The 113,984-nt window shown below is 72.4% G+C and carries 101 protein-coding genes and 1 pseudogene; 33 read left to right on the forward strand and 69 right to left on the reverse strand.

Annotated elements, in window-relative coordinates; genetic code table 11:
• The 6 genes from IE248_RS32040 to IE248_RS32065 form a co-directional block, all read right to left on the reverse strand.
• On the reverse strand, nucleotides 1–941 hold a 941-nt coding region (locus IE248_RS32040; RefSeq protein ID WP_190032526.1), incomplete at its 3' end, for an adenosylhomocysteinase.
• Nucleotides 922–1,821, reverse strand: coding sequence for a methylenetetrahydrofolate reductase [NAD(P)H] (gene metF, locus IE248_RS32045; protein ID WP_008740563.1), 900 nt, complete (start codon nucleotides 1,819–1,821; stop codon nucleotides 922–924). The genes metF and IE248_RS32040, both read right to left, overlap by 20 nt.
• Entirely contained in the window at nucleotides 1,818–5,309 is a 3,492-nt protein-coding gene (gene metH, locus IE248_RS32050; protein WP_190032527.1) for a methionine synthase, read from the reverse strand. The genes metF and metH overlap by 4 nt, the downstream gene beginning before the upstream one ends.
• A gap of 56 nt (nucleotides 5,310–5,365) precedes the next feature.
• Nucleotides 5,366–6,424 carry a beta-ketoacyl synthase N-terminal-like domain-containing protein gene (locus IE248_RS32055; protein ID WP_308438199.1) on the reverse strand — a complete coding sequence of 353 codons (1,059 nt, stop codon included), beginning with the start codon at nucleotides 6,422–6,424 and terminating at the stop codon, nucleotides 5,366–5,368.
• 427 nt (nucleotides 6,425–6,851) lie between these two features.
• The gene (locus tag IE248_RS32060) at nucleotides 6,852–7,886 is read right to left on the reverse strand and encodes an NAD-dependent epimerase/dehydratase family protein (protein ID WP_229895682.1); all 1,035 of its coding nucleotides are present in this window, start codon (nucleotides 7,884–7,886) and stop codon (nucleotides 6,852–6,854) included.
• Between the two features lie 31 nt (nucleotides 7,887–7,917).
• The gene (locus tag IE248_RS32065; protein ID WP_008740559.1) at nucleotides 7,918–8,889 is read right to left on the reverse strand and encodes a ScbA/BarX family gamma-butyrolactone biosynthesis protein; all 972 of its coding nucleotides are present in this window, start codon (nucleotides 8,887–8,889) and stop codon (nucleotides 7,918–7,920) included.
• Between the two features lie 495 nt (nucleotides 8,890–9,384).
• On the opposite strand from IE248_RS32065, the gene IE248_RS32070 reads away from it, so the two are divergent.
• The gene (locus IE248_RS32070) at nucleotides 9,385–10,176 is read left to right on the forward strand and encodes a response regulator transcription factor (protein ID WP_008740558.1); all 792 of its coding nucleotides are present in this window, start codon (nucleotides 9,385–9,387) and stop codon (nucleotides 10,174–10,176) included.
• A 105-nt stretch (nucleotides 10,177–10,281) separates the two neighbouring features.
• Nucleotides 10,282–10,923: a ScbR family autoregulator-binding transcription factor gene (locus tag IE248_RS32075; RefSeq protein ID WP_047961251.1), complete on the forward strand. Its 642-nt coding sequence runs from the start codon at nucleotides 10,282–10,284 to the stop codon at nucleotides 10,921–10,923.
• 15 nt (nucleotides 10,924–10,938) lie between these two features.
• Here IE248_RS32075 and IE248_RS32080 read toward each other — a convergent pair whose 3' ends face one another.
• From IE248_RS32080 to IE248_RS32190, 23 genes are all read right to left on the reverse strand, one after another.
• The gene (locus IE248_RS32080; RefSeq protein WP_008740556.1) at nucleotides 10,939–11,526 is read right to left on the reverse strand and encodes a TetR family transcriptional regulator; all 588 of its coding nucleotides are present in this window, start codon (nucleotides 11,524–11,526) and stop codon (nucleotides 10,939–10,941) included.
• 276 nt (nucleotides 11,527–11,802) lie between these two features.
• Complete coding sequence (locus IE248_RS32085) at nucleotides 11,803–13,464, reverse strand: FAD-binding oxidoreductase (RefSeq protein WP_073776718.1); 1,662 nt, start codon at nucleotides 13,462–13,464, stop codon at nucleotides 11,803–11,805.
• A 142-nt stretch (nucleotides 13,465–13,606) separates the two neighbouring features.
• Nucleotides 13,607–14,374, reverse strand: coding sequence for an SDR family oxidoreductase (locus tag IE248_RS32090; protein ID WP_008740553.1), 768 nt, complete (start codon nucleotides 14,372–14,374; stop codon nucleotides 13,607–13,609).
• Between the two features lie 36 nt (nucleotides 14,375–14,410).
• On the reverse strand, nucleotides 14,411–15,409 hold the full coding sequence (locus IE248_RS32095) for a hypothetical protein (RefSeq protein ID WP_190032529.1): 999 nt from the start codon (nucleotides 15,407–15,409) through the stop codon (nucleotides 14,411–14,413).
• Nucleotides 15,406–16,800: an MFS transporter gene (locus tag IE248_RS32100; RefSeq protein WP_073794867.1), complete on the reverse strand. Its 1,395-nt coding sequence runs from the start codon at nucleotides 16,798–16,800 to the stop codon at nucleotides 15,406–15,408. Before IE248_RS32100 ends, IE248_RS32095 begins: the two co-directional genes overlap by 4 nt.
• Nucleotides 16,801–16,835: 35 nt before the next feature.
• A complete protein-coding gene (locus IE248_RS32105) occupies nucleotides 16,836–18,077 on the reverse strand; it encodes a cytochrome P450 (protein WP_050779318.1) in 1,242 nt (413 codons plus the stop codon).
• 46 nt (nucleotides 18,078–18,123) lie between these two features.
• Entirely contained in the window at nucleotides 18,124–18,315 is a 192-nt protein-coding gene (locus tag IE248_RS32110; RefSeq protein WP_434093861.1) for a rubredoxin, read from the reverse strand.
• Nucleotides 18,316–18,390: 75 nt separating this feature from the next.
• Nucleotides 18,391–19,245 carry an alpha/beta fold hydrolase gene (locus IE248_RS32115; protein ID WP_229895683.1) on the reverse strand — a complete coding sequence of 285 codons (855 nt, stop codon included), beginning with the start codon at nucleotides 19,243–19,245 and terminating at the stop codon, nucleotides 18,391–18,393.
• Nucleotides 19,246–19,259: 14 nt separating this feature from the next.
• Complete coding sequence (locus tag IE248_RS32120) at nucleotides 19,260–20,363, reverse strand: fatty acid desaturase (RefSeq protein ID WP_008740542.1); 1,104 nt, start codon at nucleotides 20,361–20,363, stop codon at nucleotides 19,260–19,262.
• Nucleotides 20,364–20,374: 11 nt separating this feature from the next.
• Nucleotides 20,375–20,668, reverse strand: a complete 294-nt coding sequence (locus IE248_RS32125) for an acyl carrier protein (protein ID WP_008740541.1) — start codon at nucleotides 20,666–20,668, stop codon at nucleotides 20,375–20,377.
• Between the two features lie 6 nt (nucleotides 20,669–20,674).
• Complete coding sequence (locus IE248_RS32130) at nucleotides 20,675–21,661, reverse strand: acyl-CoA desaturase (RefSeq protein WP_073776704.1); 987 nt, start codon at nucleotides 21,659–21,661, stop codon at nucleotides 20,675–20,677.
• Nucleotides 21,661–22,623, reverse strand: a complete 963-nt coding sequence (locus tag IE248_RS32135) for an acyl-CoA desaturase (protein ID WP_008740539.1) — start codon at nucleotides 22,621–22,623, stop codon at nucleotides 21,661–21,663. The genes IE248_RS32130 and IE248_RS32135 overlap by 1 nt, the downstream gene beginning before the upstream one ends.
• Nucleotides 22,623–24,413, reverse strand: a complete 1,791-nt coding sequence (locus IE248_RS32140; RefSeq protein ID WP_229895684.1) for a fatty acyl-AMP ligase — start codon at nucleotides 24,411–24,413, stop codon at nucleotides 22,623–22,625. Before IE248_RS32140 ends, IE248_RS32135 begins: the two co-directional genes overlap by 1 nt.
• 120 nt (nucleotides 24,414–24,533) lie before the next feature.
• Nucleotides 24,534–25,349, reverse strand: a complete 816-nt coding sequence (locus IE248_RS32145; RefSeq protein WP_268254113.1) for a thioesterase family protein — start codon at nucleotides 25,347–25,349, stop codon at nucleotides 24,534–24,536.
• 203 nt (nucleotides 25,350–25,552) lie between these two features.
• Entirely contained in the window at nucleotides 25,553–27,076 is a 1,524-nt protein-coding gene (locus tag IE248_RS32150) for an FAD-binding oxidoreductase (protein WP_008740535.1), read from the reverse strand.
• The gene (locus IE248_RS32155) at nucleotides 27,073–27,912 is read right to left on the reverse strand and encodes an aminotransferase class IV (protein ID WP_079195908.1); all 840 of its coding nucleotides are present in this window, start codon (nucleotides 27,910–27,912) and stop codon (nucleotides 27,073–27,075) included. Before IE248_RS32155 ends, IE248_RS32150 begins: the two co-directional genes overlap by 4 nt.
• A 1-nt stretch (nucleotide 27,913) precedes the next feature.
• Entirely contained in the window at nucleotides 27,914–29,152 is a 1,239-nt protein-coding gene (locus IE248_RS32160; protein ID WP_008740533.1) for an FAD-dependent monooxygenase, read from the reverse strand.
• A 56-nt stretch (nucleotides 29,153–29,208) separates the two neighbouring features.
• Nucleotides 29,209–30,813, reverse strand: a complete 1,605-nt coding sequence (locus IE248_RS32165) for a class I adenylate-forming enzyme family protein (RefSeq protein ID WP_037792363.1) — start codon at nucleotides 30,811–30,813, stop codon at nucleotides 29,209–29,211.
• Nucleotides 30,814–30,854: 41 nt separating this feature from the next.
• Entirely contained in the window at nucleotides 30,855–32,321 is a 1,467-nt protein-coding gene (locus IE248_RS32170; protein ID WP_308438200.1) for an AMP-binding protein, read from the reverse strand.
• A gap of 138 nt (nucleotides 32,322–32,459) precedes the next feature.
• Nucleotides 32,460–34,574, reverse strand: a complete 2,115-nt coding sequence (gene pabB, locus IE248_RS32175; RefSeq protein WP_037792401.1) for an aminodeoxychorismate synthase component I — start codon at nucleotides 34,572–34,574, stop codon at nucleotides 32,460–32,462.
• Between the two features lie 52 nt (nucleotides 34,575–34,626).
• A complete protein-coding gene (locus IE248_RS32180) occupies nucleotides 34,627–35,991 on the reverse strand; it encodes a 3-deoxy-7-phosphoheptulonate synthase (protein ID WP_008740523.1) in 1,365 nt (454 codons plus the stop codon).
• A 62-nt stretch (nucleotides 35,992–36,053) separates the two neighbouring features.
• Complete coding sequence (locus IE248_RS32185) at nucleotides 36,054–37,460, reverse strand: aldehyde dehydrogenase family protein (RefSeq protein ID WP_190032531.1); 1,407 nt, start codon at nucleotides 37,458–37,460, stop codon at nucleotides 36,054–36,056.
• Nucleotides 37,460–38,545 (reverse strand): AMP-binding protein, encoded by a 1,086-nt coding sequence (locus IE248_RS32190; RefSeq protein ID WP_190032532.1) that lies wholly within the window; start codon nucleotides 38,543–38,545, stop codon nucleotides 37,460–37,462. Before IE248_RS32190 ends, IE248_RS32185 begins: the two co-directional genes overlap by 1 nt.
• Before the next feature lie 408 nt (nucleotides 38,546–38,953).
• Here IE248_RS32190 and IE248_RS32195 point away from each other — a divergent pair, with 408 nt between their 5' ends.
• The 3 genes from IE248_RS32195 to IE248_RS32205 all read left to right on the forward strand — a co-directional run bounded on the left by IE248_RS32195 (nucleotide 38,954) and on the right by IE248_RS32205 (nucleotide 41,297).
• A complete protein-coding gene (locus tag IE248_RS32195; protein ID WP_008740937.1) occupies nucleotides 38,954–39,433 on the forward strand; it encodes a carboxymuconolactone decarboxylase family protein in 480 nt (159 codons plus the stop codon).
• A 77-nt stretch (nucleotides 39,434–39,510) separates the two neighbouring features.
• On the forward strand, nucleotides 39,511–40,152 hold the full coding sequence (locus IE248_RS32200) for a hypothetical protein (protein WP_073794878.1): 642 nt from the start codon (nucleotides 39,511–39,513) through the stop codon (nucleotides 40,150–40,152).
• Nucleotides 40,149–41,297: an FAD-dependent monooxygenase gene (locus IE248_RS32205; protein ID WP_124291076.1), complete on the forward strand. Its 1,149-nt coding sequence runs from the start codon at nucleotides 40,149–40,151 to the stop codon at nucleotides 41,295–41,297. The genes IE248_RS32200 and IE248_RS32205 overlap by 4 nt, the downstream gene beginning before the upstream one ends.
• Nucleotides 41,298–41,394: 97 nt before the next feature.
• On the opposite strand, the gene IE248_RS32210 is transcribed toward IE248_RS32205, so the two are convergent.
• From IE248_RS32210 to IE248_RS32250, 10 genes are all read right to left on the reverse strand, one after another.
• Nucleotides 41,395–42,462 (reverse strand): ParB/RepB/Spo0J family partition protein, encoded by a 1,068-nt coding sequence (locus tag IE248_RS32210; RefSeq protein ID WP_047961253.1) that lies wholly within the window; start codon nucleotides 42,460–42,462, stop codon nucleotides 41,395–41,397.
• 95 nt (nucleotides 42,463–42,557) lie between these two features.
• On the reverse strand, nucleotides 42,558–43,619 hold the full coding sequence (locus tag IE248_RS32215; RefSeq protein WP_190032533.1) for a class I SAM-dependent methyltransferase: 1,062 nt from the start codon (nucleotides 43,617–43,619) through the stop codon (nucleotides 42,558–42,560).
• Between the two features lie 27 nt (nucleotides 43,620–43,646).
• Nucleotides 43,647–44,729 (reverse strand): alkene reductase, encoded by a 1,083-nt coding sequence (locus IE248_RS32220; protein ID WP_073776689.1) that lies wholly within the window; start codon nucleotides 44,727–44,729, stop codon nucleotides 43,647–43,649.
• A gap of 35 nt (nucleotides 44,730–44,764) precedes the next feature.
• Nucleotides 44,765–46,201: a nitrosuccinate lyase gene (locus IE248_RS32225; protein WP_100582241.1), complete on the reverse strand. Its 1,437-nt coding sequence runs from the start codon at nucleotides 46,199–46,201 to the stop codon at nucleotides 44,765–44,767.
• Entirely contained in the window at nucleotides 46,198–48,183 is a 1,986-nt protein-coding gene (locus IE248_RS32230; protein WP_190032534.1) for an FAD/NAD(P)-binding protein, read from the reverse strand. The genes IE248_RS32225 and IE248_RS32230 overlap by 4 nt, the downstream gene beginning before the upstream one ends.
• Nucleotides 48,176–48,820: an O-methyltransferase gene (locus IE248_RS32235; RefSeq protein ID WP_008740931.1), complete on the reverse strand. Its 645-nt coding sequence runs from the start codon at nucleotides 48,818–48,820 to the stop codon at nucleotides 48,176–48,178. The genes IE248_RS32230 and IE248_RS32235 overlap by 8 nt, the downstream gene beginning before the upstream one ends.
• Nucleotides 48,821–48,910: 90 nt before the next feature.
• Nucleotides 48,911–49,840 (reverse strand): TauD/TfdA family dioxygenase, encoded by a 930-nt coding sequence (locus tag IE248_RS37850; RefSeq protein WP_209520192.1) that lies wholly within the window; start codon nucleotides 49,838–49,840, stop codon nucleotides 48,911–48,913.
• Between the two features lie 15 nt (nucleotides 49,841–49,855).
• Nucleotides 49,856–51,397, reverse strand: coding sequence for an AMP-binding protein (locus IE248_RS37855; RefSeq protein ID WP_008740929.1), 1,542 nt, complete (start codon nucleotides 51,395–51,397; stop codon nucleotides 49,856–49,858).
• Entirely contained in the window at nucleotides 51,384–52,052 is a 669-nt protein-coding gene (locus IE248_RS32245) for a thermostable hemolysin (protein WP_008740928.1), read from the reverse strand. The genes IE248_RS37855 and IE248_RS32245 overlap by 14 nt, the downstream gene beginning before the upstream one ends.
• Nucleotides 52,046–53,554, reverse strand: coding sequence for an amidase (locus tag IE248_RS32250; RefSeq protein WP_073794887.1), 1,509 nt, complete (start codon nucleotides 53,552–53,554; stop codon nucleotides 52,046–52,048). Before IE248_RS32250 ends, IE248_RS32245 begins: the two co-directional genes overlap by 7 nt.
• 238 nt (nucleotides 53,555–53,792) lie before the next feature.
• Here IE248_RS32250 and IE248_RS32255 point away from each other — a divergent pair, with 238 nt between their 5' ends.
• Nucleotides 53,793–54,260, forward strand: a complete 468-nt coding sequence (locus IE248_RS32255) for a MarR family winged helix-turn-helix transcriptional regulator (protein ID WP_047961254.1) — start codon at nucleotides 53,793–53,795, stop codon at nucleotides 54,258–54,260.
• Here the strand turns inward: IE248_RS32255 and IE248_RS32260 are convergent.
• Entirely contained in the window at nucleotides 54,144–54,947 is an 804-nt protein-coding gene (locus IE248_RS32260) for a DsbA family oxidoreductase (protein ID WP_073776682.1), read from the reverse strand. The two genes, IE248_RS32255 and IE248_RS32260, sit on opposite strands and share 117 nt — an antisense overlap.
• An 836-nt stretch (nucleotides 54,948–55,783) precedes the next feature.
• On the opposite strand from IE248_RS32260, the gene IE248_RS32265 reads away from it, so the two are divergent.
• Nucleotides 55,784–56,419, forward strand: coding sequence for a ScbR family autoregulator-binding transcription factor (locus IE248_RS32265; RefSeq protein WP_008740923.1), 636 nt, complete (start codon nucleotides 55,784–55,786; stop codon nucleotides 56,417–56,419).
• A 220-nt stretch (nucleotides 56,420–56,639) separates the two neighbouring features.
• Here the strand turns inward: IE248_RS32265 and IE248_RS32270 are convergent, their stop codons facing one another.
• Entirely contained in the window at nucleotides 56,640–57,461 is an 822-nt protein-coding gene (locus IE248_RS32270) for a ScbR family autoregulator-binding transcription factor (protein WP_308438201.1), read from the reverse strand.
• Between the two features lie 144 nt (nucleotides 57,462–57,605).
• Here IE248_RS32270 and IE248_RS32275 point away from each other — a divergent pair, with 144 nt between their 5' ends.
• Nucleotides 57,606–58,583, forward strand: coding sequence for a ScbA/BarX family gamma-butyrolactone biosynthesis protein (locus tag IE248_RS32275; RefSeq protein ID WP_079195909.1), 978 nt, complete (start codon nucleotides 57,606–57,608; stop codon nucleotides 58,581–58,583).
• Nucleotides 58,584–58,646: 63 nt separating this feature from the next.
• Nucleotides 58,647–59,438 carry a glucose 1-dehydrogenase gene (locus IE248_RS32280; protein ID WP_229895687.1) on the forward strand — a complete coding sequence of 264 codons (792 nt, stop codon included), beginning with the start codon at nucleotides 58,647–58,649 and terminating at the stop codon, nucleotides 59,436–59,438.
• Nucleotides 59,439–59,472: 34 nt separating this feature from the next.
• Here IE248_RS32280 and IE248_RS32285 read toward each other — a convergent pair whose 3' ends face one another.
• The gene (locus tag IE248_RS32285) at nucleotides 59,473–60,852 is read right to left on the reverse strand and encodes an AMP-binding protein (protein WP_190032536.1); all 1,380 of its coding nucleotides are present in this window, start codon (nucleotides 60,850–60,852) and stop codon (nucleotides 59,473–59,475) included.
• A 169-nt stretch (nucleotides 60,853–61,021) separates the two neighbouring features.
• Nucleotides 61,022–62,377, reverse strand: coding sequence for an NADP-specific glutamate dehydrogenase (gdhA, locus tag IE248_RS32290; RefSeq protein ID WP_100582248.1), 1,356 nt, complete (start codon nucleotides 62,375–62,377; stop codon nucleotides 61,022–61,024).
• 304 nt (nucleotides 62,378–62,681) lie between these two features.
• On the opposite strand from gdhA, the gene IE248_RS32295 reads away from it, so the two are divergent.
• Nucleotides 62,682–63,185, forward strand: coding sequence for a GNAT family N-acetyltransferase (locus IE248_RS32295; protein WP_190032537.1), 504 nt, complete (start codon nucleotides 62,682–62,684; stop codon nucleotides 63,183–63,185).
• Here the strand turns inward: IE248_RS32295 and IE248_RS32300 are convergent.
• The 3 genes from IE248_RS32300 to IE248_RS32310 all read right to left on the reverse strand — a co-directional run bounded on the left by IE248_RS32300 (nucleotide 63,182) and on the right by IE248_RS32310 (nucleotide 65,563).
• Nucleotides 63,182–64,183, reverse strand: a complete 1,002-nt coding sequence (locus IE248_RS32300; RefSeq protein ID WP_073794896.1) for an AraC family transcriptional regulator — start codon at nucleotides 64,181–64,183, stop codon at nucleotides 63,182–63,184. The two genes, IE248_RS32295 and IE248_RS32300, sit on opposite strands and share 4 nt — an antisense overlap.
• A 40-nt stretch (nucleotides 64,184–64,223) precedes the next feature.
• On the reverse strand, nucleotides 64,224–65,093 hold the full coding sequence (locus IE248_RS32305) for an NAD(P)H-binding protein (RefSeq protein WP_229895688.1): 870 nt from the start codon (nucleotides 65,091–65,093) through the stop codon (nucleotides 64,224–64,226).
• 83 nt (nucleotides 65,094–65,176) lie between these two features.
• Entirely contained in the window at nucleotides 65,177–65,563 is a 387-nt protein-coding gene (locus IE248_RS32310; protein WP_008740913.1) for an SgcJ/EcaC family oxidoreductase, read from the reverse strand.
• Between the two features lie 59 nt (nucleotides 65,564–65,622).
• Between IE248_RS32310 and IE248_RS32315 the strand changes: the two genes are divergently transcribed.
• On the forward strand, nucleotides 65,623–66,168 hold the full coding sequence (locus tag IE248_RS32315; protein WP_037796620.1) for a flavoprotein: 546 nt from the start codon (nucleotides 65,623–65,625) through the stop codon (nucleotides 66,166–66,168).
• A gap of 57 nt (nucleotides 66,169–66,225) precedes the next feature.
• Here IE248_RS32315 and IE248_RS32320 read toward each other — a convergent pair whose 3' ends face one another.
• The 3 genes from IE248_RS32320 to IE248_RS32330 form a co-directional block, all read right to left on the reverse strand.
• A complete protein-coding gene (locus IE248_RS32320; RefSeq protein ID WP_008740911.1) occupies nucleotides 66,226–66,732 on the reverse strand; it encodes a DinB family protein in 507 nt (168 codons plus the stop codon).
• Nucleotides 66,733–66,792: 60 nt separating this feature from the next.
• A complete protein-coding gene (locus tag IE248_RS32325; RefSeq protein WP_190032538.1) occupies nucleotides 66,793–67,971 on the reverse strand; it encodes an epoxide hydrolase family protein in 1,179 nt (392 codons plus the stop codon).
• 103 nt (nucleotides 67,972–68,074) lie between these two features.
• A complete protein-coding gene (locus tag IE248_RS32330) occupies nucleotides 68,075–68,845 on the reverse strand; it encodes a TetR/AcrR family transcriptional regulator (protein ID WP_190032539.1) in 771 nt (256 codons plus the stop codon).
• Between the two features lie 105 nt (nucleotides 68,846–68,950).
• On the opposite strand from IE248_RS32330, the gene IE248_RS32335 reads away from it, so the two are divergent.
• From IE248_RS32335 to tpg, 5 genes are all read left to right on the forward strand, one after another.
• Nucleotides 68,951–70,156 (forward strand): FAD-dependent monooxygenase, encoded by a 1,206-nt coding sequence (locus IE248_RS32335; RefSeq protein ID WP_229895689.1) that lies wholly within the window; start codon nucleotides 68,951–68,953, stop codon nucleotides 70,154–70,156.
• Between the two features lie 207 nt (nucleotides 70,157–70,363).
• On the forward strand, nucleotides 70,364–71,626 hold the full coding sequence (locus IE248_RS32340) for a ParA family protein (RefSeq protein ID WP_073794902.1): 1,263 nt from the start codon (nucleotides 70,364–70,366) through the stop codon (nucleotides 71,624–71,626).
• The gene (locus IE248_RS32345; protein ID WP_190032540.1) at nucleotides 71,623–72,546 is read left to right on the forward strand and encodes a ParB/RepB/Spo0J family partition protein; all 924 of its coding nucleotides are present in this window, start codon (nucleotides 71,623–71,625) and stop codon (nucleotides 72,544–72,546) included. Before IE248_RS32340 ends, IE248_RS32345 begins: the two co-directional genes overlap by 4 nt.
• Nucleotides 72,547–72,657: 111 nt before the next feature.
• A complete protein-coding gene (gene tap / locus IE248_RS32350; RefSeq protein ID WP_190032541.1) occupies nucleotides 72,658–74,937 on the forward strand; it encodes a telomere-associated protein Tap in 2,280 nt (759 codons plus the stop codon).
• A 6-nt stretch (nucleotides 74,938–74,943) separates the two neighbouring features.
• Complete coding sequence (tpg, locus tag IE248_RS32355) at nucleotides 74,944–75,498, forward strand: telomere-protecting terminal protein Tpg (protein WP_073794906.1); 555 nt, start codon at nucleotides 74,944–74,946, stop codon at nucleotides 75,496–75,498.
• A gap of 181 nt (nucleotides 75,499–75,679) precedes the next feature.
• On the opposite strand, the gene IE248_RS32360 is transcribed toward tpg, so the two are convergent.
• The 6 genes from IE248_RS32360 to IE248_RS32385 all read right to left on the reverse strand — a co-directional run bounded on the left by IE248_RS32360 (nucleotide 75,680) and on the right by IE248_RS32385 (nucleotide 81,367).
• Nucleotides 75,680–76,057 carry a DUF6009 family protein gene (locus tag IE248_RS32360; RefSeq protein WP_008740902.1) on the reverse strand — a complete coding sequence of 126 codons (378 nt, stop codon included), beginning with the start codon at nucleotides 76,055–76,057 and terminating at the stop codon, nucleotides 75,680–75,682.
• Between the two features lie 180 nt (nucleotides 76,058–76,237).
• On the reverse strand, nucleotides 76,238–77,830 hold the full coding sequence (locus IE248_RS32365; RefSeq protein WP_047961255.1) for a DNA primase family protein: 1,593 nt from the start codon (nucleotides 77,828–77,830) through the stop codon (nucleotides 76,238–76,240).
• Nucleotides 77,827–78,912: a bifunctional DNA primase/polymerase gene (locus IE248_RS32370; protein ID WP_229895690.1), complete on the reverse strand. Its 1,086-nt coding sequence runs from the start codon at nucleotides 78,910–78,912 to the stop codon at nucleotides 77,827–77,829. Before IE248_RS32370 ends, IE248_RS32365 begins: the two co-directional genes overlap by 4 nt.
• 824 nt (nucleotides 78,913–79,736) lie before the next feature.
• Nucleotides 79,737–80,051 (reverse strand): hypothetical protein, encoded by a 315-nt coding sequence (locus tag IE248_RS32375; protein ID WP_073794908.1) that lies wholly within the window; start codon nucleotides 80,049–80,051, stop codon nucleotides 79,737–79,739.
• Nucleotides 80,052–80,176: 125 nt separating this feature from the next.
• On the reverse strand, nucleotides 80,177–80,677 hold the full coding sequence (locus IE248_RS32380) for a VOC family protein (protein WP_008740898.1): 501 nt from the start codon (nucleotides 80,675–80,677) through the stop codon (nucleotides 80,177–80,179).
• A gap of 243 nt (nucleotides 80,678–80,920) precedes the next feature.
• Nucleotides 80,921–81,367: an SsgA family sporulation/cell division regulator gene (locus IE248_RS32385; RefSeq protein WP_124291089.1), complete on the reverse strand. Its 447-nt coding sequence runs from the start codon at nucleotides 81,365–81,367 to the stop codon at nucleotides 80,921–80,923.
• Between the two features lie 273 nt (nucleotides 81,368–81,640).
• On the opposite strand from IE248_RS32385, the gene IE248_RS32390 reads away from it, so the two are divergent.
• From IE248_RS32390 to pdxR, 3 genes are all read left to right on the forward strand, one after another.
• The gene (locus IE248_RS32390; RefSeq protein ID WP_100582254.1) at nucleotides 81,641–82,315 is read left to right on the forward strand and encodes a DUF4097 family beta strand repeat-containing protein; all 675 of its coding nucleotides are present in this window, start codon (nucleotides 81,641–81,643) and stop codon (nucleotides 82,313–82,315) included.
• A gap of 44 nt (nucleotides 82,316–82,359) precedes the next feature.
• Nucleotides 82,360–84,639, forward strand: coding sequence for a S9 family peptidase (locus IE248_RS32395; protein ID WP_190032542.1), 2,280 nt, complete (start codon nucleotides 82,360–82,362; stop codon nucleotides 84,637–84,639).
• 87 nt (nucleotides 84,640–84,726) lie between these two features.
• Nucleotides 84,727–86,187: a MocR-like pyridoxine biosynthesis transcription factor PdxR gene (pdxR, locus tag IE248_RS32400; protein WP_100582256.1), complete on the forward strand. Its 1,461-nt coding sequence runs from the start codon at nucleotides 84,727–84,729 to the stop codon at nucleotides 86,185–86,187.
• On the opposite strand, the gene IE248_RS32405 is transcribed toward pdxR, so the two are convergent.
• Entirely contained in the window at nucleotides 86,142–86,639 is a 498-nt protein-coding gene (locus IE248_RS32405; RefSeq protein WP_008740893.1) for a cupin domain-containing protein, read from the reverse strand. The genes pdxR and IE248_RS32405 overlap by 46 nt on opposite strands.
• Nucleotides 86,640–86,883: 244 nt before the next feature.
• On the opposite strand from IE248_RS32405, the gene IE248_RS32410 reads away from it, so the two are divergent.
• On the forward strand, nucleotides 86,884–87,387 hold the full coding sequence (locus IE248_RS32410) for a DUF4232 domain-containing protein (protein WP_229895691.1): 504 nt from the start codon (nucleotides 86,884–86,886) through the stop codon (nucleotides 87,385–87,387).
• Nucleotides 87,388–87,693: 306 nt separating this feature from the next.
• Nucleotides 87,694–88,431 carry a hypothetical protein gene (locus tag IE248_RS32415; RefSeq protein WP_159032063.1) on the forward strand — a complete coding sequence of 246 codons (738 nt, stop codon included), beginning with the start codon at nucleotides 87,694–87,696 and terminating at the stop codon, nucleotides 88,429–88,431.
• Nucleotides 88,432–88,465: 34 nt separating this feature from the next.
• On the opposite strand, the gene IE248_RS38640 is transcribed toward IE248_RS32415, so the two are convergent.
• Nucleotides 88,466–88,675 (reverse strand): hypothetical protein, encoded by a 210-nt coding sequence (locus IE248_RS38640; protein WP_190032544.1) that lies wholly within the window; start codon nucleotides 88,673–88,675, stop codon nucleotides 88,466–88,468.
• Here IE248_RS38640 and IE248_RS38645 point away from each other — a divergent pair.
• Complete coding sequence (locus tag IE248_RS38645) at nucleotides 88,614–88,742, forward strand: hypothetical protein (protein ID WP_373301684.1); 129 nt, start codon at nucleotides 88,614–88,616, stop codon at nucleotides 88,740–88,742. The genes IE248_RS38640 and IE248_RS38645 overlap by 62 nt on opposite strands.
• On the opposite strand, the gene IE248_RS32425 is transcribed toward IE248_RS38645, so the two are convergent.
• Nucleotides 88,739–89,734 carry a PI-PLC domain-containing protein gene (locus tag IE248_RS32425; RefSeq protein ID WP_229895692.1) on the reverse strand — a complete coding sequence of 332 codons (996 nt, stop codon included), beginning with the start codon at nucleotides 89,732–89,734 and terminating at the stop codon, nucleotides 88,739–88,741. The two genes, IE248_RS38645 and IE248_RS32425, sit on opposite strands and share 4 nt — an antisense overlap.
• 192 nt (nucleotides 89,735–89,926) lie before the next feature.
• Here IE248_RS32425 and IE248_RS32430 point away from each other — a divergent pair, with 192 nt between their 5' ends.
• Nucleotides 89,927–93,103, forward strand: coding sequence for an AfsR/SARP family transcriptional regulator (locus IE248_RS32430; protein WP_190032545.1), 3,177 nt, complete (start codon nucleotides 89,927–89,929; stop codon nucleotides 93,101–93,103).
• A gap of 6 nt (nucleotides 93,104–93,109) precedes the next feature.
• Here IE248_RS32430 and IE248_RS32435 read toward each other — a convergent pair whose 3' ends face one another.
• A complete protein-coding gene (locus IE248_RS32435) occupies nucleotides 93,110–93,925 on the reverse strand; it encodes an ABC transporter permease (protein WP_100582260.1) in 816 nt (271 codons plus the stop codon).
• Nucleotides 93,926–93,990: 65 nt separating this feature from the next.
• Nucleotides 93,991–94,947, reverse strand: coding sequence for an ATP-binding cassette domain-containing protein (locus IE248_RS32440; RefSeq protein WP_190032546.1), 957 nt, complete (start codon nucleotides 94,945–94,947; stop codon nucleotides 93,991–93,993).
• A gap of 162 nt (nucleotides 94,948–95,109) precedes the next feature.
• On the opposite strand from IE248_RS32440, the gene IE248_RS32445 reads away from it, so the two are divergent.
• The gene (locus tag IE248_RS32445; protein WP_190032547.1) at nucleotides 95,110–95,604 is read left to right on the forward strand and encodes a hypothetical protein; all 495 of its coding nucleotides are present in this window, start codon (nucleotides 95,110–95,112) and stop codon (nucleotides 95,602–95,604) included.
• Between the two features lie 210 nt (nucleotides 95,605–95,814).
• The gene (locus IE248_RS32450; protein WP_190032548.1) at nucleotides 95,815–97,437 is read left to right on the forward strand and encodes a hypothetical protein; all 1,623 of its coding nucleotides are present in this window, start codon (nucleotides 95,815–95,817) and stop codon (nucleotides 97,435–97,437) included.
• A gap of 204 nt (nucleotides 97,438–97,641) precedes the next feature.
• On the opposite strand, the gene IE248_RS32455 is transcribed toward IE248_RS32450, so the two are convergent.
• On the reverse strand, nucleotides 97,642–98,103 hold the full coding sequence (locus IE248_RS32455; RefSeq protein ID WP_100582267.1) for a hypothetical protein: 462 nt from the start codon (nucleotides 98,101–98,103) through the stop codon (nucleotides 97,642–97,644).
• A 195-nt stretch (nucleotides 98,104–98,298) separates the two neighbouring features.
• The gene (locus IE248_RS32460) at nucleotides 98,299–99,012 is read right to left on the reverse strand and encodes a TetR/AcrR family transcriptional regulator (RefSeq protein ID WP_190032549.1); all 714 of its coding nucleotides are present in this window, start codon (nucleotides 99,010–99,012) and stop codon (nucleotides 98,299–98,301) included.
• A 102-nt stretch (nucleotides 99,013–99,114) separates the two neighbouring features.
• Between IE248_RS32460 and IE248_RS32465 the strand changes: the two genes are divergently transcribed.
• The 3 genes from IE248_RS32465 to IE248_RS37865 all read left to right on the forward strand — a co-directional run bounded on the left by IE248_RS32465 (nucleotide 99,115) and on the right by IE248_RS37865 (nucleotide 101,899).
• Complete coding sequence (locus IE248_RS32465; protein ID WP_190032550.1) at nucleotides 99,115–100,362, forward strand: saccharopine dehydrogenase family protein; 1,248 nt, start codon at nucleotides 99,115–99,117, stop codon at nucleotides 100,360–100,362.
• Between the two features lie 125 nt (nucleotides 100,363–100,487).
• Entirely contained in the window at nucleotides 100,488–101,765 is a 1,278-nt protein-coding gene (locus IE248_RS32470) for an oxygenase MpaB family protein (protein WP_229895693.1), read from the forward strand.
• Nucleotides 101,660–101,899 carry an EF-hand domain-containing protein gene (locus tag IE248_RS37865; RefSeq protein WP_229895694.1) on the forward strand — a complete coding sequence of 80 codons (240 nt, stop codon included), beginning with the start codon at nucleotides 101,660–101,662 and terminating at the stop codon, nucleotides 101,897–101,899. The genes IE248_RS32470 and IE248_RS37865 overlap by 106 nt, the downstream gene beginning before the upstream one ends.
• Before the next feature lie 46 nt (nucleotides 101,900–101,945).
• On the opposite strand, the gene IE248_RS32475 is transcribed toward IE248_RS37865, so the two are convergent.
• Nucleotides 101,946–102,098 (reverse strand): hypothetical protein, encoded by a 153-nt coding sequence (locus IE248_RS32475; RefSeq protein WP_164496572.1) that lies wholly within the window; start codon nucleotides 102,096–102,098, stop codon nucleotides 101,946–101,948.
• Nucleotides 102,099–102,256: 158 nt separating this feature from the next.
• On the opposite strand from IE248_RS32475, the gene IE248_RS32480 reads away from it, so the two are divergent.
• Complete coding sequence (locus IE248_RS32480) at nucleotides 102,257–103,441, forward strand: hypothetical protein (protein ID WP_190032551.1); 1,185 nt, start codon at nucleotides 102,257–102,259, stop codon at nucleotides 103,439–103,441.
• Nucleotides 103,442–103,487: 46 nt separating this feature from the next.
• On the opposite strand, the gene IE248_RS32485 is transcribed toward IE248_RS32480, so the two are convergent.
• The 3 genes from IE248_RS32485 to IE248_RS32495 all read right to left on the reverse strand — a co-directional run bounded on the left by IE248_RS32485 (nucleotide 103,488) and on the right by IE248_RS32495 (nucleotide 107,743).
• Nucleotides 103,488–106,469, reverse strand: coding sequence for a trypsin-like peptidase domain-containing protein (locus tag IE248_RS32485; protein ID WP_190032552.1), 2,982 nt, complete (start codon nucleotides 106,467–106,469; stop codon nucleotides 103,488–103,490).
• The gene (locus IE248_RS32490; RefSeq protein ID WP_008740872.1) at nucleotides 106,459–106,770 is read right to left on the reverse strand and encodes a trypco2 family protein; all 312 of its coding nucleotides are present in this window, start codon (nucleotides 106,768–106,770) and stop codon (nucleotides 106,459–106,461) included. The genes IE248_RS32485 and IE248_RS32490 overlap by 11 nt, the downstream gene beginning before the upstream one ends.
• Before the next feature lie 304 nt (nucleotides 106,771–107,074).
• Nucleotides 107,075–107,743 carry a scabin-related ADP-ribosyltransferase gene (locus tag IE248_RS32495; RefSeq protein WP_229895695.1) on the reverse strand — a complete coding sequence of 223 codons (669 nt, stop codon included), beginning with the start codon at nucleotides 107,741–107,743 and terminating at the stop codon, nucleotides 107,075–107,077.
• Between the two features lie 241 nt (nucleotides 107,744–107,984).
• Between IE248_RS32495 and IE248_RS32500 the strand changes: the two genes are divergently transcribed.
• Nucleotides 107,985–108,608: a hypothetical protein gene (locus tag IE248_RS32500; protein ID WP_190032553.1), complete on the forward strand. Its 624-nt coding sequence runs from the start codon at nucleotides 107,985–107,987 to the stop codon at nucleotides 108,606–108,608.
• 264 nt (nucleotides 108,609–108,872) lie between these two features.
• Complete coding sequence (locus tag IE248_RS32505) at nucleotides 108,873–109,541, forward strand: lysophospholipid acyltransferase family protein (protein WP_190032554.1); 669 nt, start codon at nucleotides 108,873–108,875, stop codon at nucleotides 109,539–109,541.
• A 2-nt stretch (nucleotides 109,542–109,543) separates the two neighbouring features.
• On the opposite strand, the gene IE248_RS32510 is transcribed toward IE248_RS32505, so the two are convergent.
• A complete protein-coding gene (locus tag IE248_RS32510; RefSeq protein WP_190032555.1) occupies nucleotides 109,544–110,386 on the reverse strand; it encodes a hypothetical protein in 843 nt (280 codons plus the stop codon).
• Nucleotides 110,387–110,887: 501 nt separating this feature from the next.
• On the opposite strand from IE248_RS32510, the pseudogene IE248_RS32515 reads away from it, so the two are divergent.
• Nucleotides 110,888–111,226: pseudogene (locus IE248_RS32515) on the forward strand (GNAT family N-acetyltransferase); the annotation flags it as partial.
• A gap of 333 nt (nucleotides 111,227–111,559) precedes the next feature.
• Nucleotides 111,560–111,994, forward strand: a complete 435-nt coding sequence (locus IE248_RS32520) for a hypothetical protein (RefSeq protein ID WP_190032556.1) — start codon at nucleotides 111,560–111,562, stop codon at nucleotides 111,992–111,994.
• 131 nt (nucleotides 111,995–112,125) lie between these two features.
• On the opposite strand, the gene IE248_RS32525 is transcribed toward IE248_RS32520, so the two are convergent.
• Nucleotides 112,126–112,269: a hypothetical protein gene (locus IE248_RS32525; protein WP_159032064.1), complete on the reverse strand. Its 144-nt coding sequence runs from the start codon at nucleotides 112,267–112,269 to the stop codon at nucleotides 112,126–112,128.
• A 220-nt stretch (nucleotides 112,270–112,489) separates the two neighbouring features.
• On the reverse strand, nucleotides 112,490–113,971 hold the full coding sequence (locus IE248_RS32530) for an alpha/beta hydrolase (RefSeq protein ID WP_229895696.1): 1,482 nt from the start codon (nucleotides 113,969–113,971) through the stop codon (nucleotides 112,490–112,492).
• Nucleotides 113,972–113,984: the final 13 nt, after the last annotated feature.

Here is a 113,984-nt window from a genome sequence, read left to right on the forward strand (position 1 = left end):
GTCGTCGTGATGAAGATGTCCGCCGTCTCCACCACATCGTCCAGCGTCGCGACCTGGTACCCGTCCATCGCCGCCTGGAGCGCGCAGATCGGGTCGATCTCCGTCACGATGACCCGGGCACCCTGACCGCGCAGCGACTCCGCACAGCCCTTGCCGACATCGCCGTAACCGAACACCACCGCCACCTTGCCACCGATCAGAACATCGGTCGCACGGTTGATGCCGTCGATCAGCGAGTGACGGCAGCCGTACTTGTTGTCGAACTTCGACTTCGTCACCGCGTCGTTCACGTTGATCGCCGGGAACAGCAGGGTGCCCTCGGACATCATCTCGTAGAGACGGTGCACACCGGTGGTGGTCTCCTCGGTCACGCCGCGGATCTCGGCGGCCAGGGCCGTCCAGTCGAGGGAGGAGTCCCGCAGGAGGGCCAGGACCAGGGCCATCTCCTCGTTGTCGGCGGTCGACGGGTCCGGGACGGAGCCGGCCTTGGCGTACTCGGCGCCCTTGTGGACGAGGAGGGTGGCGTCACCGCCGTCGTCGAGGATCATGTTCGGGCCGGAGTGCCCGGGCCAGGTCAGCGCCTGCTCGGTGCACCACCAGTACTCCTCCAGCGTCTCGCCCTTCCAGGCGAAGACGGGGATGCCGGCCGCGGCTATCGCGGCCGCGGCGTGGTCCTGGGTGGAGTAGATGTTGCACGACACCCACCGCACCTGCGCGCCCAGCGCGACCAGGGTCTCGATCAGCACCGCCGTCTGCACGGTCATGTGCAGGGAGCCGGTGATGCGGGCGCCGGCCAGCGGCTGGGCCGCCGCGTACTCCCGGCGGATCGACATCAGACCCGGCATCTCGTGCTCGGCGAGGGTGATCTCCTTGCGGCCGAACTCCGCGAGGGCCAGGTCGGCGACCTTGAAGTCGGTGAACTCAGCCGTGGGCGAGGGCATGTGCGCTCCTTGATTCGATGATGTTCTGGTGGATCTCTAGCGTGGCGGTCGAGCGGTTGAGGGTGATGTAGTGCAGGCCCGGTGCGCCTTCGGCGAGGAGCCGGTCGGCCATCGCCGTGGCGTACTCGACGCCGATGCGGTGCCCGTCGGCCGGGTTGTCCTTCGCGGCTTCGAGCCGTCCGGCCAGCTCTTCGGGGAAGGCCGCGCCGCTGAGTTCGGCGAAGCGGCCGATCTGGCGGGCGTCGGTGGCGGGCATGATCTCCGGGATGATCGGGGTGTCGCAGCCGGCGGCGGCCACCCGGTCGCGCAGCCGCAGGTAGTCCTCGACGTGGAAGAACATCTGGGTGATGGCGTAGTCGGCGCCCGCCCGGCACTTGGCGACGAAGTGCCGGATGTCGGTGTCCCAGTCGGGCGAGCGCGGGTGCATCTCGGGGAAGGCGGCGACCCCGACGCTGAAGTCGCCCGAGGCCCGGACCAGGGAGACCAGTTCGTCTGCATGGCGCAGGCCCTGGGGGTGCGCCGTCCAGGTGGCGTTCGGGTTGCCCGGCGGATCGCCGCGCAGGGCGAGTACGTCGCGCACGCCGGCGTCCGCGTACTGGCCGATGATGTGGCGCAGCTCGGCCACCGAGTGCCCGACGGCCGTCAGGTGCGCCACGGGCAGCAGGGTGGTCTCGGCGACCATCCGCTTGGTCACCTCGACGGTCCGGTCGCGCGAGGAACCGCCGGCCCCGTAGGTGACGGAGACGAACGACGGAGCCATCGCCTCGATCCGGCGGATGGCGTTCCACAGGACGCGCTCGCCGGCGTCCGTCTTGGGCGGGAAGAACTCGAAGGAGAACGATCGCTGTCCGCTCGCCAGCAGTTCGCGCAGGCCGCTCATCGTCTGACTCCCGTGTTGAAGTACGTGGCCTCGGGGTGGTGGACGACCATGGCGTCCGTGGACTGCTCGGGGTGGAGCTGGAACTCCTCGGAGAGCTGGACCCCGATCCGCTCCGGCCGGAGCAGGTCGGCGATCTTCGCCCGGTCCTCCAGGTCGGGGCAGGCGGGGTAGCCGAAGGAGTAGCGCCGGCCCTGGTATTCGGTGCGGAGCATGCCGCCCAGGTCGGCGGGGTCGTCGGAGCCGATGCCGAGTTCGGCGCGGACCCGGGCGTGCCAGTACTCGGCGAGCGCCTCGGCGAGCTGGACGGACAGGCCGTGCAGCTCCAGGTAGTCGCGGTAGGAGTCGGCCTCGAAGAGCTTGGCGGTGGCCTCGCCGATGCGGTTTCCGACGGTGACGACCTGGAAGCCGATGACGTCGCTCTCGCCGGAGTCCGCGGAGCGGAAGTAGTCGGCGAGGCAGAGCCGCCGGGTGCGCTCCTGGCGGGGGAAGGTGAAGCGGGTCCGCTCGGAGCCGTTCTCGTCGAGGACGATCAGGTCCTCGCCCTTGGACACGCAGCGGAAGTAGCCGTGGACGACGGCGGCCTCCAGGAGGTTCTCGGTCCGCATCCGGTCCAGCCACATCCGCAGCCGCGGCCGGCCCTCGGTCTCGATCGTCTCGCGGCCCAGGCCCCACTGGCCCTTGAAGAGGGCGGCCTCGTCGAGCCAGGAGGCGTAGTCCTTGAGCGGGATGCCCTTGACGACGCGGGTGCCCCAGAACGGCGGGGTGGGGACCGGGTTGTCGACGGAGACGTCGGAGCGCGCCGGTACGTCCTGCTCGGGGAGGTCCGGGAGGGGTACGGACCGCCGGGCGACGCGGCGCTGTTTGAGGGGCGGGAGTTCGGCGCCGGGTACACCGCGTTTGACGGCCATCAGGGTGTCCATCAGGCGCAGGCCCTCGAAGGCGTCGCGGGCGTAGCGGACCTCGCCCTGGTAGATCTCGTGGAGGTCCTGTTCGACGTAGGCGCGGGTCAGGGCGGCGCCGCCGAGGATCACCGGGTAGCGCTCGGCCAGTCCCCGGGTGTTGAGCTCCTCCAGGTTCTCCTTCATGATCACGGTCGACTTCACGAGCAGCCCCGACATGCCGATGACGTCGGCCTTGTGCTGTTCGGCGGCTTCGAGGATCGCGGAGACGGGCTGTTTGATGCCGATGTTGGCGACGTTGTAGCCGTTGTTGGACAGGATGATGTCGACGAGGTTCTTGCCGATGTCGTGGACGTCGCCGCGGACGGTGGCGAGCACGATCGTGCCCTTGCCGTCCGCGTCGGTCTTCTCCATGTGCGGTTCGAGGTGGGCGACGGCCGTCTTCATGACCTCCGCCGACTGGAGGACGAAGGGGAGCTGCATCTGGCCGGAGCCGAAGAGCTCGCCGACGACCTTCATGCCCTCCAGGAGGGTGTCGTTGACGATGTCGAGGGCCGGGCGGGTCTGGAGCGCCTCGTCGAGGTCGGCCTCCAGGCCGTTCTTCTCCCCGTCGATGATCCGGCGGCGCAGGCGTTCCTCCAGGGGCAGCGCCATCAGTTCCTCGGCGCGGCCGGCCTTCAGTGACTTGGTGTTGACACCCTCGAAGAGGGCCATAAGCTTCTGGAGGGGGTCGTAGCCCTCCGCCCGCCGGTCGTAGATCAGGTCGAGGGCGGTGCCCACCTGCTCCTCGTCGAAGCGGGCGATGGGGAGGATCTTGCTGGCGTGGACGATCGCGGAGTCCAGGCCGGCCTTGACGCACTCGTCGAGGAAGACGGAGTTGAGGAGGATACGGGCGGCCGGGTTGAGGCCGAAGGAGATGTTCGAGAGGCCGAGGGTGGTCTGGACGTCCGGGTGGCGGCGCTTGAGCTCGCGGATCGCCCCGATCGTGGCGATGCCGTCGCCCCGCGACTCCTCCTGGCCGGTGCAGATGGTGAAGGTGAGCGTGTCGATGAGGATGTCGGATTCGAGGATGCCCCAGTTCTCGGTGAGGTCCTCGATCAGCCGCTCCGCGATCTCCACCTTGTGCTCGACGGTACGGGCCTGTCCCTCCTCGTCGATGGTCAGCGCGATCAGCGCGGCGCCGTGCTCCCGCGCCAGCCGGGTGACCTTGGCGAAGCGCGAGTCAGGGCCGTCGCCGTCCTCGTAGTTGACGGAGTTGATGACGGCGCGGCCGCCGAGCTTCTCCAGGCCCGCCTGGATGACGGGAACCTCGGTGGAGTCCAGGACGATCGGCAGCGTGGAGGCGGTGGCGAACCGGCCGGCGAGTTCCGCCATGTCGGCGACGCCGTCCCGCCCGACGTAGTCCACGCACAGGTCCAGCATGTGCGCGCCCTCGCTGATCTGGTCCCGGACCATCTCCACGCAGTCGTCCCAGCGGGCCTCCAGCATGGCCTCGCGGAACTGCTTCGACCCGTTGGCGTTCGTCCGCTCGCCGATCGCCATGTACGAGGTGTCCTGCCGGAACGGGACCGTCTGGTACAGCGAGGCCGCACCGGGCTCCGGGCTCGGTTCGCGCACCGCCGGGGCCAGCCCGCGGACCCGCTCGACGACCTGGCGCAGGTGCTCCGGGGTGGTGCCGCAGCAGCCGCCGACCAGGGAGAGACCGTACTCGCGGACGAAGGACTCCTGGGCGTCGGCGAGCTCGCTCGCCGACAGCGGGTAGTGCGCGCCGTCCTTCGTCAGCACCGGCAGGCCGGCGTTCGGCATGCAGGACAGCGGGATCCGGGAGTTGCGGGCGAGGTAGCGCAGGTGCTCGCTCATCTCCGCGGGGCCGGTGGCGCAGTTCAGCCCGATCATGTCGATGCCGAGGGGTTCGAGGGCGGTGAGGGCCGCGCCGATCTCGGAGCCCAGCAGCATGGTGCCGGTGGTCTCGACGGTGACCGAGCAGATCAGCGGGACCGAGAGGCCGAGGGCCTCCATCGCCCGCCGGGCGCCGATGACGGAGGACTTGGTCTGGAGGAGGTCCTGGGTGGTCTCCACCAGCAGCGCGTCCGCGCCGCCCGTCAGGAGCCCCTCCGCGTTCGCCTGGTAGGCGTCGCGGATCGTCGCGTAGTCGATGTGGCCGAGGGTGGGGAGCTTGGTGCCGGGGCCCATCGAGCCGAGGACCCAGCGCTGCTGCCCGGTGGCGGCGGTGAACTCGTCCGCGGCCTCGCGGGCAATCCGCGCGCCCGCCTCCGACAGCTCGAAGTTGCGCTCCGCGATGTCGTACTCGGCGAGGGCGGCGAAGTTCGCGCCGAAGGTATTGGTCTCGACGCAGTCCACGCCGACGGAGAAATACGCCTCGTGGACCGTCCGGACGATATCGGGGCGGGTGACGTTCAGAATCTCGTTGCAGCCTTCGAGGTTCTGGAAATCATCGAGGGTGGGGTCCTGCGCCTGGAGCATGGTGCCCATGGCGCCGTCGGCGACCACCACACGGGTCGCGAGCGCCTCACGGAGGGCATTGGAGCGGTTCCGGCTGTCACCGGAAAGGGTTGGCAGCGAGGCCATGGAAAAGCTCCTGTTCAACGAGAGGGCCGCTCAATGTGAAAGAACGTCGAATACCGTCAGTCCACGGCGCGGACCACCACGGCCGAGTTGAAGCCGCCGTGACCGCGCGCCAGGACCAGCGCGGTGCGCACCTCGGCGGTGCGCGGCCGGGGTCCGATCAGGTCCAGCTGGTACGCGTCGGACAGCCTCACGTTGACCGTGGGCGGGATCAGGCCCTCCTCGATGGCCAGCAGCGCGGCCGCCAGGTCGAGCGGGGCGGCGCCCGAACACAGCCGGCCCGTCATCGTCTTGGGCGCGGTGACCGCGACGCCGCAGGGGCCGAACACCGCGGTGATGGCCTCGGCCTCGATCCGGTCCAGCTCGGGGATGGCGGCCGCGTCGGCGAAGACCACGTCCACGTCGCCGGGTACGGCTCCCGCGTCGGCCAGGGCCAGCTCGATCGCCCGGCGCAGGCCCGGCTCGCGCCCGCTGCCGGGCCGGGGGTCGGACGCCGCTCCGTAGCCGGAGATCTCCCCGTAGACGCGGGCGCCGCGCGCCCGGGCCGCCGCGGCGGACTCCAGGATCAAGATCGCGCCGCCCTCACCGGGGACGTGTCCGGCTGCCTCGGCGTCGAAGGGGAGGTAGGCGCGGGTGGGCTCCGCGCTGCCGCTCAGCCGGCCGCTGACGAGCTGGACGCCCCAGCCCCAGGGGCTGAGCGAGGCGTCCACGGCGCCGGAGACGACCAGGCCGGCGCCCTCACGGATGCGGCGGCGGGCCTGCGCGACGGCGTCGAGCCCGCTCGCCGCGCAGACCGCGGCGCCGCCGGCGTCCAGCCCGCCGAGGTCGAGCGCGCCGAGCTCCTCGGGGTCCACGCCCGCGTCGGCGAGCGCCCAGCCTGCGGCGACGAGCGTGATCCGGGGCATCCGGCCGCTCTGCGCCAGCAGCCGGCTCGGCAGTACCCGGCTCGGCGGCCGCCCCTCGGCGGCGAGGCCGGGGACCTGGCCGGCGAGGGTCACCGGGTACGGGGAGGGGTCGAAGCCGGTGATCCGGCCGATGCCGTTCGTACCGGTGCGGGTCGCGGCCCAGAAGCCGTCCGCGCCGAGTCCGTTGGGGGCGGCGACGCCCAGGCCGGTCACGACCACCGAGGTGGCCGTGCCGCGTTCCGCCCGGGACGCGGCGGCCGGGTGGCACAGGGGGATCCGGCCCAGCCGTCGCCGGCAGCCGGGGCCGTGGTGGAAGGCCGGGCGCGAACGTCCGGCGGGCCGTAAGCGGGATCGCGTTCCGGGCCGGGAGTGGGCGGATTCGCGGTCGGCGGGACGCCGCGATCCGGTGAAGGGTTTCACGGCACCGATTGCCGGTGGGGGGTCCGTCCGGACCACTGTCAGCGTGCCGTGCATACCTTCCCTCTCCTTTGACCCACCGCGAAAAGAATGCCGGAGCACGATGTACAGCGTGTTCCGTCACGGGCCGCGGTTCAATACGGGGCCGTGCAGAACTCGGTCAGGTTTCCGTAAGGCCATTGCATACGTGTCGGGTTCAGTTCAGGAGAAGTCCAGGGGAATGTCAGATGTCGAGCAGGGCGCGGCGGTAGCCCTCGGCGAGTTCCTTGAACGCGGCCTCGAAATCCGGGCCGGGCGTACACCGCAGGTCCCGCCAGACCGGGTCGCTGTCGAACCAGTGATCGCTCGTCAGCATGTCGAGCCCCTGGGCCGCGATGCCCCGGGCGGCGAGCAGCTCGCGGGCGCGCACCGCCGTGAGGTCCTCGGCGGCCGGGTCCGCCGCCGGGCCCGCGACGGCGGCGACCGCGCCGAGCAGGGTGCGTACGGTGACGGGCACGGGGTGGGCGGCGTGGTAGACGGACGCCGTCAGGTCCCCGGCCGGGGCGAGGCCGGCGCCGAGCAGGAGCCGGGCCAGGTCCTGCGCGGTGATGACGGACGTACGGGCGGCCCAGCCCTCGACGGTGCCCGGCAGGGCCCGCAGGATCCGGGCCAGGCCCGGGACCACCCAGCGGTCGCCGTCGCCGAGGACGAGGTGCGGGCGCAGGACGACCCCGCCCGCCGCGAGGACGGCGTCCTCGGCGTGGGCGCGCGAGCCCGAGGTGGGCGAGCCCGGGTTGCGGACGAGGTCCTCGGGCCGGGCGGCGCGGAAGGCGCCGCGGCCGTACACGGAGGCGGTGCTGAGGTAGACGACGCGGGAGACCCCGGCGCGCCGGGCCTCGGCCATCAGGGCGGCCGTACCGCGGGCGTTGACGGCCTCGTTGGCCTCGGGGGTGCCGCCGATCTGCGAGGCGCAGTGCAGCAGTACGTCGACCCCCTCGCAGACGCCCCGCAGCGAGCCGGGGTCCGAGAGGTCGGCGCGCACGGTCCGGTGGCCGGGGACCACGGCGCCGGGGCCGTGGCCGTGGCCAAAGCCGGAGCCAGAGCCGGGGCCGGCCGTGGCGGGGTCAGGGCCGGCCGTGGCGGGGCCGGCCGCGGCCGCGCCGGCCGGCGGTCTTCGGTGGGACATCAGCCGCAGGGACAGGCCGCCCCGGCGCTCGGCCTCGCGGGCGACGTGTCCGCCGATGAATCCGGCCGCTCCCGTGATCATGATGGTGGGCACGCGCGCTCTCCCGGTGGTGGTGATGGCGGGCTCAGCCCGCGCTGGGGCGCAGGGTGAGGTCGGCGGTGAAGACCGGCCGGTCCTGCTGGGTGCCGACGACGTGGACGGCGATGTCCCCCGCCGCGTCGGGGCGTTCGGCGCGGGCCTCGATCCAGCAGGGGGCGTCGAGTTCGGCGTACCGCTCGAAGGTGCTCGCCATGCCGAGGACGAGGGCGTCCGGCAGTCCGGTGACGGCGTGGGCGGCCTGGCGGGCCGACTCCAGCAGCACCATGCCGGGGACGTGGTCGACGGGGTGGTCGAAGAAGATCGGGTGCTCGGTGTCGACCCGGAGCTCCCACCGGTCGCCCGGACCCGCCGGGGCGGGGGCGAGGACGACGTTGCCGGGGGCGGAGGACCTGCCGACCACGGCCGGGTCGACGGCCGGCGGCGGGGTGCGGTCCGAGGTGGTGGGGCGCTCGCCGCGCAGCCGCCGGTGCACGGCCGGGCTGGTGCAGCTGAAGGCGGCGGAGGCGGTGGCGAGCGGCACTCCGTCGCGCCACACCGAGACCTCGTAGCGCATGCTCGCGATGGTGCGGCCGCGGCGGACGACGTCGCGGCACACGGTGCGCAGTTCGACCTCGGTGGGCACGGGGCTCGCCACGAGCGCCTCGGGGGTGGCTATGAAGGACATGTCCCACATCAGGAACTGGTGCCCGAAGGGGACCCCGTACTCGGAGTGCGCGAGTAAGGCCCCGGTCTGGCGGACCGACTCGATCAGCAGCAGCGGGTCCTGGTAGCCGCCGGCCGGGGCGAAGAGGGAGTGGCCGCGCGGCCACTGCGCCCGCACGACGTAGGAGTCGCTCTGGTCGCGGCCGGCGAGCGGGTCGGGTCCCCAGCCGGTCAGCAGTACTTCGCTGACGGCCGCGCGGTGCACGTACTCCCGGGGCACCGTGGTGGTGAGCAGGCAGTTCGCCGCCGGAGCGCTGTGGTGGGCGGGGATACGGAGAGCGGTGAGGGACGACATGCGCTGTACTCCTGTTCTGCTTGAAGAGCAGGGGTGAGCCACGCACACGTCGGCAGCCCCCCGCTGTGATCGCTTGCAGACCTCTAAGATACAGACAGGTCGGTTCTTTTCTTAAGGAAATCTTCGAGTTTTCCGTAACAACCGCTGACCCGGACCGACGGAATCCCGCCAAGAGGTCGGTTCCTCCCGCGCGAGCGCCGCCGGAACCCTTGACTCCGGCCCCAACTCCACTGGAACAGACAGCACTGCCGGGTTTACGCGCCCGCAACGCGGGTCGCCGCACCTCATCTCCGATCACGGAAAACGACCAAACCGATGACCCAAAACACCCTATTTTCACGATACTTGCTGTTCAGAGAGGCCTCCCGGCGACCCGACCAACACCAACGCGCGGAGCCCGCGCTCCCGTTGACAATCAGACAAGTCTGTTTGGTATCTTCATTCAGCACGAGCGTTCAGCAGTCCGATGGCGCGACTGCGCCTCAGGAGGAGCAGATGAATCGGCAGGCCGCGGATGTCCTCGAACCCCGCTCGGAGCAGATCCGCCCCCAGCGCACCCTGCTTTCCCAGCCGGGCCACTTCCCGCCGCCGCGGGTGGAGCGGCCCGCCGCCGCGGCCGAACCGGCCCTGCGGGTCCTCGTCGTCGAGAACGAGGCGCGCGCGGCCGACACCCTGGTGGTGGGGCTGCGCCGGCACGGCTACCTGGCCGAGAGCGTGGCCACCGGCGCCCTCGCCCTCCAGGCGCACGGCGACGCCGACCTGATCCTCCTCGACCTCGACCTGCCCGACCTCGACGGCCTGGAGGTCTGCCGCGCCATCCGCGCCGTCGGCGACACCCCGCTGATCGCGGTCACCGCGCGCGGCAGCGAGCTCGACCGGGTGCTCGGGCTCCAGGCCGGGGCGGACGACTACCTCGTCAAGCCGTACGGTTTCCGCGAACTGCTCGCGCGGATGGAGGCGGTGATGCGCCGGGCCCGCCCCCGGCCGCAGGCCAGCCGGGTCATCACGCACGGGCCGCTGCGCATCGACGCCGGCACCCGCGAGGTCCTGCTGGCCGGCCGGCCGGTGGAGCTGACGCGCAAGGAGTTCGACCTGCTCCATCTGCTCGCCTCGCAGCCGGAGGCGGTCATCTCCCGCCGCCAGCTGATGACGCAGGTGTGGGACGACACCTGGTCGCACCGCGGCCGCACCATCGACACCCACGTCAGCAGCCTGCGCGGCAAGCTCGGGGCGAGCGGCTGGATCGTCACGGTGCGCGGCGTCGGGTTCCGCCTCGGCCGGCCGTAGCCCCTCCCGGGCGCCCGGGAGGGGCCGCCCGGGGCCCCTCGTTCCGCAGACCGATACGATTCCGACAGGTCGGTTTGGTTCCAGTCAGTAACGCAAGGACGTAGCATGGCACAGCAAGAACGCGGCAACCGGTCGAGGCGGTCGATCCTGGAGGCCGCCGCGCGCGTCTTCGACGAGCGCGGGTACGACGCCGCGAGCACGAACGAGATCCTCGCGAGCACCGGTCTGACCAGGGGGGCGCTCTACCACCACTTCCCCTCGAAGGAGGCGATCGCCTCCGCGCTGGTGGCCGCGCAGAGCGAGGCGCTGGTGGTGCCCGACCAGCCCGTCAAGCTCCAGGCCGTCATCGACCTCACGCTGGAGTTCGCGCGCCGGCTCCAGCACGACCCGGTGCTGCGGGCGAGCGTACGGCTGGCGGTGGAGCAGACCTCCTTCTCGCGCCCGGCGCAGACCCCGTACGAGCAGTCGAACGCGACCATCCTCGACCTGCTGCGCCAGGCGCGGGAACAGGGTGAGGTGCTGCCCGGCGTGGACCTCCAGGAGGCCACGTCCACGATCGTGGGGGCCTTCACCGGCCTCCAGGTGATGTCGCAGGTGTACAGCAACCGGCAGGACCTGCCGGACCGGGTCTGCGCGCTGTGGCGGTTCCTGCTGCCCGGACTGGCCACGCCCGGCATGCTCGCCCGGCTGCGCACGGCGCCGCTGCCGCAGACCGCACCGCAAGCCGCGCCGCAGACCGCGCCGTAGCCCCCGCGCGCCCCGTCAGTCCTGACGGCCCGCCGCCCCCAGGGGGCTTCCTCCCCGCGCCGGCCCCCGGGGGCCGAACAGGGGGCGCAGCAGGTCCCAGATCCGCTCCGAGGTGCGCGGTTCCCACCACGTGCCGTCGGTGCGCCCCAACGACTCCAGCCCGGCGGTGACCACCACGGCGAGGTCGGCCAGTTCGGCCAGTTCCCCGCCGGCCGAGACCAGGTGACGGCGGACCAGGTCCAGGGCGTCGTCCCGCAGCCGCGGCGGCCCGGCGCTGCCGTCCGCCGCCAGCTGCGTGCCCGCCCGTACGAGTTCCTCGTCGCGCAGCGCGGTGCACAGCGAGGAACAGAACCGGGCGGCGGCCGACTCGGCGGGGCCTTCGAAGGCCTCCTCCGCCAGGGTCGTGGCCCGCTCGAAGGCCTGGCTGTACACGGCGGCGGTCAGCTCCGTGGTGGAGGAGAAGTGGTGGTAGAGCGCTCCGCGGCTCACTCCGGCGGTGCGGCAGATGTTCACCAGCCCGGCGTCGGCGGGCCGGCCGTCCGCGATGATCCTCGCCGCGGCGGAGACCAGGGCCTGGCGGGTCTGTTCGGAACGCTTCTGCATGGCGCGGCACCTGCATCTCTCTCTTCACGGCACACAGAAGCGCGGGGGACCGCCGGGCCGTCGGCACTACACCGAATCATACAACCCTGCCTGTTTTTTGAAACCCCTCGCCCAACGAGAGCCCCTTTACAGCCCCTTTGACCTCCCCGGATGCTTGGTATTCGCTGATTTCGCGCAGACTGATTCAGTAACAACCAGACAAGTCTGTTCGTTATGACGGCGTCGGCCGGCGCCGTGACCTTCCCTCACCGGCCGACGCGGGAGCACTCCGGCCGGTCAGACCTGCTTCACGGACATCGAGTGCCGGAAGTAGTCGGAGGGGTCCCACCTGGCCTTGACCTGCTGCAGCCGCGCGTAGTTGCCCTTGTAGTACAGCCGCTGCCACGGCACGCCGGAGGTGTTCTGCGCCGGATCGGCCATGTCGGTGTCCGGGTAGTTGATGTAGCAGCCGTCGGTCTGGCCGTCGAGGCCCGGGACCCCGCCCGTCGCCGCGTGCATGTTCGCGTACAGGGTGCGCAGCCAGGCGACGTGCGTGCTGTCCTCGGCCGCGCTGTTCCAGAACGTCTGGTAGAGCATCTTGAAGGCCGAGCTGCGCTGCGGGATCGCCGTGGCGTCGGGCGCGACCGCGTTCACCTGGCCGCCGAAGGAGAACAGGATCAGCATGGCGCGCGGGTTCGTGTAGTCCGCCGCCGTCATCGACGCGTACAGCGAGGCGAGCTGCGCGTCCGTGAAGTTGGTGCGCATGTACGCCGACTTGTGGGCCCCGCGCAGCGTGGGGTCGTTGAGCGTGGTGTTGATGGTGCCGATGAGGCTGGCGGCCTGGAGCCACGGCAGTTTGCGGCTCGCGGCGCGCGCGGTGGTGACCCCGTCGAGGATCTGGTTGAGGTAGGTGTCGAGCATCGCGGCCGCGTCGGGGACGCCGGCGTCCACCTGGGTGACCAGGTTCAGCATCCCGCTGGCCTTGGAGTAGACGTTCAGGATGCTGCTCAGGTTGCGCAGCGGCGAGTTGGGGGCGCTGTTCGCCTCGTGCCAGGCGCCGAAGTTCTTCACGAGCCGGCTGAACTTGGCCTCGTCCAGCTGGCTCCAGGGAATGCCCTGGATGTGCATCAGGACGTGGGAGGGCGGGGAGACGAGCTGGTTCTCCGGGGTGGCCGCGGAGCCGCCGGGGGCGTTCGGGGAGCGCAGCCAGTAGCGCGTGACCACGCCGAAGTTGCCGCCGCCGCCGCCCGTGTGCGCCCACCACAGGTCCCGGTTGGGGTCGTTCGGCTCGCGGGTGGCCCGCACGATGCGGGCGGTGCCGGAGGCGTCGACGGTGACGACCTCGACGGCGTAGAGGTGGTCGACGACCAGGCCGTTGCGGCGGGAGAGGAGACCGTAGCCGCCGCCGGCGATGTGGCCGCCCGCGCCGACGCCGTAGCAAACGCCGCCGGGGAGGGTGACGCCCCAGCCCTTGTACAGGGCCTCGTAGACGTTGAGGAGACGGGCGCCGGGCTCGACGGCGAAGGCCCGCATGGCCGGGTCGTAGCCCACGTACGTCATCTCGGAGCAGTCGAGGATGACCTGGACGTCCGGGTTGCAGACGAAGTTGCTGAAGCAGTGGCCGCCGCTGCGCACCGAGACCCGCTTGCCGGCCCGGTACGCGGCGGTGATGGCGGCGGCCGCGTCGGGCGCCGACTTGATCATCTTCACGTACGAGGGCGCGGCGACGTACCGCTGGTTGTTGCCGGTGGTGAGCTGCGCGTACCGCGGGTCGTTCGGGGTGATCGTGGCCCCGGTCGGCGCCGTCGTACGCGCCCCCATGGCGTCCTGGCCCTCGCCCACGACCTCGTCGGCGACGGCCGGGGCGGCGGTGACGGCGCCGAGCGCCGCGCTGCCGGCGACGGCGGAGACGGTGGCGGCGGCGCCTCTGAAGAGCGCCCGTCTGGCGATGTTGGCCATGCTGGTTTCCCCCTTGGATGTGACGGTGTGTGGGAGGGGCCCCCGGCTGCTGCCGGGGGCCCGTCCGGGGTAGGAGTCGGATGCGGGACGTCGGGAACGGGAAAGGACCGCCGGGGCCCCCGGTGGCCGGGGGCCGGGGCGGCTAGCCCTTGGGGGCCGGGCCGTTGCCCAGCGACGAGGCGCCGCTGGCGTCGATGACCTGGCCGGAGACCCAGCCGGCCTCGCCGGACGCGAGGAACGCGGCGATGCCCGCCACGTCCGCCGGGGTGCCGGTGCGGCCGAACGCCGACCAGCTCTCGGCCGCGGCCCGCATCTGCGGGTACGCCAGCCAGGGGTTGAAGTCGGTGTCGATGATGCCGGGGGCGATCGCGTTGACGGTGATCCCCCGGGGCGCGAGCGCCTCGGCGAGGGTCAGGGTCAGGGTGTTGGCCGCGCCCTTGCTCAGCGAGTACGCGACGACGTTGGGCATGGCGATACGGGTGGTGGCGCTGGAGACGTTGATGATCCGGCCGCCGTCCCGCAGCCGCGTCAGGCCCTGCTGGATGACGAAGAACAGGGACTTGACGTTGACGGCGATCAGCTTGTCGAAGGCCTCCTCCTGCACGCCCTCGATCGGGCCGAGCAGGCCGGCGCCGGCGTTGTTGACCAGGATGTCCAGGCCGTCGGCGTGCCGGTCGAACTCGGCCCAGAGCGCGGCCGCGTCGCCGGCCACGCCCAGTTCGGCCTGGACGAGGAAGGCCTGGCCGCCCGCGGCCTCGATGGCGGCGACGACCTCCTTGGCGGCGCCGTCACTGCTGTTGTAGTGGACGCCCACGCGGGCGCCGTCCGCGGCCAGCCGCTCGGCGACGGCGCGGCCGATGCCCTTGCTCGCGCCGGTCACCAGTGCGGTCTTGCCCGTAAGTGCGGTCATATTGACATCTCCTGAATCGAGTGGGGACAACAGTTTTCAATGGGTCCGGGGGTACGCGGGCCGCTTCGGCCGAACCCGGGGGACCACCGGCCCGGGCCCGTGCCGGCCGCGCGCCGGCCGCGGCGCCGGCCCCGCCAGGACGGGCCCGCCGGCGACCGAGCGCACGGTGGTGGTGGCGCACGGCAGGGCGAACCGGAGCCGGTGCCCCGGGCCGCCGAACAGCAGGTGCAGCGCCGGATCGGCCCCGGCGGCCGCGGTGTCGGCCCCGTACGCCGCCCCGGTGACGGCGCAGAGGCCGGGGCGGTCCGCGAAGAGCTCCGCCAGGGCCGCCGCGGCCAGGTTGGAGCCGCCCTTCACGGCCAGGACCGGGGCGGCCCGCCCCTCCCGTACCGCCAGCACCAGCGGGTAGCTGGTGAGCGGCGCCAGCCGGCGCCGCAACGCGGCGCGGGCCGCCGGGTCCGCGCCGACGACGACCGGGGCTCCCTTGACCGTCACCCGGCCGTCGGGCACCCCGAGCGAGGCGGCGGTGTCCAGCGCCGGCCACAGGGCCGGTACGGGCCGCACCGCGCCCGGGGTGAACAGCCGCTCCCCGCCCGGCCCGCGCAGCTCGGCCCGCGCGCCGGTCAGCGCCTCGGTGAGGGTGAGCCTCCCGGCGGCGTCCAGGGCGTCCAGCAGCCGCTGTTCGGCCGGCCGGCTCTGGGCGAGGGCCCGGAGCAGGCGGCGGATGCCCTCGGCGTGGTCCGCGCCGGCGTCCAGCCGGGCGGTGGCGACCGCGGTCCCGGGGCCGAGGTCCCGGGGCCCGGCGGTCAGCAGCGCCTCGTCCGAGGACAGCACCAGTACGTCGGCGTCGGGCCCCGCCTCGGCCAGCAGCGCGGCCGGCGAGGTCCCTTGCCGGGCGGCCAGCACGCGCCGCCCGGCGTGCCGGCCGGTCGGCTCGATCCGCAGCATCCCGGCGTACGGTTCGGCGGCGATGACCACGGCCCGCCGCCGGCCGGGCGCAGCCGAACGCCATACGGCGGGGCTGACGCTGATCACCGGGCCGGCTCCGCCGCCCGGGGCCGGGCGATGGTCAGGCAGACGACGCCCGCGGCCAGGCCGATGCCGAGGGTCAGCCACCAGCCGCGGTCGAAGGCGGCGACCCGGCCGGCGCCCGCGGTGCCTGCGAGCACGGCGATCAGCACGGCGACCCCGAGGACCGAGCCGATCTGACGGGCCATCGTGACGACCGCCGAGCCGGTGGAGAAGGTGCCCGGCGGCAGCGCGGCCACCCCGGCGCCGACCAGCGTCGGCACGGTCAGCCCGACGCCGACGCCGGTGAGCAGCATGCCGGGCAGCAGCCCGGTGACGTACTCGGGCCGGGTGCCGAGCGCCGCCAGCCACCAGCCGATGCCGGCGGCGAAGACCAGGCAGCCGAAGGCGGAGACCGCGCCGGCGCCCCAGCGTTTGGTGAGCGGCCCGGCGCCCATCGCGAGGATCGGCACCATCGACGGGCCGGGGGCGATGGCCAGTCCGGTCTGCAGCGGGGTCCAGTGCCAGACGTCCTGGGACCAGAGCACCGCGGACAGCAGCATCATCGCGAAGGCCACCGCGAAGACCAGGTTGGCGAGCGTCGCGGAGGACATCCCGGGCAGCTTCAGCAGGCCCAGCGGCAGCACCGGCGCGGGGTGGCGCGCGGAGCGCAGGACGAACAGCACCAGGATCACGACCGAGCCGCCCAGGCAGCCGAGCACCTCGTACGAGGACCAGCCCCAGTCCTCGCTGCGGACCACGCCGAGCGAGAGGAGGGCGATGCCGGCGGTGAGCAGGCCGACGCCCAGCAGGTCGGCGCGGGCGGCGGCGGTCCGCCCGGGGGTGGCCGGGATCGCGCGCAGGCCCACGATCCAGGCGACGAGCCCGATCGGCACGTTGACCAGGAAGATCAGGCGCCAGTCGAGTTCGGTGAGCAGACCGCCGGCCAGCGGCCCGAAGGCCGCCGCGAGCCCGCTGATGGCGCTCCACGTACGGATCGAGGGGATCCGCCGTTCCGGCGGCGCCACGGTGAGCAGGATGCCCAGGGAGGACGGGATGAGTAGCCCCGCCCCGACGGCCTGTACGACGCGGGCGCCGACGAGCACCCACACGGTGGGGGCCAGCGCGCAGGCCACGGAGGCGAGCGTGAAGACCACCAGTCCGGCCAGGTAGGCCCGGCGCGGCCCGATCCGGTCGGCCAGTCCGCCGGCCGGGATCAGGGAGGCCGCGAAGATCACCGCGTAGGCGTTGAGGATCCACGACAGCGAGGCCAGGGAGGCCCCGTCGTAGTGCGCGCCGACGTCGGGCAGGGCGACGTTGACGATGAAGACGTCGAGGTTCGACATCGCCACGCCGGCCGATATCACCCCGAGGACCACGCCGAACCTGGTGGCCTGCCCGGTGGTTGTTGTTGCCATGGGAGTCGTCTCCGGTAGTGGCTGCGGGTTTCGGGTCAGCCGAGGGTGACGGGCAGCCGGTCGTGGCCGCGCTGGACGATCTGGTCGCGGAAGCCGGGGGTGCCGACGACGGCGAGGTCCGGGAAGCGCCGGAACAGCTTGGGCAGCAGGGTCTCGGCGGTCATCCGGGCCAGGGCCGCGCCGAGGCAGTAGTGCGCGCCGGCGCTGAAGGTGAGCTGCTTCTGGTTGCCCGGGCGGTCGGGGTCGAAGCGGTCGGGCTCGGTGAAGCGGCGGGGGTCGCGGTTGCCGGAGGCGATCAGCAGGGTGACGGCGCTGCCGCGGGTGACGGTCTCGCCGAAGAACTCCTGGTCCTCCCCCGCGACCCGGTTCAGGGCGTGCACGGGCGGGTCGAAGCGGAGCACCTCTTCCAGGAACCGGGCGGTGAACTCGGCGTCCTCGCGGATCCGTTCGGCGTACTCGGGGTGTTGGGCGGCGATCCGGATCGAGTTGCCGAGGAGGTCCTGCGGGGCCTCGCTGCCGGCGACGATGACCGCCATCAGGTTGGCGACGAGGTCTTCCTCGGTGAGGTCGCTGCCGGCGTCGCGGGCCTTGACGAAGGCGCTGGTGAGGTCGGTGCCGGGCGCGGCGCGGCGCCGGTCGACGAGGTCGGCGACGTACTCGGCGAGCTTGTCCATCGCCGCGTCGCCGGGGTTGAGCTGGCTGAGGTCGCCGACCGGGTCCATCGAGGTGGTGATGGCCTTGATCAGGGGGTGCATCCCCGGCTGGTCCTCGGGGGGTATGGAGAGCAGCTCGCCGAGGACGGCGATCGGCAGCCGGTACGTCAGTTCCTCGACGAGGTCGACGCCTTCGGGGGCTCCTTCGGCGGCGGCCTTCTCCAGGTGGGCGACGGCCTCGTCGGCGAGCCGCTCCACCATGGGGCCGAACGCCGAGACGCTGTGGGCGGAGAAGGCGCTGGAGAAGAACCGGCGCATCCGGTCGTGGTCGGGCTCGTTGCTGAACAGCATGTTCTTGGTGAGCCACTGCCAGGAGGAGTGCTCGCGCCAGCCGGGCATCCGCAGGTCCTGCATGGCCGCGTCGGTCTGCAGCAGCCCGGGGGCGCGCAGGGCGCGGGCGCACTCCTCGTAACCGACGGCGAGCCAGTGTTTGTCGCCGAGGCGGACCAGGCCGCCGTGGGCGCGCAGCTCCTCGTAGAGCGGGTACGGGTTCTGCTTGCCCTCGAACGACAGCAGCCGGATCATCGTGTCCAGCGGTTCGGTCAGGGCCTGGGTCTCGGTCACTTCTGCTCCTGGTGGCTCATCGTTCACAGGGCGCGGCCGTCGCCGCTCACAGCTGTTCCATCACGAAGTCGATCTTCGCGGCGCCGCATTCGGGGCACTCCCAGTCCTCCGGGACGTCCTCCCAGCGGGTGCCCGGGGGGATGCCGTCCTCCGGGGCCCCCAGTTCCTCGTAGTAGACCCATCCGCAGAGCAGGCACATCCACGCTCGTTTGGCGGTCACGACACTCGGTTCGTTCACGGGATCACTTCTTCGTCGCTGGTACCGCGCCCGCCGCCGAAGGCGGACGGGCCTTCGGGGCGGCGCGGCTGTGGATCAGGGAATCGCCGGCGCGGGGCGGCTGGTGTGCGCGGAGACGAACGCCGTGACGGTGGCGCTCACCTCCCGGGAGCTGAGGATCCCGATGTGACCGACGCCCGGGGCCGGCACGAGCCGGACTCCGGGGAGTTCCCGGGCGATGGTCTCGGAGTCCGCGTACGGCACCCAGTCGTCGGCCGGGTCGTGCAGGGACAGCACCGGCCAGCTGAGGCCGGCGCCGCGCCGGACGGCGTCCCAGTGGCTGACCGGGACCCCGTTGCGCCGGTGCAGTTCGTCGTAGACGCGCCGCACCGTCTGCGCGGGGACGCGCATGCCCGCGCCGTCCCACCGGTCCAGGACGCCGCCCAGGGTGCAGGCCGGTGCGAGGAGCACCATGGCGTCGAGGTCGGCCCCGCGCAGGGCCAGTCCGCTGAGCGAGGCGATCGTGCCCAGGGAGTGGGTGACGATCACGCGGACCCGGCCTTCCAGGCTGTCCAGTACGGCCGCGACGGCCTGGGTATACTGGGTCATCGTGGCCTGGGAGCCGTCCCACACCCCGTGGGCCGGCGCGTCGAACGCGGCGACGGTGAAGCCGAGCCGCCGCATCGGTTCCACGAAGGAGTGCATGCTGCTGCTGTCGGTCGCCCAGCCGTGCACCAGCAGTGCGATCGGCGCTCCGTCGGCCGGATCACCCCAGAGGTAGCCCCCCGAGATGTCCGGTGAGCCGTGCACCGCGAACCGGCGCGCTCCCAGGGGGAGCACGTTGTCGGGTTTGCGGCCCAGCCGGCGGGTGTCGCTGAACGCGTCGGTGGCCCAGCGGGCCCCGGCGCCCGGAGCGATGAGGCTCAGGGCACTGTGTGCCGCCCGGCGCACGGCTCGGCGCCCTGTCACCGCACGGCCTCGGTGAGCTTCGGGTCGGACGGCTTCGGCGGCACCTTGCTGCCGGAGGCGTCACTGTAGAAGCCGGACTCCGTGTCGTAGAAGTGCAGATGGCGGACGATCTGCCACATCTGACGGAAGGAGAACACCTCCTCGCGCACCATCCCCGGGTACTTCTGCTTCAGGGCCTGCTGGGCCTTGGGCAGGTTGTAGAAGGGGATGACCGGTGCCACGTGGTGGGCCGTGTGGATCGAGATGTTGTGCGTGAGGAACAGGAGCCACTTGGGGTAGACGTAGTCCGTCGTCACCAGGAGCCGGCTGGCATTGCGCGTCCAGTGCTCCGCCGTCAGGTACGGGATGTCGCTGGCGCTGTGGTGCATCAGCGTCGTCGCGCTGAACCAGGCGTGCGTGGCGAGCCACGGCATCGCGAAGTACAGCAGGATCCCCGACCAGCCGGTGAAGTAGACGAGCGCGGCCAGGTACGGGAGGGTCACCGCGAGCACGAAGGCGATGGAACGCTTCACGTCGCGGCGGTGGCCCTCCTTGGGGTAGAAGCCGGGCCGGAAGGCCGACTCCAGCCAGTAGTTCACGGTGCCGCCCCAGAAGGCCCAGGTACGGGTGGCCAGGTAGACGGCCTTCTGGCGCAGCGGCATCCGCGCGTACATGCCGGCCGGCAGGGGACGCCAGTCGGTGTCCAGCTCCAGGTGGTTGGTGCTGGAGTGGTGCATGTTGTGAACGTGGCGCCACGCGTGGAACGGGTAGGCCAGCGGCAGCAGGGACAGGTGTCCGATCGCCGTGTTCAGCTTCCGGTTGCGGGAGAAGGAGCCGTGCCCCGCGTCGTGCGCGATGCAGTGCAGGCCCCAGCCCCCCAGACCGGCCACGATCCACAGCGGCAGGTAGAGCGCCCAGTGCGGGGAGTAGGCCACGCCGACGATCGCGCCGGCGTAGACGAGCCAGCTCACCGCGAACCCGAGCACCCCGCGCCAGACCCGCGGCTCGAAGTAGTCCTTCGGAACCGCCGCCTGGAGCCGTTCACCCTCGATCGCAGCGGACTGCTCAAGGAATTTCTCGAACTGCGCGTCAGGCGCGGTCGGGAAATCAAATGCACCCATGTCGCACCCTCCTAGACTGCCTGCTCCGGGAGCCGGAGCTCCTTGGCCAGGTATCCGCTCAGATCGTCGATGGTCTGGTGCTCGTACAGCAGACCCGGGGAGAGCCGGCGCTCCACGACCTTCTCCAGCGCGCCGGAGACCTGGACGGCGACCCGGGAGTCGAGCCCGTAGGACTCGAAGGTGGTACCGGTGTCTATGTCGGCCTTGGCGATCTTGAGGTGATCGGCGAGATAGCCCATCAGCCAGTCACGCAGGACCTCCTGCGTCAGCGGGCCGCTCGGCTTCACTGCCTTCTTCCTGAACACGCTCGGCTACTCCGTTCTCGTGGTGGCGGAACGACCGGCGCCGGCCATGGCGGCAGCCTGGTCCCGCTTCTTCTGGATCTGTTCCTTGGTCGGCTCGCGCAGCTCCCGCACGACGCCGATCTTGCCGAGACCCGCGATGATCCATCCGCTGAGGTCCGGCTCCCGCCAGGTCACGCCGTGCCGGTAGGAACCGGGGAAGGCGTGGTGGTTGTTCTGCAGCCCCTCACCGAAGGTGAGCAGGGCGACGGGCCAGTTGTTGGCGCTCTTGTCCTCGTTCTCGAAGGGCCGGCCGCCGATGGCGTGGCAGACCGAACCGACCATCCAGGCGGCCTGGTTGGCGAGGAAGATGCGGGCCAGCCCGCCGAAGGCGACACCGGTGACGAAGGACATCCAGGTCTGCTCGACCGCGAGGCCGATCAGGCCGGGAAGGATGACGCCGCTGGCGACCCAGGTGAAGTAGGTGCGGTGGAAGTACATGAGCCGGCGGTCGCGCAGGACGTCCGGCGCGAAGACCGACCACTTGGAGTTCTCGTCGCTGAGCATCCAGGGCATGTGGGCGTACCACAGGCCGTGCATGCGCTGCTTGAAGGTCCGCCCGTGCAGGTTCGGGGAGTGCGGGTCGCCCTCCTGGTCGCTGAAGCGGTGGTGGCGGCGGTGGGTGGTGACCCACCACATGACGGGGCCCTGGGCGCCCATCGAGGCGGTGATCATCATGATCGCCTCGAACACGGGGCCGCTCTTGAAGGCCTTGTGGGCCAGGTAGCGGTGGAAGCCCACCGTGATGCCGAACATGTGGACGAAGTACATGCCGGCGAACAGCCAGATGTCCGTCGCCGTGAAGTTCCCGGTGAACAGGAACCAGGTCGCCGCCGCGGTGCCGATCAGCGGGAGGGTCATGGTGCTCAGCGCGGACAGCCGCTTGGTCCGCAGGCTGATCGGATCGAGCCGGACGATGCCGGGGTGGGCGACCGCCGCGGGGTTGGCCGTGGCCATCAGGTGACTCCCTTTCTGCTTAACTGCTTGCGGTCCGGATACCGGACCTCGGACACCAGCCCCAGCGCGTCCATGGCGCGGATGACGGTCCCGGTCGGGTCGAACTGCCAGAACCCGTGCCGGTTGTGCGCGAGCGACGGCCGGGCGTGGTGGTTGTTGTGCCAGGCCCCGCCGACCGAGATGGGCACCAGCGAGGGCACGTTGCGGCTGCCGTCCCGCGTGGTGTACGGCCGGTTGCCCAGCGTGTGGCCGATGGAGTTGACGGACCAGGTCACGTGGTCGAGGAGGAAGATCCGGACCAGGCCGCCCCACAGGAAGCCGCCGACGGCTCCCCGGGCGGTGCCCGTCAGCGCCCAGCCCAGCAGCGCGGGCAGCGCGAGGCCCAGCAGGACCCAGGTGAAGTAGTGCTGGTTCAGGCGCATCACCAGGCGGTTGCGCACCAGGTCGGGGACGCGCTTGGCCCAGTTCTGGCGGCGCACCCGGAACAGCCAGCCCACGTGGCCGTGCCACAGGCCCCGGATCCGGGCGTACCGGCCGGTGCCCAGCGGCCGCGGGGAGTGGGGGTCCCCGTCGCGGTCGGTGAAGGCGTGGTGCTGGCGGTGCGTGGCCACCCAGAACAGAATCGGTCCCTGCGCGGCCATGCTGCCCGCGATGCCCCACAGCGAGGTCATCACCGGCTTCGCGGCGAAGGAGTGGTGCGAGAAGAAGCGGTGGAAGCCGCCCTCGACGCCGAGCGAGGTGATCACGTACATCCCGGCGAGGAGGCCGAAGTCGACCCAGGAGAAGCCGAAGTTCATCGCGAAGACCACCGCGGCGACCACACCGAGGGTGGGTACCCCCACGGTGACGTACGCCAGCCGGCGGGCCGCGACGTCGATCTCGCCCTCGCCCGGCACGGCCTCGCCGGCGCCGGACTCGGAGGGGCGTCTGACGGTGCGCATGGCGCTGTCGCGGTCGCTCATCACACCGCTCCGCTGCCGGCCAGGGCCTTGAAGGTCTTCAGCGACCCGTCCAGGTACGCCGCGCGGGTCGCCTTGCGGCGGACCTTCCCGCTCGTGGTCATCAGCACCGTGCCGGGCGGCCCGAAGTGCAGCGCCGCCGGGCGCACGCCGTGGTCGGCGGTGACCGCCGCCGTCACCTCGGCGCGCAGTGCCTTCTCCACGGAGGCGAACTCCGAGGAGGTGCCGCGGTACTCGGCGACGACGATCACCTGCTCGTCCTCCGACCCGGAGGCCCCCTCGATCCCGTCGCCGGGCACCGAGAACACCGCGGAGCGGCGCAGTTCGCCGGCGCAGCGCTCCACCGAGACCTCGATGTCCTGCGGGTAGAGGTTGCGGCCGCTGACGACGATGACGTCCTTGAGCCGTCCGGTGACGAACAGCTCCCCGTCGAGTACGAAGCCCAGGTCGCCGGTGCGCAGGTAGGAGGGCTCCGCCGGGTCCGAGCCGGCGGGACGGACCCCGAAGGAGGCGGCGCTGAGCTCCGGCCTGCGCCAGTAGCCGGTGGCCACGTTGGGGCCGGTCACCCACACCTCGCCGACGCGGCCGTCCGGTACCTCGGCCTCGGTGTGCGGGTCGACCACCCGGACCCGGTGGCCCACCGCGACGACTCCGCAGCTGACGGCCTCGACGGTGTCGGCCGCGTCGGCGCCGGCCGGGGCCCGCAGCGCCGTGCCGGTGGCGAGCGCCGCCTTGTCGAGGCGCTCGCGCCGGATCTGGCCGCCGGAGGCGGGCTTGCCGGTGACGAACAGGGTCGCCTCGGCCAGGCCGTAGCAGGGGATGATCGACGCCGGGTCGTAGCCCCGGGGCGCGAACCGCTCGCGGAAGCGCTCCAGCGTCGCGGCGGACACGGGCTCGCTGCCGCAGAACACCTGGCGCAGCGAGGAGAGGTCGAGGGTGTCCAGGGCCTCGTCGGGGACGGAGGTGACCGCCAGGTCGAAGGCGAAGTTCGGGCCGACGGTGATCGTGACCTTGTACTCGGTCAGCGCCTGCAGCCAGCGGTAGGGGTCCTGTACGAAGTGCACCGGCGACATCATGACCAGCGGCCAGCCGCCGTGGACGGCGAGCATGATCGTGCCCATCAGGCCCATGTCGTGGTACGGCGGCAGCCACGAGCAGCCGACCCGGTCGGGCTCCATGCCGGTGTGGGCCTCCAGCACCCGGCAGTTGCTGACCAGGTTCTCGTGGGTCAGCACGATGCCCTTGGGCTCGCCCGTCGACCCGGAGCTGTACTGGAGCAGCGCCGGCTCCGCGAGCCGTACGGGCACCTCGGTGTCGTCGTCCTCCTGGAACAGCGCCTCGTCCGGGAAGATCCACTGGACCTTCCCGGTGCCCTCGGGGTACTGGGCCTCGAAGGCCTCCACGTGCGGGCCGAAGCGGCCGTCGGTGAGCACGGCCTGCGGCTCGCAGTCCAGCACGATGCCGAGGAACCGCTCGGTGGCGCGGCGGCCGAAGGGCGGGAAGGAGGGGACGGCGGTGCAGCCGGCGCGCAGGATGCCGAACAGGCCGGCCACGTAGTCGAGTCCGGGGTCGAGCGCCAGGACCACCCGGCTGCCCTCCAGGCCGCGCCGGGTGAGTTCACGGGCCACCGTGCGCGAACGCAGGTCCAGGTCCCGGTAGGTCCAGTCCACCGGGTGGTCCGTCGTGCCGTCCGGCAGGAACCGGAAGGCGAGGGCTTCCGGTTGCTCCTGCGCCCGGGCCCTGAGGATCTCCGGGAGCGAGGATCCGTCGAGGGGGATGGGGGATGGTGCCATCAGAGAGCGGCCTTTCTGCTCGGTCTGGTCGATCGGCCCGTGCGGGGCCCTTCCGTGCGACCCCCGTGCGGGGGCCCTTGCCGCGATCCGGGCGCGGGCCGGGTGGCGGGCCGGGGGTGGTCAGCCGGTGCGGACCATGCGGAGCTGCTGGGCGGAGCCCAGGTGGGCGCCGGCGGCGTCCCAGGCGTCGATCCATTCCACCGACCAGCCGGAGGTGGCGGCGTGGCGGGTCGTGGCCCTCAGCAGCAGCCAGGGCGAGGAGGCCTTGGCGAGCCCCGCCCCGGGCCGGACCGTGAGCTCCACGGTCGGCACCAGCGCCAGCGTCGAGAGCACCGCGGCGTAGGAGGGAGCCAGCGCGTCCATCAGGAAGACGATGCGCAGGACGTCGGGCGGGCTGTCGTCCTCCACGAGGCGGACCCAGGCCACCAGCTCGGCCTCCTCGCCTCCGGCGTAGGGCCGCGACGACCCGACCGGGCGGATCTCCATGCTCGTGGTGATCGGTACGAATTCCTTTGGGATCGCGAATGGCTCGCATTCCTCGGGACCCGGCACCTCGGGGATCGGAATTGACACCTCCGGCCAGGAGACATCGCCGCCGGACGGGGCGAACACCGCCCAGGAATCGAGCAGCGGACCGCGGTCCGACTCGGCCCGCCCGGACACGATCGTGCTGGAGCGGCCGGCGTGCGTCAGCTCGGTGGTGATCCGCAGCGGAGCGTCGATCGTACGGCCGAACCGCCCTGTGACGCTGACGAGTTCGGCCCCCGGCGCCTTCTCCTGCATGGCCGCGGTCAGCAGGGCGAGCGCCAGCCCGCCGTGCAGCCCGCCGAAGCCCTTGAGGTGCTGCGGGACGGCGATCGGGCCGCCGTGCCAATTCCGCAGAAACCGCCCCGGAGAAATCGCGCCGGGAATCTCTTCGCTCGCATTTTCCTGCATGTGCCCAACCCTATGAGTTTGCCAGCCGCACATGCAAGGGGAATTAATTCCCGAGCGGGCCGGAAAATTGCATGACAAAGAGACGCGCCGGAATAGCGAATTCTGCTTTCCAGGACGTCCGCGCTGCCCTGACGTTCGTTTGGCGAGGGGTGCTCCCCGCGGCGCGGCCGGGCCGCTCCGCGCCGCGGGGGCGCACCGGGCGACTACGCCGGGACCGCCTGCGGGAAGGTGAAGAACCCGTAGACGTCGTACTTGTTCTTGACCCGGCTCAGCCGCGCCAGGTTGGAGCCGTAGTACGCGTCCGCGTAGTTGGTGAGTTCCGTGTCGGGGAAGTTCACGTACGAGTGCCCGTTGGAGTACGGGTCGAACGCGTTGAACAGGCCGTTCAGCCAGCCCGACGCGGCGGCCTCGTCCTCGGCGGCCGGCGTGGAGGAGGCCAGGCTGACGGTCGCCGTCGCGCTGTAGAGCGCGTCGCGGTGCAGCCAGGCCGTGGAGTCGACCGCCGGCTTGTTGGCGTTCTTGCCGAGCCCGAGCAGGCTCACGATGCGGGTCTGCCCGGCCCGCCGGTCCGCGTCGAAGGCGGTCAGGAGCTGGTCCACGCCCGTCTGCGGCATGACGCGGTTGAACATGCGGCCGCGGTTCTTGACCCAGGCCTGGCGCGGCAGCGCGGCCTCGGGGTTGCTGCCGGTGATGTGGCAGGCGTCGGCCGTCTTGTCCTCACAGCCGAAGACCCGCATCATCGCCTTGTCGTACGACAGCTCCTGGACCACGCGGGTGGCCGGGGCGGTGCCGACCAGCGAGGTCAGCAGGGCCAGTTCGGCCTCCAGCTGCTCCATCGAGCCGAAGTGCACGCCCGAGACGATGATCGTCGGGAGGTTGCCCGGCGCCGCGTTGGGCAGCCGGATCAGCCCGCCGCAGGCGAGGTCGGCCGACGCCTGGGCGGACCAGTCGAGGTAACCGGAGACGGCGCGCTGCGCGTTGGCCCAGGTCCAGGTCAGGGTGTAGTGGCCGACCCGGGTGATCTTGGTGGGGGCCACCCGGAAGTCGGTGACCACGCCGAAGTTGCCGCCGCCGCCACCGCGCAGCGCCCACAGCAGGTCGGGGTGGTTGTCCTTGGAGGCGGTGACGATCCGGCCGTCGGCCAGCACCACCTGCGCCGAGACCAGGCGGTCGGAGGCGGGGCCGTACTTGCGGTACTGCCAGCCGGTGCCGCCGCCGGTGATGAAGCCGCCGGGGCTGACCGTCGGGCAGAAACCGGCCGGGACGGTGATGCCGTGCGGGCTCAGCTGGGGCACGACGTCGACGGCCTGGACACCGGGGCCCACGCTTACGGTGTCCGCGCCCGCGCGGACGTGCTTGATCCGGGTGAGGTTGATGACCAGGCCCTCGGTGGTGGACCAGCCGCCGTAGTTGTGGCCGCCGCTGCGCACGGCGGTGTGGATGCCCTGGTCCTGGGCGAAGCGCATCGCGGTGCGGACGTCGCCGGGGGTCTCGGCGTAGACGACCGCCTGGGGGTAGATGTTGTCGAACTGCGCGTTGGCCAGCTGGCGGGCGCGCTCGTACTGGGCGTCGCCCGGCAGTACGAGGTCGCCGGTGAGCGAGGCACCGAGGCGTTCCCAGGCACCCGTGGCACGGCGGCGGCGCGGGCTGGCGCTCGCCATGCCGACCGTGGCGGCGGTGGCGGTGATGCCGGCGCCGGCCGCGAGCAGAGTCCTACGGTTGATCATGAGGAAGATCCTTCTGTAGTACGTATGGCATGCCATGGCAGTTGGCTCGTGGGCCGGTCGGCGAGGGCCCGGGCCCGGGCCCTCAGGAGGCGCTGCCAGCGCGGGGCGCGCCCGGCCGGGCCCGCCTCCCGTCCGGTCCCCACCCACTCGGTGACGGGACGGATGCCGTGCAGCGCGTTGACCAGCCAGACCTCTCGGTCGTACAGGTCCTGCGGGGTGGCCCTGGAACGGCGTACGACGACGCCGCTCTCCAGGGCCTGACGGACCAGCAGGGCCCGGGTGACCCCGGGCAGCAGGTGGTCGTCGGTGTCCGGCAGGCACAGTTCGTACCCCTCCCACCACAGGAGGCTGGCCGTGGTGGATTCCGTGGCCAGGCCGTCCCGGGTGGTGAACAGGGCGTCGTCCGCGCCGGCCGCCTGGGCCATCGCCTTGATCTCGGCGAGCACCCCGAGGTCGGGTCCTTTGCGGCGGGGCTGCGCGCGGGGGTCCGCGTGCGGCCAGGTGAGGATCCGGACGCCGCCGAGCAGCCGGGGCGCCCGCCGGATCCACAGCGCGAGGCTCGCGTCCTCGCGCAGTTCGGTACGGGGGAACCAGGACCCGGTCCGGGGCAGTTCGGCGAGGGCGCCCTGCCAGAACCGCTCCAGGGTGGCCGGGCTCAGCCCGAGTTGGACGCAGGCACCGGAGAACCGGCTCACATGGTGCTCGATGCCGCGGACCCGTCCGTCCTCCACCAGCCAGGAGTCGGCCGCGAGGAGGCCGTCCTGCCGGTCGGGGGCGGGGGCGAAACCCGTGACGCTGTCCCACAGGAGCCGGCCTTCGGCGGCTGCGTCCGTCATGTCAGTACTTCCCCTTGCTGCTGTTGGTCGGCGCTCCCGTTCGCGGTCCGTACGGGGCGCGCTCCAGCCACTCGCCCAGGGAGGGCACCACCGGCGAGAGCGCGGCGCCGAGCGCCTGCTTGAACCGGGTGAACTCGCTCTTGGGGCGCAGGTGGGCCAGCGCGGTGCGGGCGGCCTCGCTGTTGAACTGCGCGGCCTGCTTGCGCTCGGAGTTGAACGCGGCGATGGAGCTGACCCGGTCGGCCGGGTTGGCCAGGGCCTTGGCCACCGCGTCGGCGGCCGCCGCCGAGTCGGCGATGCCGCTGTTCATGCCGCGGGCGCCGAAGGGCGGGAAGAGGTGGGAGGCCTCGCCGACCAGCAGGACCCGGTGCCGCGGGTCCGTAAAGGAGTCCGCGACGACGTGCAGGAACTTGTAGCGCGAGACCCACAGCAGCCGGTCGGCGTACTTCTGGCCGACGACCTTGGTCACCCAGCGGCGTGCGGCCTCCTCGTCGGCCCACTCGGCGGGGTCGTCGCCGTCCTTGCACTGGAGGTCGAGCTGGAAGCCGCCGGCGAACGGCACCCGCATCACGCTGCGCCCGCCGAGCGCGGGGTGCTCGTAGACGAACACCCGCTCCAGCGGCATCGGGTCCTCGGGGTCCTCCTCGATGTCGACGACGACGTGGAAGGCCTCGGAGCGCTCGCCCACCATGTCGATCCCCTGCGAGCGGCGGACCTGGGAGCGGGCGCCGTCCGCGCCGATCACGTACTCGGCCTCCCAGACGGTGCCGTCCTCGGTGTAGAGGCGGGCGCTGTCCTGGTAGGTCTCCACGCCGGTGACGGCCGCGCCCCATCGGAAGGTGACGCCGGCGTCGAGGCAGGCGGCCAGCAGGTGCCGCTCGGTCTCGATCTGGCGCAGGCTGGTGAAGGGCGGGATGAAGTCGGCGCGCGGCGGCTGCGGCGGGTAGCTGCGCGCGAAGACCTCCTTGTCGCGGTAGATGGTGCGCCGGGTGGGCCACACGACTCCGTTGTTCACCAGGGTGCGGTCCAGCCCCGGGCTGATCCTGCCGAGCAGGTTCAGCGATTCCCGGTGGACGAACAGGGCCCGGCTGCCGGGGCGCACCCGGTCCTCCGGTTCGGCTTCCAGGACGGTGACCGGCAGGCCGTGGCTGCGCAGGGCGAGGGCCGCGGTGAGCCCGACCGGGCCGGCGCCGACGACCAGGGCCGGGATCGGTCCGGGCCCGTTGGGGTTCTGGGACATTGACAGCTCTTCCGCTCTTCCGCTCTTCGGGGTTCGGGTCCGCAGTTCCGGGCGGATCAGCCGGCCGTGCCGACGGTGGGCGCGGTGTTCTCGCGGAGCATCTTGGTGATCTCCACCCGGCGGACCTTCCAGGTCGAGGTGCGCGGCACCTCGTTGAACGGCCAGTGCAGGGGGGCGGCCAGGGCCGGCAGGTCGGCGGTGGCGCGGGCCCAGCGCTCGGGGTCGAGGGGGGCGTCGCGGCGGGTGCAGATGACGGGGACGGGCTCGCCCTCGGGGCCGATGACGATGATCGCCTCCAGCAGCTCCTCCAGGCGCGACATCAGGACGTCCTCGACTTCGAGGCTGCTGTCGATCGCCTCGATCTGGTCGATCTCGCGGTCGATCAGGTGGAGCTTGCCGAAGCGGCCGAGGTAGCCCATGTCGCCGAGCCGCCACCAGCCCTCGTTGATGTTCTTCAGGTAGCGGTTGTGCTCGCCGAGGTACGTCATGATCGTGCTGCGGCCGCGCAGTTCGAGGTGTCCGGGCTTGCCCTTGGCCACCGGGTGGCCGGACTCGTCGACAACCCGCAGCTTGATGAAGCCGGGCAGGACGTAGCCGACGTCGCGGCCGTCGTTCTTCTCGGCGCTCTTCTCGGTGTACCAGGCGCCGGAGATCGGGCCGGTCTCGCTCTGCCCGTACAGCTGGACCAGCAGCGGGCGGGGCCGCGTGGAGGCCTTGAGCAGGCGCTGGATGGTGCGCGGGTGGATGGCGTCGAAGGTGCTGCTGTAGTAGCGGACGCTGGACAGCGGGGCGCCGGGGGCGTCGGCCAGGTCCTCCCACTGGATGAAGTTGTTCGGGTGGGTCTCGACCAGGCCCGGGCGGTGGCGCACGAAGATCGGGGCGATCTTGTCCGGGTCCGGGTCGTTCAGGATGACCATCGGGTTGCCGTAGTTGAGGAACACGCCGAGGGAGTGGAAGAAGCGCGAGTGCACGAAGGACATGCACAGCGCGACGGTCTCCTTCTTGCGGATCGGCCAGGCGATCATCTGCTGCGGCAGCAGGCGGTGGAACAGGCCGCGCGCGTTGTGGACCATCAGCTTGGAGACGCCCGTGGTGCCCGAGGTGTGCGTGATGAGCGCGGGCTGCGTCGCGTGCAGCTGGACGGCGGGGCGCCTGGAGACGTCCGTGAAGTCCGCGATCCGGCGCAGGCCGCCGAACTCGGCGGTGCCGGCCAGTACGGTCTCGTGCGTCAGCTCCTTGACGGCCACGCCGTCCAGCGGGCCGGTCAGCTTCGTGGCGTCGGAGATCAGCCAGGGCTGGTCGAGGCGGGCCAGCAGCTGGGCCACGATCTCGCCGGGCAGCGCGGAGGACACCATCACGGGGACGGCGCCGACGCGGGCCACGGCGCAGGCCAGCAGGTGGATGTCGAAGTTGTCGTCCTTGTGGACGGCGACGCGCTCGGTCGGCCGGATGCCTATCGCCCACAGGCGGGCCGCGAGGTCGTCGACCACGTCGGCCAGGGAGGCGTAGGAGAAGTTCGTGCCGAGATCGGGGAAGGTCGCGAGGGGCTGGTCGAGGGTGACCGGGGTGCCCGGGAACTTGGCGGCGGCCTTCTCCCACAACTGGCCCAGGTAGAAGGCCTGCTCGGGCAGCGGGTTGGCGAACTTCGGGAGAGAGAACATGGACCTGCTGCTTTCTTGGTGGGTGGAGGGGGTGGGGAGGTTCACCAGCTGCCTTGCCGGATGAGGAAGCGCTGAAGTTTTCCGGTTGCGGTGCGCGGCAGGCTCTCGACGACCTGCACGGCGCGCGGCACCTTGTACGGCTCCAGGACCGCGCGGGCCAGCCCGACGAGTTCGGGCTCCAGCTCCGCCGTGTCGTGGGCGTCCGGCCGCAGGACGACGAAGGCGCGCAGTTTGGAGGCGCCCCGGTCGTTGGGGACGCACGCGACCGCGATGTCGCGGACGGCCGGGTGGCGGGCCAGTACCTGCTCGATCTCCAGGGGCGAGAAGGTGATGCCGCCGACCATTTCGAGGTCGTCGGTGCGGCCGCTGTGCGTGAGGGTGCCGTCCTCGCCCCGCACCACCCGGTCACGGGTGTTGAGCCAGCCCTCGACGAGGGTGCGGGCGGTTTCCTCGGGGAGCCCGAGGTAGCCGCGGGTGACCGTGGGCCCGCGGACCCACAGTTCGCCGGCGACCCCGTCCGGTACGGGTGTGCCGTCGCGGTCGCGGACCTCGGCCTCGAAGCCGGGGACGGGCCGGCCGACGGTGCCGGGCTCGTGGAAGAAGTCGCCGTTGGTGGCGATGGCGTGGCCCGCCTCGGTGGAGCCCAGCTGGTCGTAGAGCGGGGCCCCGAGGAAGGCGGCGGCGCGCTCGCGCAGTTCGTCGGTGAGCCGTTCCCCGGCGGAGACGGCCGCCCGTACGGTGGCGAAGTCCGCGGGGTCGGTCTCCGCGAGGATGTTGGCGTACGCGGAGGGCACGGCGTAGAGGTAGGTGACCCGGTGCCGGGCGACGAGCTCGGCGATCCTGGCGGGCCTGGGGGGTCCGGGTTCCAGGACGGCGGCGCCGCCCGACCAGAGCGGGAACGCCAGGGCGTTGCCCAGCCCGTAGGCGAAGAACAGCTTGGAGACCGACAGGGCGATGTCGTCCCGGCCGAAGCCGATGACCTGCTTGCCGGCGCCGCTGTAGTAGATCTCCATGTCCTCGTGGCGGTGGACGACGCCCTTGGGCAGGCCGGTCGTGCCGGAGGTGTACTGGATGTAGAGCGGGTGGTCGGGGCCGAGCCGGGCCGCGGGGGCCGGGTCCTCCTCGGCGGCGCGCTCGACGAGCTGGGCGCCCGTCAGGTGCGCCAGGCCCGGGAACCGTTCGGCGAGGCCGGCCTCGGAGACGACCAGAACGGCTTCGCTGTCCTTGGCGACGTAGGCGTGGCGGTCGGCGGTGAGTCCGGGGTTGGCGAGCACCGCCACCGCGCCGAGGCGGGCCGAGGCGAGGAAGGCGACGACCCAGGCGATGCCGTCGGGCAGGGTGATCAGAACGCTGCTTCCCTGGCCGACGCCGTGCCCGGCGAGTACGGAGGCGGCGCGGGCGGCGAGGCTGTGCACCTCTCCGTGCGTGACGGTCCGGTCTCCCTCGTAATAGGCGATCCGGTCCGTCCACCCGCTCCGGAGCGCTTCCTCTCCGAGAGCTGCGGCCATGTTCATAGCGTGTGACTCCTGTGGTCGACTCGTGGCGGAACGTGGGGTGTGGGGTGTGGTGTGGGGGGGGTGGTGGTGTGGGGGGCCGCCGCCCGGCCCGCGGGGGTGACCGGCCGGGCGGCGGGGCCGGGCGGCCGGTCAGGCAGCGAGCGGCTTCTTGACGCGGATCGCGCGCAGCGGGGCGGAGGCCTTGAGGACCATCTCGTCGAACTCCTCGTCGGCGTCCGAGTCGAGGATGATCGCGCCGCCGGCGCCCACCCGCCACTGGTCGCCGACCTTCACGGCGGTGCGGATGACGATGTTCAGGTCCGCGGTGCCGTTGGTGGAGAGCAGCCCGATCGATCCGGAGTAGACCCCGCGGGCCTCGTTCTCCAGCTCGTCGATGATCTCCATCGTGCGGAGCTTGGGGGCTCCGGTCATCGAGCCGCCGGGGAAGCAGGCCCGCACCACGTCGACGGCGTCGGTTCCGGTACGGATCTTGCCGCGGATGGTCGACACCAGCTGGTGCACCGTGGTGTAGGACTCGGTGACCATTAGCCGCGGCACGTGGACGGTTCCGACCTCGCAGACGCGCCCGAGGTCGTTGCGGAGCAGGTCCACGATCATCAGGTTCTCGGCGCGGGTCTTGGGGCTGGCGGCGAGCGAGGCGCGCAGGGCCTCGTCCTCCACCGGGTCGGCGCTGCGCGGGACGGTGCCCTTGATGGGCTTGGTCTCCACGACCCCGGACCGGTCGATGGAGAGGAACCGCTCCGGGGAGGAGCTGGCGATCTCCAGGTCACCCAGGCGCAGGTACGCGGCGTACGGCGCGGGGTTGGACCTGCGCAGCGCCCGGTAGTAGTCGTAGCCCTCGCCCTCGGCGGGCAGCCAGGCGGAGGTGGTGAGGCAGACCTCGTAGCTCTCGCCGGAGCGCAGGTTGCGCTGGATCTCGTCGATCCGGGCCCGGTACTCCTCGCGGCCGTGGGTGAGCCAGGGCTCGGGGTCCACGCCCTCGCCGGCCTCGACGGGCTGCGCCGGGCGGAGCGAGAGGAGGGTCGCGGCGGTCGTGTCGAGCCACCGCAGGGCGGCGGACTCGGTGCCCGGCTCGGTGTCGCTGAGGGCCAGCAGGTAGGTGGCGCCCTCCTGGTGGTCGACGACGATGACCCGGTCGGCGAAGATCCAGACGGCGTCGGGGGTCGGCGAGACGTGCTTGTTCACCGAGCCGAGGTCGCCCTTGAGCTCGTAGCCGAAGTAGCCGACGTAGCCGCCCGTGAAGTCGAAGGGCAGGTCGGGCACGTCGAGGCGGCGCCGGCGCAACTGCGCCTGGAGGTAGTCGAAGACCGAGCCGGGGACGCGCTGCGGCAGCCGGCCGGTACGGACGACCTCCACCTCCCCGTCGGTCAGGTGGTAGGTGACGGTCTCGGCGAGCGGGCCGGTGGAGTCGCCCAGGTAGGAGAACCGGGAGCGGCCGGGCTCGACGTGGGCGCTGTCCAGCCAGAAGGCCGGGGCGCCGGAGCCCGCGTACAGGTGGGTGAAGGCGGCCTCGGTGTCGATGGCCGTCTCGATGGTGCGCAGGTGGACCCGGTAGCCGGCGGCCGGCTCCTCGGTGGTGGCCTGCACCGGCGCCTTCGCGCCGACGGCCTTGGCGGCCCCGGCGGTCTCCCGCTCGGGGGCGGTGGGGCGGGGGTGGGCGTTCCAGTGGGCCTGGGTGAGGTCCCGGAAGTTCGCCATCATGCCGCGGCCGTGCTCGGTGGAGACGGACTCGGGGTGGAACTGGACGCCCCAGACCGGGCGGGTGCGGTGGCGCAGGCCCATGATGACCCCGTCCTCCGACCAGGCGGTGGCCTCAAGGGAGTCCGGGAGGGGCTCGGCGACGCTCAGCGAGTGGTAGCGCACGGCGGTGAAGCCCTGCGGCAGACCGGCGAAGATGTCGCGCTCGTCATGGGTGATGGGGCTGAGGAAGCCGTGCCGCGGCTCGGGGGCGGGCACGATCTCGGCGCCCTCGCCCTGGCCGATGCCCTGGTGGCCCAGGCACACGCCGAGCACGGGCACGGGGGAGGTCTCCAGGATGTGCGCGGAGACGCCGAAGTCGCGGGGCCGGGCCGGGTGGCCGGGTCCGGGGGAGATCACGACGTTGTCGAAGGCGGCCAGGTCGATGCCGGCGGCGGCGGGGTCGTCGTTGGTCACGACGACCGGTTCGACTCCGTTGACCTCGGCTATCAGCTGGAACAGGTTGTAGGTGTACGAGTCGTAGTTGTCGATCAACAGGGTTCTCATCACGCGGCTTTCTCGGGAGTCGCGGGCGAACGGCAGCACGGCGGTGATCCGGTCAGCCTCGGGAAATGAGCTCGGAGACGGTCCGAGCGGTGAGCAGTGCCTGGTCGTCGTTGAGGCGCGGGTCGCACAGGGTGCGGTAAGCGCGCCGCAGGCCCGCCTCGTCCTTGGGGCCGCCGGCGCCGAGGCACTCGGTCACGCGGTCGCCGGCGATCTCCAGGTGCACGCCGCCCGGCCACTGGTCCGCGCCGAACAGCACCTCGAAGAAGCCGGTGATCTCGTCGTGGATGTCGCCCATCCGCCGGGCCTTGAGCCCGCCGGGGGTGGTGATGGTGTTGCCGTGCATCGGGTCGCAGACCCAGGCCACGTCGTGGCCCGCCGCGCGGACGGCCTTGACCAGGCCGGGCAGGACCTCGCGGACCCGGCCGGCGCCGAAGCGTCCGATCAGGGTGAGGCGGCCGGGCCGGCGGTGCCGGTCCAGGCGGGCGCAGAGTTCGACGAGGGCCTCGGGGCTGGTGCCCGGGCCGACCTTGCAGGCCACCGGGTTGGCGACCTGGGCGAGGAAGGCGACGTGGGCGCCGTCCAGGCGCCGGGTGCGCTCGCCGATCCAGGGCAGGTGGGTGGAGAGCAGGTAGTGCTCCCCGGTGTGGGAGTCGCGCCGGACCAGGGACTGTTCGTAGTCCAGTACGAGTGCCTCGTGGCTGGTCCACAGGCCGGTACGGCGCCAGGTGCCGCCCAGCTTGCTGGTCTGGCCGTACTCCTTGAGCACGGACCGCAGGCTGCCGTCCCAGGTGCGGGTGGGCAGGATCTGGCGGCCCTCGCCGCCCCGCGCGTCCCACGGGTGGATCGCGGAGGCGGATTCGTGGGCCATCAGGTGCAGCTCGTTGAGGACGGCACGGGCGGTGCCGTAGGCGGTGAGCATCCGGTACGGGTCGGGGATCCGCGCGGCCGCCTCGGGGGCGGACTCGTTGACCATGTCGCCCCGGTAGACCGGCAGGACCTGGTCGCCGACGGTCTCCTCGGGCTTGGAGCGCGGCTTGGCGTACTGGCCGGCGATCCGGCCGACGGTGACGGTCGGCAGGTCGCCGGCGCCGCTGATGATCTCGGCCATCTCCCCGATGACGCGGTGCTTGCCGCGGACCGCGGCGAGACCGGCGGCGCCGACGGGTTCGGCACAGTCGCCCGCCTGGAGCAGGAAGGCCCGGCCGGCCGCGACGTGCGTCAGGGCGGAGCCCAGCCGGCGCACGTCGGCGGCCGCGGTGAGGGCGGGGGCCAGGGCCAGCTGGTCCTGGACGTGGGCGGCCTTGGAGGGGTCGGGCCACGTGGGCTGCTGGTCGGCCGGCAGGTTGCGCCACTCGGTCGTGGGGAGCGGCAGCCCGGCGGGCACCGGTACGGCCGGCAGGTAATCGGCGAAGGTCACTGCTCATCTCTTCCGTCGGTGTGGCGGCAAGGGGGCATTGAGGACCATGGATGGGCGGCCTGTCAGCCTTCGAATTCGGCGGTGACCAGCCCCTTGGGCTCCAAGAGGAACTGGGCGAGGCTGCCGTCGTGGGGGGTCTCGGGGACACCGGCCCAGGGCTTGACCCGGCCGGTGACCACCTTGCGTACGGAGGGTTCGCGCAGGACCGCCCCGGCGAGTCCGGCGTGGTCGCCGGGCAGGCTCACCACCAGGGACTCGCGCAGCGGGCGGGTGCCGTCGGAGGGCTGCCAGGGGGCCACCACGATGAAGGGGAAGCCCAGTTCGGTGCCGGCCAGCGCGTGGTCGGCGCGGTCCACGGAGACGACCAGCGGCCGCAGCACCGTGGTGCCGTCGCCCGGGTCGGCGAGGACGGAGCCGCCGTAGCGGTGGGTGCTGTGGTCGCGCGCCCCGGCGGTCAGGCCGGTGAGATGGCCGGCCAGGGCCTCGCCATTGGCGGGGCTGGTGGCCGGCAGGGTGGCGAGCTCGTCGAGCACGGGGCGTACGGGCAGGTCCGCGAGGCGTTCGGCGAGCGCGTCGGCGAGGGCGGCGACCGGCCCGCTGGTGAGCACCAGCGAGATGTTGTTGCAGCGGACGCCGCCGTCCTCGGAGATCCACTGGACGAGGTCGTCGAGCAGTTCCTTGTCGGTCTCGGCTCCGGGGCCGACGAGCACCTTGCTGCGGCCGGGGCCGCGGACCAGGACGTCGCCGCGGTGCGCGAACCGGGCGGCGGCGTCCGGGCCGCCGTAGACCAGGCCCAGGTCGGCCTGCTGGAGCAGGTGTTCGCCGACGTCGTGGCCGCCGGGCAGGAAGGCCACGGTGTCCGGGTCGAGTCCGGCGGCGAGCAGCGCGGCGACGAGCCGGCGTGGGGTGAAGGGGTCCTTGCTGCCGGGGCGCACCACGACGCGGGCGCCCATCGCCAGGGCGCGGACCCAGGTGACGTTCGGCTCGGGGTGGTTGTTGGGGACGATCGCGGCGAGGATCCGGCCCCGGGGGACCATGACGGTGCGGTAGCCGCGGGTCTCGTACGGGGCGGGGGTCTCGGCGCCGTTGATGCGCTCGATGATGCCGAGCTGGGTGTGGATGCCCTCGATCGCCCGGGTGATGGCGGCGCCCGGGGTGCCGGTGGCGAGGACGACCCGGCGGCGGTACTCCTCGGGGCTCTCCCCGTTCAGTTCGGCCGTCGCGAAGAGTTCTCCGGCGGCCGCGAACAGCTCGGCGGGCGGGGCGGGGGCGTCGGCGCCGCCTCGCAGCCGGTTGAGGGCGGCCTGGGCGAGCAGCCGGGGGGCCAGGCCGACGGAGACGAGCGGGGTGCCGTCGAGGGCGGTGAGCTCGGAGCGGTCGCGGCTCTCGACGTCCTTGCCACCGATGACGGGGTTGATCGCGGGTAACGCGCCGCTGTCGTGGGCGTTCGCGCCGTGGGGGGCGGCCATCAGTAGACACCCTCGATCACGGCCGGGGCGTCCTTGGTGGTGAGCGGGCCGATGTCGGCGAGGCCGTCGATGTGGTCGCCCTTGGCGGGGCGGACGCGGATCGCGGTGTCGCGCTCCAGCACGTTGGGCAGGAACATGTCCTTGCTGAGCTGGTGCACCAGGACCTGGCCGCGCTCGCCGTACTCGACGGGCTCGCCGGTCTCGGGGTGCAGGAGTTCGACGATCGACTGCGGGAAGTACGGGCGGAAGACGGCGGGGTGGCTGTCGCCGGCCTCGCGGACCCGCTGCGGGGCGATGCCCATCAGGGTGTTGCCGTAGATGGCGGCGACCCGGGCCCGCGGGAAGAACGTTTCCTCGATCTGGTGCAGGGACTCGGGGCTGATGCTGGTGCCGGCCCACAGGATGCCTTCGAGGGAGGCGCCGAGCGCGTCGTAGAGGGCGGGGCGGGCGCAGACCGCCTCCAGCACCGGCGGGGTGATGAACAGGACCTTGATGTTCTGGGAGTTGACCACGAGCTCGATCTGGTCGAGCAGGTACTCGCGGTACTCCGCGGCGAGCTCCGGGCGGCCCGAGCCGATGAGCCGCTTGACCCAGCGCGGGTCGAAGTCGAGGGTGAAGCACATGGAGCCGCGCAGCTGCGCGAGGTGGCGCACGGTGCGGCCGACGACGTGCGGGCCGGTGGGGCCGACGTGCAGCCAGTGCCCCTGGGAGGGGAAGCCGTGGTCGGTGAGGACCTCGCTGACCCACTCCACGTTCTGGCCGCGCGATTCGCTGTCGACGACGCGCTTGGGGGCGCCGACGGTGCCGCCGGACTCGAAGACGTCGAAGCTGTTGCCGGCGCTTCCCTCCGGAACCAGGTCCTCGACGGGTACGGTACGCAGTTCACCGCTGACGTCCGGGAAGCGGCGCAGGTCCGCGATCTCGACGATGTCGGTGAGCGGGTCGAAGCCGAGGCCCGGTGCCTTGCGCAGCCAGAACGGGGATCCCGTCGCGGGGTCGAAGTGCCAGCGCATCATCTCGCGCAGGTGCTTCGAGACGGCGTTCGGGTCGTCGGCTCCCAGCACGTCGTTTACCAGCTCAGTCATGTAGATCCAACCGTTTCTTCGGGCAGTGCCACCGGGCACCGGATGTTCAGGTTCTGGGCACGCCCCGGCGCCGGATTGAGGAGCGGGAGTGCGGAGGTGCGGGAGTGCGGGAGTGCGTGTGCAGCGACGGCCGCGCGGCCGGGGCCGGGCAGCACAGGGGACCGCCGATCGGGGTGGCCCGGGATGCGCGGACCTCCTTGGGTCCCGCTGCCCTGTTCGCCATTTACCTTTTCCGCGAGACACCTTGGCTGTCAAGCGCGATGCGCAACGTGACACGGTCTCGTACGGGTCCCACGTACGCGGTGGCGTGCGACGCGGCCGCAAACACGGCCGTTCGCACTCCGTTCCTGTTCAACTGCTGGGCTGCTCACTGGTCATGGCCCGGGCCGGCTCCTATCGTCACTGCCCATGACCACCCGTAACAGCGAGCGCCTCGACCTCAACACCCACTCGGCGCGCACGTACTCCGCCATGCACCGTCTCGCCACCACGGCCGCCCAGGCCGCCACCGACGCGGGCCTGGAAGGCCCCCTGGTCGAGCTGGTGCGCATCCGTGCCTCCCAGATCAACGGCTGCGCCTTCTGCATCGACATGCACACCATCGACGCCCGGTCCGCCGGTGAGGCCGAGCAGCGCCTCTACGCCCTGAACGCCTGGGAGGAGGCCCCCTTCTTCACCGAGCGCGAGCGCGCCGCGCTGGAGTTCACCGAGTCGGTGACCCTCGTCCACACCGGTCACGTCCCGGACGACGTCTACGAGCGCACCGTGAAGGTCTTCGGCGAGGAGCAGCTGGCCGCCCTGCTGTGGATCATCGTCGTGATCAACAGCTACAACCGCGTCGCCATCACCCCCCGTCTCACCCCGGGCAACTACAAGCCCTCTGCCTGACCCGCCTCCGCCGCGTCCGCCCGCCCCTCCGCGAGGCGGTCGCGGCGGCTCCGTGTCCCGACCCAGAAAACTCCCCCATGCCTGGCACCCACAGAACCCCGGTCAGCCCGCTGCCCCGGCCCGGCATCCGCGCGCAGGACTTCACCGATCCCTTCACCCGCCGCCTGCTGCTCAACGAGGGCTCGACCACCGAGCTCCTGGAGCGCCGCGGCCGCTGCCGGCTCGGACTGCGCGTCGTGGAGCAGACGCTGGCGCCCCTTCACCTCCGCGACGGCCGCCTGCTCGACATGCTCGGCGTCACCCCGCAGACCCCCTGCCTGGTCCGGCGCACCGAACTCGTGTCCCCCGAGGGGACGGCCGTCTCCCGGAACCTGGTGATCGGCCTGCTCCCCCGGTCCGACGAGGTCACCCAAGTCGTCACCCACCACTCCGTGGCCCTCGGCCGGTCCGTCAACCTGCGCGGCATCCCGCAGCGGCGGACCCTGCTGAGCGCCGGCCTCACCACCTGGCAGGGCACCGGGCGCACCGTGCCCGCCGTGTCCCGCGGCTACCTGCTGCACCTGGACGACGAGGCCCCGCTGTACGTCGCGGAGACCTTCAACCCCGCCGTCGCCCCGCCCTGGCGGCGCGGGACGGGCACGGGGACGGGCACGGCGGCGCCGGTGAGCGCCGTACGAGCGGTCCCCGCCGTCACCACGGCCCTCGGGCGGGCCTCATGAGCGACTCGGTCGCCGTGGTCGGCGCCGGGCCGGTCGGCCTCGCCGCCGCGCTCGCCGCCCACTCCCTCGGCCTGGAGCCGGTCCTGCTGGAGGCCGGGGCGCGCACCGCCCGGCGGCCCGGCAGCCGCGCCATCTTCATCCACCGCGCCACCCTCGACCGCCTGGAGCGGATCCGCCCGGGCCTGAGCGCGGAGATCTCCGGCCAGGGCCTGGTGTGGGACACCAAGCGCACCCTGTGGGCCGGCCGTCAGGTGCACCTGCGCACCTACCCGACCACCGCGGCCACCGCGCCCTTCAGCAGCCTTCCGCAGACCGTCGTCGAGGACGTGCTGCGCCGCGCCTGTGACGAGGCGGGCATCCGCTCCGTGTGGGGCGATCCCGTCGCCGACGTGGACAGCGGCGCGGCCGGGGTGCGGCTACGCACCCGCTCCGGCGGCGTGTACGAGGCCGGCCACGTCATCGCCGCCGACGGCTCCCGGTCGACGGTGCGCGAGCGGGTGGGCATCGCCCTGCGGGGCAGCACCTCCGAGACCGAGTTCGTCGTCATCGACGTCGCCGACGGTCCCGTACGGGCCCCCGCCGAGCGGATCTTCCACTACCGCCATCCCGGGGTCGCCGGGCGCAACGTGCTGCTGGTCCCCTTCCGGGGCGGCTGGCGCGTGGACGTCCAGTGCCGGCCCGGCGACGACGCCGCCCGCCTGGTCGCGAACGCGCCCCGGTGGCTGCCGCGGGTGCTGCCGCAGGTACCCGACCCCGAGATCACCTGGTCGTCGGTGTACCGCTTCCAGCAGCGCCTCGCCGACCGCTTCGCCGACGCGAGCGGCCGGGTCCTGCTGGCGGGCGAGGCGGCCCATCTGCTGCCGCCGTTCGGTGCGCGCGGCATGAACTCCGGGATCAGCGACGCCGTGGCCGCGGCCACCGCCGTACGGGAGGGCACCGTCGCGGACTACGCCCGCGCCCGGCAGGAGGCCGCCGAGGGCAACATCCGCGCCGCCGGGGCCGCCCTGGACCACCTGCTCGCCGTCCGGCCGGCGCAGCGCGGCCGGCAGTGGGCCGCCGCCGCGCTCTCGCCGCTGTGGCCGAAGGCCGGCCACTGGCTGGACGCGGCGCCGTACGGGCCCCGCATCCGCAAACTGACCTACTGAGAGCCCGCCCGGCGAGCTCCTCCGCACGGCGAACGGCCCCGTATCCGGTTCATCGGATACGGGGCCGTCGGGCTTGCCGTGCTCTGCCGCTCGCGGCTCAGATCGCGTTCGCGCGCGCCAGGTCGGCGAACTCCCGCCAGAAGCGGGCGTACTCCGTCGCGAGCTCCGCCACCGTCTCGGCGCGGTGCGCGGGCACCCCCTCGGCCATGGTGCGCCAGTCGCCGGCCGGCAGGGTCAGGGCGCTCAGCAGCCGCAGCAGCGTCCGCCCCGTCTCACTGTGCCGCAGCGTGGGGTCCTGGCACAGCTTCTGGTAGGCCACCGTCAGTTCCCGCTCCGGCGGCGGTACGAGGCGCACGTGGCCCCGCTTCGGCGCGGCGGGCCGCTGCTGTTGCAGTTGCTGCTGCTGTTCCTGCTGCTTCTGGTGCTGCTGCTGACGCTGCTGGCGCTGCTTGCGCTCTCCGACCCGCTGGCGCTCCGGCACCGGGTCCTCGCCGCGCTGCATCCGCTGGCGCACGTCCCGGACGGTGGCCGGGGACAGCCCCGTCCGCTTGGCGATCTCCCGCAGCGAGACCCGGGCCGGGTCGGCCAGCAGCCGCTGCGCCTCCCGCCGGCCCTGCGCGGTGCTCAGCGGCCGGACCTTCCCGTCGCGGCCGAGCCGGCCCTCGGCGGGCGCCTGCACCGCGCCGGGTACGCCGCGCCGCAGCGCGGCCACCGTGTGCGCGGACAGCCCCGCGACCGAGGCGATGGCCCGGTCCGCCCAGTGGCCGTGCGTCTGGAGGATCCGTACCGCCGCGGCCGTCCGCTCGGACAGGGTCAGCGGCAGCCCGTGCCGGGTGTTGGACTGCACGGAGTACACGAAGGCGTCCTCCGCGCTGCCGTCGAGGAACTGGACCTCGATCTCCGTACGGCCGCGCAGCAGCGCGGCCCTGAGGCGGTGCATCCCGTCGACGACCCGCATCGAGGGCCGGTGCACGACGATCGGCGGCAGCCGGTTCTCCGAGACGGCCAGGGCCCGCAGGTGCTCCGCGTGCTCGGTGAGGGCGCGCGGGGAATCGGCGGGCTGGAGCGCGGAGATGGGCACCAGGTGCACCGAGGTGAGCCGCTGCGGGCGCGACGGCTCCGGGCTCTCGTGGTTGACGGGGCTCCCCGCCCTGGCAGTGGTCATCGCCTGCGCCCTTTCCGAGTGGTGCGGTGGTAACAGCCCGCCGGGGGTGGGCAACCGTGCGCTTCGCACGGTTGCCCACCCCCGGCGGGGTCGTGTCAGCTGAAGCGGCGCAGCAGCGTGACCGCTGCTCCGGCCGCGGCCGAGGCTTCCTCGCCGCCGGCTTCGAGCACCGGCAGCAGCGCCCCGAGGAGGAGGGCCGGCCGGCCGCCGTTCTCGCGCAGGAAGGCCTCCGATCCCTCCCAGAACACGGCGCGCACCGCGTCGACGGTGGGCAGGCCGCCCTCCGGGACACCGGTGAGCAGCTTCGCGGCGAGCACCCGCTCCAGCTCGGTCGGCGCCCAGTCCCCCGCCGACAGGTCGGCGTCCAGGCCCTCGACGACGGCGCGCAGTTCGGCCGGGGTGCCGCCCGGGGTCGCGGTGCGGGTGCCGATGAGCAGGCCGGGGATCGGGTTGGCCCGGTAGTTGTCCCAGAAGGCGTCGCCGAAGCGCTCGACCGACTCGGCGGGCACCTCCGGCACGTGCCAGGAGTAGGTGGCGAAGCCGGCGGCGGCCAGGCACTCGGCGAAGGCCTCGTACGACCAGCGCGAGGTGGTGATGGTGGAGGTCTCGGTGCCGATGAGGTCGGTGACGAGCACGCCCCGGTCCTCGGCGGGCGTCTCGGAAACCACCCGCAGGCCGTAGGCGTCCCACTCGGGGCCGAACGGGTCGAACTCGGGCCACACGGTGAGCGCGACGAAGGTGCCGCCGGGCACCAGGTTGTCGTGGATGCCGCGCAGCATCGAGGTCAGCTCGTCCTTCGTGGTGGCGTAGTTGAGCAGCCAGACCGCGCTGACCAGGTCGAACTCGCCCAGCCGGGGAAGGTTCACGGCGTCGGCCGCGTGGTAGGTGATGCCCTGGGGGTCCTTCTGCTCCGTCTCGCGGGCCAGCTCGACCATGACGGGCGAGAGGTCCACGCCGACGACCTCGGCCGCGCCCGCGGACTTGATCAGGCGGGTGTAGTGGCCGTGCCCGCAGGCGAGGTCGAGGACCCGGGCGCCGGTCAGGTCGCCGAGGTGCTTGAGGACGTTGTGAGCTTCGGGACCGGCCAGCGGGGCCGTGTCCTTGAAGTCCGAGTAACGGTCGCCGATCACCGCGTACTGGTCGTTCTGCTCGGTCATGTGCGTACTCCCTTGGGTGCGGCGGCGTCAGACGTTCGCGGGGCGGTGGGCGGCGAGGTCGGTGTAACCCGCGGCCGCTCCGTCGTGGAAGGTGTCCGGGTCGGGCTCGGTGAGCGGGGCGCCGCTGCGGATCCGCTCGGGCAGGTCGGGGTTGGCGGAGAAGTACCGCGCGAAGCTCACGGCGTCGGCGAGGTCCGCGTCGAGCCGGGCGGCGGCGGTGGCCGGGTCGGTGGGGTCGTCGCCGGTGAACGGATTGGTGATGACGGCGCCCGCCCAGCGCTCGCGCAGCAGCGCCGGCAGCTCCGGGTCCGGGCCCTCGACGATGTGCAGGTAGGCGATCGCCTGGGCGTTGAGGGCGTCCGCGAGCAGGCCGTACGTGGTCGCGGGGTCCTTCTCGACGGTGTCGTTGTAGCCGCTGGCGGGCGAGAGGCGCAGGCCCGTACGGCCGGCCCCGACGGCGGCGGCGACCGCGGCGACGACCTCGGAGACGAAGCGGACGCGGCCGGCGGCGTCACCGCCGTAGGAGTCCTCGCGCAGGTTGGAGTTGTCGGAGAGGAACTGGTGGAGCAGGTAGCCGTTGGCGCCCTGGAGCTCGACCCCGTCGAAGCCCGCCCCGATCGCGGCGGTGGCGGCGGCGGCGAAGTCCCGGACGGTCGCGGCGATGTCGGCGGGGGTCATCTCGCGCGGCTCCACCGTGTCCACCAGCACCCCGGGCGCCGTGCGGGCGTCGCTGAGCGCGGTCACGGCGGAGGGCGCCAGCGGGCGGACCCCGGCCGGGAGCAGGTCGGGGTGGGCGATCCGGCCGTGGTGGGACAGCTGCGCCACGATCCGCCCGCCGGCCGCGTGCACGGCCTCGGTCACCCGCTTCCAGCCCGCGATCTGCTCGGCGGTGTGCAGTCCGGGCTGGCCGACCGGCCCGTGCCCGGCGGCGCTGACGCGCACGCCTTCGGTGATGATCAGCCCGGCGGAGGCGCGCTGGGCGTAGTACTCGGCCATCAGGGCGCCGGGGACACCCGCGGCGTCGGCGCGGTTGCGCGTCATGGGCGCCATGACCACGCGGTGGGGGAGCGTCAGCGCGCCCGCGGTGAGGGGGTCGAACAGGGAAGGCATGGGGTCTCCGGAGGGTGGGGCGGGGAAGCGGTGGATCAGTGGGTGTCGTCGCAGGCCAGGGCCCGGTCGACGAGGGCCGGCGCGGCCCCCGTGTAGCGGACCGGGTCGAGGAGTTCGCGGAGCCGGTCGGCGCCGAGGTGCTCCGAGACCTCGGGGAGGTCCGCGAGGACCTCCCCCAGCGGCCGGCCGGTGCGCCCGGCCCGCTCCGAGGCCTCGGTGAGCAGGGCCTTGGCCGGGGCGCGGCCCAGCAGCGGGGCGAGGACGGCGGAGATCCGCTCGGAGACGACCTGGCTGCCGGTCAGCGCCAGGTTGGCCCGCATGCGGTCCTCGTTGACCTGGAGGCCCTCGGCCAGCTCCACCGCGGTGTGCGCGGCGCCGCCGGCCAGTCGCAGGCATTCGCGCAGCAGCAGCCACTCGGCGTGCCAGGCGCCGCCCGACCGTTCGTCCTCGGCCAGCAGGCACTGGGTCAGTCCCGCCGCCAGCACCGGCACCTGGAGGGCGGCGGAGCGGATCAGCGTGGCCAGCACCGGGTTGCGCTTGTGGGGCATCGCCGAGGAGACGCCCCGGCCGGCCCGGCCGGGTTCGGTGACCTCGCCGACCTCGGTCCGGGTCAGCGACTGCACGTCCACGGCGATCTTCCCGAGCGCCCCGGCCGTGAGGGCCAGCGCGCCCGCGAGGTCGGCGATCGGGGTCCGCAGGGCGTGCCAGGGCAGCGCCGCCTCGGCGAGCCCGGTCTCCTCGGCGAAGGCCTCGGTCAGCCGCCGTACGTAGGCGCCGGGTTCGACGGGAGCGGCGCCCTCGGGGGCGGCGTACTCCAGGTAGCCGGCGAGGGTGCCCGCGGCGCCGCCGAGCGAGACCGGCAGGCCGCCGTCGAGCAGCCGGCGCAGCCGCGCCGAGGAGTCGAGCAGCAGCTGCCGCCAGCCCGCCGCCTTCAGCCCAAAGGTGGTGGGCACGGCCTGAAGGGCGAGGGTGCGCCCGGCCATGGCGGTGTCGCGGTGCCTGGCCGCAAGCGCGCCCAGGGCCTCGGCGGCGCGCTCCAGGTCGGCGGTGATGAGGAGCAGCGCGCGGCGCGCGACGAGCATCGCGCCGGTGTCGAAGATGTCCTGGCTGGTGGAGCCGCGGTGGACGTACTCGGCGGCCTCCGGGTCCCGTTCGGCCACCAGGTCGGTGAGCGCGCGGACCAGGCCCACCACCGGGTTGGCGGTCTCCCGGCTGCCCCGGGCGACGGCCAGCGCGTCGATGTGCTCCGCGCGGGCCGCCTCCGTGATGGCCCGGGCGGCCTCCTTCGGCATGGTGCCGAGCCGGGCCTGGGCCCGGGCCAGGGCCGCCTCGGCGTCCAGCATGGCCTGGAGCCACGCCAGGTCGCCGACGGCGGCCTCGACCGGGGTGCCGGCCCGGACCGGGGACAGCAGCCCCGTGTCCGGTCCGGCGGCCGCGGCCGGGAACCCGGCCGCGCGGGGGTCCGTGCTCACGGCTTCACCCCGGAGAGGGTGTGCCGCTCCGGGACGGGTGCCGGGACGAGCCGGGTGTCCTCGTGCACCACGGTCATCAGCGCGGACGCGATGGCGTCGGAGTCGCCCAGGGTCACCGAGTCCACGCCGGGGCGGATGCCGGCGGCGGTGGCCCAGTGGACCGCTTCCGTCGGAACTCCGTAGGCGAAGCGGCGCGGGTGCGGGCGGCCCTGGGCGTCGATGACGCGGCACGGCCGCTCGGTGACCGCGACGGCCCCGGTCTCGTAGCCGTCCGCGCCACCGGCGCCGGGGACGGTGTGCGGGCGGACCTGCCCCGTCTCCAGCAGGTACGCGAGCAGCGGATCGGCGGTGCGCCGCACGTCGGGGACGGGCAGCCGGGCGTCGATCAGCACGCGCGCGGTGATGGTGCGGCCGCCGGTCACCGCCGACTCGGCGGTGAACACGCCGTCGCCGGAGTGCGGGGTGATCCGCAGGTCCGGCCCCAGGACGTCGAGCACCCCGGCCCGGATCAGCGCGATCATCTCCTCGATGCGCGAGGCGGGCGGGCCGATCGAGAGGAACGCGTTGAGCGGGGTGTACCAGCCGTCCAGGTGCTCGCGGTGCGAGGCGCCGGTGAGGCCGGAGTGGTCGACCGCGAGGCGGATCTCGTTGCGCAGGTCGCGCAGGACGTCGAGGGCCGTCTTGAACGGGCCGCTGACGTTGCCCCGGCGGGCCTCGGCCAGGTCCCGGCCGAGGTAGTCCAGCAGCCAGCTGCGGAACTCGTCGAGGGAGGCGAACCGGCGGCCCTCGGCGGGGTCGTTGATCCGGTCCCAGCTCCAGCGGTCGGCGGCGGCGATGCCGAACCGGTCGAGGACCGCGCCGCGGGCCTCGTCGGTCTCGGCCGCCAGGTAGTCGTCGCACAGCTTCCTGGCGTCCTCGATGCGGCCCGCGCCGCGCAGCAGCACGTCGTAGTAGACGCTCTCGACCTCGCGGGAGACCAGCGGCCACAGCTCGGCCAGGAAGTCCACGCGTTCGCCGGACGTGGCCCGCTCGCGCAGGACGGCGACGTGGTCGGCCGTCAGCAGGCGCGGGTAGTAGCGGCCGAACGGGCCCTTCTCGTTCGCGCCGCGCGAGTGGTAGGGGATCCCCCGGCGGGAGCCCGCCACCAGGTGCGGCTCCTGGCCCGAGGGGCGGTAGACGAGCGTGCCGTCGACCCGCTCGAACGCCCCGCCGCGGCCCCGGGTGAACAGCGCCATGTGGTCGAAGAAGTTGAGGCCGAGCCCGCGCAGCAGCACCGTCTCGCCGGGTTCGACGAAGGACAGGTCCAGGTCGGCCGGATTGGCGGGCGGGACGTACGCCAGCTTGTGCTCCCGCGCGAACGCCGTGAGCGCGGCCTCGCCCCGGTCGGGCCGGGAGTCGGTGTGGCCGAGGGCGAGCACGACCGCGCCCAGGTCGGGCAGGGCGGTGCCGTCGGCGAGCCGCAGGAGCTGCCCGCCGTCGCGGTCTTCCAGGGCCACGGCACGCGACTGGTGGACGCGGACCGTGATGCCCACCGGGGCGGTCCTGACGACCCGGCGGAACGCCCAGCGCAGGTAGTGCCCGTACAGGGAGCGGGTCGGGTAGTCGTCGGGGCCCAGGACGCGCGCCTCGGCGAGGACCGCCTCGGCGAGCTCCGGCTCGGCGAAGTCGTCGAAGGGTCCCATCAGGGTGAGGAACCGGGCCCACTCGTACAGGCTGGGTCCCTCGACGACCGGGCCCGCCATGACGACCGAGTCGTCGGTGAAGACGGTGACCTGGGAGGACACCGTGTTCATCAGCAGGTTGCGGCTCTGGTCGGTGCGCCACACGGCGCCGGCGCCCGCCGGGTGGGGGTCCACGACGTGGACGGTGACCGGGGTGTCCGGCACGGTCCGGGCGAACTGGGCGCAGAACCGCTCCAGTACGGACAGGCCGCGCGGGCCGGCGCCGATGATGGCGAAGAACTGCCGGCGCTTCTCACTCATCGCGGATTCCCGTCCAGGTGGTGACCTCGACGCCGTCCCCGAGCGGGAGGTCGAGGGAGACGTAGCCCAGCCGCCCGTCCCGGATCCGTTCCAGGTAGTCGGCGGGAAGCATGGACAGGTTGTCGGAGACGATCACGGCGCCGGGCGCCATCAGGGGCTCCAGGACCTTCAGGACCGGCAGGTAGAGCTCTTTCCAGCCGTCCAGGAGGATGAAGTCGACGGGCTCGGTGAGCGCGCCGAGCGTGTCGCGGGCGTCGCCCTCCAGCACGGTGACGAGGTCGGCGAGTCCGGCCTCGGCCAGGTTCTCCCGCGTCTTGCGGACCTTGCCGCCGTCGAGCTCGCTGGTGGTGAGGTGTCCGCTGCCGTTGTCCCGCAGGGCGGCGGCGATCTGGATGGCCGAGGCGCCGTAGGACGCCCCGAACTCGACGGGGTTGCGCGGCCGCAGGGTGCGGACCAGCAGGTGGAGCAGCCGGCCGATCTTCGGATCGACCGGGAGCAGGGCCTCGGCGCACAGGGCGCTGGCCTCCGCGGGGGTGGGCGGGGCCGATAATCCGGCGGCGCTCGCGTAGGCGCGCTCCATGACGCCCTTGTCGTCACGTTCGGCCATGGAGTACAGCCGGTTGAGAACGGCGCGCACCGCAGGCTCATCGAGCCCTGAGGAGCCCTGTCGTACAGGCAGGACAGACAAGATTTTCTCCCGTTAACATTCGAGCCCGCAGGCCGGCCGTCAGGCCGTGACGCCTTCGAGCAGGTCGCGGCGTATGTAGCTCAGGGCGTTGTAGATGGTTCGGCGGGTGTCGAGGATCGCCCGGCGGCCGTGCATGACACGGGTGTTGTCGATGAGGGCGATGTCGCCGTCCTGCCAGTGGATGTCCTCGGTGAGCTCGTCGGTGAGGGTCTTCATCCGGCTGATCAGGCCATCGGGGAAGCCGGTGCCGTCGGCGTAGCCGATGACCGGCTTCTCGTAGTTGTAGGAGGGGCCGAAGATGCTGTTGGCCCAGGAGGGGCGGTCGCCGAACAGGGTGGTCCGGGCCGCCGGGGTGCGGTACGTGTAGTGGGCGGAGCCGTCCTCCTGGAGGACGAGGGTGGTGCCCTCGCGGTCCTGGACCAGGGCGAGGAAGTCGTCGAAGGTGATGTCCTCGACCTTCTTGTCACCGCCGGACTGGTGCAGGACGAACTGCTTCCACTTGGCTTCCTCGACCCGGCGGGCGTAGGAGATGTCCTGGGCGAACGCGGCCTGGTCCTCGGCGGGGGTCGCGTCCCACACCCGGTAGCCGTCGCACACCGTGGTCTGCGAGCCGCTGGAGGCGGCCGTCTCGCAGAAGAACCAGGTCAGGTCGGGTCCGAAGGGGCTGTTGCCGTTCTCCAGGTGGAGTCCGACCTCGTCCGTACCGGCATCGACCTTCTGCGCCACGGCGCCTCCGTGAAAGGTGCGCGCGGGGTCCAGGGTCACGCGGTCGGAGTGCGCCTTGACGAAGAGGGAGAAGTCCTCGACGGAGGGGCGGAACCCGCGCAGGACCACGAAGCCCGCCTCCGCGAGCAGGGCGACGGTGTCACGGGGTTCCAGGTCGCCCAGGGTGGGACAGCCTTCGCTGGCCAGGACGAGCTTGCCCGTTCCCGCTCCGAGGGACTGGACGTCCGGCTGACTGTGAGACATGTGTGACCTCTTAACTCATCGCGGTTGATGGGAGAGCAGTGACTCGGCTATCGCCGTGCGCACCGGGCGGCCGGTGACGGTGAAGAGCCGTCGGTACGCCTCGTCGTCGGCGCTCAGCAGGTGCACCACCTCGACGCGTTCCACCTGCGAGAGGTGTTCGGCTCCGAAGGCGGCGATCTCCCGCTCCGCCTCCTGCCGGTCGATGGCGGGGTCGATGACGAACAGGCCGTTCAGGGCGGGCAGGTCGTTGCCGACGACGGCCGCGGCCCGGACGAACGGGAGCCGCGCGTACTGGGCCTCGACCCATTCGGGCGCCACGTTGCGCCCGGCGGCGGTGATGATGACGTTCTTCTTGCGGCCGGTGATCCGCAGGAACCCGTCCTCGTCGATGGTGGCCAGGTCACCGGTGTGCAGCCAGCCGTCGACGACGGCGCAGGCCGAGGGGTCGGGCCGGGTGTACCCGTCGAACAGCGAGGGGCTGCTGACGAGGACCTCGCCCTCCTCGCTGAGGCGGACGCTGACGTGGCGCAGCGGCCGTCCCACGGTGCCGATCCGGCGGGCGCCGGGGGTGTTCCAGCTGACGACGGAGCTGTTCTCGGAGAGCCCGTACCCCTCGTAGACGGGGATCCCGAAGCCGTCCAGTTCGCGCAGGGTGTCCGGGTGGACGGGCGCGCCGCCGCAGCAGATCAGGGGGGCCCGGTCGGTGCCGAACAGGGCCTGGTTGACGTCGCCGCCGGCCTCCTTCGCCCGGCGCGCTGCTTCGGCGAGGGCCGTGACCAGGGCCGGGGTGGCGACGACGGCGCTCGTGCGCGCGGTGACCAGGTGGGGCAGGGTGGCCTCGACGGCCGATCCGCTGGTGCCCACGAGCGGGGCGTCGGGCGGCAGCAGGGTGACGCAGCCGCCGTCCAGGAGCACCAGGTACAGCCCGGTGACCTGCTCGATGAGCAGGCTGAACGGGACGACGGACAGGTAGCGGGCGAAGGCGTCCGCGGGCATCGCCGCGTGCAGCGAGTCGATGAGCGCGCCGATGCCGCCGGAGCGGATCCGTACGCCCTTGGGGCGCGAGGTGGTCCCCGAGGTGTGGATGATCTTGCAGATCCAGTTCTCGTCCGCGGCGGGCACGGCGTACGGCTCCGCGGCCGCGCCGAGCGCGTCCAGGGACACCTCGACGACGCGGCAGCCGGGCGGCAGTACGCCCTCTCGCCCCCACTCGGCGAGCCGGGCGGCCCCGAGGGAGTCCACGACGCAGACCTCCGCCTCCTCCAGGAGGCTGGCGGCCTGCTCCCGGGTGAAGGCGAGCGGGACGGGGACCTCCGTGGCCCGGGCGGCCAGCAGCGCCAGGTCCGCGACGACGAACTCCGCGGTGTTGCCGCACAGCACGCCGGTGCGGCCGGCCGCCGTGACGAGGGGCGCCAGCTCCTCGCTCAGCGCCCGTGCGGCGCGGGTGATCTGCCGGTAGGTGTACTCGGCGGCGAAGCCGCCCGCTCCGTCCAGGACCCGGACCAGGGTGCGGTCCGTTTCGGCGTAGCGCTCCAGGGCGCTCTCAACGGCTCGCACGGCTGACCGCCTCCTGCGCGGGAGCGGTGGCCCTGGTGTCGGTGAGCAGCTCGACCATCGGCTCCAGGAAGGTGTACCGGCCGGTGGCGTTGGCGAACAGGTCGGCCAGCTTGCGCAGTTCGATGAAGCCGACCTGGGGCAGGTGGTCGTAGTACGTCCCCCAGCTGCCCCGCTCCTGCGGGTCGAGCCGGTCCTGGTCGGCGTCGCCCAGGACCGTGAACCCGATGCCGGCGCGCCGCAGCGACTGGCGCAGCGGGGCGGTGACGGTGCACAGGATGTACTCCATGCCCATGCACCAGGAGATGATCGGGATCAGCCGGACCAGTTCCTGACCGGAGCCGGGCACGCTGGCGAGCGCGCCGATCTCGATGACGTTGGCGCGGTCCACCGGGGTGCCGGTGCGCTCGGCGATCGCCTTCTCGACGGTGGTGTCGAGGTAGCGCTCCGAGAAGAACGGCTCGTCCGAGACGTGGGTGCAGCCGGCGCATCCCACCATGACGGGCTCGCCGCCCTCGTCCTGCCGGACGGCCACGATGAAGGAGTCGGGGTCCGGCTGGATCTTCGCCGCGTGGACCGCGGCGTAGGTGGTGCGGGCGAGGTCGCCCGCCTCGTGCCAGGCACTTGTGTCCCGTAGCGCCAGGGATATCTTCAGCAAGACCGAGTCTCCATTCGCGGATGTCCCGGGCCAGGGAGGCGGTGCGCCCAAGGACGAGCCTGTTCAAGCTGGGCGGCGAGGGCGAACAGGGTCGCCTCGTCACCGAATCGCCCGGTGGCGTGAACGCCGACGGGGAGGCCCGCTTCGGTCCAGTGCAGGGGGACCGACATGGCGGGCTGGCCCGTGAGGTTCGCCAGCGGAGTCTCGTGGCAGAACTCGACGGCACGCGTGAGCTGCTGCCGGGGAGTGCCGACGGAGAAGGTGCCGAGCGGCGGGGCCGGCTCGGAGGTGACCGGGCCGAGGAGCACGTCGTAGCCCCGGCGGCTGCCCCGGCCCTGGCGCTCGCCCTCGCCCTCGTAGAAGCCGGCGAGGCCCCGGGCGGCCCGCTGGAGGGTGGAGACGGCCAGCAGGTAGCCGGCGGCGCTCAGGGTCCGCCCCTGCTCGTACAGCTCCCAGGTCAGTTCCTCGAACTGGCCGGGCTCCGGGGTACGGCCGCTGAGCAGCGCGAACGAGCTGATCGCGGAGGAGACCCCGGCGGCCCACAGCACCAGGAACGGTTCGACGAGGTCGGTGAAGGCCACGGCCGGTTCGGCCTCGACGACCTCGTGTCCGAGCTCGGCGCAGAGGGCCGCAGCCTCGCGCACCGCGGTCGCGCAGGCGGGGTCGAGGCGGCCGCCGCTGCCGGCGCGGGTGCTGAAGGCGATCCGCAGGCGGCGTCCGGGGCCTTCGGCAACGGCCCGCGCAAACGTTCCTGCGGCCACCGGCGGCGCCCAGTACGGGTCGCCCGGCGCGGGGCCGGAGATCGCGTCGAGCACGGCGGCGCTGTCGCGGACCGAGCGGCTGACGACGTGCTCGGCCGCGAGGCCGTTCATCAGGTCGCCGACGGCGGGGCCCAGCGGTGTCCGCGCCCGGGTGGGCTTGAGCCCGAACACCCCGCAGTTGGAGGCCGGGATGCGGATGGAGCCGCCCGCGTCGTTGGCGTGCGCGACGGGGACCAGGCCGGCCGCGACGGCCGCGGCGGAGCCGCCGCTGGAGCCGCCCGCGCTGCGGGCGTGGTCCCAGGGGTTCACGGTGGCGCCCTGGGCCGTGTTCTCGGTGGTGGGCAGCACCCCGAACTCCGCGGTACGCGCCTTGCCCAGCACCCGCAGCCCGGCGGCCTCGAAGCGGTCGGTCAGCTCACTGCCCTGCGCCGGCACGAACCCCTTCAGGAACCTCGATCCCATCGTCGCCTCCATACCGGCGACGGTCGGGCCTAAGTCCTTGAGCAGGAAGGGCACGCCGTGCAGGGGCCCCCGCTCCTCGGGGTGCGGGCCATCGGGCTCGTCCGCCTGGGCCAGCGCCCGGTCGAAGGAGGTGACGGCGACGGACCCCAGTGACCCGTCGAGCCTTTCGATGCGCTCGATGGCGGCGCGCAGCAGATCGCCGCGCGACAGCTCGCCGGTGCGCACGAGTTCTGCCTGCGCATGCCCGTCGAGCTCGCGCAGGCGCTCTGAGAAAGACATGCCATCACCCTTTCGAAATAGCTTTCAATAAAGCTTTCTTGCGAGATGCTAGCTTCTGGTGCGGGGTTCATCAACCGACGACCGGGCCTTGGACCGTGTGTCCTGGGGTGGAAAATCGGACAGATGCCCCCATGAGGTTGGCCACCCGGACCGACCTTTGATGAGATGCGCGTCAGAACCAGGCCCTGGCAAGGCGCGGCAGGCGCGGCACACCGAACCGCCGCGCGGGAGGCGAAACATGAACGACAGAGCTCCGGCCGGCAACGCGATCCCACTGGACCGGCTGGCCCGCCAGGCGACCCGGCTGGCGCAGCTCGTGAACGCGGCCACCCGGGCGGCCTCGGCCTCGGCCGGCCTCACTCATGCGGATACGGACGTACTCCTGGCCCTGTACGGCGCGCCGGAGCACCGGCTCCGGCCCACCGCGCTGTCCACCGCGTGCAACCTCTCCTCGGGCGGCACGAGCAATGTCATCCTCCGGCTGATGCAGGCCGGATACGTGAACCGGGAAGCCGACGCGTACGACGGCCGCAGCACCTGGGTGCAACTCACCATGGAGGGAGAGGCACTCGCGTCCTCGGTTCTGGAATCAGCCACAGCGGCGCACGCCCGGCTCCTCGACCGGTTGCCCGGCGGCATCGCCGTCGCGCTCGACGAACTCCTGGAGATCGCCCTCGGCCACCTCGACGACGGCGCAGGCCGCTAGCCTGGCCCGCCGCGCCTTCTGCCGGCCGGCGGCGGTCCGTTCGCCCGGGGCCCGCCGAAGGGCCTTCACCCCGGGCGGGGACGCCGCCGCGGCCGGGGCGGCCGCCGTGGACGCGCGCGGGGAGGACCTGGACAGGGCGATGAGCTTGGCCATCTGCGCCCCGGTGGGAACCCCCTCGACGCGGTACCCGTCGGCCACGACCGTCGGGGCGATCCGTACGGACCGCCGCGGGGTCACCGCTTCCTGGTGCCTTCGTACGTAGTAGGGCGAGCGCACCGCCGCGCGGAAGCGCTCCGGGTCGAGCCCGGCGCGCCGGGCGGCCTCGGCCAGCACCGCGAGGTCCGCGATGTCCTGACCCTCCGTGAAGCGCGCGGAGAAGACCTGGTCGCTGTACGCGTCGCCGCGCCCGTGGTCCGCCGCGTACTGGTAGCCCTGGAGGGCGAGGCGGCTGGACGTGTTCGCGGGGGCGACCGGGCTCACCCGTACCCCCAGCCGGTCGGCGAGCGGACGCAGACCGCGGTCCCAGCGCTGGGCCGACCACACCGGGTCCCAGGCTCCGCGCCGGCTTTCATGGGGATGCCACCGCACCTGAACACCGGAGCCCGCGAGCTCCTCGGTCAGGAAGTGACGGGTGATCATACTGGACGGGCATCCGTAGTCGAACCACGAGTCAATCCCGACAGCCATCGCTAGTGGGCGCCTTCCTGCACCTGGGTGCTGTGCTCTGTTGGCCGGTCACCTCTGGTGCTCCATGGCGGACTTGCACCGCCCGGCCATAGAACCATACCTTCATCCCGGTTTTCAATCAGCTACCGGTATTGGCTCAGCGGCGCCTTAACAGCGGCTCTGAGCAGCGGAAATACAAGAACGTGAACCCCGGGCGTCGAGATTATGGACAGCTTCTCCGGCCCATTCGCGGTGAAGATCCTGACCAAATGCAGACCGAGGGGTCTTGTTCTGTTCTCCGTGCGCGGTTCAGGTACGGACTCGGGGACACCCGAGCCGGCCCGGAGTCCGGACCGGCGGACCCACGGAGGGCAGATCGGGTTCACTCACACACGTGGGCCGGTTCATAAGTCCCCCTGCTCAGCTCTTTCTTCGCCAGCGCCGCCGAATCTACAAACCGTGCCGCCGGTTTGTCAAAGGCTCATCGGGGTCGATATCGGGCACGGAACGTGAGCATCGATGCCCTCCATGCCCTTTATGCCAGGAGAAATAACCGGGGATGCGGGTAAATACCGGACACGCCCCGACGAGCCCGCTTCACGGTGGGTGAGGAATTGACCCTCCCGTAACCCCCATATGAACAGGTTGAAGCCAACCAAGTGGACTGTTTCGCGGGGGCAGTGCGAGGCTGTCACGGCGACCTCGACGCGTGCGGCGACCGGCACGCGGAGGCCTCGCGGAGGCGCCGGGGAGGGGTGACCGATCCAGCCACGGGCGTGAATCTGATCCACTTCGAGTGAAGATAATACCAACGATGCGGTTTAATATTCCCTGTAAATCTTCCTCAGGAGCTCCCCGTGACCAAACAGGAACGGGCCGTACGCACCCGCCACGCACTGCTCAGGTCGGCAGCCGCAGCGTTCGATCAGCGCGGATACGCCGCAGCCACACTGAGCCTGATCAGCAACGGTGCGGGAGTGAGCCCGGGCGCCCTCCACTTCCACTTCGAGAACAAGGCCGCCATCGCCGCGGCGGTCGAACTCGAAGCCGCCGACACCCTTTGCATGGTCGCCACCCACGTGTACATGCGGCAGGGATCCGCGCTCCAGGCACTGGCCGACACCTCCCACGCGCTCGCCCGGGCCTTCACCACCGACGTGGTGGTGCGGGCCGGCTTCCAGCTCGGCCGTGAGGCGGCCTACGTCAGCTCGCTCGACCTGCACAAAGACTGGGAGCGGTACGTCCACCGGCTGCTGGCCAGGGCCGCCGAGCAGAACACCCTGCAACCGGGCCTGTCGCACCGGCAGATGGCGGCGATGGTCGTCGCGGCCACCGTGGGCTTCGAGGTGCTCGGGCAGGGCGAGCGGGAGTGGGTGTCGGCGCATTCGCTCACCAGTTTCTGGCGGCTGATCCTGCCCTCCCTGGCCACCCCCGAGGCCCTGTGCGAGCTGGATCCCACGGGCGGCCGCCTCGGCGTGATGTCCCGGTCCTGACCGTACGCACGACGACCGGGCCGACGGGCGAACACAAACAGCGCCACCGGTTTTTCCGGCGGACGGACCACCAGACGGGCAGAAATAAACAGACCGTCCGGTCTTTTACTAGAAGCCCTTTCTTCCAGCGCGAACCATACGAAAGGGCCCCGGGCGGTACGCCCAGGGCCCACGATTCGAACGAACGGTGCGCCGGCCCGCACCCCGGGCCGGTACCCGCCTACACCGCCGCGGCGTCCCGCGCCGGCTCCTCCCCGGCCCCGGCCACCGCCCCGGCCCCGGTTTCGGCCCCGGCTTCGGCCCCGATTTCGGCCTCGTCCTCGCAGTCCTCCTGGGCCCGGGCTTCCAGGAGCTTGATCTCCTCGACGACCCGGTCGCCGCGGTCCGCCGCCATGTCCAGGCGCGCGAGGACGGCGGGCGTCGCGATGCCCGGGTAGAGGTGCTGGTAGAGCGCCGAGACCCAGCGCTCCATGTCCTCGCGGGCGCTGAGCGTCTGCGAGTAGACCTGGACGCCGGTCCAGGAGGCGGACATGATCCACGCCGTCTCGGCGGGGTTCACGTGCGGCAGCAACTCCCCCTGCGCCTTGGCCTGGGCCAGCAGTTCCTCCACGACGCCGATCCAGCCGGGCACCGAGCCGCCGCCGAAGATCTCCCGCATCTCGGGCTCCAGCGACAGCCGTGCGCCCGCGCTCAGCAGGGGCTGGCGCCGCATCCGGTGCGCGAGGACCATCGCCACGTCGAAGAGCTCCTGGAGCTTGCTCTCCCGGGGCGGGACTCCCCCCTCGACGAACTGCTCGTCGAGCACGCCCTGGGCCAGCTCCTGCTTGGAGCAGAAGTGGAAGTACAGCGCCCCCTTGGTGACGCCCGCCCTGGCGAGGATGTCCGCGATCGTCGCGGCTTCGTACCCGCGCTCGTCGAAGACCGCCGCGGCCGCTTCCAAGATCGCGCGCCGCGTACGAACCGCACGCTCCTGCCGAGCCACATTGCCTCCGAGTGTTCGAGTGCTTCGAGTACTTCGAGTGCTTCGCGGGTCCGAGTGCACCCATTAAAAGGAACCAGCAGGTCCGTATTTTATCAACAAGAACGACAAGTCTTGACACCGGAATCGCCTTGTAAACAAAACCGGAAAGTACATATCTTACGAGGAGTGCTGTCCCATCCGTCGAACGACTGTGTGGAGAGGTCAATGACCCTGTTCACGTCTGAGAACTATGCCCCGGCGTTAGCCCAGGAAGCCGGCGAGCCGTGGACGAGCCCCGCAGAGCTCCCGCAGCTGACGAGTACCGTGCCCCGAGAGTACGTGCACCGCAGCTCCGTCGCCGAAGTCTTCCTGACCGGTTACAAGCGCATCGACGACAACGTTTTCCTGATCGGCGGTCAGTGGCCGCGGGCCCACACCTTCTTCACCGGCGTCGACGGCAGGAGCCACGACCCGGTCCAGGCCGCCGAGACCCTCCGTCAGGCCGGTCTCCTGCTGTGCCATTCGGAATATGGAGTTCCACTGAAGCACAAGATGCTTCTGTGGACCCTGGATTTCACGGCCGATCCCTCGCAGCTGCGCATCGGGACCAGCCCCACCGAACTCGAAATCCTCGCGACCTGCAGGGATTTCGTCTGGAAGGGCAGCAAGTTCTCCGGCGTCCTCGAAGTCACCATCCGCTGCGACGGCAGGGACGCGGCCTCCGGGACCGCGACGTTCAGCTGTGTCTCCTCGGCCGTCTACCGCCGCCTGCGCGGTGAGGCCGGTTTCGAGTCCGCGCTGCGGCCGCTGCCGCGCCAGACTCCCGTCCCCACCGCCGAGGCCGGCCGGCTGCTCGCCGCCGACGTCGTCCTCGCGCCCGCCGACCGGCCCGGCCGCTGGCTGCTGAGCCCCGACCTCGGCCACCCGATCCTCTTCGAGCACGCCAACGACCACCACCCGGGCATGGTCCTGGTCGAGGCCGCCCGCCAGGCCGCGTACGCCACGCTGGCCGGCGCCGCCTTCACCCCGACGGGCATCGAGACCGCCTTCCGCAGCTACGCCGAGTTCGACGCCCCCTGCTGGATCGACACCGAGCTCGTCCCCACCGACGACCCGGCGGTCCGCAGGGTGCGCGTGACCGGACACCAGGACGGGCGCACGGTGTTCGAGTCGACCGTCACGGGCGCAGTCCCCGTTCTCTGACCCGGCGCGGCCGGGCCTCGCCCCGGGCCGGCGGGGCCCGACACGATCATCTGGAGGTTGGCTGTGCGAGCGTCACTCCCCGTCGCGGGGAACAGCTCGGGGGTGCTCGCCGGCAAGTCGGCCCTGATCACGGGGGCGAGTTCGGGCATCGGGGCGGCCGCCGCCCGGGTGTTCTGCCGGGAGGGCGCCCGGGTCACCCTGGTGGCCCGCCGGGAGCCCGAACTCGCTGCCCTGACGGCTGAGTTGACCGCCGCCGGACATCAGGCGCAGTACGTCCTCGCCGATGTCACCCGGGCCGGGGACGCGGTCCGCGCGGTCGCCGCCGCCGTCGAGGCCTACGACCGTCTCGACGTGGCCTTCAACAACGCGGGCCTCGGCGCCCTCCCGGGCCCCATGCACCTCCAGGACGACAAGGTCTACGACGAGGTCATGGACGTCAACGTGCGCGGGGTGTGGAACTGCATGCGCGCCGAGCTGACCGCGATGCTGGAGTCCGGCGGCGGCGCCATCGTCAACAACAGCAGCACCGCGGGGCTCGTCGCCACGGCGGCCGGCTCCCCGTACATCGCGTCGAAGCACGCGGTGATCGGCCTGACCAAGGCGGCCGCGAAGGAGTACGCGCAGCACCGCATCCGGGTCAACGCGCTCGCCACGGGCGCCACCCGCAGCGAGATGATCACCGGCTGGATGGCCGAGGACCCGGCGCGTGAGCCCGCGATGGCCCAGAAGGCGATGCTGAGGCGGCTCGCGGAGACCGAGGAGATCGCGGAGGCGGCGGTCTGGCTGTGCGCCGACCGGTCCTCGTACGTCACCGGTACGACGCTGGCCGTCGACGGCGGCCGCCTGTCCCACTGACCCCCCGCTTCCAGAGACGCCCCCAGCCCGCCCCTCAGCCCGCCTGCGGCCCGAACTCCCCCGTCAGCAGCAGCTTCTTCTGCGGCTTGCCCATCGCGTTGCGCGGCACCGCCGCCACGAAGCGCACCTCGCGCGGCCGCTTGTGGACGGAGAGGTGCGCGGCGACAAACTCCGTGAGCTCGGCGCCCGTCACCCCCTCGGCGACGACGAAGGCCACGATCCGCTGCCCCAGGTCCGCGTCCGGAACGCCCACCACCGCGGCCTCGCTGACCCGGGGGTGGTCCAGCAGCGCGTTCTCGATCTCGCCCGCGCCGATCCGGTAGCCACCCGACTTGATCATGTCGATGGAGGCCCGGCCCACGATGCGGTGCACCCCGTCCGCCGGGTCCACGGCCGCGATGTCCCCCGTACGGAACCAGCCGTCCTGCGTGTACGCGGCGGCGGTCGCCTCCGGGCGGCCCAGGTACCCCGAGAACAACGTCGGCCCGGTGAGCTGGAGTTCCCCGATCTCGGCACCCGTCTCGGCCGCGATCCGGGTACGGATGCCGGGCAGCGGGGTGCCGACCGTGCCCGGCCGGACCTCGCCGCCCGCGCGGCCGCTGACGGTGATCAGCGTCTCCGTCATCCCGTAGCGCTCCACGGGCCGCAGCCCGGTCAGCCGTTCCAGGTCCCGGAACACCGGCGCGGGCAGGGCCGCGCTCCCCGAGACCAGCAGCCGCGCCCCGCCGAGCGCCTCGGCGGCCGGCGCGTCGGCGGCGATCCGGGACCACACGGTGGGCACTCCGAAGTACAGGCTCCCGCCCGCCTCCGCGTAGGCCTGCGGGGTCGGCCGCCCGGTGTGCACGAGACGGCTGCCGCTGCGCAGCGCCCCGAGCACGCCGAGCACCAGCCCGTGGACGTGGAACAGCGGCAGCCCGTGCACCAGGGTGTCCTCGGCGCTCCACTGCCAGGCCTCGGCCAGCGCGTCCAGGTCGGCGGCGATCGCCGCACCGGTCAGCACCACCCCCTTGGGCGCGCCGGTGGTACCGGAGGTGTACAGCACGAGCGCCGGATCCTCGGGAGCGGCCCCAGGAGCGGCCGCCGCCCCGGCCCCCGGCCCCGCCGAACCGGAGGAGCGCCGGTCGAAGTCCACGTCGGTCAGCACCGCCCCGGAGTCCCGCAGGATGTGCTCCCGCTCGGCGGGCCCGGCATCGGGCGGCAGCGGTACGAAGGGCACCCCGGCCAGCAGCCCCCCGACGGCCGCCGCGACGGTCTCCAGCGAGGCCGTCGCCGTCACCGCGAAGGCGGGGGCCCCGGCCACGTCGGCGGCCACCGCGCGCGCCGCGCCCAGCAGTTCCTCGTAGGAGGCGGTCCGTCCGGCGACGCTGAGCGCGTCCTTCCGGTCTCCGTACACCCCATCCAGCGCGGTCAGCACGCGAAGCCTCCTCGGTCACTCCGGCAACACAGGAGCCCAGGCTACGGCGCCGGTCGCACACCCGGACGGCCCGGGCACCTTCTCCCCGGGCCGTCCGGCACTTCAGCCGTGCGTCAGCCGTGCTTCGGCCGTGCCGGCCGCGCGTCGGCGGAGCGCCGCCGGCGCGCGATCAGATGACGCCCTGCGCCAGCATCGCGTCCGCGACCCGCTCGAAGCCGGCGATGTTCGCGCCGACGACGTAGTCCCCCGGCGCCCCGTACCGCTCGGCGGTCTCGTGCGCGACGGTGTGGATGGACCGCATGATCCCGGCCAGTTCGTCCTCGACGCGCTGCTCGCTCCAGGCGACCCGCCCCGCGTTCTGGGCCATCTCCAGCGCGCTCACCGCGACCCCGCCCGCGTTGGCGGCCTTGCCGGGCCCGAACGCGACCCCGGCCTCCTGCAGGATCCGTACGGCCTCGGGGGTGGTGGGCATGTTGGCGCCCTCGGAGACCGCCTTGACCCCGCCCGCGACGAGGGCGCGGGCGTCCCGCGCCTCCAGCTCGTTCTGCGTGGCGGAGGGGAACGCGACGTCCGCCGGGACGTCCCAGACCCGGCCCCCGGACACGAAGCGGGCCGAGGACCCGCGCCGCGCCGCGTACTCGCTGACGCGGCCGCGCTCGACCTCCTTGATCTGCTTCAGCAGGGCGAGGTCGATGCCCTTGTCGTCGACGACGTAGCCCTCGGAGTCCGAGCAGGTCAGCGGGTTGGCGCCGAGCCGCTGGAGCTTCTCGATGGTGTAGAGGGCGACGTTGCCGGAGCCGGAGACGACCGCGCTCAGGCCGTCCAGCGCCTCGCCCCGGACGGCGAGCATCTCGGCGGCGAAGAGCACGCTGCCGTAGCCGGTGGCCTGCGGGCGGATCGCGGAGCCGCCCCAGCCCTGGCCCTTGCCGGTGAGCACGCCGGCTTCCCAGCGGTTGGTGATGCGCCGGTACTGGCCGAAGAGGTAGCCGATCTCCCGGCCGCCGACACCGATGTCCCCGGCGGGCACGTCGGTGTGCTCGCCGATGTGGCGGTGCAGTTCGGTCATGAAGGACTGACAGAAGCGCATGACCTCGGCGTCGGACTTGCCGTGCGGGTCGAAGTCGCTGCCGCCCTTGCCGCCGCCGATCCCGAGGCCGGTCAGGGCGTTCTTGAAGATCTGCTCGAAGCCGAGGAACTTCACCACGCCGATGTCCACCGACGGGTGGAAGCGCAGGCCGCCCTTGTACGGGCCGAGCGCGCTGTTGAACTCGACCCGGTAGCCGCGGTTGACGTGGACTCGGCCCCGGTCGTCCTGCCACGGGACGCGGAAGAGGATCTGCCGCTCGGGCTCGGTGAGCCGCTCCACCAGCGCCACGGCCGGGTCGGCGTACTCGGGGCGGGCGGCGAACACGGGGGCCAGGGTCTCCAGTACTTCCCGTACCGCCTGGTGGAACTCGGGCTGCGCCGGGTTGCGCCGCTCGATGTCTGCCCGCAGTGCTTCCAGCCTGTCCTTCTGATCCTTCACGTGTGTCCCTCCAGGGGTTCCGTGGTTCCGTGCTTCCGGGCTGCGGAAACGTTCTTCCGTATCGCGGTTCCCAAACGGGAGGCTACCGCGCGATGCCCCGGCCGGAAACATCCTCATCGATCACACCCGGCAGGAAGCTTTCCTACTCATAAGACCAACAGCCTTGACGATTAGATGACCTGCGCATGACCAGCGGCAGACCGGAAGACCAGCCGCAGACCACCCGCGGGCGGGTCCGCCGGGGTCCGTGACCGTGATCGGAACGGGCCAACGGGCCCGCCGCGCTTGCCAGTAGGGTGCCGTCATGAGCACCTCCCCACTGCGCCTGGAGCCGGTCACCGTGGCGAACTTCGACACGGTGTGCGCGATACAGGTCCGCCCCGACCAGGCACATCTCGTCTCACCCGTGGTCAAGTCCCTGGCCGAGGCCTATGTCAACGGCGACTGCGCCTGGCCGCGCGCCATCGTCGACGGCGACGAGGTCGTCGGCTTCGTGATGGCCTTCATCGACATCGCCTGGAACCCGGCCGCGGACCCCGGCGACATCCGCTCCGGCATCTGGCGCCTGAACATCAGCGCCGACCGCCAGGGCAAGGGCTACGGCCGCTTCGCGGTCGAGGCCGTCACCGCCGAACTCCGCCGCCGGGGCGCCGACCGCGCGTACGTCACCTGGGAACCGGGCCCCGGTACGCCCAAGCCCTTCTACCTCGGCCTCGGATTCCGCTCCACCGGCGAGCGGAGCGGCGGCCAGTCCGTCGCCGTACTGCCCCTGGCCGCCGGGCAGTACGACGCGGTGGACGCCCGCTAGGCTCCGGGCAGTACGACCGTCCGCGCCGCCCCCGGCATCAGCGGTGGGACGGGCTGGGCACCGGCGCCCGTCCGGAACTCCTGCGGACTGACGCCCCGGACCCGCTTGAAGGCCGTCGACAGCGCGAACGCCGATCCGTAGCCCACCCGCCGGGCCACCGTCGCCACCGTCGCGTCCGGCTCCCGCAGCAGATCCGCGGCGAGCGCGAGCCTCCAGCCCGTCAGGTACGCCATCGGCGGCTCCCCGACCAGCTCGGTGAACCGGCGTGCCAGCGAGGCCCGGGAGACCCCGGCCTTGACCCCGAGCTCCTCCACCGTCCAGCCGTGGGCCGGGTTCTCGTGGAGCATCCGCAGCGCCGGGCCGACCACCGGGTCGCCCTGCGCCCGGTACCAGGCCGGGGCCCCCGAGCCGGGGTCAGCGAGCCAGGTGCGCAGGACCCCGATGAGCAACAGGTCCAGCAGCCGGTCCAGGACGATCTCCTGCCCCGGCTCGTCCCGGGAGATCTCCGAGGCGAGCAGCCCGATCAGCGTGGCGTCGGCGGCCGCGGCGGGCCGTACCAGGACCGTCGGCAGCGCGCTCAGCAGCCGGCGGCCGATCTCGCTCGGCGCCTGGTAGGTGCCGCTCAGCATCACCGCCGACCCCGCGTCCTGGAACTCCGCGCCCCAGGTGCGCACGCCCAGCGCCATGCTCTCGCTGACGTCCTCGCCCGCCCCGGTGGTACACCGCTGCTCGGGGTCCACCGTGATCTGCACCGGGGTGTCCGGCGCGTCGCCGATCGTGTAGGGCTCGGGCCCCCGTATGACGGCCACGTCCCCGGGGCTGATCCGCACCGGCTCGCCGCCGTCGGGGAGCACCCAGCTGGAGCCGTGCACCATCGTGGCCACCGACAGCGGGGCCCGGTCCTCGATCCGTACCGCCCAGGGCGGGTTGTAGACGGCCTTGAGGAGGAAGGCACCCCGGGCCTTGGGGCCTTCGAGGAGGCCGGTCAGCGTGTCCATGGGCTCATCCTCCCTCCGCCCGAACCCGTCTGACGCAAACTCAGGCGTCCCAGACACCGGTGGCCGCCGCCTCGCGGGCGAAGTCGGCGAAGTCCCTGGGTCGCCGGCCGAGCACCTCCTCCACCCCGTGCACCAGGTGCGCGTTGCGCCCGTCCAGGATGAGCGTGAACAGGTCGGCGAGTTCCTCCGGCAGGCCGTTCTCGCGGAGCACCGCCCGGTAGTCCTCGGTCGAGACGGGGAGGTACGAGATCTCCCGCCCGGTCGCCTTCGACAGCTCGGCGGCGGCATCGGCGAAGCTGAGCAGCCGCGGCCCGGACAGTTCGTACGTCCGGCCGATGTGGCGGTCGTCCGTCAGCGCGGCCACGACCACGTCGGCGATGTCGTCGGTGTCCACGAAGGGCTCGACGGCGTGCCCGGTGGGCAGGGCGATCTGCCCGGCCAGGACCGGTTCCCGGAAGAAGCCCTCGTCGAAGTTCTGGTTGAACCAGCTGGCCCGGACGACGGTCCAGTCCGCGCCGGACTCCTTCATCCGGTCCTCGGCCGCCCGCGCCGCGTCCTCGCCGCGCCCCGAGAGGAGCACGAGCCGGCCCGCCCCGGCGGCGACGGCCGCGTCCGCGAAGGCGCCGATCTGCTCGGGGGCGCCGGGGAAGGCGAGGTCCGGGTAGTAGGTCACGTACACCCGGTCCACCCCGTCCAGCGCCGGCCCCCAGGTGGCGGGCAGGTTCCAGTCGAAGGCGGGGTCGGCGGCGCGTGATCCGACGCGGACCCGGCGCCCCCGCAGGAGGAGCTTCTCGGCGACGCGCCGACCGGTCTTGCCGGTGCCCCCGATGACGAGGGTGACGGCGTCCCCGGTGTCCTTCGCGTTGCTGGCGTTGCTCGCGTTGCTCGATGCGTTCGATGAGTTCGTCATGCCTTCAGTCAACCGCCGCCGCGCGAGACGGGACATAGCCGAAAAGCTCACCTCCATAAGCGAGCGTCCAAGGCGCCCCGCACTCAGCCGCCGGCCCGCACCTCGGTGTTCTGGCAGGCCGTCAGCAGCCACCGCCCGTCCTCGGCACGGGTCATCACGTACAGCGGGCTGCCCTCGGTGTCCCCCTCCGCGGAGTGGTAGACCTGACGGACCTTGACCGCCGCCACGTCGGGCCGCAGGAACCGGGTGTGGACCACCTCGTAGCTCACCTCCCCGTCCCACTGCGCGGCGGGCAGCACCGCGCGGGTGAACTCGGCTATCGCGTCGAGGCCGATGAGGACCTTGCCGTGGGCCGTGGTCCACAGCGCCTCGGGGTGGAAGAGGGCGAGGAAACCTTCGGCGTCCTTGGCCCGCTGGGTGCGTTCGACGGCGGCGACGACCTCGGCGACCGCCTCGTTTTCTGTAGTCATGTGAGTGAGGATGCTCCCTCACCTATGGTTGAGGTCAATAAATATGATCACATGGCGACATGACGAGGAATCTCTACTTGTTCTGCTCCGCCGCCCAGCCCGTCTTCGACGTGGCGCACGTGATCGAGGACGCCCAGTCGCGGGGCTGGAACGTCTGCCTGGGGCTCACCCCGACGGCGGCGCGCTGGCTGTCGTTGAGCCTCGACGGACTCGCCGCACTGACCGGCCACCCGGTGCGCTGGGAGTACAAGCTGCCCGGGGAGCCTGACGTCTGGCCGGTGGCCGACGCCCTGCTCTTCGCCCCGGCCACCTTCAACTCGCTCAACGCCTGGGCCCTCGGCCTCACCGACCGGTTCACCCACGGGGTCGCGGCCGAGGCGCTCGGCAAGGGCATCCCCGTGGTCGCCATGCCCTGCACCAACACCGCGCTCGCCGCGCACCCCCAGTTCGACCAGTCCCTCGCGGTCCTGCGCGGCGCCGGCGTCGAACTGCTCTACGGCGAGGGCGGCTTCGTCCCCGGCCCGGCCGGCCAGGACGGCCCGGCGCACTTCCCGTGGCAGGCCGCCCTGGACGCGGTGGACCGGGCGGGCACGGCCCAGGCCTGACGGACCGGGCCCGCGCGGGACCGGGCGCGCGCGGGACCGGGGCCGGCAGGCGGCCCGCTACTCCCCGGTCACCCCGTCGATCGCCTCGCGCAGCAGGTCCGCGTGCCCGTTGTGCCGGGCGTACTCCTCGATCATGTGGGCCAGGACGTAGTGCAGGGAGTACTCCTGATCGCCGTGGCGCCCCTTCACGTCCAGGGACTCGGCGGCCTCCACGATCGCCCGCGACCGCGCGCAGGCGTCCTCCCAGATCCCGAACGACTCCGCCGGGTCCGCGTCCTCGACGTGGAACTCCGTCCGCTCCCCCGCCGCGTTCCGCGGGAAGTGGATCGGGACGTCCTCGCCGCCGAGGACATTGCGGAACCAGCCCCGCTCCACCTCCGCCAGGTGCCGTACCAGCCCGAGCAGGGACAGCCCCGACGGCGGGACGGCCTTCCGCCGCAGCTGCTCGGGCGTCAGGCCCGCGCACTTCACCATCAGGGTGTCCCGCTGCCCCTGCAGGACGCTGGTCAGGGTGGCGCGTTCGTCCCCGACCAGCACGGGCGGGGTCCGCTGTTCCTCGTTCATGGGGCGATCATCACAGGCGTACGGTCATCACGGGCGCACGGTCGGCCGCGTCACCGGGATTCACTGCGCGGACAGCTCCCGGAAGAACGCCCGGACGTCCCCCACCAGCAGATCCGGAACCTCCATCGCCGCGAAGTGCCCACCGCGGTCGTACGAGGTCCAGCGCACGACCGTGTCGGTCCGCGCGGCGACGTGCCGCAGCGGGATGAAGTTGTCGCGGGGGAAGTCGGCGAGCGCGGTCGGCGTGGCCGACGCCTCGGGCGGCTGACCGGCGTAGTCGGCGTGCGCCCGCTCGTAGTAGATCCGGGCGGCGGACCCCGCCGTGCCGGTCAGCCAGTACAGCATCACGTTGGTCAGCATCTGGTCCCGGTCGACCGGGCACCGCGGATCCGCCCACTCGGCGAACTTCTCCCCGATCCAGGCGAGCAGCCCGACGGGCGAGTCGTTCAGCCCGTACGCGAGGGTCTGCGGCCGGGTCGACTGGATGTCGGCGTACCCCTGCCGCTCGCGCGCCCAGACCCGGTACCGCTCCCACGAGGCCAGCGTCCGCTTCCGCTCCCCCGCGCTGAGCGCGGCCAGCTCCTCGGGCTGCGGCTCCGCGGTCGCCCCTCCGCCGGGCAGCAGGTTCAGGTGCACCCCGAGTACGTTCCCGGGCCGGATCCTGCCGAGCTCCCGCGAAACGGCGGCGCCCCAGTCGCCGCCCTGGACCCCGTACGTGCCGTACCCGAGCCGCTCCATCAGCACCCCGAAGGCCCGCGCGACCCGCTTGAACTCCCAGCCGGTGTCCCGGGTGGGCCCGGACAGGGCAAAGCCGGGGATGTGCGGCAGGACGAGGTGGAACGCGTCGGCGGGATCCCCGCCGTGCGCCCGCGGATCCGTCAGCGGGCCGGCGACCCGCTGGAACTCCACGAAGGACCCGGGCCAGCCGTGGGTCATCAGCAGCGGCGTCGCCCCGGGCTCGGGCGACCGGATGTGCGCGAAGTGCACCCGCGCCCCGTCGACGGTCGTCACGTACTGCGGCCACTCGTTGAGCCTCGCCTCGGCCGCCCGCCAGTCGTACGCGGTGCTCCAGTACCGCGCGAGCTCCCGGACCTCCCCGAGCGGCATCCCGTACGACCGGCCCACCCCGGGCAGCTCATCGGGCCACCGCGCCCGGTCCAGCCGCTCCCGGAGATCCTCCAGCTCCGGCTCCCCCACCTGAAGCCGAAACGGCTGCGCCCACTCCCCGAGATCACCCATGCCCGCGATCCTAGGCGGCCCGCCCGCGCGCGGCGTTAACGGCGTTAACGCCGGGGCGGCATCCGCAGGGAAGGCCCCCGCAGCGTTAACGGCGTTAACGCCGTTAACGCCCCCGCCGCTCCACCAACAGCCCCAGCCCGTCCAGGATCCGCTCCAGCCCGTACAACAGCGCCTGTTCCTGCCCCCCTTGCTCCGCGACCGATCCCAACGCCGCCGCCAGCGCCGGGTAATCGTCCCCGCGCGCCCTCAACACCTCGCCCAGCATCACGACAAGCTGCGCATCGGGCCCTTCGCCCCCGGCCCCACCACCCCCGCCGGCCATGGCCCGCTCCTGCTCGGCGATCCCCCGCACGTGCCCCGCCACCAGCACCACCGAGTCCATCGCCTCGGCTCCGCTCAGCCCGCACCCGTCCAGCGCCGCGAGCGCCCGTTCCATCCAGCCGAGTTCCCGCGGCCCCATGACCCGCGCCCCGACCGTCGCCTCCAGCAGCCACGGGTGCGCCCGGAACCCCTCGTACAGCCCCCGCGCCCACACCCCGAGCTGCTCCCGCCATCCCCCGCCCGCCGACTCCGCCCTCGCGGCCGCGGCCGCCAGCCGCGCGTCCAGCCCCGCAGGGTCCGGCAGCGCCGCCTCCACCATCAGCGCGACGAGCTCCGCCTTCCCCGGCACGTACCGGTAGAGCGCCATCTTCGTGACCGCCAGCTCCGCGGCCACCCGCTGCATCGATACGCCGCCCAGTCCCTCCGCATCGGCGATCCCGACCCCGGCCAGGGCGATGCCCTCCAGAGTGAGCCCCCGCTTCGGCCCCCGCGCGGGCTTGGCCGGCGGCCCCCACAACAGCCGCACCGCCGCGCTCCACTGCTCACTCGTCATGGGGATCCCCTTGCACTCGTACCAAAACTGCGTCTACCGTACACGGAATCGCTTCTGTATCCGCTGGACGCAGTTCTGGTCCCTCGCCACCCCGGAGCCCAATCCGTGCCCACACCGCCCTCCCCCACCATCCTCATCTCCGGCGCGAGCATCGCCGGCCCGGCCCTCGCCCACCGCCTCGGCCACCACGGCTTCCGCCCCACCGTCGTCGAACTCTCCCCCGCCCTGCGCGAAGGCGGCCACGCCGTCGACTTCCGCGGCGACACCCACCTCACCGTCCTGCGCCGCATGGGCCTCCTCGACGAACTCCGCCGCCTCCAGACCGGCGGCAGCCCGATGACCTTCGTCGACCAGGACGACGCTCCCCTCCTCCACCTCCCCGCCGCCTTCGCGGGCGGCGACATCGAGGTCCTGCGCGGCGACCTCTCCCGCACGCTCCACGAGGCCTCCCTACCCACCACCGAGTACGTCTTCGGCGACTCCGTGACCGGCCTCACCGAAACCCCGGACGGCGTGGACGTCACCTTCCGCCGCTCCCCTCCCCGTACCTTCGACCTCGTCATCGGCGCCGACGGCATCCACTCCCACATCCGCCGGCTCGCCTTCGGCCCGGAGGAACGGCACGTCACCCACCTCGGCTACTACGCCGCCACCTGGAGCCTCCCCCACCACCCGCACCCGGACCCCCGCCCCGGCTCCGTCGGCTACAACGCCCCCGGCCGTCTCGCCAGCGTGGGCACCGGCCACGCCAACCCCGCCCGCGCCGGGGCCTTCTTCCTCTTCGCCTCGCCCGAGCTCACCTACGACCGCCACGACCCCGACGCCCAGAAGGCCCTCCTGGAAGCCGCCTTCGCCGGCCTCCCCTGGCGGGTCCGGGAACTCCTCGACACCCTCCCCGCCGCCCAGGACCTCTACTTCGACTCCATCAGCCGCGCCGACGTCCCCGCCTGGTCCACCGGCCGGATCGCCCTCGTCGGCGACGCCGCCTGCGGCGCGACCATCGGCGGGATGGGCACCGGAACGGGCATCGTCGCGGCGTACGTCCTGGCCACCGAACTCGCCCGCTCCCCCGGGGACCACCGGGCCGCCTTCGCCCGCTACGAGTCCCTGCTCCGCCCCTACGCCCGGAGGTGCCAGAAGGGCGGCGACCGTACCGGCCCCTTCCTCGCCCCCGCCACCGCCCTCGGCCTGCGCCTGCGCAACGCCACGTTCGGCCACCCGCGCGGCATGGCCTGGATGCTGAAGCAGGGCCAGAAGACGGCCGCCCTGAAGAACCTCCCGCGTCAGCCCGACCCGGCCCCGAGGCGTTAACGGCGTTAACGGCGTCGCGGCGTTAACGGCGCGGCGGCATTAACGCCGTTAACAATCGGAACACCTCGCTCCACTTCCCGGCGTTAACGGCGTTAACGCCGTTAACGGTCCCCCCGGCGCCGCCAACGCCACTATCGCTCCCACTTCGTTAGCAAAACCCAAGCGTGGTGCCCACATCACCCCTGGAACGTTAGTAAAGTCCCTCTCATGACTTCACCCTCACCTCAGAACGACCGGGAGAAGGTCGTCTCCAAGCTCCCCCCGTGGCTGCGCCAGGAGTTGAAGATCCGCACCGCCCAACTGCGGGTCGACATCCAGGACGCCGTCCACCAGGGCATCTCCCACTGGAGCGCCCTCGCCTCCGCCCCCTCCCCCGTCGACACCTCCGGCGCCGAGTCGTTCTCCACCTGGCTGCCCGCCGGCCAGTGGGAGTCCTTCCGCGCCGACGCCAAGGGCCGTGGTGTCTCCCTCATCCAGGGACTGGCCCAAGCCGTCCGCCTCTGGCTGGAGATGAACCCGGCCCCGACCGTCAAGCGGCCCTCCGTCGTACGCCGCATCGTGGTGTGCAACCAGAAGGGCGGCGTGGGCAAGACCGCCATCACCGCCGGCACCGCCGAGGCCCTCGCGGAGGACCCGGAGTCCCTCCACCCGGTCCGCATCGCCCGTCAGCTGGCCCGCACCTCGCAGGGCGAGGAGGGCCAGCAGCTCCACCACGAGGGGACGACCCCGCTGGACCTTGAGGACCTCCCGGGCCTCGGGATGCGCGTCCTGCTCATCGACTTCGACCCCCAGGGCCACCTCACCAAGCAGCTCGGCCAGCAGCCGCTCCCCATCGGCGGCGACAGCCTCACCTGTCACATGGCCGGCGAGGCCAAGGGACCCCTCTCCGACCTGATCGTCCCCGTCCCGGACGACCGGTTCGGCGACCGCCTCCACATCCTCCCCGCGTGCACCGACGCCTTCCTCCTCGACGTCCGCCTCTCCACCGTCCGCGCCCGCGAGGCCGCCCTCGAACGCGCGCTGGCTCCGGTCGAGTCCGACTACGACGTCATCCTGATCGACTGCCCCCCGAGCCTCGGCCTCAGCATGGACGCGGCGATCTACTACGGGCGCCGCCGCGACACCGAACAGCCGGGCGCCTCCGGCGCGCTGATCGTCGTACAGGCGGAGGACTCGTCGGCCGACGCCTACGACCTCCTCACCTCCCAGATCAACGACCTCCGCGACGACCTCAGCCTCGACATCGACTACCTCGGCCTCGTCGTGAACCTCTACGACGGCCGGCGCGGCTACATCGCGACCTCCTCGCTCCAGGCCTGGATGGACATAAAGGATCCGCGGGTCGTCGCCATCGTCCCCGACCTCAAGGAACAGCGCGAAGCGGTCCGCGTGAAGCAGCCGCTGTTCGTGTACGCGCCCAAGGGCGACCAGGCCGTCGCACTGCGCGCCCTCGCAAGGGAGATCTCATGAGCAAGGCCGACAAACTCGGAGTCTCGGCGTCCTTCGCGCGGGCCCAGCCCGTCGGCGTCAGCTCCCGCCGCGCGGCGATCGCGGAAGCCACCGGGGCCCCCACCTCCGGGGTGCTCCCCCCGTCCGAGGTGCCCATCGAGGCCCTCGCGCACAACCCGTTGAACCTCCGCGAGGACCTCACGGACCTCGATGAGCTCGCGCAGTCCCTGATCGTCCGGGGTCAGCTCCAGCCCCTCGCGGTGGCCACGCGGATGGCCTTCATGGAGGCCCACCCCGGGCAGACCGACGGACTGGGCCGCGCCCCGTACGTGGTGATCGACGGCAACCGGCGCCTCGCGGCGGCCCAGCTGGCCGGCCTGAAGACCATGCACATCCACGTCAACGACGCCCTGGCCGCCAGCGCCGCCGACATCCTCGAATCCGCCCTGATCGCCAACGTCCACCGGGTCGACGTCGCCCCGCTGGACCAGGCCCGCGCGATTCAGGAGCTCGTCGACGTCCACGGCTCGCAGGCCCAGGTCGCGAAGCGGCTCGGGAAGACGCCGGCCTGGGTCTCCCAGCGGCTGGCCCTGCTGAACCTGACCCCCACCCTCCAGGAGAAGGTGGAGACGGGCGAGCTCAAGGTCGAACCGGCCCGCCGGATCGGCCGTCTCCCGCAGGAGGAACAGGAGTCGGCGGCGTCCGAGAGCATTAACGCCGTTAACCCCCCGCGCCAACGCACCCGCCCCGCGCCCACCGTTAACGGCGTTAACGCCGTTAACGCCGCGCCCCCGGATCCCACCCCCGTTCCCACCCCCGCCCCCACCCCCCGGATCACGATCGCCACGGACTCCCCGGAAACGATCGCCGACGCCCTGACCGCCCACCTCACGCCTGACGATCTGAAGGCCGTCACGGAACTCCTGGTCACCCGCATCTGAGGCAGACACCACGGCCGGGGGCGTTAACGCCGTTAACGCCGCAACGCCCCCACGTGCGTTTCATGTGCGTTCAGAGGTGCGGTTCGCATAGGCTGCGCCATGGAGGCACCCATGGAAAACGAACAGCAGTCGCTCTTCGCGGCCGTAGACGCCCTGCTCGAAGAAGCGGCCGCGCAGGACCCGCTCCCCCACCCGGACGAGCGCAAGCGCCTGCGCGAGGCGGCCGGACTGAGCCAGGACCAGATCGCGAAGGCCCTCTCGGTCCGCCGGGAAACGGTCACGTCCTGGGAAACCGGCCGCACCGCCCCCCGCCCTCCCAAGCGCGCGGCCTACGCCCGCCTCCTGGAGGGCCTCGCCACGCTCCACCCCGTTAACGCCGTTAACACCCCGCCTCCGGCCCCCACCGTTAACGCCGTTAACGCCACGCCCTCCCCCGCCCCGACGGTCAACGCCCAGGAGCCCCCGGCCCCGCCTGTTAACGGCGTTAACGCCGCACCCTCCCCCGCGCCCACCGTTAACGGCGTTAACGCCCCGCGCGCCGAAGGCGCCGCGCCCACCCCCCCGGGGTCTGGGGCGGAGCCCCAGTTTCGGGAAGGGGCGGGTAGGGGAACAGCCCCGCAGGGCCCCACCCCCGCCCAGGCGGCACCGACACCGGCAGCCCCCACGCGGAAACCGACGCCGACCGTTAACGGCGTTAACGCCGTTAACGCCAAACGCCACCCCACCCCCCTGGAAGGCAACGGCCCGCTCGTCGTCCTCGACGGCACCGGCCACGCCCACGCCGCCGGCGGCCTGGTCCTCGACCACCCCACCACCACCCTCCCCGCCCTCATCGCCTGGGCACTCGGCCCCGACGCCGACCTCCGCTCCCCCCGCCTCCACCGCAACGGCAAGGACGGCGACCCCCTCCTCGTCCTCACCGCCGCCGCCACCGAGGCCCTCGGACTCCCCCTCGTCCTGGAGGACCGCCGCGCCCTCCGCCTCCCGGACAACCACCCCGCCCTCAAGCAGCTCGCCAAGGGCAAGTGGCAGCTCACCCGCCGTGGCTTCGGCCCCTGGCCCCGTGTCTACCGCCCCGCCACCCCCACCACCGGCCGCCAGTGCGTGCAGCTCGCGGTCCTCCCCTGGGGCGCCCTCGACCCCCGCGCCTGGGGCGAGGACACCTCCGAGCTCCCGGCCCCGGAACTGGCCGAGCTCCTCACCACCTACGCCGCCCGCGTCCTGACCCCCCGCGGCTCCACCGCCGTCACCGGTCTGGAACTGATGACGGCCCTGCGCCCGCCCACCCGCGCGGCCCGCAACCCCCAGACCAACACCTGGGAGTCCGCCCCCGTCGCCGGGTCCCTCGTCCGCCCCGTCGACCCGGCCCCGCCCGAGGCCCCCGACGAGCACCCGGTCGTGGCCGCCCTGTACCCCCGCGCCCACCAGCGCACCCCGGACCAGGTCCTCGACGAGGAGGCGTACGACTGGATCCGCGACCCGGAGCTCCTCTCGGACGCCGAGTGCACCCGGACCCACGCCGTCGGCATCGACGTGAACATGGCCTTCGCCGCCGCCGCGAACCGCCTCGTGGTCGGCCTGGGTCCGGCGGTCCACGCCTCGCGCCCCCGCTTCGACCCGAAGACCCCCGGCTGCTGGCTCGCGGACCTCTCCGCGCTCGACCTCGACCCGCGCCTGCCCAGCCCGTTCACCCCGCACGGCCGGCGGCCCACCGGGCCCGCCTGGTACGCGACCCCGACCCTGGCCTACGCCCTGGAGCTCGGCCACCCCGTCGAACCCGCCGAGGCCTGGCTCCGCCCGGACAACGGCCCGTACCTCGACGCCTGGTACACCCGCCTCCGTGACGCCTACGTGGCCACGATGGCGGACCTCGGTGTCACCCCGGCGCTCTCCGAGCCCGAGTTCCTCACCGCCATGGCCGCCCTGCCGAGCGGGAACAAGCAGGTGCTGTCGGCCATCAAGTCCACCGTCAAGGGCGGCATCGGCAAGCTCCGCGAGCGCCCCCAGGGCGCCGGCTACCGGCACGGCGAGCCCTGGCCCGCCCTCGAACGCCCCACCTGGCGCCCCGACATCCGGGCCGCCGTCATCTCGACGGCCCGCGTGAACATGCACCGCAAGATGCTCAAGATCGCCACGGCGGCGGGGGAGTACCCCATCGCCGTGCTCTCCGACTGCGCGGTCTACCTCTCCGACGGCCCGAGCCCCCTGGACTTCCTCCCGCACACCCCCGAGGGCAAGCCGCTCCCCGGCGGCTTCCGCCTCGGCGTCAGCCCGGGCATGGTCAAGCACGAGGGCACCCAGTCCCTCCTGTGGGCCGTCCAGATGCTGGACGAAGGCCTCAACCCCGCCCGCCACATCAAGGGCCACGACGCGGCAGCCGACGGAGAATAAGCACCCATGACCCAGATCGACGACAGCCTGACCCGTGCGGACGAACAGAACTTCACCCGCCCGATCCCCAAGTCCGCGGGCGCGCAGATGCGTTTCCTCGTCAAGCAGCTCAAGTCCACGCGGGAGGCGGCGCGTCGGCTCGGCGTCTCCCAGCGCACGGTGGAGCGCTACGTCAAGGACCAGATCAGGCAGCCCAAGCCGGCGCTCGCCGCCCGCCTGGAGGACGAGGTCCGCCGCCACTGGCAGCCCCTCGTCCGCAAGCGCGCCCGCGCGCGGGCCGCCCGTACCACCGGCCTGGTCATCGAGACCCGCGCCCGGTTCGGTTTCACCGCCGCCCCCGGCACCACGGACGACGGCCGCATGCGCCGCATCACGCAGCACCTGCCGCCGGAGTACGCGGGCCGCCTCTTCGACGCCCAGGAGTCCGGCGCCACCGAGGCACAGCTGCGCGCCATCGCCGCGGAGGGACTCCAGGAGATCTACTTCAAGGACAACGGCGCCCGCGCCCAGAGCCTCCTGGTCGAGTTCACCGACATCGACTACGTCGACTTCGCCTTCTGAGCCCGGGAGCGGGGACGGCAAGGGACTGGAGAGACCGAAGGGACTGAAGGGACTGATTTTCGCCATTCCCTCAAGAAACGTTTCAGTCACTGGGCCCGGCGCGGCCGGGCCCTCCCAGTCCCTGCACGAACGCGCAGGTCACAGCCTCCCGGTCCCCGAGGAAGGGACCGAAGGGACCGAGTCAGGCAACTGTGGGCGTGGACAGCCCCCGCTGTGAGCGCTCGGTCTTGCGGCCGACGTGCCGCGGCTCGATCGTGCGCGGGTCGACGGCCTCGCCCGGCGCGCCCTCCCGGTAGAGCCCGTCCGGCTCGGCGTCCCGGTCGTGCGGCAGCAGGTAGAAGACGCGCCGCTTCTGCAGACCGCTGTCCGGGTCCGCCTCCGCGGTGTCCCCGAGCTCGGTGAAGCCGATCATGCGCCCGTCACGGTGGTAGCGCGGTTTGCCCCGCCGCCGGGGGGTCTTGTCCAGGGCCTGCCGGACGTAGTCGAGTTCCTCGGGGTCCTCCAGCCACACCACTTTGACCTCGTGGGCGAGATCGCTTGCTGTCAGTAGCGAGCTCATGGCCGGGATCCTTCCTCGTTCACGTCGGCCCTCGCGGGCCCCTGGTCGCGCCGCGCCGCGAGCGGCGCCGATGCGGATATGCGGCAGGGACCCGAGGGGCCCCGCCGGCTGGTGGGTCTGTTCATCGTCCTTGTCCATCGTAGGCGTGCCCGTCCCGGGGCGGCAGCACGCGTCGGCCGGTCACGTCGAGCTTGCCCTGTTCGCGTCACGCGGAGTCTGCTCTTCGTCGGCCAACAGGGCCAGTCCTGGGTAGAACTTCTGCCCGTTCGACCGCAGCATCTCGTTGGGGGAGGCGACTCCCACCTCGGCGCGGATGCGCGTGGCGAACGCGCGGGTGGTGGCGGGTCGCAGACCCTCGCCGTCGAGGCACCAGGCACTGTACGCGCGGTAGAGCGCTCCCTGCTCGACCTTGAGGTCGCGGGGGTCGGGCAGTTCCGCGCCGGTGGTGCAGCATTCGGCGAGAAACCGCCCGATGTGGTCCTCGGTGGTGGCGTAGGCCTGGGTGGCGGTGCGCACGACGCTCGGCCCGGTCAGGGGCGGCTTGCTCGCGAGGTAGGCCTTGGCGCCCTGGATCATCCAGTGGAGGATGCCGGGGCCCTCCTCCTGGACGAGGGTCTCCGCCAGGTTGTCGATCTTGCGGTGGTCGGGGACGACCTTCTCGAAGGGGATGAGCCGGATACGGCGCCAGAACGCGTGGCCGCCGGTGCCGACCTCGGGGCGGTGGTTGCCCAGGAGCCACAGCTTGTGCGTGGGCTCGAAGCTGAAGAAGTCCTGTCGCATCCGGCGGGCCTTGAGGCGGTCGCCGCCGGTGAGCAGCTTGACGCGGGCCTCGTCGAACTTGTCGTGCGGCTTGAGCTCGCTGCAGACGAACAGGCGCCGGCCGTGGAGTTCGGTCAGCTCGGTGGAGTGCTCGTTGAACTTGCCGCGCTCCATCAGGAAGCCGGGCGGGGCCACGTCCGCGTAGTCGCCGAGGATCTTGATGACGACGTCGAGGAGGGCCGACTTGCCGTTGGCGCCGACGCCGTAGAGGAAGGGCAGGACCTGGCCGCCGACGTCTCCGGTGATGGAGTAGCCGAGCAGGAGATGAAGGAAGTGGATCATCTCCTTGCCCTTGTCATCGTCCCCGAACGTCTGCTTGAGGAAGCAGTGGAACCGGGGTGTGGGCATGGCCTCGGGCGCCAGGTGGGTGGCGCGCGAATGCAGGTCCCGGGTGGGGTCGGGCTTGTGGAGGTCGCCGGTCCGCAGGTCCACGACCCCGGCCGGGGTGCACAGGGCGTACTTGTCGCCGTCCAGCGTGTCGGGGTCCAGGGCGAGCTCGGGGGAGGCCTTGGCCTGGGTCAGCATCGCCTTGACGCCCGAGGTGGACATGGTCCGCTTGCGGTGCTGGGCGAGCTCCCGGTCGGTGAAGACCCCGCGCGGGTCGTGGGCGGGCAGGTCCTCCGCCATGTCCCCGGCGGCCCAGATCGCGGCCTTCTCGCCGCCGGTGCGCTTCCACCGGTACTCGTCCCAGACGTACCAGCCCAGTCCCTCCACGTGCCGGAACCGGTCGTGGTGGAGGTGGGCGAAGAGTTTGGCGTTGCCGCGGTCGGTGAGGTTGTGCAGCAGACCGGTCTGGATGAAGTCGGAGGCCGAGGAGGCCGCGGGCACTCCGTTCTGCTGGGCGGGCAGCCGCCGGCCCTTCGCGGTGGTGGCGGGCGTGGCCTCCGCGGTGAACGCGGCGAGCTGTTCCGCCGCTGCCTGGGCGTTGAACCCCGTGCTTCCGGCGCTGCTCATGGGCGTTCCTTGGGGTGGATCGGTCGGTCGCTTCCGGCGCGGAGCCCCGCTTCGACGATGAGGACGTTTCGGCGCGGCTGGTGGGGTCGGGCGTGGTCGGCGGCTTCGAGGAGCAGTCGCCGGGCCTCCGGTCCGGTGAGGTGGCCCGCGGCGGCGAGTCCGCCGGCGGTGAAGGCCGCCCGGTTGAGCTTCTCGCTGAAGGCCGTTCCGGAGGGACTGGCCCCGCAGGCGCGCACCTCGTCCAGGAGGCCCGTGAGGAGCCGCTGGCCGCCCTTGGGGGCGGTCTTGGCCCCCCGGGGCCGCGAGGGGGTCACGGGGGCGTCTGACGGCGCCACAGGGGCCTCTACGGTGTGGCCGGTGCGGGCGAGTTCGGCGATGAGCCACAGCGGCAGGGCCGCGGGGACCCGGGCGCCGGGCAGCGGCTCGTAGACCCCGGCGGCGGTGCGCGTCGTCGGGGCCACGATGTATCCGCCGACGGCACGGACGTCCACCTGCCAGGCGAGCGCGACCTTCGGGCTGGACCCGCTGGAACAGCGCAGGCGCGGACCGCCCCGGGGCGCCCGGTACCAGATGTGCATTCCTCCGGACGGCGTGCGGACCCGCAGGGTCGAGGTGTCCTCGCAGGGGTTGGGCCGGGACCGGTAGGCGGCCAGGAGGGCCAAGGTGTCGAATCCGCTCTGGAGTCCGGTCAGGTCGACACGGTCGTCGATGGGGATGCCCGGCAACAGCCGTTGCCGGTCGGGCAGCTGTTCCGCGTGCGCGTCGACGTCGATGACCACCAGCCCGGCGGGTCCACAGGCGACGCCGATCCCGAAGCCCGGCTCGGTCTCCCACCACGCGCGCAGGGTACGAAGGTCCGTGGTCGCGGCGTGGAAACCGTGGCACCAGCGGCCCAGGGCGTGGCACGGGCAGTCCTGCGCGGGGTGGCCGCCGCCCCGGCAGTCGGGGCAGTTCGGCGCGGGCGTCTTGGTGCCGGGGGCCAGCGGGTGCACGGGGTAGCCCCGTCCCGCCAGCCAGCTCGCCACGTCCAGTGCCGTCCCGCCGCTCACGCCCGGTGGCAGGTTCTCGGAATGGACGGGCACTGGCTCTTCCTTGACGCGATGTGAGGGGCGGCGGTTCCGGTTCCCCGACCGGTCCCTGACGTGCGTGTTCACCTGCACCTCAGGGACCAGAGGGACTGAAGATTCACTATCGCGGAGGTTACCGCAGAGTCCGCGGCGAGTCGGGATCAAATTCCGCAGTATCGAGAGTTCAGTCCCTTCAGTCCCTCAGTCCCTAAAGTTCCCACCAGGTTCGTCCCTGAAAGTTCGTCCCCGGAACCGGGTCTGCGCCCGGGCGTGTCGCGCCCCGGTCGTGAGTTGCGGACGTCTGCCTTCCGGTCCCTGTCCGTCCCTCTCGTGCGGTGGACTCGGACCCTCAGTCCCTTTCAGTCCCTCACCCCCGGGCGGACCTCGCCCGGGCCGTTTTCCGGCTCCGCACCCCTGCCGGAGGGTGGTCAGGTACTGAAGTGGACTGAAGGGCGTTCAGTCCCTCGCGGTTCAGTCCCTGGGGAAAACAGCAGGTCAGAGCGGTTTGATTGGACTGTCAGGGACTGAAGGGACTCAAAGTTGGTACTTCCAGCTCTCATGCGGGTGTGTGTATGCGCGTACGTAAGTAGATCTTGCTATGTGTCTGAGTGGCTCATAACTGGAAAGTTGAGTCCCTTTAGTCCCTGTCCACCGGGGTGCAGGCCCCTGACCAGCAGGTTTGTGCAGTGACTGAAGGGACAGGGACCGAAGGGGCTGAACCGGCGTTCAGTACCTGTCCAGGGGAGGGGGTACCGAGGGAGGGGAGGAGGCTCCACGGACCGCTCAGGGACTGGAGGGAGCTCCGGGCACCCGATTCCCGGCCGCGCCCCGGGAGGGGCTCAGAGCCCGCCTCCGCAGCCTCCACAGCCCGCGCAGCCGCCTCCCGCGGCACAGCCCCCGGGCCCGGCCCCGCCGTCGCTCCCGGACCAGCTGCCGCCCCCGCCGCCCCCGCTTCCGCCGGAGCCCCCGTCCATGAGCCAGGCGAGCAGGATGGAGACGGCCACCGGAGCCACGACCATCGCCAGCATGGCCGCGCCGCTCAGGGAGTCCTGAGTCGCCTGGAGCCTGGGGGCCAGCACGATCAGGGCCAGCGCACCCCACGACCCGAGACACAGGTGGACGCTCAGCAGCGTCCAGAGCCCCTGCCTCGTCACGAGAACATCAACATCCCGGTCATATCCGGCAGGTTGCCCGTTGTCCCACTACGGAACACCCCGGTCCGCCCACGGGCGCGCGGCCCCTCGCCGCTCCGGGACTCCCGGCGGACGGGGCCGCAGGCTCAGCTGGCGTCGCCCGCCGCCGAACCGGTCGCGAGCTCCGTGCCCCAGCGCGCGATCGCGGCGGGCAGGTCGAGCGGGCCGGAGCGCAGGTCGGAGTCGGCGGCGGGCCAGTCCTCCCGGGGGACGCGCCACATCAGCTCGAACTCGTTGCCGTCCGGGTCCTTGGCGTAGAAGGACTTGGAGACCAGGTGGTCGGTCGCGCCGACCAGCGCGCCGCGCTCGGTCAGCTCGCGGCCCAGCTCCGCCAGCTCCCCGAGGGTGCCGACCTCCCAGGCCAGGTGGTAGAGGCCGACCCGGCCCTGTTCGGGCCCGGGGGCGTCGGAGCCGATCGCGAACAGCCCGAGGTCGTGGTCGTTGAGGCTGCCCGGGGCGCTCAGGAAGGCGGCCCGGCCGGGGATCAGGTGGTCCACCTGGAAGCCGAAGACCTCGGTGTAGAAGGCGACGGAGCGCTCGACCTCGCGGATCCAGAGCACGGCGTGGTTCAGACGGCGGACAGACATGCGGGGGGGCTCCCGGTTGGCTGGGGCGGTGGCGGGCGCGACGCGGCCGGCCACGTGGACGGCCACACCATACAGTTCAAATTCGAACTACTGCCATCCGCGCACGTCAGCGTGACGGCCGCCACCACCGGCGGGCCGCTTCGGGGGCGCCGGACCGGGTAGGGGCCCGGTGCGGGGTGCGGCCTTGGCCCTCATGGCCGCGACGGGGGCCGCATCCCGCCCTGGGGGAGGGCCGGGCCGGGATCAGGGGTACCGGCGGGCCAGGAGCTCCGCGAGGAAACCGTCGGCGTCGAAGGTCTCGTCCCCGGGCGTGACGACGGCGTACGTCTCGTCGAGGAAGGCGGAGAGCGCCGACGCCGCGATGAGGAGCACCGCTCCCTCCCCGCCCTCGCTGTCGCTCAGCTCGACGCGGACGAACTCGCCGTCGTCCGCCCACTGCGGCCGGAAGGTGACGTCCCCTTCGCCCACGGGGCGGTGGAGGCCCTCGGCCAGCATCTGGCGGTCGAAGCACCAGGTGGTCAGCACCGTGTCCCGGGTGAGGAACTGCGCCCGCACCGCGTACGGGTCGGCGCTGTCGTAGGAGAACTGCCCGAAGAGGGGCACGCCACCCCCGGCGACCGGCTGGAGATGGACGGCGATCAGGGCGGACACACAGGACTGCAACACGGCCTCCGGGGGTGGACTTCTCATCCGCACCCCGTCTGCCCCCTCTCCGTCGCGCCACACGGAGCTCTCCGGAGGAACCGTCGCCGGGAGAGCGTTCACTTCCAATTCATTGCAACGATCGAAGCGAAGATTGTTGCATTACCGTCCATTTCATTGCAACAATTTCCCCGACTTGACCTGCATATATGGCAGTTGAGCGCAATGAATTGATTGCCGAATCCATGAACGCAACGTAGCTTTTCCATCATCGGAAACAGCGGGCCGACAGAGCGCCCGCTTCCCACGAAGGAGAGCACGATGCACAAGTTCGCCACCCCCGCCCCCGTCGCCGCCGTCCTGGAGGTCCCCGCGGGCCGGATCCTGCTGATCGCCGCCGACCGGGCCGACACCACGGTCGAGGTGCTGCCCGCGGACCCCTCGAAGGGCCGCGACGTGAAGGCCGCCGAGCTGGTCACGGTCGAGTACGCCGACGGCGTCCTGCGGATCGGGGCCGCCGCGCCGAAGAACCGGCTGCTGGGCATCAACTCCGGCGCGGTCGAGGTGACCGTCCAGCTGCCTTCCGGCTCCCGCGTCGAGGCGAAGGCGGCCGCCGCCGAGTTCCGGGGCGTCGGGCGGCTCGGTGACGTCGCCTTCGAGGGCGCGCAGGGCACCGTCAAGCTGGACGAGACCGCGAGCGCCCACCTCACCCTCCAGGCCGGCGACATCACCGTCGGCCGCCTCGGCGGCCCCGCGCAGATCAGCACCCAGCAGGGCGACCTGACCGTCACCGAGGCCCTGCGCGGCGCGCTCGAACTGAGCACCAGCGCCGGTGACATCACGGTCGGCGCCGCCCGCGGCGTCCGCGCCTCCCTCGACGCCGGCACCACCTACGGCCGGATCCACAACGCCCTCACCACCGCCGAAGGCGCCACCGCCACCCTCACCATCCGGGCCACCACCGCCGCCGGCGACATCACCGCCCGCACCCTCTGAAGCGGCACGCCCCCACGCATCGACACCGAGGAAGGCCGGAAAACATGAGCACCACCGAGAACTACCAGGCCGCGGAGCGGCTCCTGCGCCGTCCCGCCCGCCCCGGCGAGCTCGTCGTGGGCGACAAGGTCAGGCCGCAGTGGATCGAGGGCGGCGCCCGCTTCCAGTACGCGGTGAGCAACGGCGCCGGCAGACGGTTCGTGCTGGTCGACCCGGCCGCGGGCACCCGCGAGCCGGCCTTCGACCACACCCTCCTCGCCGCCGCGCTGGCCGCCGCCTCCGGGCAGCGGGTCGACCCCGGGGCCCTGCCGTTCACGGCGTTCGAACAGGCCGGGAACGCCGTGGAGTTCGCCGCGTTCGGCGCGTACTGGCGCTGCCGCCTCGACGGCTACGTCTGCGAACCCGCCGAGTTCACGCCGCCCGGCAGCCCGCTGGAGGTGCCGTCCCCCGACGGGACGGTCGCGGTGTCCCGGCGGGGGCACGACCTGTGGGCGCGCTCGCTGTCCGACGGCCGCGAGTGGGCGCTGACCACCGACGGCGCGCCCGACCACCAGTACGGCCCCGGCCCGGACTCCACCGCCAACGCCACCCTGCTGCGCAAGATCGGCCTGCCGTACCTGCCGCCCGCGGTGGCCTGGTCGCCCGACTCGACGAAGGTGCTGGCCCACCGGACCGACGAGCGCCACGTCCGCCGGACCCACCTCGTGGAAGCCAGGCCCGCCGACGGCGGCGCGCCCCTCCCGCACACCCAGCGGTACGCCTACGCCGGGGACGAGCACCTGCCGCTGGCCGAGCTGGTCGTGCTGGACGTCGCCGCGGGCACGGTGGTCCGGGCGCGGGCCGAGCCGCTGCCGATGCCCCTGCTGTCGCCGATCACCGCCCGGTGGGCGTGGTGGGCCCCGGACGGCTCGGCGGTGTACTACCTCGCCCGCCCCCGCGACCAGCGCACCCTCACCCTGCACCGGCTCGACCCGGTCACCGGCGAGGTGACCACCGTACTGAGCGAGAGCGGGGCCACCCGCGTGGAGCCCAACCAGTGGGCGTACGAGCCTCCGATCGTGCGGGTGCTGGCCGACGAGGTCCTGTGGTACTCGCAGCGGGACGGCTGGGGCCACCTGTACCGCTACGACCTGCGCACCGGCGCACCCCTCGGGCAGGTCACCTCCGGGCCGTGGGCGGTGCGGCAGATCCTGCGCGTCGACGAGGCCCGGCGGGTGGTCTACTTCACCGCTTCCGGGCTGGTCGAGGAGGACCCGTACCGCCGCACGGTGTGCCGGATCGGCCTGGACGGCTCCGGCTTCGCCAAGGTCACGGACGACGCCCTGGACCACGTCGTGACCCTGCCGGGCGGCGGCCAGGAGTACTTCGTCGACTCCGCCTCCACCGTCGACACCCCGCCGGTGACCCGCGTCCGCGACTGGACCGGCCGCGTCCTCGTCGAGCTGGAGCGCGCCGACACCGGCGGGCTGACCGCCACCGGCTGGACGCCGCCGGAACGGTTCCGCGTCAAGGCGGCCGACGGCGTCACCGACGTCTACGGGGTCCTGTACCGGCCGCGGGGCTTCGACCCCGCCCGGCGCTACCCGGTGGTGGACAACCTCTACCCCGGCCCGCAGGTGGCCCGGGTCTCGCCGTCCTTCGACCCCGGCGGGACGGGCCTCGACGCCGAACCCCTCGCCGCGCTGGGCTTCGTGGTGGTGGCCCTGGACGGACGGGGCACCCCGGGCCGGAGCAAGTCCTTCCACGACGCCTCGTACGGCCACCTCGCCGATGCCGGCTGCCTCGCCGACCACGTTGCCGCGCTGCCGCAGCTGGCCCGTACCCGGCCCTGGATGGACCTGGACCGGGTGGGCGCCCTCGGGCACTCCGGAGGCGGCTTCGCCGCGGCCCGGGCGGTGCTGGACCACCCCCGGACGTACAAGGCCGCGGTCGCCCTCTCCGGCTCCCACGACGCCCGCCACTTCAACCCGGGCTTCGTGGAGGCCTACGACGGCGCGGACAGCCCCGGCACCTGGGCCCGCACCTCGAACACCGACCTGGCCCACCAGCTGACGGGCCGGCTGCTGCTCGTCCACGGCGCGATGGACGACCAGGTCCACCCGGACCACACGCTCCGCCTGGCCGACCGGCTCATCGCCGCCGACAAGGACTTCGAGCTGCTCATCGTGCCCGGGGCCGAGCACACGTTCATCGACTGCCTCGCCTACGTCCGCAAACGCTGCTGGGACTTCCTCGTGCGCGAGCTGATGGGGACGCAGCCGCCCGCCTACCGCCCGGCCCCCATCGCCATCGGCCCCGAACTGCTCGCCGAGCTGTTCGCCTGAGGACGCCGCGGTGCCCCTCGGGCGCGGTGGGGTTCCTCATGATCACTAATCTGGGGAACCCGCTGACCCCCGGAAAGGTGCCTCCCCGTGTCGCGATCATGGGTCAATTCGGCCGAACGTATCGGCGCCGACCTGCACCTGGTGCTGGCCGGGACGGGCTCGCGCCGGGCCGCCCTCGCCCAGGCCCTGCGCGAGGCCATCCAGGAAGGGCGGCTGGCGGCCGGGGTCCGGCTGCCGCCCTACCGGTCGCTCGCCGCCGACCTCGGCATCGCCCGGAACACGGCCGCCGACGCCTACGCGGAACTGGTCGCCGAGGGCTGGCTGACCGCCCGGCAGGGTTCGGGCACCCGCGTCGCCGAGCGCGCCGCACCCGCCAGGGCGGTGCGCGCGCCGGTCGGGACCCCGACGGGACCCGCCGCGCCCGCGCACAACCTGGCGCAGGGCCGCCCGGACGCCTCGTCGTTCCCCAGGACCGCCTGGGCGACCTCGGCCCGCCGGGCGCTCACCGCCGCGCCGCACGACGCCTTCGGGCCGGGCGATCCGCAGGGCCGCATCGAGCTGCGCACCGCGCTCGCGGACTACCTCGCCCGGGTGAGGGGCGTACGGACCTCCCCGGAGCGCATCGTGATCTGCGCGGGCTTCTCCGACGCGCTGCGGCTGCTGTTCGGCGGCGGTGTGCTGCGCGGCCCGCTCGCCGTCGAGGCGTACGGCCTGGCCTTCCACCGCGCCCTGCTGGGCGCCGAGGGCGTACGGACGGTGCCGCTCGGCATGGACGGGCTCGGCACGAGAACGGAGGAACTGCGGGGGCGCCGCGACGTGCGCTCGGTGCTGCTCACCCCGGCCCACCAGTTCCCCGTGGGCGGGCCGCTCTCCGCGGCGCGGCGGGGCGCGGCGGTCGACTGGGCGCGTGCCCGGGGCGGCGTGGTGATCGAGGACGACTACGACGGGGAGTTCAGGTACGACCGCGAACCGATCGGCGCGGTCCAGGCGCTGGACCCCGACCACGTCCTGTACGTCGGTTCGGCCGCCAAGAGCGTGTCGCCCGCGCTGAGGCTGGGCTGGATGGTGCTGCCGGAGCGGCTGGTGGCTCCGATCCTCGCGGCGAAGGGCCTGCGCGAGCGCTGGACGGGCGTCGTGGACCAGCTCACCTTCGCGGACCTGATCGCCTCCGGCGCCTACGATCGGCACGTCCGGCAGATGCGCCAGCGCTACCGAGACCGCCGGGGCCGCCTGGTCGCCGCGCTCGCCGAGCACGCGCCGCACATCGAGGTCACCGGGATCGCGGCGGGGCTGCACGCGGTGCTGCGGCTGCCCCCGGGCACCGAGACCGCGGCCGTGGACGCCGCTTCCCTGCTCGGCCTCGGACTCGACGGGCTCGCCGGCTTCCGGCATCCCGACACCGCCGAGGCCCTGTTCGACGGGCTGGTCGTCGGCTACGCGGCCCCGCCGGACCACGCGTACGCCGCCGCCCTGGACGCGCTCTGCACGATCCTGCCCCCCGTTCAGCGACGGGCGAGTTCCCGCTGCCAGACCGGGCTCTCGAAGTAGTGGTTGTCGAACTGCTCGGAGCTGTCACGGATGTCCTGCACCGAGGCCTCGCCCTGGTACACCCGCTCCAGCAGCCGGTAGTAGTCGAACCGGTCCATCCCCGGGGTGAAGACGACGAGCATCTCGGCCTCGCTGTCCGGGGCCGGCGCGAAGGCGTGCGGCACGGTCGGCGGCACGGTCAGGAAGTCGCCCTGGCCGAGCGTGAGGACCTGGTCGTCGAGGAGGATCCGCATGGACCCGCCCAGTACGTAGAACATCTCGGTCGCCCGGGTGTGGAAGTGCGCGGGAGCACCGGGCGAACCCTTGTGCAGCGTCGCCCGGTTGGCGGTCAGCGCACCGCCGGTGGCGTTCGCGTCGGCGAGCAGCGTGATCAGGCTGGTCGCCCCGTCCTGAAGCGTCTCGGCCTCGGCCGCGCGGACGAGGACGGGCTTCGCGGCGCTGGTGAACGTCATGGGCACTCCTTGGTTTCAGTGGTTCCGCCGACCGGTCCCTCCCGGCGACACCACTGAATCTAGTCTCCGGAAAGACCCACGGAAGGGTGCATTGAAGGCCCGGAATCATGGGTCAATTCGGGGGCGGTCAGAGCCGTGACGATCTCGGGACATTCTCTGACAGCACGCCGGGGAACAGGTCATACCGACCAGGGCCCCGGCAGAGCACACCCGCGGGGCCGACGTGCAAGGCAAGGAGTGCTCCGTGCGCACCCACCACAAGACCGCCATCGCCCTCGCCGCCGCGCTGCTGACCGCCGCGGCCCCGGCCGTCGCGCAGGCCGCCCCGGCGGCGGGACGCGGCGCCGCCCCCTCGGCGTGCCGTCCGGCCAACCACACCGCGAAGATCACCTCGGCGCCGGCCAGTGCGGGGCACCACCACTACCGCGTCACCCTGACCGCGCCGCGCGGCTACGACCCCTGCGCGCTGGCCGGTTCGCCGACCGACGTGCGGTTCTCCGACCACGGCTCGCACACCCCGGTCACCGCCAGCCGCTACGGCGACCAGAGTGCCGTGGTCACCTTCGGCCCCGGCCGCCCGGTGCACTTCGACATCCAGGTCCCGGGCGACGCCCGTCAGGTCCGCGCGGACGAGGCGTCCTTCACGCTCCGGGGCCCGGACGGGCCGATCCCCGGCGCCTCCTTCGCCGAGGGCGCGCTGATGGTCGCCCCCGGCACCCTCGTCGGCCCGGTGGAAGAAGGCGCCTGACCGCGACCGAGCGGGAGAAATCGGGCTTCGCGGCCGGTTATTCGGATTCGCCAATTCCGTATATTGCGAAGCCTTTGCCATGGCGTTCGTCTTAACTCAGGTCTACCTCAAATCCCGGAAGATCGATTGACGCGTCGCGTCCTCCCCGTGCAGTCTTTGCGAAGCGCGGCCCGGCCCAGGGGAATGAAAGAGCCGGGTGCGCGCAACACGGGGGGAACGGGGGATTTGCAGGGTGTACATTCATGCCCTTTTCCCTTTCCTGCTCGAACGGCTTCGAGTGGTATGGACCTAAGGGGAAAGAAAGTTATGCGCTCCACTTTCAGAAGAGGTGTCACCACGGCCGCCGGCGTCGCTCTCGCCGGAGTGACCCTGGCCATGCTGCCGGGCTCGGCCCAGGCCGACGACTCCTGGACCTCGACCGTACGGATCGCCAAGTACACGGCCTACCTCGCGTCGCAGTCGGCCCAGGGGGACACGCAGGCCGAGGAGACCGCCCAGGGATTCGCCGCCCTGTCGAAAGCCGACAAGACCCGCTTCCTCGACCTGATCGAGGACCACGCGGTGATGCGCAAGGTCTTCGACCCGGCCGAGGCCCCGTCCGCGCTCGTGGGCTCGTCGCAGCAGGTGCTGGCCGGCGGCGACGTCGTGGTGCAGCACGAGTCCCTCAGCGGCGTCGACGAGGCCTCGCCCCACAGCTCCGTGGCGCTCAGGGCCTCCGGCTACCGGGACATGTGGGCCTCGTACTCGATCACCGACAGGGTCATGGGCGTCAAGGTCTCGCGGGTCACGGTGCGGACCAACTACCAGGTAAAGGGCAAGGACACCACGAAGGTGTACCCGGGCAGTGCGACCCATTCCCTTTCCGTGCCGGGATGCTCTTTCTCCCACAGCCCGGTGAAGGAATGGATTTCCTCCGCGCCGGCCGACAATGCCCAGAGCGAGACCATTTGGTCGGCATCGTGCTGGGGTAGCGAATGGGACAAGCGGGAGCGGGTCTGGGCCGACTACCGCGGCTTCGTGGGCGGTTACCTCAAGGACGAATAAACGGAAATGCCGGTGAATTCTCCTTCAGGTGAATTCACTCCCGGATGAGGCCGGCGGCGGGCCCGGTCGCGTAGCGGCTCATGGTGTCGATGGCGGCCTGCGGCGTCAGCGTTCGCAGGCCGTCGCCGAGCCCGTCCCGCAGGTCGCGGGACCACATGAGCCAGCCGCCGCTGAGCCGGGCGATCAAGGGGCCGGAGGCCGGGGCCGGGGCCCCGCTGTTCGCCCGCTCGCCCGTCGGCGTCACGCTGACGCGATGTCGTGCGCTCGCGCGGGGAAGCGCACGACATCGCGGGGGACGGGCCCGTGCCTAGCGGAACAGGCGGTCCCCGGGGCCGGCCATGCGATGCGTGCCGCCGTGGCGGTTCACCCAGTCACGGATGAGGCCGATCGAGTTGGCGCACTGCCAGCTGTCGTCGTACTCGCGCACCCCGGTGAAGGCCCCGTAGCCCGCGATGATGCCGTCCACGCGCCCGTCGCCCAGCAGCTTGTCCACGTACCACGGGTCGTTGTAGGTGGTCGTCCAGGACAGCGTGGCCGCGAGCCGTCCGGCGTCACGGTCCCCGGCGCCCTTCTTCAGCTCCGCACAGGTGTTGTAGGTGGCCTCCGTGCAGTTGCCGAACCCCTTGGTGATGTCGCTGTCGCCGTAGTCCATCGCCCGGCGGCCGGCCGGGAACCCGGAACCGGACCGGTTGAAGGCACCCTGGACCTGGTCGCGGGTACCGGTCGAGGTGATCCCCTCCAGGCTGCCGAGCCGGCCCTCCAGGCTCTGCCAGCCCCGGCCGCCCACGTCCGGGGTGTTGCCGCCGTGGTACTCGTAGAACCCGTACAGCACCTGGATCCCGGCGGCCGTCAGCCGCTGCGCCTTGTCGCGCAGTCCGGCGACGCTGCACCCGCGGTTCTCCCGCTCCCCGCAGTAGTTCGGGTCCTTGATGTCCAGCCAGACCAGCGACAGCCGGCGCCCCGCGTTGGCGTTGGACAGAATGCGGTCGATCATGCTGTCGAAGCTGGGGCCCAGCCGGTTGTCACCGGCCGAGGAACAGTCGTGGTAGGCCCGCCATTCGTTCGGGTTCCACCAGGCACAGACGTCTATCTCGATGCTGTTGGCGCCGTGCTTGAGGGCCGCGTCCACACCGGCCAGGGTGTCGACGCGGTGCGCGATGGCGTAGATCGGGTGACGCTGATCGGCCGCTGCCGCCGGGGTCGTCGTGAGCGCGGTGGTACCGATGACCGCGCACAGGGCCGCCATCAGCGCCAAGAGCGCCCGCACCCGTGAACCGGCAGCACGCCTGAGGTGAGTGGTCAAGAAAACTCCCCGTCATATCGGTGTCCTGATCGGACATTTGTTCTGGTCCCGCACATGCTGGCACGCGATAAATGCATGATGAATGGACCTGGTGGAAGGCAGCCACGGAGTGGCGGGAAACCGCCTGCGGCCGCGGCGCCGCCCGCCTTTACCGCGGCCCCCGCGTAGACGATGCTGACCCGGCGTTGGAGGATGATCGACACGGGGGACCCGGTCGGTCCGGAGGGGGAGACCGCCGTGGTGCGCGTAGAGCTGCTGGGACCGGTACGGGTGTACGCCGACGACGGGGCCGGGGCCGGGGCCGGGCAGGCGCCGGTCGAGGTGGGCGGCCCGCGGCTGCGGATGCTCCTCGCCCGCCTCGCGCTCGGTGAGGGCCGCACGGTGAGCACCGACTCGCTCGTCGACGGCCTGTGGGGGCAGGCACCGCCCGCCGACGCGGCCAACGCCCTGCAGGCACTGGTGTCCCGGCTGCGCAGGTCGCTGCGCGGGGCCGCGACGGTGGAGTCCGCCCCCGGCGGCTACCGGCTCCCGGTGCGCCCCGAGGACGTGGACGTCCACCGCTTCGAGGACCTGGCCGCCCGCGGCCGGCGCGAACTCGCGGCCGGCCGCCCCGGCGAGGCTGCCTCGCTCCTCGGGACGGCCCTCGAACTGTGGCGGGGCGAGGCGCTCGGCGACGTACTCGACGCCCCCTTCGCGCGGCCCGCCGCGACCCGGCTCGACGCGCTGCGCACCGCCGCCGCCGAGGACCGCGCCGAGGCCGAGCTGCGGCTCGGACGGCACGGGGAGGTGCTGTCCGACCTGGAGGCGGCGGGCGCCGCGCGGCCGCTGAGCGAGCGGGTCGCCGGTCTGCGGATGCGGGCGCTGGCCGCCGCCGGACGGCAGTCCGAGGCCCTCGCCGTCTACGAGGCGATACGGGAGCGGCTCGGCGACGAACTCGGCGTCGACCCTTCGGCCGAACTGCGCGAAGTCCACCTCGCCCTGCTCCGGGGCCGGCTGGAGACGCCCGCCGGGCGAGGCAAGGCCGCCCCCGGCCCGCTGCCCGCCCGCCTCACCAGCTTCGTCGGCCGCGACGCGGAACTCGGCGGGCTCGCCCGCCAGCTCGACCGCGGCCGGCTCGTCACCATCGTCGGCCCCGGCGGCGCCGGCAAGACCAGGCTCTCCTGCGAAGCGGCCACCCGCGACCGCGCCCACGCGCGCGGCCGGGTCTGGTTCGTACCGCTCGCCGGCGTCAGCGCGCCGGACCAGCTGGCCGACGCCGTGCTCGGCGCCCTCAGCTCCACCGACGGCGGGCTCTACGACGCCGCCCAGGGGCAGCGGGCCACCCCGGTCGAGCGCATGGCCGGGCTCTTCGGCAGCGGCGACGCCCTGCTCCTGCTCGACAACTGCGAGCACCTCGTCGAGGCCGCCGCCGAGCTCGCCGCCGAACTCCTTGACCAGCTGCCCGAGTTGCGGATCCTCGCCACCAGCCGGGAGGCCCTCGCCATCACCGGCGAGGCCCTGTGCCACCTCGGCCCCCTCGACGTGCCGACGGGCTCACCGGAGCCCGCCGAGGCCGCGCAGTCCCCGGCCGTACGCCTCTTCGTCGACCGGGCCACCGGCGTCCGGCCGGACTTCGCGCTCGACGACCGCACCCTCGACGCCGTGGTCGAGGTCTGCCGGCGCCTCGACGGGATGCCGCTCGCCCTCGAACTGGCCGCGGCGAAGCTCCGCTCGATGAGCGTCGAGCAGGTCGCGCGCCGCCTCGACGACCGGTTCCGCCTCCTCGCCTCGGGCAGCCGCACCGCCCTGCCGCGCCAGCGCACCCTGCTCGCGCTCGTCGAGTGGAGCTGGGACCTGCTCGACGAGCCCGAGCGGATCCTCGCCCGCCGGCTGTCGGTGTTCCCGGGCGGCGCGACCGTATCCGCGCTCGAAGCGGTCTGCGCGGACCCCTCGCTCCCGGCCGGTGACATCCCGTACGTCCTGGACGCCCTGGTCGAGAAATCGCTGGTCACCGTGGTGGCGGCGACGGGCGGGCCGCGCTACCGGATGCTGGAGACGGTACGGGCGTACGCGGCGCGGCGCCTCGCCGAGGCCGAGCCCGGCGACGCCGTCACCCGGCGGTACGGCGCGTACTTCCTGGCGCTCGCCGAGGAACACGAACCCCGCCTGCGCACCCGCGAACAGCTGCGGGCGATCGAGGTCTTCGACGCCGAACACGACAACCTCGTCCTCGCTCTCCGCTCGGTCGCGGACGCCGGGGACGCGGACACGGCGGCACGCTTCGCGGGGGCGATGTTCTGGTACTGGGGGATCAGGGGGATGGACGCCCACCTCGACGCCCACCTCGGCTCCGCCCTCGACGCCCACCCGGCCGCCGAAGGAGGTACGGCCACCGCGCGCGAGTTCCACCCGGCCGCGCTGCTCCTGCGCATGTCCCGCGTCGCCCCGCCCACCGGCGCCCCGGGACCGGGACCGGGCACGGCCGCCGACCGGGAGGACCCCCTCGACTCGCCCGACCCCTGGGTACGGGCCGGCGCCCACCTGGCACGGGACTTCGCGCTCACCGAACAGGGCGACCTGGTCACCGGCGCCGCGTCCCGCGCCCTGGCCCTGCGCGGCTTCGAGGCGGTGGGCGACCGCTGGGGCCTCGTGATGAGCCTCCTGCCCATCGGCCGCGACCACTCGCTGCGCGGCGAGTACCCCGAGGCCATCGCCACCTTCGAACGCTGCGTGGCGCTCAGCTCCGAACTCGGCACCGAGGACTACCTCTACCTCAGCAAGGCCAGGCTCGCCCGCGAACGCCGGCGCAGCGGCGACCTGGAGGGCGCCTTCCGCGACCTGTACGCCGCGCACCGCCAGGCCCGCGAGCGCGGACAGCTGCGCCTGGAGGCCAACATCCTGGTGGGCCTGGCCAATGTGCACCGCAGAGCCGGTGACCTGGCCCAGTCGGACGCCACCCTGGACCGCCTGGAGGCGCTGGGCGCGCGGCGCCCCGCCCTCAAGGGGCTGGCTCGCGACCTGATCGTCAGCACCCGCATCGAGAACCGCCTCGCCGCCGGGGACGCCGTACGGGCCAGGGCCCTGCTGCCCGAGGCGGCCGGCGCCCTGTTCGGCCAGGGAGCGGGAGCCGGGCTCGCCTGGGTGGCCGAACTGCTCGGCGGGATCCGTACGGTGGAGGGCGCTCCCGAGGAGGGCGCCAGATCGCTCGGCATGAGCCAGGTGATGCGCGGGGCCTTCGACCACGGCGAGCCGGAGTGGCGCGAGCTCATCGAGCGCATCGTGGCGGCGCTGGGCCGCCGCGGCTTCGAGACGGAGTACGCGCGGGGCGCCGCGTACTCCCGTGACGACGCCCTGCGGTGGCTGGAGGCGGAGACCCTGCGGAGCACCTGACGGGTCTCAGACGGCGTTCTTGCGGTAGGCGTGCAGGGCCAGCGGGAAGAAGACCACGATCACGCCGGCCATCCAGGCGAGGGTGCCGAAGAGGGAACCGGCGACCGGTCCGCCGCCCAGCAGGCCGCGGACCGTCTCGGCGACCAGGGAGACGGGGTTGACGTCGGACCAGGCCCGGAGCCAGCCGGCCATGCCCTCCCGGGGGATGAAGACGTTGCTGGCGAAGGTGAGCGGCAGGATCAGGATGGTCATCAGGCCCTGCACGGAGGCCGGGTTCTTGATCAGCATCCCGAGGTACACCGAGATCCAGGAGAAGCTGAGCGCGAAACCGATGAGGAGGGCGAGCGCGGCGAGGGAGGCGAGCGGACCGCTCTGGACCCGGTAGCCCATGACGAGGGCGAGGAGGACCAGGGCGCCCAGGCAGACGACGTAGCGCACGATGTCGGCCAGGACGGCGCCGATCAGGGGGCTGGAGCGGGCGATCGGCATGCTGCGGAAGCGGTCGAAGATCCCGGTGCTGGCGTCCGCGGCCAGCGAGGCGCCGACGCCGATGCTCGCCTGGAAGACGGCCATGACCATGACGCCGGGGGCGACGAGCTGCAGGTATCCGTCGGTGTCGCCGCCGGACATGGCGTCACCGAAGAGGTAGATGAACATCAGCAGGCTGATGATCGGAGTGAGGACCACGTCGACCAGCTGCATCGGCGACTTCATGAACCTGGTGACCCCGCGGCCGGCGAGGGCGAGGCTGTGGCGGGCGGTCTGCGCCAGGCCGACGCGGCCGGCGGGCCCGGCGTGGCCGGCGGGGAACTGGATGCTCATGACGAATGCCTTTCGGGGAGAGGGGGAGGGGGAAGCGGAAGGGGGCGGACTGGCACGACGACCGCTCAGACGCCGACGGCCTGACCCTCGGTGGCGGGCGCGTGCCCGGTCAGGGCGAGGAAGACCTCGTCCAGGCTGGGCAGCCGCAGGCCGAGCTCGTCGGCGGTGATCCCGGCACCGTCCAGGCGGCGGGCGACCGCGGCGACGACCAGCGGGTCATCGGCCGGCACGGTGAGTACGCCGGACTCCTGGGCGGGGACGTGCCCGGTCAGCTCGGCGAGCATCCCGGCGACCTGCGGCACGTCGGCGGCCACGGTGGGCCGGACCTGGAGGATCTGGCCGCCGACACGGCGCTTGAGCTCACCGGGCCGGCCCTCGGCGACCTTGCGCCCCTTGTCGAAGACGGTGATGGAGTCGGCGAGCTGGTCGGCCTCCTCCAGGTACTGGGTGGTGAGCAGCACCGTGGAGCCGTCGGCGACCAGCCGCCGTACGACGTCCCACACCTCCTGCCGGGCGTGCGGGTCCAGACCGGTGGTGGGCTCGTCCAGGAAGAGCACCTGCGGCCTGCCGACCAGGGAGGCCGCCAGGTCGAGGCGCCGCCGCATGCCGCCGGAGAAGGTGGCGATCGGCTTGCGGGCCGCCTCGGTGAGCGAGAAGTCCTCCAGCAGCTGCGCCGCCCGCACCTTCGCACCGCGCCGCGACAGACCGAGCAGCCGCCCGATGAGCACCAGGTTCTCGACGCCGGACAGGCTCTCGTCCACGGAGGCGTACTGCCCGGTCAGCCCGATCAGCTGCCGCACCTTGACCGGGTCCTTCACGACGTCGTGCCCGCCGATGGTGGCGTGCCCGCCGTCGGGCCGCATCAGCGTGGCCAGGATGCGCACGGTGGTGGTCTTGCCCGCCCCGTTGGGCCCGAGGACGCCGACGACCTTCCCGGCCGGCACCTCCAGATCGACACCGTCCAGCGCGGTGAAGTCCCCGTACTTCTTGACCAGCCCCTCGGCCCGGATCGCGTACGCCATGCTCGACAACTCCTCGTCAGTTCCTCGTTCTCGACGCCCCAGACCCTGCCGCCCCTCCCTGACACCCCCCGGCCACCCCGCTGACAACCCCCGCCGAGCCCTGTCAGCCCCTGTCAGCCCCTGTCAGCGCCGGGGCCCGGCCCGCCCAGGTACCGTCGTCCCGTGAACGGGGACATGGGCAGGGGAGTGACCGCGGAAGTGCGCGCCATGCGGGAAGACAGCGTGGTCGTGGCGGAGTTCGGCGCGCTGGAGAACAGCGGGGGACGCCCGGTCCGGTTCGCGGTCCTGCGCGGCGCCGGGCCGGAGGGCACCTGGCTGGTGGAGATCACCCCGTACCTGCTCGGTACGGCGAGAGCCGAGGACCTGCGGAACTTCGCCCGCGGCATCCTCGACACCCTCTCGGCCGGGGCCGGCGAATCCGACTTCTTCACCCTGTACAACGACACCCGCAACCAGGTGCAGGCGGTCATCGGCTTCGACGAGGGGCTGCCCTACCTCATCGTCGACGCCTATACCAAATTCGCCGGGAACCGCACCGGTACCTCGACGAGCGACGAGCCTGTGTACGCCCACATGGAGGCCGTCAGCCCCTCCCGGGCCGACCCCGCGGCCCTCGAATCCGGCGCCCGCGCCCTGCTGGGCGCGCTCGGGGCCTGACGAGCGGGAGCCGCCTTTCGAACGGGGGCGATTTCGGATCACCTGCGTGCCGTGCCGGATTCGGTCCCGTTCTGGCCATTGCCCACCTGTTTCGCGCCGGTCATGGCGTATCGGGGTTTTCGCGGGGTCCGGATGGACAGCGCTCCGTGCGGCGGGGACCGCGTCCGTGGGGGGCGAGCGCCCGCCAGTCGAACAAGGGGGTTTTGAGCGATGGCTGCTCTGAGCTACGAGATCCTTACCGACCCGGTTCCGCTCCAGACGTCCGGGTCGGACGACGCCCAGACGTCCGTGGCGGGCACGGTGTACATCGTCGTCTCCAATCCGACGACGGACTGGGTGCCCTGGTACCAGATCGAGGTGGTCCTGCCCTGCGGGAAGGAGGCCGGGGACCTGACGGACCGGCCGGACATGATCAAGACCGGGATCGAGCCCTACGCGGTCCGGTTCGGGGACGTACCGAAGGACGAGTGGGACGCGGGCACCCGCACCTTCACGGTCTCCGCCGCCCTCGGCGGGCTGTTCACCCCGGGCGATTCGATGGTCCTGTCGCTGGACGGGTTCCCCGTCTCCGACAAGGAGGGCCTGGTCCGCCTCACGGTGAACGAGATCTCGGGCGGGGACCCGGGGGACGGGGTGCGCACCCACCCCCTGACCCTGAGCCTGCTGAAGCGCGCGCCGAAGGCACCGCGCAACTTCCGCCCGGAGGAAGCCCTGGTGGACGGGGGCGAGAACGTGGTCCTGGTGTGGGACGGCCCCGACACCCTGACCTACACGATCGAGGGCCCGGACGGCCTCTCCGTACCCGTCCCGCAACGCTCCGGGCCCGACTGGCGGTGGTCGCCCGGCCCGGACGACGCACCCCTGCGGGACGCCACCTACACCCTGGTGGCCACCTCCCCGGACGGACGGCAGCCCGGCTACTTCCTCACGACCACCGTCGCCGTGCGCAGGCCCGAGTTCGAGGCCGTCACCGCCACCCAGGGCCTCTTCGCGCCCCGGATCGAGGGCACCACGGACAAGGGCGTGATCGTCCTGACCGAGGACGGCGTCGAGGTCCTCGCCGCCGACGGCGAACCGGGCCTGGTCTCGGCCGGGAAGGCCGACGTGGAGGGCGTGACCACACGGTGGGTGCGGGGCCGCGACGCCGCCGCCGGCTGGATCGAGTTCCCCGCCGCCGGGCTGAACGTGTTCCGCGGCGAGGGCGACCGTAAGTGGGGGACCGTCGCCGCCGACAAGGCCGACCTGAACGGCATCAACACCGCCTGGGTGCAGGGCCGGGACGCCGCCGCCGGGTGGATCGAGTTCCCGGCCGCCGGGGTCAACGTCTTCCGGGGCGAGGGGGACCGGCAGTGGGGGACCGTGGCGGCCGACAAGGCCGACCTCAACGACCTCGTCACCGACCGGGCACGGGTCAAGGACCGGCTCACCCTGGACGGCGGGTTGACGGTCACGGACGTACTGGAGACACAGAGCGGGCCGTCCCGGCTGATCGTCCACGGCCGGCTGGACGCCGAGGGCGAGCTGAGCGCCGCTCAGAACGCCTCCATCGGAGGTGAGCTGAGCGTCAACGGCGAGCTGCGGGCCTCGCAGAGCGCCGAGATCGCCGGCGCGGTCGTGGCGAGCGACCTGACGGTCCGGGGCAAGCTGCGGACCAACCACGAGCAGTTCAAGCTCATCGTGGAGGGCGAGTCGCTCTTCCGCGAGCAGGCGAACGCCAACGGCGGGCTCGCGGTGCGCAACGAGCACGCGGGATGGCTGGTGCACGCCAAGGGAGAGCAGGTCTCGATCCAGGGAGACCTGCGGGTCCACGGCGCGTTCCGCTCGGACTCCTGACCCCGGGCGGGGGATGCCGCGCCGGCCACGGCATCCCCCGCCTACCCGCCCAGCCGTTCTCACGCTGCCGACTCCCGACCCGAACTCCGCTCGCGAGGCCACGCCGCACGCCGGGTCGGGACAATTCCGGGACGGCCGCCCCATGATTGCGGAACGGATTCCGGTCAATCTGCAGCCGCAAGCATCCTGAGCGTGGCCGACTGACTAGGCGGCCTGCCCCAGGTCCAGGTACGTCGCCCGCTGCACCACGCGCAGCCGGTCGAGGACTTCGGCGACCTCCGCCCGGTCCCTGCGGCCGGCGGCGAACGCCTTCAGGACCTCAAGGACCCGCGCGGACTTCCAGCACCGCAGCGCGGCCTCGTCCACCAGCTTCGGACCCGCCACCCGCATCAGGACCGCCAGCCGCCGGCGAGCGCGCCGCGCCCTGCGCCGGCCCCACCAGCCCTCCGGCGCCCGGTCGAGGGTGCGCAGAGCGTCCATCCCCTTCACCAGGGCCCGGATCCGGGCCTCTTGCGGGGCCGTCCAGTCCCGCCCCCGGCGGCCGGGAAGCGCGGACAGGACCTCCTCGACGGCCGCCCGGGCCGCGGCCGGCCCCCGTTCGTCCAGCAGGGTGACGGCCGACCACAGCGAGGTTTCCACCGCGGGCGCGTTGTCTCGTTCGGACACGACTTACCCCCTCTCCGTTCCTGACTCATGCCCGCACGACCGCCACGCGCAACGCGAAGGGGGTGCAGCGGCCCTTTCAGGAACGCACGGACCGGCGAGATCCGGCCCGCGGGCCTGGGCCGCCCGGGTGAGGGCCGCGCCGCTCACCCGCGCGGCTCACCCGCTCCGCTCACCCCCGCGGCTCACCCGCGCCCCTCACCCGCGCGGCTCACCCCCGCCCAGTTCCCGCTCGGCGGCATCCAGCAGCATCTCCAGCGCGACCGGATAGGCACTGTGCGGCATGCGCGCGGCCAGCAGCCCGGCCGTCGCCGCGATGTTCGGGTACTCCCGCGCCGGCAGCCGGGCGTACGTCGACTCCCACCGCTCCTCGTCCGAGTCGCGCGCCTTCTCCGACAGCGCCAGCGCCCCCGCGTCGAGCGCCGCGAAGGCCAGGCACTGGTCGATGTACGCGTGGTAGATCCGTACGGCGTCCACGTCCCCGAACCCCGCCCCCCGCAGGCTGGCGAGGATCGCCTCGTCGGCGGCGATCTCGCGCGGCCGGCCGGTCACCCGGCTCGCGGTCAGCAGCGCGGCCTGCGGGTGCGCGAGGTACGCCCCGTGGATGCGCAGCCCGAGCGAGCGCAGGTCCTCGCGCCACCGCCCGGTCGGGGCCCAGCCGGCGAGCGCCCGGCCGATCAGCTCCTCGCCGATGGCCAGGGTCAGGCCGTCCATGCCGTCGAAGTACCGGTACAGGGTGCTCGGATCCGCCCCCAGGGCGGCGCCCAGCCGCCGGGCGGACAGGCCCGCGCTGCCGTGCTCGCGCACCATCCGCAGGGCCGTCTCGACGATCAGCCGCTCGGAGAGCACCGTCCCCCGCCGCGTCGGCCGCCGCCGTCTGCGGCGCTCCTCCGGAACCACGTCCTTCGCCATCCACCCGCTCCCGTCCTTATGTCAACACCATTGACCTTAATCCGGAGCACCCGGTTCCATCAGTCCCCTGAGGCACACGCCTCACAGAGAAAGGACCTCGCCATGCGTGTTCTGCTCGTGGGTGCCGGCGGTGTGGGTAGCGCGATCACCAAGATCGCCGCCCGCCGCGACTTCTTCGACCACTTCGTCGTCGCCGACTACGACCTGACCCGCGCCGAGGCCGCCGTCGCCGCCCTCGGCGACGAGGAGCGCCGCTTCAGCGCCTGCCGCGTCGACGCCTCCGACGAGACGGCCGTCACCCGGCTGCTCAGCGAGCGCGGCTGCGACGTCCTGATGAACGCCACCGACCCGCGGTTCGTGATGCCCCTGTTCAACGCCGCGCTGGCGGCGGGCAGCCACTACCTCGACATGGCGATGTCCCTCTCCCGCCCGCACCCCGACCACCCGCACCGCGAGTGCGGCGTGAAGCTCGGCGACGAGCAGTTCGAACGGGCCGCGGAGTGGGAGAAGTCGGGCCGCCTCGCCCTCGTCGGCATGGGAGTCGAGCCCGGCCTCTCGGACGTCTTCGCCCGCTACGCCGCCGACCACCTCTTCGACGAGATCGAGGAGATCGGCATCCGCGACGGCGCCAACCTGACCGTCGAGGGCCACGACTTCGCCCCGTCCTTCAACATCTGGACCACGATCGAGGAGTGCCTGAACCCTCCCGTGGTCTACGAGCGCGAGCGCGGCTGGTTCACCACCGAACCGTTCAGCGAGCCGGAGGTCTTCGACTTCCCCGAGGGCATCGGCCCCGTCGAGTGCGTCAACGTGGAACACGAGGAGGTCCTCCTCGTCCCGCGCTGGGTCGGGGCCCGCCGGGTCACCTTCAAGTACGGCCTCGGCGACGACTTCATCGGCAAGCTCAAGACGCTCCACGCCCTCGGCCTCGACTCCACCGACCGGGTCGCCGTCCGCGGCGAGGACGGCCGCGAGGTCCGCGTCTCGCCCCGCGACGTGGTCGCCGCCTGCCTGCCCGACCCGGCGACGCTCGGGGACCGCATGACCGGCAAGACCTGCGCCGGCACCTGGGTCAAGGGCACCAAGGACGGCCTGCCCCGCGAGGTCTACCTCTACCACGTGGTCGACAACCAGTGGTCCATGCGCGAGTACGGCTCCCAGGCCGTCGTCTGGCAGACCGCCGTCAACCCGGTGGTCGCCCTCGAACTCCTCGCCACGGGCGTCTGGTCCCAGCCCGGCGTCCTGGGCCCCGAAGCCCTCCCGCCCACCCCCTTCCTCGACCTCCTCACCGCCTACGGCTCCCCCTGGGCCATCCGCGAACACCCCACCACCCAGCCCCCGCGCCACTGACCACCGGGCGACGATCAACCCCGTGCGCCACCCGGCGTCAGGCCCGACCCGGCGCCGGCCCTTCGCAACCTCCCCCGTGTGTGCGGCGTTGTGCTCCTGTTGGCCCCGATCTTCAGGAGTACCGCGTGACGCCTACCTCTCCACCCGCCACCGACGGCCTGTTGCGCCAGACCCTCGGTGAATGGCGCATCGGGCTGGTGGCCTGGCGGCTGCTCGTCCTGCAGACCGCGCACCCGGCCGTCGCGGCCGGCACCGCCCGCTACTCCACCTACCGGGCCCACCCCTGGCGGCGGATCGAGCACACCATGGACAGCGGCAGCCGGCTGTTCTTCGCCGGGCCCGAGGAGCGACGGCGCGAGATCGCCCGGCTGGAGCGCGCGCACCGCCGGATCCGCGGCACCGACGACGCCGGCCGCCCCTACACCGCCGAGGACCCGGAGGTACGCGCCTGGGTGATGCTGACGCTGTACGAGGCCATGATCGCCATGCGCGAGCTCTCCGGCGATCCGCTCGAACCGGCCGATCTCGACGCGCTGTACGCGGAGTTCAAGGAGGTCTGCGCGGCCCTCGGCATCCCCGACGAGGTCCTCCCGGCGACCGCCGCCGACGTACCCGCGTACGTCGACCGGACCGTCCGCGAGGTCCTCGAATGCGGCGACCAGGTCCGCTACCTGCTCTTCGAGATGCTGCGCGAGGCACCCGCCCCCCGCCGGCTCGGCCGCCTCCGGCCCGCCTGGCCGCTGCTGCGCGCCGTCGCCGCGAGCGTGCTGACCAGCCTGACCGTCGCCGACCTGCCGAGGGCCTGGCACGAGCGGTTCGCCATGCCCCGCACCCGTACCGCCGCCGCCCTGTCCTGGACGCTGCACCGCGGCATGCGCCAGGTGATGACCCGTCTGCCGGACCGCCTGCGCTACCGCCACTCGTCCGGTGAGGAAGGCCGGCAGCGATCTGCTGCCCGGCGGCCCACGGCGCCCGCGCCGCTGCCCCGGCCCCGCACCTTCGACTCCCGCCCCGCACGCCTGGAGGCGTTCTTCCGGCAGGTGCTCGACCAGACCGGTGACGGGCGGGTGGACTCCGCCGACCTCCAGGCGATGGTCCACAACGTGTGCTGGCAGCTGGAACTCCCCGTCGAGCGCGAGGACCGGCTCTACGCCGCCTTCGAGTCCTGGTGGGAGCAACTGCGCGAGGCCATGGACGCGGACGGCGACGGCGCGGTGGAGTGCGCCGAGTTCGTGTCCGCGATGCTGGGGGCATCGACCGGGATCCGCACTACCTCGACCGGGGCCTGGGGCCGGCGGTGCGCGCCCTGTTCCGGACCGCCGACACCGACGGCAGCGGATATCTGTGCGCGGACGAGTACCGCGTCCTGTTCGGGGGCCCGCGCGTCCACCCCGCCGAGCTGAACGACGCCTTCCGCCAGCTGGACGGGGACGGTGACGGCCGGGTCAGCGAGGAGGAGTTCGTCGCGGCGTTCACCGACTTCTTCACCGCCCGCGCCGACACCGCCGCGGGCGTGGCACTGCTGGGCCGTCCCTGACTCCCACTCGACCCGACCCGACCCGACCCGGCCCCGGCGCACCGCGCTACTGGCCCGTGTGGTGGGTTTGGTCGTTCCGGTTGCGGAGCCTGGCCCGGATCCTTTTGGCTGTGTATCCGACCCCGGTGACGATGACGGTCGCGAGCATGTTGCCGAGGAGGTCATGGCTGAGGAAGGCGTACAGCGTCGACGGGCTCATGGGGCTCTCCCTTGGCAGCAGGCCTGATGCGGTGGGGGAGAGGTTCTCCGCTCATCGCCTGTCCAAGGGCGGCCCCGGTGCGTTGGGCCTGGTCGCAGGGCATGTCCGGCTGGACATCGGCTGGTCAGGGATGGACGGCACGGCGGGGGAGGGGCGCGTTGGCTCCGCAGCGCGGGATCGACGAGGGCACGGCGGGCGGTCAGCTGGCCGTGTTCCTGGTCGAGCTGACCAGGCAGACGCCGGTGCGCGAGCTGTCCGACCGGTTCGGGCGGAGCAGTTCCACCTGGGGCAACTACCTCAACGGCTCCACACTCATCCCCAGACAGCTCGTCGGAAGGCTGGTGGAGTCCTTCACCCCGCCCGGCAGTACGCGGAACACCAAGGCGGTCCGTGGGCTGGAGCTGTGGAAGGCGGCTGAAGCCGAGCGCCGCGCGGGCCGGTCACCGTCCGCCGGCGGGGAGCTGGTGCGGGGGCGCCAACGGCGCGATGACGCCCTCCAGCAGGTCGTCAAGTACCGGGCGGTCGCGGCGAACGCGGAGAACCACCTCGCGGAGCTGAGGCCGATGCTCGCCCACACGCAGAGCCGGCTGGAGCATGCCGAGCTCCGGCTGAGACTCGGCGACGAGCGGGAGCGGGCCCGGGCGGAGCGCCGGCTCGGACAGGCCAGGGAGCGGCTGGGCCGGGTGCGGGTCCAGCAGGAGCTCGCCCGCCGCCGCCGGATGACGGCGGAGGAACAGCAGGAGTTCTGGATGGCCGAGGTGCTCAGCGCTCAGGAGGAGATCAGCCGCCTGGAGCGCGAGGTGCGCGACCTGGTGACCGTCCCGCCCCGACCCCGCGAACCCGTCGGCCGGGACGCCGCGGAGGCCCCGGAGGCCCCGGACGCCGTCGACGATGCCGACTTCGAGGCCCGGCTGGAACACATCACCGCCGAAGGCCTGGAGGACGCGGCGCTGATCGAGGAAGACCTCCAGCACCTCCGGCCCCCACCCGCCGATCCTGTCCAACCGTTGTCCAGTCCCGCGTTGGACAAGCCCGCCACCAGCGGTGACCGGCGTCTCGGGCAGACCCTGGCCTGGCGTCGGCTCGTACTGCCCTTCCCGCTGCTGGGCGTCACGGGGTTCCTGTACTGGGCCTGCCAGGAGGCGGCCTTCAGCAGGATCGGGGGCTGGGCGGTCATCCCCGCGACCGTGCTCTGCCTTCCCGTCCTGTACGGCAGCCTCAGGGCCACCACGGTGCGGAAGCTGCCGGCCCGCATCGCGGCCCCCCTGCTCCACATCGCCTGGTCGGCCCTGCTCGTCCTCGACCAGCTCCCGTGGCCCCCGCCCGGCACCGGCGCGAGATAGGGCAGCCGACGGAGCCGGCGGGCAGCGGTACCCGGGCGGGGAAACCTCAGGCCGTGTCGCGCAGGGTCCGGGCCTCCCGGGTGAGCCATGCCGGGCGGACCGTCTCGACATTGCGGCCGACGCCTGCGGCCGCGCGCTCCAGGGCCTCGGCCGCCACCGCCAGGTCTCCGGCGGCCCGCGCGCGAGCGGCGTCCGCGAGTGCCTGGGCCGCCGCGCCTTCCGGGGATCCGGCGCGCTGGAAGGAAGCCGCGGAGCGGTCCGCCGTCCCGGCCGCCTCCTCGTACCGGTCGCCGGTCCAGTGCGTCCACGCCAGGTTGTAGAGGCAGACGCCTTCGGTGCGCGGGTTCTCCATGGCCGATGCCGCCTGGAACGCGGCCTCCAGCGATGCGACCGCCTCGGCATGCCGGCCCAGAGCGAGCTGGGCCACGCCCTTGGCGTTGAGCGCGTAGTCCGTCGCCTCCCGCACCCCCGCCACCTGATAGGCGTCGACGGCACGGTCGCTCGCGGCGATGGTCTCTTCCCAGCTGCCCATGGTCAGCAAGGCCGTGAACCGGGCGTTCCAGGCCCGTGCCTCGGTCAGCGGGTCGCGCGACTCGGCAGCGATGGCGTTCAGCCGCTCGGCGCCGGCCAGAGCCTCCGGCCCGTGCCCCAGGGTGCTGTGGGCGAGGCTGAGGCTCAGTACCGCATGGGCCTCGGCCTCGGTGTCGCCGTTGTCGCCGGCCAGGACCGCCGCCCGCGACAACGCCGCCGCCCCGTCCTCAAGGCTGCCGAGTTGGCGGTGCGCGTCGCCCAGGCCGAACAGGGCGTCCTGCAAGGCCTGCCGGTCTCCCAGGCGCTCGGCCACCTCCGCCGCTTCCGTGAAGAGCGTCACCGCGTGTGCCAGCGGACCTCCGCTCAACCGGGCGTGCCCGTAACTGATCAGATGGGCGAGACGTGCCGCGTCGTCGGTCAACTTGTCCTCCAGTGTCAGGTGCATGGCGATCGCCGCGAGGGCGGAGCCGTGCCGGGTCATCCAGGGTCCGATCGCCCCCAGTACCAGCGCGGCCTCGTTCATGTCCCCTGCCCGCCGACGGTGTTCGAATGCGCGGCGGTGGGCGCGCACATCCTCCAGGCCGCGCCACCGCTCGCGCGCCGGGGCGGTGTGCGCGTACCAGTCCGCCGCCTGCCGCTCCAGGGCCCGGCGCCCGAGCGCCCCGTCCCGGGGCAGCGCGCCGTACGCGAGGTCGGCGTCCAGCGGATGCAGGGCGTAGGTGCGATTGGGCCGGTCCACCGAGAGCATCCGGATGCGCAGCAGTTGCGACATCACGCCCGCGACGTCAAGACCGGGCGCGAGGGCACCCACGATCCAGTCGATCGCCTCCCGGGAGGCGGGCGTGCGCAGAACGGAGAGTACGTCCACCACGACGCGGGTTTCCGGGCCCAGCCGCCGGTAGCGGTCCTGGGCGAGACCGCTGACCACGTCCTCGCGCAGGGTGAAGTCCTCCAGCACGTCCCGCAGGGTCGGCAGCTCCAGCACGTCGTCCGCCATCGCACCCATCAGCAGCTCCAGCGCACGCGGCACCCCGTGGACGCGAACCGCCGCCCGCAGCAACTCCTCGTCGGACAGCTGTGCGACGCCGAGGCTGCCGTCCTGGTCGAGTTCGCGCAGGAGCGCGATCGACTCGGCCGCGGGCAGCCCCTCGGAGAGTTCGACCTCCACGGCGAAGCGCCGCAGCTCCGGTGCCAGCCGCAGCGGAATCTGCGACGTCACCAAGAGGCGCGGAGTGTGACGGTTGCGGAAGAGGCAGTCGAAGAAGACCCCGAGCTCGGCGTCCTCAAGCCGGCCGTCGTCCAGGAGCAGGTCCTCCAGGTTGTCCACCAGGATGACGACGAGCTCGTCTCCCATCGCGTTGAACAGCTCGCCGACCTTGTCGTGCACCGGGCGGTTCGCCGCCCATACGCCGAGCAGCCGCGCCTCGGTCTCCGGGCCCAGGGCGCGGGCGCAGTCGAAGTACAGGCGCTCCAGGGTGACCCCCGACGTACGGGTGCTCAGATTGACGATCGCGGACGGCAGCGGCGCCCGCGTCTGTCCCGGCCACTGGCCCTGCTCCAGCATCTCCAGGACCTTGGCGGACAGCGCGCTCTTGCCCATGCCCCGCCGCCCGGTGACGGTCACCATGCGGACGGCGGGATCCGCGAGATGACGGCCCACCAGCTCGCGTGCCTCGATGCGGTCCTTGAACAGCTCCAGACCGTGCGTCACCGGCAACCCGATGACCCTCAGGGAAGACGCCCGCTGCGGCCCCCGCCCCGGCCCGGGCCCCGGCCCCGTCTCCGAGCGGGCGTCGGGCAGCGCCAGCGGATCCCCGATGCCCAGCAGCTCGGCGAGGCGGGTCCGCAGCGGTTCGCCGACGCGCCGCAGCGTGTGGTCGAGGCGGGCCGCGGTCAGCCGCCCCGGCCCCTCCCACCGGTGATGTTCGGCGATCACCCCGACGATGCGGGATCCCGCCCACAGGGCGGAGCCCGACATGCCCGACCAGGGCGACACCTGCGGATCGGGGTCGGCGGCGGCCACCGAGACGGTGACCTCCAAGGTCCCCGTCCTGAGATTGGACAGGGCGGCAACCGTTCCGTCCGCCTGGTGCAACTCGCGGAACTGCCTGCCCTCGGCGTCCCGTCGGCGCTTCCACAGCGGGAATCCGGCGGCGTGTACGTCGACCACGGCATGACGGTCGTCACCGATCCGTCCGAAGGGCGCCGGCCCGACCGGCTCGGCGCCGGCCGGAGGCGTGAACGCCAGCACCGCCACGTCCGTCGCCCCGTCCGACCACACCACCTCGGCCGGCGCGGACCACTGGCCCGGGCGGTCCGCCTCGAAACGCACCTGCACGCCGGCCGCACCGCTCACCACGTGGAACGCGGTGAGCACCACCGTGTTTCCGACCCGGTAGCCCGAACCGCGACGGCCGCCCTTCCCGGCGGTGACGATGACCTCGGCTATGCGGCGCGGGTCGAGCCCGGTGGCCACCGCCGCCCCGTCAGTTCTCACCGAGCAGTTCGTCCCCGGAGATCAGGGCCACCTGCTCGGGCGCATCCGCGAGCACGGGCTGGAGGGTCAGGGAGAGCCGCTGGGTGACGGTCGAGGACCGCTTCGCGGAGGCACTGGCATCGAACACCCAGAACCGGACCTTGACCCCCGGCTCGTTCGTGCGCTCCACCCCCACCGTGAGTTCCAGTTCCACGCGCTCTGCCCGGAACCGGAGATCGGAATCCTCACCGGCCGACATGGCGCGGCTCAGTTCCGCCCGCAGCTGCGCGATCATGTCCGCCAACTCCACGGCATCGTTCATCGACTGTCCCCCGAGACAACTCACCCAACTACCTACGGCTGCACGTCACATCATCACGCATCCGAATCAACCGCCGTCAATCAGATGGCCGTTCAGCCGAAGAACGCACCGGATCCAGCCCGGACTTACCCGGACGAATCCACCCACCCCGCCAACGGCCCGTCCGGCCGTCCCCCCCCACCGCCGAAACGATTCTCCTCCCCGGTCCCCCGGACAGGCGAGTGACCAGCTCCGAAGAGGGGCCCCCGCACCCGGCGGGCCCCTCAGCCGCGCCCCCGCCCCGCCAGAGCCGGGCCGGATCCGTTCAGTGCGTGAGGGCGTAAGCGGCCGGTTCCGTCTTGTAGGGGGCGAAGCCGGTGTTGTCCTTGCAGCCGAGCTGCTCCCAGGTCTTGTCGTTGGTGACCGGGTCGGTGTGCGTCAGCCGGTACTTGCACGCGCCCTTGATGAAGTTGCCCTGCACCCCGCCAGGGAAGTCGATCTCCTTGTTCCACAGGTACGGCGACTGGTAGTTGTTCACCCGGGCCGTCGCATTGACGTCGATGCCGCCGGGCGCGTAGATCTCGTACACCCAGCCGGTCTTCTCCTCGCCGTACGTCGCGAACCTCTTGGCCACCGACTGGTCGCAGCTGGTGCTGAGGTGCGCGCTGAGCTGGCCGCCGCCCTTGACGATGTACTCGGCGAGGGGCGTGAGCTGGTCACCGCGCGGGGTGAAACCGGTCCGGAAGATCTCCTCGACGTTCTCCCTCGTGTCGCCGCGCCACAGGGTGTTGACGTCCTCGCGCCACTGCCAGCGCTCGCTGGAGGCGGTGGCCGCGACGGTGCGGGCGATCCGCGCGATCGTCGTGGTGCGCCACCAGTCCGTGGCCCGGTACTCGACGACCGGGCCGCAGGGCGCGGTGGTGTCGTCGGCCGCCGCCGGCGCCGCGGTGGCGGTCGGGGTGAATGACGAGGGAGAGAAGGAAGGTGGAGGCAAGGACCCGCAGAGTGGCCTTCAGCATGCTACGACGACCCATCAGTCGAATGCGTTCTCGGAAAACGGAGGAGCACCCCGTTTATAGGGGCGCCGCTCATCGGCCGAGCCACGGTCCGGCGGACGGATCACCCGTGCGGCGGGATCAGTCGTACTGGTAAAAGGATTCACCGAACAGCCCCCGCGCCATGGAAGCGGCGACCCTCTGCACTTCGCCTCTCTCCCAAGCTCCTATGCTGCCGCCATGGGCCGGGATCTCACGTTGTTCATGGTGGACTGGGAGCAGTTGCGCACCTTCCCCGCCCAGGACCGGATCGAGGTGCTGGGCGACAAGGCCTGGCCATGGTGGCTAGACGACTTGTGCGACCTCGGCCGCGAGTGGCCCGCCGGCTGGCTCTGGCCCCCGGGCCCCGAGCGGGCATGGTGCGCCGAGTACGTCTTCTTCACCACCAGTGGCGCCTATTGGCCGCATCTCCGCGCGGGCACCGCATGGGCTGACATGCGTCTGCTCGTCGAAGCGTCCGTTCGTGAGGCGATGGACACGTTCCTCGACCGTCTGATCTGGGACGCGGATCCGGCCGACGATCTAGCCGTGGCCGGCGGCGGGGGGCGCGTCCCGCCCGCCACGGACCGCTGGATCCCACACGCCCTCCTGGCGTGCCCGCCGGCGGCGGTACACGGCAAGGCCCGAGCCTGGGAGCGGCTGGAGCCGTGCCTGGGCAAGCTGCGCGGGCCGTTCGCCGCCGAGTGTGAGGGCTGGGCAGGCCGCCCCGACACCTTCGAGGCCTTCATCGCGCTTCTGCGCGAATGGGGCGACGTTACGACGGAGGCCGCCCGACACGGCTGGGGCCTGGTGGGCCTGCCCTAGCCGCCGGCAACCAGGGGGAACGTGATGTACGTGGGTCACGACCGGGGAGCTTGTGGTCCCTCGGGGCCGGTGTTGTCCAAGGACGGCGTGGCTGGCTGAGGTGTGGGGGCACGTTCACCGCACCGGACGATGCCCGGTGCCGAGCCGAGTCGGCACCCGCGCCCGTCCGCCTCGCGAACCGCAAGATGAGTACGAGGACTCAGGCCTCAGCGGCGCCCGTCACCGACGATGAGTACCACCACCGCCGAGACCGGGAGCCCACTCATGCTCAGCCGCATCGCCGACGTCCTGGTTCCCGCCGTCGGACGCCTGTCGGTGACCACCGACGCCGACGCCGACACCGCTCTCGCTCCTGGCAGCATCATCGCCGCGAACCACACCTCACTGGCCGACCCGGCCATCGTGCTCGCCGCCTTGCGCAGGCTCGGCGTCGAGCCGGTCGTGATGGCGGCCGCCGGACTGTGGCGCGTCCCGCTCCTGGGCCGAGTCCTCGCCGGCGGGGGACACATTCCGGTGCTCCGCGGCGACCGGCGGGCCGCCGCCGCGCTCGACACCGCCGCCGAAGCCCTCGAAAAGGGCCGACTGATCCTCATCTACGCCGAAGGCGGTCTGCCCCGCCGCAAGGACGCCGCCGAAGCCGCCCCCGGCCCCTTCCGCAGCGGCCTCGCCCGCCTTGCCGAACGCACCGGCGCTCCCGTCGTACCCGTGGGCCACGCCGGCGCCCGCCGCGTCACCTCGGGAGGCCTCGGCAAGCAGCTCGCAGGTCTGGCCACCGCACCCCTGCGCCGCCCGGACCTGCACGTGCACGTGGGCACCCCGCTACGGCTGACCGGGGACTGCCAGGCGCGCACGGCGCGGGCCCGGACCGCGGTCACCAACGCCTGGCGGACCGCGGCGGCCCACCTGGACGACTCCTCCCCGATCGCCGCGTAGCTCTAGGACGCCCGCCAGGTGATCCACTTCGCGTCGGGGCCATCGCCCTTGTAGCTGACGGTCGCCGGCTCGTCCCCCTTCGGAAGCATGTGGATCGAGCACTGCCGCACCGTGGCGTTCGGCTTGACCATCGTGTCCGGCACCGTCCTCGGGCACTGCGCCACTCCGGGCCCGCCCAGATCCAGCAGGATCACGGGCCGCACCTGCTTCCCGCCCGCGCTCTGGAGCCACACATGGTCCTGCATGCCCGGATAGACGTCGTACCGACCGGTGTTGAGGTACTCGACGGTGACGTAGTACGGCACGAGGTCCTGCCCGCCGTCGCCCGCCTTGGAGCGGCTCAGATCCGCCGGATCCCCGGCGCGTACGGTCGTGGGGGTGGCCTTGACCGGAACCAGGTGGCCCTTGCCGTCGTCGACGGCGGCTTCGGCGGGCGTGCCCGCCGGCAGTACCCCGCCGCCCCCGCCGCCGAGCCCGTCACCGACCTTCCAGACGACGGTGTCGCTCCCCTCCGCGGAGTATGCGACGGTCGCCGGCTCCTGCCCCTTGGCCAGCATCACCAGTACGCACACCTCCGCCGTACCCCCGGCGGGGACGGTCGCCGGATTGCCCTTGCGGCAGTGCTCCGGGAGGGCCGGAGCCGTCGCCAAGGCCATGTTGACGATCATGACGTCCTTGCCGGACACACCGTTCGTCCCGACCACGGACAGGGTGTCCGCCAGGTTCGGCCGGTCCATCGCGAGCTCGCCGGTGTTGGAGAACTCGACCGTCAGGAAGTACGGATCCATGCCCTGGAGCTCGTCGTCGAGCCGGATACCGGCGAGATCGCCTCGCGAACCGGACAACAGGCCCTTGGGCGTGATCTGAACCGGCCGCTTCTCCCATGTCGCCCGGCGCGCCTCGGTCCCCAGGGGCAACGGCCGCGCCGCCGACTCGGCGGGCGGCGTGCTCGCCCTCCCGCTGCCGGCATCGCCATGCCCTCCGCCGCAGCCCGTGACGAGCACCAGCAGCGCAACCGCCGCCACACAAACGGGCGTACCCCGACGCAGTCCCACGTTTCCCCCATCGATCCACGGCGTACGGGACCGGTGAACACCCCGCCCGCGCCACTCACAAGCTTAGGCAGCGTCGTACGGGACGGTGCGCATGAGCCTTCGGTGATCGAGAGGCGACCTGCCCCACGGGCGAGGCCCTGTTCACCATGGAACCCCTCCTCCCCGAAGCAGACCCCCGCCGAGGCCCGCAATGCGCGCTCCCACCTTCGCGGCCGCGTCGACAACCGACACAGATGCGCCCCCCCCGCGTCCTGAAAGCCAAAGCGCCCCTCAGTGTTGAAGGCGCTGGCGGTCGATCGCGACGGGGCAATGATCGGCATCGTCACGCTCGACCGCCGGGACGCGCAGCGTCCGGGGCACATCCGCCCCGATGCCGGGGAAGCCGAGCTCAGCTAGATGCTCCTGCCGGAGGCATGGGGACGCGGGTACGCCCATGAGGCATGCGCGGCGGCGCTCGGCTGGTTCGCCGCCGCCTTTCTCGGCGAGCCGGTGGTGCTCTGCACCCAGGTGGCCAACGACCGCTCGGTCCGTGTCGCGGAGAAACTGGGCTTCACCGAGATCGAGCGGTTCGAGGAGTTCGGCGCCCAGCAGTGGTTCGGCGCGTGCTCCCCGGTCCCGCGCTCTGGCTGAGCGCGTACTCGACCACCGATCGGGGTCCCACCTCCACCAGGCGCGTAAGGCGGCGGGCGGTAGGCCGCCCCGGCCGGTAGCGGCTCTTCACAGCTGTCTATAGGCTGCGCAAGTTATGTGTGTTCCCGGCCGGGGATCGAGTGTGTTCCGGGTGGCTGGGTGAGCCGGGGGCGTAGGCACGAAATGAAGCGTGGCGGAAAAGCCGTGGGAACCCTCTTCGGCTGCGCCTTGGGCGCTTTTGGCCTGTTTGTCGTCGGTAAGACTGCCTTCGCACCGGCGCAGCCGCCGTTGCCGCTCGTGGGTGTCCCGGCTTCAACCGCTACCCCGCGGGCGATGGCGTCACTGCCACCCGAGGCCGCGGCCTTGCGTGAGCAGCTTGTCTCCTTCCTGACGTTGGCCGGTGATCCGGGCCACCCGGGAGCGGAGCGCTGGTTCCCCGGTGGTGCCTGGGAACTGGACGGCTTCACCTACACCCCCCTCTCGCCCATCACGGACCCTGGCGGCATCGACCGGTTCGACGGGACCGCCCGGGTGCACCATCGGGAACTGTCGAAGGCCGATACCGACACGGTGTTGCGTGCCGTCTCGCGGAACGGGCCGGCCATCCCGTCGACGCTGGAGATCACCTCGGCGTCACGGGCCGACAAGGACTGGACCCTGGGCTTCAAGCTCAAGGCCAAGGGCGGCGTCCTGGTGACAGGACAGGCGAGGTTCACCACCCGGGACTCCAGCGACCCGGTCATCTTGCGCCTCACCTACGACAACTGACGTTGCCGGCTTCGCCCGTACGGGGGCTGGTCTTACAGGCAGCGGCCCAAAGGCCAACGACACGGTGAAGCAGAGCGGCTGCCCCTACCTGCAGCTCTTCGACTCCGACCGCAGGTACAGCCGTACGGTCCTCAGTGGGCGGGCGCTCCGAATTCCGCGTGCTGGGGGTGGAAGGCGTATTCCGCGTCGTCATCCGAGGGCGGTGCCGAGAATATGATCCGGCGTGCTTCTGCCCGTGCCTGCGCCATGAGCACTTCAAATTCTTCGTCAGTCATCGAGCACACCTCCTCAACCCTTCACAGGTGATTCGTGGCGCACGGACGACCGGATTGGTTCACCGGCCGGCCGAGCACTGGATCACGGTCGTCGTCTCGGCGACGCCACACCCGGCGCCCCACCCCCGACCGGTGGGACGCCGGCGGCGCGGATCGCCTTCAGCGCGGCCAGCGTGTCCAGGAAGGCTCCGGACACCAAACGCCACGGGTGTCCGACCAGTCAGCTCGCGGCGCCGCCGGGTCCGGCAGGCAGCGGGTTCCCCTCGCACTCGGCGTCCGCCGCCGGCATCCGGCCGTCGACGAGGAAGCCGTCCACATAGGCGTCCACGCACGCGTTGCCGGCCTGGTACTGGCCGTGGTCCCCGCCGTGGACGGTGATCAGGCGCGATCCCTTGAGCCCCCGGTGGGCCCGCACCGCACCCTCGTAATGCGTCGCCGGGTCGTGCGTCGAGTTGAGCATCAGGACGGGCGGCAGCCCCTCACCCGTGACGTTGACGTGCGGCGCCCTGGACTTCGGCCACTGCGCGCAGATTGATGCGAACGTCAGCTCCCGCGCTCCGGCCATCGGGTTCGTACGGGTGTCCGTGGCGCTCTTCCTCACCCAGTACCCGGTGTCGCGGGTCCACGGCGTGTCCGAGCAGGTGACGGAGAAGAAGTCGGCGGCGAATCCGGCAGCCATCGGGTGCTTGAGGTTCTGCGCGATGGCCTCACGGGCGGCCGGCGGCGCGCTGTCCGGGTGTTCCAGGACGCCCAGGGCCATCGCGAGGTCGGGGAAGCTCTTGCCGCTGTAGATCAAGCTGGTCGTGGCGGCGTCGAGGTGGTTGGGCGTGATGACGGTCCCGTCGAGGTTCAGCGGGCGGTCGTGGAGCCGGCCGCGCAGCCGCTCGTAGCTCACCTTGGCCTCCTCCGGGGTGCTGCCCTGGTGGTAGGTGGCGTCGTTCTTCGCGAGCCACGGCAGGAAGTCCTGCTCGAACCGCCGCTGGAAGCTCAGCGGCTGGCCGGTCAGGAACGACTGCCAGCTGCCGGTGAAGTCCACATTGCTGTCGAGGACGACCCGGTCGACCCGGCCCGGGAACTCGGTCGCGTAGTAGGCGCCGAGGAAGGACGCGTACGACGGGCCGTAGTAGGAGACCTTCTCCGCTCCGAGCAGCGAGCGGTACAGGTCCATGTCGTGCACGGCCTGGTCGGTGGTGATGTACGGCAGCAGATCGCCCGAGTTGCGCTTGCAGTCCCGTACGAAGTCCCTTGTCCGCTCCAAGGTCTGACGGACCGCCTGCTCGGACCGGTCGCGCAGATCGCCGCTGCCGAACAGGGCGTCGACCTCGTCCTGGTCCGCGCAGACCACGTTCGTACTGGCACCTACACCGCGCTGGTCGAAGCTCACGATGTCGTACGCCGCCGCCAGCTTGTGCGAGTACGTGGCCAGCCGCGCGGGCCGCGGCAGGCCCGAGGCACCGGGCCCGCCGGCCGCCATCATCAGGACGCCGCGCCGCGCCGCGGGGTCCGTGGCCCGGTGCCGGGACACCTCGACGGTGAGGCTCGCTGCCTCGTCGGGGTGGTACCAGTCGCGCGGGACCGACATCGCGGCGCACTCCAGCGACGCGGTGCCCGTACACGGCCGCCAGTCGAGCTGCTGACTGCGGTAGCGGTCCGGCACGGGAGGTGCGCCGACCGGTGTGGCGCCGGCCGGCAATGCCGCCACGGCAAGGACCACG

The sequence above is a fragment of the Streptomyces goshikiensis genome (assembly GCF_014650555.1).
GTDB lineage: Bacteria > Actinomycetota > Actinomycetes > Streptomycetales > Streptomycetaceae > Streptomyces > Streptomyces goshikiensis.

Coding starts and splice junctions, on each gene's coding strand:
- metF (WP_008740563.1), bottom strand. CDS start 1,821: ATGAGCGGCCTGCGCGAACTGCTGGCGAGCGGACAGCGATCGTTCTCC.
- metH (WP_190032527.1), bottom strand. CDS start 5,309: ATGGCCTCGCTGCCAACCCTTTCCGGTGACAGCCGGAACCGCTCCAAT.
- IE248_RS32065 (WP_008740559.1), bottom strand. CDS start 8,889: ATGTCGTCCCTCACCGCTCTCCGTATCCCCGCCCACCACAGCGCTCCG.
- IE248_RS32070 (WP_008740558.1), top strand. CDS start 9,385: ATGAATCGGCAGGCCGCGGATGTCCTCGAACCCCGCTCGGAGCAGATC.
- IE248_RS32075 (WP_047961251.1), top strand. CDS start 10,282: ATGGCACAGCAAGAACGCGGCAACCGGTCGAGGCGGTCGATCCTGGAG.
- IE248_RS32080 (WP_008740556.1), bottom strand. CDS start 11,526: ATGCAGAAGCGTTCCGAACAGACCCGCCAGGCCCTGGTCTCCGCCGCG.
- IE248_RS32085 (WP_073776718.1), bottom strand. CDS start 13,464: ATGGCCAACATCGCCAGACGGGCGCTCTTCAGAGGCGCCGCCGCCACC.
- IE248_RS32090 (WP_008740553.1), bottom strand. CDS start 14,374: ATGACCGCACTTACGGGCAAGACCGCACTGGTGACCGGCGCGAGCAAG.
- IE248_RS32100 (WP_073794867.1), bottom strand. CDS start 16,800: ATGGCAACAACAACCACCGGGCAGGCCACCAGGTTCGGCGTGGTCCTC.
- IE248_RS32120 (WP_008740542.1), bottom strand. CDS start 20,363: ATGGGTGCATTTGATTTCCCGACCGCGCCTGACGCGCAGTTCGAGAAA.
- IE248_RS32130 (WP_073776704.1), bottom strand. CDS start 21,661: ATGGCCACGGCCAACCCCGCGGCGGTCGCCCACCCCGGCATCGTCCGG.
- IE248_RS32135 (WP_008740539.1), bottom strand. CDS start 22,623: ATGAGCGACCGCGACAGCGCCATGCGCACCGTCAGACGCCCCTCCGAG.
- IE248_RS32140 (WP_229895684.1), bottom strand. CDS start 24,413: ATGGCACCATCCCCCATCCCCCTCGACGGATCCTCGCTCCCGGAGATC.
- IE248_RS32145 (WP_268254113.1), bottom strand. CDS start 25,349: ATGCAGGAAAATGCGAGCGAAGAGATTCCCGGCGCGATTTCTCCGGGG.
- IE248_RS32150 (WP_008740535.1), bottom strand. CDS start 27,076: ATGATCAACCGTAGGACTCTGCTCGCGGCCGGCGCCGGCATCACCGCC.
- IE248_RS32155 (WP_079195908.1), bottom strand. CDS start 27,912: ATGACGGACGCAGCCGCCGAAGGCCGGCTCCTGTGGGACAGCGTCACG.
- IE248_RS32160 (WP_008740533.1), bottom strand. CDS start 29,152: ATGTCCCAGAACCCCAACGGGCCCGGACCGATCCCGGCCCTGGTCGTC.
- IE248_RS32165 (WP_037792363.1), bottom strand. CDS start 30,813: ATGTTCTCTCTCCCGAAGTTCGCCAACCCGCTGCCCGAGCAGGCCTTC.
- IE248_RS32170 (WP_308438200.1), bottom strand. CDS start 32,321: ATGGCCGCAGCTCTCGGAGAGGAAGCGCTCCGGAGCGGGTGGACGGAC.
- pabB (WP_037792401.1), bottom strand. CDS start 34,574: ATGAGAACCCTGTTGATCGACAACTACGACTCGTACACCTACAACCTG.
- IE248_RS32185 (WP_190032531.1), bottom strand. CDS start 37,460: ATGGCCGCCCCCCACGGCGCGAACGCCCACGACAGCGGCGCGTTACCC.
- IE248_RS32190 (WP_190032532.1), bottom strand. CDS start 38,545: ATGACTGAGCTGGTAAACGACGTGCTGGGAGCCGACGACCCGAACGCC.
- IE248_RS32195 (WP_008740937.1), top strand. CDS start 38,954: ATGACCACCCGTAACAGCGAGCGCCTCGACCTCAACACCCACTCGGCG.
- IE248_RS32200 (WP_073794878.1), top strand. CDS start 39,511: ATGCCTGGCACCCACAGAACCCCGGTCAGCCCGCTGCCCCGGCCCGGC.
- IE248_RS32205 (WP_124291076.1), top strand. CDS start 40,149: ATGAGCGACTCGGTCGCCGTGGTCGGCGCCGGGCCGGTCGGCCTCGCC.
- IE248_RS32210 (WP_047961253.1), bottom strand. CDS start 42,462: ATGACCACTGCCAGGGCGGGGAGCCCCGTCAACCACGAGAGCCCGGAG.
- IE248_RS32215 (WP_190032533.1), bottom strand. CDS start 43,619: ATGACCGAGCAGAACGACCAGTACGCGGTGATCGGCGACCGTTACTCG.
- IE248_RS32220 (WP_073776689.1), bottom strand. CDS start 44,729: ATGCCTTCCCTGTTCGACCCCCTCACCGCGGGCGCGCTGACGCTCCCC.
- IE248_RS32230 (WP_190032534.1), bottom strand. CDS start 48,183: ATGAGTGAGAAGCGCCGGCAGTTCTTCGCCATCATCGGCGCCGGCCCG.
- IE248_RS37850 (WP_209520192.1), bottom strand. CDS start 49,840: ATGTCTCACAGTCAGCCGGACGTCCAGTCCCTCGGAGCGGGAACGGGC.
- IE248_RS32250 (WP_073794887.1), bottom strand. CDS start 53,554: ATGTCTTTCTCAGAGCGCCTGCGCGAGCTCGACGGGCATGCGCAGGCA.
- IE248_RS32255 (WP_047961254.1), top strand. CDS start 53,793: ATGAACGACAGAGCTCCGGCCGGCAACGCGATCCCACTGGACCGGCTG.
- IE248_RS32260 (WP_073776682.1), bottom strand. CDS start 54,947: ATGGCTGTCGGGATTGACTCGTGGTTCGACTACGGATGCCCGTCCAGT.
- IE248_RS32275 (WP_079195909.1), top strand. CDS start 57,606: ATGACCCTGTTCACGTCTGAGAACTATGCCCCGGCGTTAGCCCAGGAA.
- IE248_RS32295 (WP_190032537.1), top strand. CDS start 62,682: ATGAGCACCTCCCCACTGCGCCTGGAGCCGGTCACCGTGGCGAACTTC.
- IE248_RS32300 (WP_073794896.1), bottom strand. CDS start 64,183: ATGGACACGCTGACCGGCCTCCTCGAAGGCCCCAAGGCCCGGGGTGCC.
- IE248_RS32305 (WP_229895688.1), bottom strand. CDS start 65,093: ATGACGAACTCATCGAACGCATCGAGCAACGCGAGCAACGCCAGCAAC.
- IE248_RS32310 (WP_008740913.1), bottom strand. CDS start 65,563: ATGACTACAGAAAACGAGGCGGTCGCCGAGGTCGTCGCCGCCGTCGAA.
- IE248_RS32315 (WP_037796620.1), top strand. CDS start 65,623: ATGACGAGGAATCTCTACTTGTTCTGCTCCGCCGCCCAGCCCGTCTTC.
- IE248_RS32320 (WP_008740911.1), bottom strand. CDS start 66,732: ATGAACGAGGAACAGCGGACCCCGCCCGTGCTGGTCGGGGACGAACGC.
- IE248_RS32325 (WP_190032538.1), bottom strand. CDS start 67,971: ATGGGTGATCTCGGGGAGTGGGCGCAGCCGTTTCGGCTTCAGGTGGGG.
- IE248_RS32330 (WP_190032539.1), bottom strand. CDS start 68,845: ATGACGAGTGAGCAGTGGAGCGCGGCGGTGCGGCTGTTGTGGGGGCCG.
- IE248_RS32340 (WP_073794902.1), top strand. CDS start 70,364: ATGACTTCACCCTCACCTCAGAACGACCGGGAGAAGGTCGTCTCCAAG.
- IE248_RS32345 (WP_190032540.1), top strand. CDS start 71,623: ATGAGCAAGGCCGACAAACTCGGAGTCTCGGCGTCCTTCGCGCGGGCC.
- tap (WP_190032541.1), top strand. CDS start 72,658: ATGGAAAACGAACAGCAGTCGCTCTTCGCGGCCGTAGACGCCCTGCTC.
- tpg (WP_073794906.1), top strand. CDS start 74,944: ATGACCCAGATCGACGACAGCCTGACCCGTGCGGACGAACAGAACTTC.
- IE248_RS32360 (WP_008740902.1), bottom strand. CDS start 76,057: ATGAGCTCGCTACTGACAGCAAGCGATCTCGCCCACGAGGTCAAAGTG.
- IE248_RS32365 (WP_047961255.1), bottom strand. CDS start 77,830: ATGAGCAGCGCCGGAAGCACGGGGTTCAACGCCCAGGCAGCGGCGGAA.
- IE248_RS32380 (WP_008740898.1), bottom strand. CDS start 80,677: ATGTCTGTCCGCCGTCTGAACCACGCCGTGCTCTGGATCCGCGAGGTC.
- IE248_RS32385 (WP_124291089.1), bottom strand. CDS start 81,367: ATGAGAAGTCCACCCCCGGAGGCCGTGTTGCAGTCCTGTGTGTCCGCC.
- IE248_RS32390 (WP_100582254.1), top strand. CDS start 81,641: ATGCACAAGTTCGCCACCCCCGCCCCCGTCGCCGCCGTCCTGGAGGTC.
- IE248_RS32395 (WP_190032542.1), top strand. CDS start 82,360: ATGAGCACCACCGAGAACTACCAGGCCGCGGAGCGGCTCCTGCGCCGT.
- IE248_RS32405 (WP_008740893.1), bottom strand. CDS start 86,639: ATGACGTTCACCAGCGCCGCGAAGCCCGTCCTCGTCCGCGCGGCCGAG.
- IE248_RS32415 (WP_159032063.1), top strand. CDS start 87,694: ATGCGCTCCACTTTCAGAAGAGGTGTCACCACGGCCGCCGGCGTCGCT.
- IE248_RS32430 (WP_190032545.1), top strand. CDS start 89,927: ATGATCGACACGGGGGACCCGGTCGGTCCGGAGGGGGAGACCGCCGTG.
- IE248_RS32435 (WP_100582260.1), bottom strand. CDS start 93,925: ATGAGCATCCAGTTCCCCGCCGGCCACGCCGGGCCCGCCGGCCGCGTC.
- IE248_RS32440 (WP_190032546.1), bottom strand. CDS start 94,947: ATGGCGTACGCGATCCGGGCCGAGGGGCTGGTCAAGAAGTACGGGGAC.
- IE248_RS32450 (WP_190032548.1), top strand. CDS start 95,815: ATGGCTGCTCTGAGCTACGAGATCCTTACCGACCCGGTTCCGCTCCAG.
- IE248_RS32460 (WP_190032549.1), bottom strand. CDS start 99,012: ATGGCGAAGGACGTGGTTCCGGAGGAGCGCCGCAGACGGCGGCGGCCG.
- IE248_RS32465 (WP_190032550.1), top strand. CDS start 99,115: ATGCGTGTTCTGCTCGTGGGTGCCGGCGGTGTGGGTAGCGCGATCACC.
- IE248_RS32475 (WP_164496572.1), bottom strand. CDS start 102,098: ATGAGCCCGTCGACGCTGTACGCCTTCCTCAGCCATGACCTCCTCGGC.
- IE248_RS32490 (WP_008740872.1), bottom strand. CDS start 106,770: ATGAACGATGCCGTGGAGTTGGCGGACATGATCGCGCAGCTGCGGGCG.
- IE248_RS32500 (WP_190032553.1), top strand. CDS start 107,985: ATGGGCCGGGATCTCACGTTGTTCATGGTGGACTGGGAGCAGTTGCGC.
- IE248_RS32505 (WP_190032554.1), top strand. CDS start 108,873: ATGCTCAGCCGCATCGCCGACGTCCTGGTTCCCGCCGTCGGACGCCTG.
- IE248_RS32520 (WP_190032556.1), top strand. CDS start 111,560: ATGGCGTCACTGCCACCCGAGGCCGCGGCCTTGCGTGAGCAGCTTGTC.
- IE248_RS32525 (WP_159032064.1), bottom strand. CDS start 112,269: ATGACTGACGAAGAATTTGAAGTGCTCATGGCGCAGGCACGGGCAGAA.